At 66.6% G+C, this 99,920-nt stretch carries 110 protein-coding genes and 3 tRNA genes; 49 read left to right on the plus strand and 64 right to left on the minus strand.

Annotated elements, in window-relative coordinates:
• Both purQ and purS read right to left on the minus strand, forming a co-directional pair.
• Positions 1–602 (minus strand): phosphoribosylformylglycinamidine synthase I (gene purQ, locus D3261_RS09210; RefSeq protein ID WP_120071862.1); only part of this gene is annotated, 602 nt, incomplete at its 3' end.
• 31 nt (positions 603–633) lie between these two features.
• Positions 634–885 (minus strand): phosphoribosylformylglycinamidine synthase subunit PurS, encoded by a 252-nt coding sequence (gene purS, locus D3261_RS09215; protein ID WP_120071667.1) that lies wholly within the window; start codon positions 883–885, stop codon positions 634–636.
• A 107-nt stretch (positions 886–992) separates the two neighbouring features.
• On the opposite strand from purS, the gene D3261_RS09220 reads away from it, so the two are divergent.
• Both D3261_RS09220 and D3261_RS09225 read left to right on the plus strand, forming a co-directional pair.
• A complete protein-coding gene (locus D3261_RS09220) occupies positions 993–1,940 on the plus strand; it encodes a formyltetrahydrofolate deformylase (RefSeq protein ID WP_120071669.1) in 948 nt (315 codons plus the stop codon).
• A gap of 171 nt (positions 1,941–2,111) precedes the next feature.
• A complete protein-coding gene (locus tag D3261_RS09225; protein WP_120071671.1) occupies positions 2,112–2,468 on the plus strand; it encodes a VOC family protein in 357 nt (118 codons plus the stop codon).
• A gap of 4 nt (positions 2,469–2,472) precedes the next feature.
• Here D3261_RS09225 and D3261_RS09230 read toward each other — a convergent pair whose 3' ends face one another.
• Positions 2,473–3,507, minus strand: coding sequence for a phosphoribosylaminoimidazolesuccinocarboxamide synthase (locus D3261_RS09230; protein ID WP_120071673.1), 1,035 nt, complete (start codon positions 3,505–3,507; stop codon positions 2,473–2,475).
• A 98-nt stretch (positions 3,508–3,605) separates the two neighbouring features.
• Here D3261_RS09230 and D3261_RS20005 point away from each other — a divergent pair, with 98 nt between their 5' ends.
• From D3261_RS20005 to cofH, 3 genes are all read left to right on the plus strand, one after another.
• A complete protein-coding gene (locus D3261_RS20005) occupies positions 3,606–3,767 on the plus strand; it encodes a hypothetical protein (RefSeq protein ID WP_158589374.1) in 162 nt (53 codons plus the stop codon).
• Positions 3,764–4,006, plus strand: a complete 243-nt coding sequence (locus tag D3261_RS09235) for a hypothetical protein (RefSeq protein WP_120071675.1) — start codon at positions 3,764–3,766, stop codon at positions 4,004–4,006. Before D3261_RS20005 ends, D3261_RS09235 begins: the two co-directional genes overlap by 4 nt.
• 66 nt (positions 4,007–4,072) lie before the next feature.
• Entirely contained in the window at positions 4,073–5,443 is a 1,371-nt protein-coding gene (cofH, locus tag D3261_RS09240; RefSeq protein ID WP_120071677.1) for a 7,8-didemethyl-8-hydroxy-5-deazariboflavin synthase subunit CofH, read from the plus strand.
• A gap of 98 nt (positions 5,444–5,541) precedes the next feature.
• Here cofH and cofG read toward each other — a convergent pair whose 3' ends face one another.
• From cofG to D3261_RS09260, 4 genes are all read right to left on the minus strand, one after another.
• The gene (gene cofG, locus D3261_RS09245) at positions 5,542–6,618 is read right to left on the minus strand and encodes a 7,8-didemethyl-8-hydroxy-5-deazariboflavin synthase subunit CofG (RefSeq protein ID WP_120071679.1); all 1,077 of its coding nucleotides are present in this window, start codon (positions 6,616–6,618) and stop codon (positions 5,542–5,544) included.
• A gap of 179 nt (positions 6,619–6,797) precedes the next feature.
• A complete protein-coding gene (gene cofC / locus D3261_RS09250; protein WP_120071680.1) occupies positions 6,798–7,406 on the minus strand; it encodes a 2-phospho-L-lactate guanylyltransferase in 609 nt (202 codons plus the stop codon).
• Between the two features lie 30 nt (positions 7,407–7,436).
• Positions 7,437–8,201: a hypothetical protein gene (locus D3261_RS09255; protein ID WP_120071682.1), complete on the minus strand. Its 765-nt coding sequence runs from the start codon at positions 8,199–8,201 to the stop codon at positions 7,437–7,439.
• 194 nt (positions 8,202–8,395) lie between these two features.
• The gene (locus D3261_RS09260; RefSeq protein WP_120071684.1) at positions 8,396–9,280 is read right to left on the minus strand and encodes a complex I NDUFA9 subunit family protein; all 885 of its coding nucleotides are present in this window, start codon (positions 9,278–9,280) and stop codon (positions 8,396–8,398) included.
• 174 nt (positions 9,281–9,454) lie between these two features.
• Here D3261_RS09260 and D3261_RS09265 point away from each other — a divergent pair, with 174 nt between their 5' ends.
• Positions 9,455–10,840, plus strand: a complete 1,386-nt coding sequence (locus D3261_RS09265) for an APC family permease (protein WP_120071686.1) — start codon at positions 9,455–9,457, stop codon at positions 10,838–10,840.
• A 25-nt stretch (positions 10,841–10,865) separates the two neighbouring features.
• On the plus strand, positions 10,866–11,456 hold the full coding sequence (gene tmk / locus D3261_RS09270; RefSeq protein WP_120071688.1) for a dTMP kinase: 591 nt from the start codon (positions 10,866–10,868) through the stop codon (positions 11,454–11,456).
• A 23-nt stretch (positions 11,457–11,479) separates the two neighbouring features.
• Here tmk and D3261_RS09275 read toward each other — a convergent pair whose 3' ends face one another.
• From D3261_RS09275 to D3261_RS09300, 6 genes are all read right to left on the minus strand, one after another.
• Complete coding sequence (locus D3261_RS09275; protein WP_120071690.1) at positions 11,480–11,737, minus strand: hypothetical protein; 258 nt, start codon at positions 11,735–11,737, stop codon at positions 11,480–11,482.
• Between the two features lie 54 nt (positions 11,738–11,791).
• Positions 11,792–11,995, minus strand: a complete 204-nt coding sequence (locus tag D3261_RS09280) for a hypothetical protein (RefSeq protein ID WP_120071864.1) — start codon at positions 11,993–11,995, stop codon at positions 11,792–11,794.
• Positions 11,996–12,409: 414 nt separating this feature from the next.
• Complete coding sequence (locus D3261_RS09285) at positions 12,410–12,661, minus strand: hypothetical protein (protein ID WP_120071692.1); 252 nt, start codon at positions 12,659–12,661, stop codon at positions 12,410–12,412.
• 657 nt (positions 12,662–13,318) lie between these two features.
• Positions 13,319–13,564: a hypothetical protein gene (locus D3261_RS09290; RefSeq protein WP_120071694.1), complete on the minus strand. Its 246-nt coding sequence runs from the start codon at positions 13,562–13,564 to the stop codon at positions 13,319–13,321.
• Positions 13,565–13,729: 165 nt separating this feature from the next.
• Positions 13,730–13,803: transfer RNA gene (locus D3261_RS09295), tRNA-Ile, on the minus strand.
• Between the two features lie 57 nt (positions 13,804–13,860).
• Positions 13,861–14,355, minus strand: coding sequence for an FxsA family protein (locus D3261_RS09300; RefSeq protein ID WP_120071696.1), 495 nt, complete (start codon positions 14,353–14,355; stop codon positions 13,861–13,863).
• A 123-nt stretch (positions 14,356–14,478) separates the two neighbouring features.
• Between D3261_RS09300 and D3261_RS09305 the strand changes: the two genes are divergently transcribed.
• Positions 14,479–15,285: a TrmB family transcriptional regulator gene (locus D3261_RS09305; RefSeq protein WP_120071698.1), complete on the plus strand. Its 807-nt coding sequence runs from the start codon at positions 14,479–14,481 to the stop codon at positions 15,283–15,285.
• A 193-nt stretch (positions 15,286–15,478) separates the two neighbouring features.
• Here D3261_RS09305 and mptA read toward each other — a convergent pair whose 3' ends face one another.
• From mptA to htpX, 6 genes are all read right to left on the minus strand, one after another.
• Positions 15,479–16,405 carry a GTP cyclohydrolase MptA gene (gene mptA, locus D3261_RS09310; RefSeq protein ID WP_120071700.1) on the minus strand — a complete coding sequence of 309 codons (927 nt, stop codon included), beginning with the start codon at positions 16,403–16,405 and terminating at the stop codon, positions 15,479–15,481.
• A gap of 62 nt (positions 16,406–16,467) precedes the next feature.
• Positions 16,468–17,289 carry an NAD(+)/NADH kinase gene (locus D3261_RS09315; RefSeq protein ID WP_120071702.1) on the minus strand — a complete coding sequence of 274 codons (822 nt, stop codon included), beginning with the start codon at positions 17,287–17,289 and terminating at the stop codon, positions 16,468–16,470.
• Positions 17,290–17,700: 411 nt separating this feature from the next.
• Entirely contained in the window at positions 17,701–18,735 is a 1,035-nt protein-coding gene (radA, locus tag D3261_RS09320) for a DNA repair and recombination protein RadA (RefSeq protein ID WP_120071704.1), read from the minus strand.
• A 91-nt stretch (positions 18,736–18,826) separates the two neighbouring features.
• Entirely contained in the window at positions 18,827–19,426 is a 600-nt protein-coding gene (locus D3261_RS09325) for a hypothetical protein (protein ID WP_120071706.1), read from the minus strand.
• A gap of 509 nt (positions 19,427–19,935) precedes the next feature.
• A complete protein-coding gene (locus D3261_RS09330) occupies positions 19,936–20,613 on the minus strand; it encodes a TIGR00266 family protein (protein ID WP_120071708.1) in 678 nt (225 codons plus the stop codon).
• Between the two features lie 110 nt (positions 20,614–20,723).
• On the minus strand, positions 20,724–21,602 hold the full coding sequence (gene htpX, locus D3261_RS09335; RefSeq protein WP_120071710.1) for a zinc metalloprotease HtpX: 879 nt from the start codon (positions 21,600–21,602) through the stop codon (positions 20,724–20,726).
• Between the two features lie 142 nt (positions 21,603–21,744).
• On the opposite strand from htpX, the gene D3261_RS09340 reads away from it, so the two are divergent.
• Together D3261_RS09340 and D3261_RS20920 are read left to right on the plus strand one after the other, a co-directional pair.
• A complete protein-coding gene (locus D3261_RS09340; protein ID WP_120071712.1) occupies positions 21,745–22,842 on the plus strand; it encodes a 60S ribosomal export protein NMD3 in 1,098 nt (365 codons plus the stop codon).
• Positions 22,843–23,017: 175 nt separating this feature from the next.
• Positions 23,018–24,691: a Na+/H+ antiporter NhaC family protein gene (locus D3261_RS20920; RefSeq protein WP_120071714.1), complete on the plus strand. Its 1,674-nt coding sequence runs from the start codon at positions 23,018–23,020 to the stop codon at positions 24,689–24,691.
• A 31-nt stretch (positions 24,692–24,722) separates the two neighbouring features.
• On the opposite strand, the gene D3261_RS09350 is transcribed toward D3261_RS20920, so the two are convergent.
• Positions 24,723–26,447, minus strand: coding sequence for an ATP-dependent DNA helicase (locus D3261_RS09350; protein WP_120071716.1), 1,725 nt, complete (start codon positions 26,445–26,447; stop codon positions 24,723–24,725).
• 36 nt (positions 26,448–26,483) lie between these two features.
• Positions 26,484–26,705 carry a hypothetical protein gene (locus tag D3261_RS09355; protein ID WP_120071718.1) on the minus strand — a complete coding sequence of 74 codons (222 nt, stop codon included), beginning with the start codon at positions 26,703–26,705 and terminating at the stop codon, positions 26,484–26,486.
• A gap of 90 nt (positions 26,706–26,795) precedes the next feature.
• On the opposite strand from D3261_RS09355, the gene D3261_RS09360 reads away from it, so the two are divergent.
• Positions 26,796–27,560 carry a hypothetical protein gene (locus tag D3261_RS09360; protein ID WP_120071719.1) on the plus strand — a complete coding sequence of 255 codons (765 nt, stop codon included), beginning with the start codon at positions 26,796–26,798 and terminating at the stop codon, positions 27,558–27,560.
• Here the strand turns inward: D3261_RS09360 and D3261_RS20355 are convergent.
• Positions 27,547–27,726, minus strand: coding sequence for a DUF5786 family protein (locus D3261_RS20355; RefSeq protein ID WP_199693982.1), 180 nt, complete (start codon positions 27,724–27,726; stop codon positions 27,547–27,549). The genes D3261_RS09360 and D3261_RS20355 overlap by 14 nt on opposite strands.
• A gap of 134 nt (positions 27,727–27,860) precedes the next feature.
• On the opposite strand from D3261_RS20355, the gene D3261_RS09365 reads away from it, so the two are divergent.
• Positions 27,861–28,862 (plus strand): DUF5784 family protein, encoded by a 1,002-nt coding sequence (locus D3261_RS09365; protein WP_120071721.1) that lies wholly within the window; start codon positions 27,861–27,863, stop codon positions 28,860–28,862.
• 45 nt (positions 28,863–28,907) lie between these two features.
• Complete coding sequence (locus tag D3261_RS09370) at positions 28,908–29,456, plus strand: N-acetyltransferase (RefSeq protein WP_120071723.1); 549 nt, start codon at positions 28,908–28,910, stop codon at positions 29,454–29,456.
• 5 nt (positions 29,457–29,461) lie between these two features.
• Here D3261_RS09370 and D3261_RS09375 read toward each other — a convergent pair whose 3' ends face one another.
• The gene (locus tag D3261_RS09375) at positions 29,462–29,749 is read right to left on the minus strand and encodes a DUF2795 domain-containing protein (RefSeq protein ID WP_120071866.1); all 288 of its coding nucleotides are present in this window, start codon (positions 29,747–29,749) and stop codon (positions 29,462–29,464) included.
• Between the two features lie 144 nt (positions 29,750–29,893).
• On the opposite strand from D3261_RS09375, the gene D3261_RS09380 reads away from it, so the two are divergent.
• The 5 genes from D3261_RS09380 to D3261_RS09395 all read left to right on the plus strand — a co-directional run bounded on the left by D3261_RS09380 (position 29,894) and on the right by D3261_RS09395 (position 32,595).
• Positions 29,894–30,673, plus strand: coding sequence for a PHP domain-containing protein (locus tag D3261_RS09380; RefSeq protein ID WP_120071725.1), 780 nt, complete (start codon positions 29,894–29,896; stop codon positions 30,671–30,673).
• Positions 30,674–30,799: 126 nt separating this feature from the next.
• Entirely contained in the window at positions 30,800–30,961 is a 162-nt protein-coding gene (locus D3261_RS20010; protein WP_007691141.1) for a DUF6757 family protein, read from the plus strand.
• A gap of 304 nt (positions 30,962–31,265) precedes the next feature.
• On the plus strand, positions 31,266–31,754 hold the full coding sequence (locus D3261_RS09385) for a cupin domain-containing protein (RefSeq protein WP_120071727.1): 489 nt from the start codon (positions 31,266–31,268) through the stop codon (positions 31,752–31,754).
• A gap of 44 nt (positions 31,755–31,798) precedes the next feature.
• Positions 31,799–32,179 carry a DCC1-like thiol-disulfide oxidoreductase family protein gene (locus tag D3261_RS09390; protein WP_120071729.1) on the plus strand — a complete coding sequence of 127 codons (381 nt, stop codon included), beginning with the start codon at positions 31,799–31,801 and terminating at the stop codon, positions 32,177–32,179.
• Positions 32,176–32,595, plus strand: a complete 420-nt coding sequence (locus D3261_RS09395) for a GAF domain-containing protein (RefSeq protein WP_120071731.1) — start codon at positions 32,176–32,178, stop codon at positions 32,593–32,595. The genes D3261_RS09390 and D3261_RS09395 overlap by 4 nt, the downstream gene beginning before the upstream one ends.
• A gap of 18 nt (positions 32,596–32,613) precedes the next feature.
• On the opposite strand, the gene D3261_RS09400 is transcribed toward D3261_RS09395, so the two are convergent.
• Positions 32,614–33,615: a Cdc6/Cdc18 family protein gene (locus D3261_RS09400; RefSeq protein WP_120071733.1), complete on the minus strand. Its 1,002-nt coding sequence runs from the start codon at positions 33,613–33,615 to the stop codon at positions 32,614–32,616.
• A gap of 188 nt (positions 33,616–33,803) precedes the next feature.
• On the opposite strand from D3261_RS09400, the gene D3261_RS09405 reads away from it, so the two are divergent.
• On the plus strand, positions 33,804–34,955 hold the full coding sequence (locus D3261_RS09405; RefSeq protein ID WP_233553954.1) for a radical SAM protein: 1,152 nt from the start codon (positions 33,804–33,806) through the stop codon (positions 34,953–34,955).
• On the opposite strand, the gene tcmP is transcribed toward D3261_RS09405, so the two are convergent.
• The 8 genes from tcmP to D3261_RS09445 all read right to left on the minus strand — a co-directional run bounded on the left by tcmP (position 34,942) and on the right by D3261_RS09445 (position 42,596).
• Positions 34,942–36,129: a three-Cys-motif partner protein TcmP gene (tcmP, locus tag D3261_RS09410; protein WP_120071735.1), complete on the minus strand. Its 1,188-nt coding sequence runs from the start codon at positions 36,127–36,129 to the stop codon at positions 34,942–34,944. The genes D3261_RS09405 and tcmP overlap by 14 nt on opposite strands.
• A 147-nt stretch (positions 36,130–36,276) precedes the next feature.
• Complete coding sequence (locus D3261_RS09415) at positions 36,277–37,440, minus strand: acyl-CoA dehydrogenase family protein (RefSeq protein ID WP_120071737.1); 1,164 nt, start codon at positions 37,438–37,440, stop codon at positions 36,277–36,279.
• 187 nt (positions 37,441–37,627) lie between these two features.
• A complete protein-coding gene (locus D3261_RS09420) occupies positions 37,628–38,338 on the minus strand; it encodes a type 1 glutamine amidotransferase (RefSeq protein WP_120071739.1) in 711 nt (236 codons plus the stop codon).
• A gap of 64 nt (positions 38,339–38,402) precedes the next feature.
• Positions 38,403–39,482, minus strand: a complete 1,080-nt coding sequence (locus D3261_RS09425) for a glutamate--cysteine ligase (RefSeq protein WP_120071741.1) — start codon at positions 39,480–39,482, stop codon at positions 38,403–38,405.
• A gap of 147 nt (positions 39,483–39,629) precedes the next feature.
• Positions 39,630–41,036 (minus strand): class III poly(R)-hydroxyalkanoic acid synthase subunit PhaC, encoded by a 1,407-nt coding sequence (gene phaC, locus D3261_RS09430; RefSeq protein WP_120071743.1) that lies wholly within the window; start codon positions 41,034–41,036, stop codon positions 39,630–39,632.
• Positions 41,037–41,040: 4 nt separating this feature from the next.
• Positions 41,041–41,583, minus strand: coding sequence for a poly(R)-hydroxyalkanoic acid synthase subunit PhaE (locus tag D3261_RS09435; protein WP_120071870.1), 543 nt, complete (start codon positions 41,581–41,583; stop codon positions 41,041–41,043).
• Positions 41,584–41,625: 42 nt separating this feature from the next.
• Positions 41,626–42,291, minus strand: a complete 666-nt coding sequence (locus D3261_RS09440) for a hypothetical protein (RefSeq protein WP_120071745.1) — start codon at positions 42,289–42,291, stop codon at positions 41,626–41,628.
• A complete protein-coding gene (locus D3261_RS09445; RefSeq protein WP_120071747.1) occupies positions 42,288–42,596 on the minus strand; it encodes an AbrB/MazE/SpoVT family DNA-binding domain-containing protein in 309 nt (102 codons plus the stop codon). Before D3261_RS09445 ends, D3261_RS09440 begins: the two co-directional genes overlap by 4 nt.
• Before the next feature lie 222 nt (positions 42,597–42,818).
• Between D3261_RS09445 and D3261_RS09450 the strand changes: the two genes are divergently transcribed.
• A complete protein-coding gene (locus D3261_RS09450; RefSeq protein ID WP_120071749.1) occupies positions 42,819–43,403 on the plus strand; it encodes a MaoC family dehydratase in 585 nt (194 codons plus the stop codon).
• On the opposite strand, the gene D3261_RS09455 is transcribed toward D3261_RS09450, so the two are convergent.
• Genes D3261_RS09455 through D3261_RS09465 form a run of 3 tightly spaced genes read right to left on the minus strand, consistent with a single transcriptional unit; the run spans position 43,400 to position 47,050 of the window.
• A complete protein-coding gene (locus D3261_RS09455; protein WP_120071751.1) occupies positions 43,400–44,266 on the minus strand; it encodes an alpha/beta fold hydrolase in 867 nt (288 codons plus the stop codon). The two genes, D3261_RS09450 and D3261_RS09455, sit on opposite strands and share 4 nt — an antisense overlap.
• Before the next feature lie 41 nt (positions 44,267–44,307).
• Positions 44,308–44,817 carry a KEOPS complex subunit Cgi121 gene (cgi121, locus tag D3261_RS09460; RefSeq protein ID WP_120071753.1) on the minus strand — a complete coding sequence of 170 codons (510 nt, stop codon included), beginning with the start codon at positions 44,815–44,817 and terminating at the stop codon, positions 44,308–44,310.
• A gap of 7 nt (positions 44,818–44,824) precedes the next feature.
• Positions 44,825–47,050, minus strand: a complete 2,226-nt coding sequence (locus D3261_RS09465; RefSeq protein WP_120071755.1) for an ATP-dependent DNA helicase — start codon at positions 47,048–47,050, stop codon at positions 44,825–44,827.
• A gap of 459 nt (positions 47,051–47,509) precedes the next feature.
• Between D3261_RS09465 and D3261_RS09470 the strand changes: the two genes are divergently transcribed.
• Positions 47,510–47,752 (plus strand): ferredoxin, encoded by a 243-nt coding sequence (locus D3261_RS09470; protein ID WP_120071757.1) that lies wholly within the window; start codon positions 47,510–47,512, stop codon positions 47,750–47,752.
• 228 nt (positions 47,753–47,980) lie between these two features.
• Positions 47,981–48,310: a nuclear transport factor 2 family protein gene (locus D3261_RS09475; protein WP_120071759.1), complete on the plus strand. Its 330-nt coding sequence runs from the start codon at positions 47,981–47,983 to the stop codon at positions 48,308–48,310.
• A 312-nt stretch (positions 48,311–48,622) separates the two neighbouring features.
• Here the strand turns inward: D3261_RS09475 and serS are convergent, their stop codons facing one another.
• On the minus strand, positions 48,623–49,981 hold the full coding sequence (gene serS / locus D3261_RS09480) for a serine--tRNA ligase (RefSeq protein WP_120071761.1): 1,359 nt from the start codon (positions 49,979–49,981) through the stop codon (positions 48,623–48,625).
• Positions 49,982–50,061: 80 nt separating this feature from the next.
• On the opposite strand from serS, the gene D3261_RS09485 reads away from it, so the two are divergent.
• The 3 genes from D3261_RS09485 to D3261_RS09495 all read left to right on the plus strand — a co-directional run bounded on the left by D3261_RS09485 (position 50,062) and on the right by D3261_RS09495 (position 54,962).
• Positions 50,062–50,964 carry an MBL fold metallo-hydrolase gene (locus D3261_RS09485; RefSeq protein ID WP_120071763.1) on the plus strand — a complete coding sequence of 301 codons (903 nt, stop codon included), beginning with the start codon at positions 50,062–50,064 and terminating at the stop codon, positions 50,962–50,964.
• A 32-nt stretch (positions 50,965–50,996) separates the two neighbouring features.
• Entirely contained in the window at positions 50,997–52,928 is a 1,932-nt protein-coding gene (locus D3261_RS09490; RefSeq protein WP_120071765.1) for a long-chain fatty acid--CoA ligase, read from the plus strand.
• Between the two features lie 156 nt (positions 52,929–53,084).
• The gene (locus D3261_RS09495) at positions 53,085–54,962 is read left to right on the plus strand and encodes a cation:proton antiporter (RefSeq protein WP_120071767.1); all 1,878 of its coding nucleotides are present in this window, start codon (positions 53,085–53,087) and stop codon (positions 54,960–54,962) included.
• 24 nt (positions 54,963–54,986) lie between these two features.
• Here the strand turns inward: D3261_RS09495 and D3261_RS09500 are convergent, their stop codons facing one another.
• Positions 54,987–55,940 (minus strand): phosphoadenosine phosphosulfate reductase family protein, encoded by a 954-nt coding sequence (locus tag D3261_RS09500; RefSeq protein ID WP_120071769.1) that lies wholly within the window; start codon positions 55,938–55,940, stop codon positions 54,987–54,989.
• A gap of 88 nt (positions 55,941–56,028) precedes the next feature.
• Between D3261_RS09500 and D3261_RS09505 the strand changes: the two genes are divergently transcribed.
• Positions 56,029–56,241 carry a DUF4177 domain-containing protein gene (locus D3261_RS09505; protein WP_233553955.1) on the plus strand — a complete coding sequence of 71 codons (213 nt, stop codon included), beginning with the start codon at positions 56,029–56,031 and terminating at the stop codon, positions 56,239–56,241.
• Positions 56,242–56,317: 76 nt separating this feature from the next.
• Here the strand turns inward: D3261_RS09505 and D3261_RS09510 are convergent, their stop codons facing one another.
• Complete coding sequence (locus D3261_RS09510) at positions 56,318–57,289, minus strand: phosphoadenosine phosphosulfate reductase family protein (RefSeq protein ID WP_120071773.1); 972 nt, start codon at positions 57,287–57,289, stop codon at positions 56,318–56,320.
• Between the two features lie 124 nt (positions 57,290–57,413).
• Between D3261_RS09510 and D3261_RS09515 the strand changes: the two genes are divergently transcribed.
• A complete protein-coding gene (locus tag D3261_RS09515; RefSeq protein ID WP_158589376.1) occupies positions 57,414–57,677 on the plus strand; it encodes an EamA family transporter in 264 nt (87 codons plus the stop codon).
• Positions 57,678–57,721: 44 nt separating this feature from the next.
• Here D3261_RS09515 and D3261_RS09520 read toward each other — a convergent pair whose 3' ends face one another.
• Positions 57,722–57,910, minus strand: coding sequence for a hypothetical protein (locus D3261_RS09520; protein ID WP_120071777.1), 189 nt, complete (start codon positions 57,908–57,910; stop codon positions 57,722–57,724).
• A 57-nt stretch (positions 57,911–57,967) separates the two neighbouring features.
• Positions 57,968–58,798 (minus strand): aldo/keto reductase, encoded by an 831-nt coding sequence (locus tag D3261_RS09525; RefSeq protein WP_233553956.1) that lies wholly within the window; start codon positions 58,796–58,798, stop codon positions 57,968–57,970.
• Between the two features lie 553 nt (positions 58,799–59,351).
• Here D3261_RS09525 and D3261_RS09530 point away from each other — a divergent pair.
• Positions 59,352–60,194: a translation initiation factor eIF-2B gene (locus D3261_RS09530; protein WP_120071781.1), complete on the plus strand. Its 843-nt coding sequence runs from the start codon at positions 59,352–59,354 to the stop codon at positions 60,192–60,194.
• On the opposite strand, the gene D3261_RS09535 is transcribed toward D3261_RS09530, so the two are convergent.
• Both D3261_RS09535 and D3261_RS09540 read right to left on the minus strand, forming a co-directional pair.
• Positions 60,191–60,388: a hypothetical protein gene (locus D3261_RS09535; RefSeq protein ID WP_120071783.1), complete on the minus strand. Its 198-nt coding sequence runs from the start codon at positions 60,386–60,388 to the stop codon at positions 60,191–60,193. The genes D3261_RS09530 and D3261_RS09535 overlap by 4 nt on opposite strands.
• Before the next feature lie 102 nt (positions 60,389–60,490).
• A complete protein-coding gene (locus tag D3261_RS09540) occupies positions 60,491–62,512 on the minus strand; it encodes an AMP-binding protein (RefSeq protein ID WP_120071785.1) in 2,022 nt (673 codons plus the stop codon).
• Between the two features lie 110 nt (positions 62,513–62,622).
• Here D3261_RS09540 and D3261_RS09545 point away from each other — a divergent pair, with 110 nt between their 5' ends.
• The 6 genes from D3261_RS09545 to D3261_RS09570 all read left to right on the plus strand — a co-directional run bounded on the left by D3261_RS09545 (position 62,623) and on the right by D3261_RS09570 (position 69,327).
• Entirely contained in the window at positions 62,623–64,059 is a 1,437-nt protein-coding gene (locus D3261_RS09545) for a short-chain fatty acid transporter (RefSeq protein WP_120071787.1), read from the plus strand.
• A 93-nt stretch (positions 64,060–64,152) separates the two neighbouring features.
• A complete protein-coding gene (locus D3261_RS09550; protein ID WP_120071789.1) occupies positions 64,153–64,725 on the plus strand; it encodes a GNAT family N-acetyltransferase in 573 nt (190 codons plus the stop codon).
• Positions 64,726–64,773: 48 nt separating this feature from the next.
• Positions 64,774–66,453 carry a methylmalonyl-CoA mutase gene (locus tag D3261_RS09555; protein WP_120071791.1) on the plus strand — a complete coding sequence of 560 codons (1,680 nt, stop codon included), beginning with the start codon at positions 64,774–64,776 and terminating at the stop codon, positions 66,451–66,453.
• Positions 66,450–66,833 (plus strand): methylmalonyl-CoA epimerase, encoded by a 384-nt coding sequence (gene mce / locus D3261_RS09560; protein ID WP_120071793.1) that lies wholly within the window; start codon positions 66,450–66,452, stop codon positions 66,831–66,833. Before D3261_RS09555 ends, mce begins: the two co-directional genes overlap by 4 nt.
• Before the next feature lie 469 nt (positions 66,834–67,302).
• Positions 67,303–68,010, plus strand: coding sequence for a molybdopterin-binding protein (locus D3261_RS09565; protein WP_120071795.1), 708 nt, complete (start codon positions 67,303–67,305; stop codon positions 68,008–68,010).
• A 186-nt stretch (positions 68,011–68,196) separates the two neighbouring features.
• Positions 68,197–69,327, plus strand: coding sequence for an ATP-NAD kinase family protein (locus D3261_RS09570; protein ID WP_120071797.1), 1,131 nt, complete (start codon positions 68,197–68,199; stop codon positions 69,325–69,327).
• Positions 69,328–69,356: 29 nt separating this feature from the next.
• Here the strand turns inward: D3261_RS09570 and D3261_RS09575 are convergent, their stop codons facing one another.
• The 3 genes from D3261_RS09575 to D3261_RS09585 are packed head-to-tail and all read right to left on the minus strand — an operon-like array spanning position 69,357 to position 73,356.
• Positions 69,357–70,442: an ABC transporter ATP-binding protein gene (locus D3261_RS09575; RefSeq protein ID WP_120071799.1), complete on the minus strand. Its 1,086-nt coding sequence runs from the start codon at positions 70,440–70,442 to the stop codon at positions 69,357–69,359.
• Entirely contained in the window at positions 70,430–72,214 is a 1,785-nt protein-coding gene (locus tag D3261_RS09580) for an iron ABC transporter permease (protein WP_120071801.1), read from the minus strand. Before D3261_RS09580 ends, D3261_RS09575 begins: the two co-directional genes overlap by 13 nt.
• Positions 72,214–73,356, minus strand: coding sequence for a thiamine ABC transporter substrate binding subunit (locus tag D3261_RS09585; RefSeq protein ID WP_120071803.1), 1,143 nt, complete (start codon positions 73,354–73,356; stop codon positions 72,214–72,216). Before D3261_RS09585 ends, D3261_RS09580 begins: the two co-directional genes overlap by 1 nt.
• 107 nt (positions 73,357–73,463) lie before the next feature.
• Here D3261_RS09585 and D3261_RS09590 point away from each other — a divergent pair, with 107 nt between their 5' ends.
• Positions 73,464–73,787, plus strand: a complete 324-nt coding sequence (locus tag D3261_RS09590) for a ferredoxin family protein (protein WP_120071805.1) — start codon at positions 73,464–73,466, stop codon at positions 73,785–73,787.
• 369 nt (positions 73,788–74,156) lie between these two features.
• Here D3261_RS09590 and D3261_RS09595 read toward each other — a convergent pair whose 3' ends face one another.
• Positions 74,157–74,552 (minus strand): hypothetical protein, encoded by a 396-nt coding sequence (locus D3261_RS09595; RefSeq protein ID WP_120071807.1) that lies wholly within the window; start codon positions 74,550–74,552, stop codon positions 74,157–74,159.
• Between the two features lie 100 nt (positions 74,553–74,652).
• Between D3261_RS09595 and D3261_RS09600 the strand changes: the two genes are divergently transcribed.
• Together D3261_RS09600 and D3261_RS09605 are read left to right on the plus strand one after the other, a co-directional pair.
• Complete coding sequence (locus D3261_RS09600) at positions 74,653–74,862, plus strand: DUF4177 domain-containing protein (RefSeq protein WP_120071809.1); 210 nt, start codon at positions 74,653–74,655, stop codon at positions 74,860–74,862.
• Positions 74,859–75,929, plus strand: a complete 1,071-nt coding sequence (locus tag D3261_RS09605; RefSeq protein WP_120071811.1) for a hypothetical protein — start codon at positions 74,859–74,861, stop codon at positions 75,927–75,929. The genes D3261_RS09600 and D3261_RS09605 overlap by 4 nt, the downstream gene beginning before the upstream one ends.
• Before the next feature lie 49 nt (positions 75,930–75,978).
• Here D3261_RS09605 and D3261_RS09610 read toward each other — a convergent pair whose 3' ends face one another.
• Positions 75,979–77,190, minus strand: coding sequence for an AI-2E family transporter (locus tag D3261_RS09610; RefSeq protein WP_120071813.1), 1,212 nt, complete (start codon positions 77,188–77,190; stop codon positions 75,979–75,981).
• A gap of 130 nt (positions 77,191–77,320) precedes the next feature.
• On the opposite strand from D3261_RS09610, the gene D3261_RS09615 reads away from it, so the two are divergent.
• Positions 77,321–77,752 (plus strand): HIT family protein, encoded by a 432-nt coding sequence (locus D3261_RS09615; protein WP_120071815.1) that lies wholly within the window; start codon positions 77,321–77,323, stop codon positions 77,750–77,752.
• Positions 77,753–77,821: 69 nt separating this feature from the next.
• Entirely contained in the window at positions 77,822–78,676 is an 855-nt protein-coding gene (locus tag D3261_RS09620) for a transcription initiation factor IIB family protein (RefSeq protein WP_120071817.1), read from the plus strand.
• 1 nt (position 78,677) lies between these two features.
• On the opposite strand, the gene D3261_RS09625 is transcribed toward D3261_RS09620, so the two are convergent.
• From D3261_RS09625 to D3261_RS09635, 3 genes are all read right to left on the minus strand, one after another.
• Positions 78,678–80,774 (minus strand): minichromosome maintenance protein MCM, encoded by a 2,097-nt coding sequence (locus D3261_RS09625; RefSeq protein WP_120071818.1) that lies wholly within the window; start codon positions 80,772–80,774, stop codon positions 78,678–78,680.
• 101 nt (positions 80,775–80,875) lie between these two features.
• Positions 80,876–81,226 (minus strand): pyrimidine dimer DNA glycosylase/endonuclease V, encoded by a 351-nt coding sequence (locus D3261_RS09630; protein WP_233553957.1) that lies wholly within the window; start codon positions 81,224–81,226, stop codon positions 80,876–80,878.
• A 62-nt stretch (positions 81,227–81,288) separates the two neighbouring features.
• Positions 81,289–81,361: transfer RNA gene (locus D3261_RS09635), tRNA-Pro, on the minus strand.
• Positions 81,362–81,511: 150 nt separating this feature from the next.
• Here D3261_RS09635 and D3261_RS09640 point away from each other — a divergent pair.
• The gene (locus D3261_RS09640) at positions 81,512–81,796 is read left to right on the plus strand and encodes a pro-sigmaK processing inhibitor BofA family protein (RefSeq protein ID WP_120071820.1); all 285 of its coding nucleotides are present in this window, start codon (positions 81,512–81,514) and stop codon (positions 81,794–81,796) included.
• Here the strand turns inward: D3261_RS09640 and D3261_RS09645 are convergent.
• The gene (locus D3261_RS09645; RefSeq protein ID WP_120071822.1) at positions 81,793–83,853 is read right to left on the minus strand and encodes a DEAD/DEAH box helicase; all 2,061 of its coding nucleotides are present in this window, start codon (positions 83,851–83,853) and stop codon (positions 81,793–81,795) included. The two genes, D3261_RS09640 and D3261_RS09645, sit on opposite strands and share 4 nt — an antisense overlap.
• 53 nt (positions 83,854–83,906) lie before the next feature.
• Positions 83,907–84,287, minus strand: coding sequence for a cupin domain-containing protein (locus D3261_RS09650; RefSeq protein ID WP_120071824.1), 381 nt, complete (start codon positions 84,285–84,287; stop codon positions 83,907–83,909).
• A gap of 78 nt (positions 84,288–84,365) precedes the next feature.
• Here D3261_RS09650 and D3261_RS09655 point away from each other — a divergent pair, with 78 nt between their 5' ends.
• Positions 84,366–85,550, plus strand: coding sequence for a site-2 protease family protein (locus tag D3261_RS09655; protein ID WP_120071826.1), 1,185 nt, complete (start codon positions 84,366–84,368; stop codon positions 85,548–85,550).
• On the opposite strand, the gene D3261_RS09660 is transcribed toward D3261_RS09655, so the two are convergent.
• Positions 85,551–86,273, minus strand: a complete 723-nt coding sequence (locus D3261_RS09660; protein WP_120071828.1) for a molybdopterin-binding protein — start codon at positions 86,271–86,273, stop codon at positions 85,551–85,553.
• A 139-nt stretch (positions 86,274–86,412) separates the two neighbouring features.
• Here D3261_RS09660 and D3261_RS09665 point away from each other — a divergent pair, with 139 nt between their 5' ends.
• On the plus strand, positions 86,413–86,697 hold the full coding sequence (locus D3261_RS09665) for a hypothetical protein (RefSeq protein WP_120071830.1): 285 nt from the start codon (positions 86,413–86,415) through the stop codon (positions 86,695–86,697).
• A gap of 190 nt (positions 86,698–86,887) precedes the next feature.
• On the opposite strand, the gene D3261_RS09670 is transcribed toward D3261_RS09665, so the two are convergent.
• Positions 86,888–86,959 (minus strand) — tRNA-His (locus D3261_RS09670).
• Positions 86,960–87,055: 96 nt separating this feature from the next.
• On the opposite strand from D3261_RS09670, the gene D3261_RS09675 reads away from it, so the two are divergent.
• Positions 87,056–87,508 (plus strand): DUF5814 domain-containing protein, encoded by a 453-nt coding sequence (locus D3261_RS09675; RefSeq protein WP_120071832.1) that lies wholly within the window; start codon positions 87,056–87,058, stop codon positions 87,506–87,508.
• Here D3261_RS09675 and D3261_RS09680 read toward each other — a convergent pair.
• The 3 genes from D3261_RS09680 to D3261_RS09690 form a co-directional block, all read right to left on the minus strand.
• Positions 87,505–87,918 carry a ribbon-helix-helix protein, CopG family gene (locus tag D3261_RS09680; protein WP_120071834.1) on the minus strand — a complete coding sequence of 138 codons (414 nt, stop codon included), beginning with the start codon at positions 87,916–87,918 and terminating at the stop codon, positions 87,505–87,507. The two genes, D3261_RS09675 and D3261_RS09680, sit on opposite strands and share 4 nt — an antisense overlap.
• 80 nt (positions 87,919–87,998) lie before the next feature.
• Positions 87,999–88,592, minus strand: coding sequence for an RPA family protein (locus tag D3261_RS09685; RefSeq protein WP_120071836.1), 594 nt, complete (start codon positions 88,590–88,592; stop codon positions 87,999–88,001).
• Positions 88,589–89,494, minus strand: a complete 906-nt coding sequence (locus D3261_RS09690; RefSeq protein WP_394337577.1) for a replication protein A — start codon at positions 89,492–89,494, stop codon at positions 88,589–88,591. The genes D3261_RS09685 and D3261_RS09690 overlap by 4 nt, the downstream gene beginning before the upstream one ends.
• A 474-nt stretch (positions 89,495–89,968) precedes the next feature.
• On the opposite strand from D3261_RS09690, the gene D3261_RS09695 reads away from it, so the two are divergent.
• From D3261_RS09695 to D3261_RS20015, 4 genes are all read left to right on the plus strand, one after another.
• Entirely contained in the window at positions 89,969–90,244 is a 276-nt protein-coding gene (locus tag D3261_RS09695; protein ID WP_120071840.1) for a hypothetical protein, read from the plus strand.
• A 93-nt stretch (positions 90,245–90,337) separates the two neighbouring features.
• Complete coding sequence (locus D3261_RS09700) at positions 90,338–91,582, plus strand: sulfite oxidase (RefSeq protein WP_120071842.1); 1,245 nt, start codon at positions 90,338–90,340, stop codon at positions 91,580–91,582.
• Positions 91,582–92,088, plus strand: coding sequence for a DUF2243 domain-containing protein (locus D3261_RS09705; RefSeq protein WP_120071844.1), 507 nt, complete (start codon positions 91,582–91,584; stop codon positions 92,086–92,088). The genes D3261_RS09700 and D3261_RS09705 overlap by 1 nt, the downstream gene beginning before the upstream one ends.
• A gap of 2 nt (positions 92,089–92,090) precedes the next feature.
• Entirely contained in the window at positions 92,091–92,258 is a 168-nt protein-coding gene (locus tag D3261_RS20015; RefSeq protein WP_158589377.1) for a hypothetical protein, read from the plus strand.
• 68 nt (positions 92,259–92,326) lie between these two features.
• Here D3261_RS20015 and D3261_RS09710 read toward each other — a convergent pair whose 3' ends face one another.
• The 6 genes from D3261_RS09710 to D3261_RS09735 form a co-directional block, all read right to left on the minus strand.
• Positions 92,327–92,983, minus strand: coding sequence for an ATP-binding protein (locus D3261_RS09710; RefSeq protein ID WP_120071846.1), 657 nt, complete (start codon positions 92,981–92,983; stop codon positions 92,327–92,329).
• On the minus strand, positions 92,983–93,768 hold the full coding sequence (locus D3261_RS09715) for an SDR family oxidoreductase (RefSeq protein WP_120071848.1): 786 nt from the start codon (positions 93,766–93,768) through the stop codon (positions 92,983–92,985). The genes D3261_RS09710 and D3261_RS09715 overlap by 1 nt, the downstream gene beginning before the upstream one ends.
• Before the next feature lie 63 nt (positions 93,769–93,831).
• Entirely contained in the window at positions 93,832–94,299 is a 468-nt protein-coding gene (locus D3261_RS09720) for a TRAM domain-containing protein (protein ID WP_120071850.1), read from the minus strand.
• Positions 94,300–94,714: 415 nt separating this feature from the next.
• Positions 94,715–94,960 carry a type II toxin-antitoxin system HicA family toxin gene (locus D3261_RS09725; protein ID WP_120071852.1) on the minus strand — a complete coding sequence of 82 codons (246 nt, stop codon included), beginning with the start codon at positions 94,958–94,960 and terminating at the stop codon, positions 94,715–94,717.
• A gap of 75 nt (positions 94,961–95,035) precedes the next feature.
• Positions 95,036–95,248 (minus strand): type II toxin-antitoxin system HicB family antitoxin, encoded by a 213-nt coding sequence (locus D3261_RS09730; RefSeq protein ID WP_120071854.1) that lies wholly within the window; start codon positions 95,246–95,248, stop codon positions 95,036–95,038.
• A gap of 71 nt (positions 95,249–95,319) precedes the next feature.
• Positions 95,320–96,576 carry an Nramp family divalent metal transporter gene (locus D3261_RS09735; RefSeq protein WP_233553958.1) on the minus strand — a complete coding sequence of 419 codons (1,257 nt, stop codon included), beginning with the start codon at positions 96,574–96,576 and terminating at the stop codon, positions 95,320–95,322.
• A 166-nt stretch (positions 96,577–96,742) separates the two neighbouring features.
• Here D3261_RS09735 and D3261_RS09740 point away from each other — a divergent pair, with 166 nt between their 5' ends.
• Positions 96,743–97,255 (plus strand): PH domain-containing protein, encoded by a 513-nt coding sequence (locus D3261_RS09740; protein WP_120071856.1) that lies wholly within the window; start codon positions 96,743–96,745, stop codon positions 97,253–97,255.
• A 16-nt stretch (positions 97,256–97,271) separates the two neighbouring features.
• Here D3261_RS09740 and D3261_RS09745 read toward each other — a convergent pair whose 3' ends face one another.
• A complete protein-coding gene (locus tag D3261_RS09745) occupies positions 97,272–98,147 on the minus strand; it encodes a homoserine kinase (protein ID WP_120071858.1) in 876 nt (291 codons plus the stop codon).
• A gap of 121 nt (positions 98,148–98,268) precedes the next feature.
• Between D3261_RS09745 and D3261_RS09750 the strand changes: the two genes are divergently transcribed.
• The gene (locus tag D3261_RS09750) at positions 98,269–99,918 is read left to right on the plus strand and encodes a tRNA uridine(34) 5-carboxymethylaminomethyl modification radical SAM/GNAT enzyme Elp3 (RefSeq protein WP_120071860.1); all 1,650 of its coding nucleotides are present in this window, start codon (positions 98,269–98,271) and stop codon (positions 99,916–99,918) included.
• The last annotated feature ends 2 nt before the right edge of the window (positions 99,919–99,920 follow it).

The following is a 99,920-nucleotide window of genomic DNA, read 5'->3' on the forward strand; positions in this document are numbered from 1 at the left end:
GGCATCAACACCGCGACCGTCGGGGAACCACCCAACACGCCCGCCACCGCGCCCTTCGACCCGTTGGGGTTCGATCCCGAACTGGTCTCGCCGTCGGCGTCGCAGTACCGGAAGAGGACACGGTCCTCGTCGTCGAGCCGGTCGAGGCGGTCGTCGGCGATCTCGAAGCGCCCCTCGCCGTGGGCGATCGGGAGCGAGATCACCTCACCCTCCTCGAACCCGCGCGTCCACGGCGTGTCGGCGTTCTCGACACGGAGGTGGACGTGCTCGCACTGGAAGCGCGCGCTCGCGTTGGTGGTGAACGCGCCGGGCGTGAGCCCCGCCTCACAGCCCACTTGCGCCCCGTTGCAGACCCCGAGCACCGGGATCCCGCGTTCGGCGGCCGCCCTGACGTCCGCCATGACCGGGTCGCGACTCGCCATCGCCCCGGCCCGGAGGTAGTCGCCGTACGAGAAACCGCCGGGGAGGACAACCCCCGAGGGGTCCTCGGGGAGGCCGTCCTCGTGCCAGACGAGGTCGGCGTCGACACCCACGTCGCGGAGCGCGCGGACGGCGTCGCGGTCGCAGTTCGAGCCGCCGAACCGGAGCACGGCGACCGTCACACCCGCCACCCCCGAGGACCGGCGAACGGGCTCACCGGGCCTCGACCTCCACGGTGTAGTCGTGGATGGTGGGGTTGGCGAGCAGGCGTTCGGCCATCGCGTCGGCGCGTTCGGCGGCCGCGGCCTCGTCGGGGGCCGCGAGGTCGACCTCGAAGCGGTCGGCGGCCCGGAGGTCCTCGAGTTCGAACCCGAGGCGTTCGAGCGCCCGCGCGGTGGTCTCGGCCTCGGGGTCGAGCACGCCCCGTTTCAGCCGCACCGTGACGACGGCGGTGTAGGCGGTCATTGGCGGCCGAAGGATGGGGCGAGCGAAAACCGTTCTGGATCCGACGAAAGCCGAACGGGTTTTTGCGTCGGGTCGTCGAGCGGGCGCATGCACCACGGGAGCCGACCATGAATCAGGAACTCACCGAGATAACGGTGATCGGCGACGACGACACCGGCCTGATCGCGCGGGTGACGTCGATGCTGTTCGAACGCGACGTCAACATCGAGGACCTGGACCAAGCGGTTCGACAGGGTCTCTTCCGGATGACGATGCGGGTCGACACGACCGGGATGAGCTGCACCGAAGCCGAGCTGCGGGACGCCCTCGACGCCCTCTGTGACGACCTCGGGATGGACGTCCAGGTCAGGTTCCCCGCCGACCGCGAGGCCAAACGGATCGCGGTGCTCGCCACCAAGGAGTCACACTGCCTCGCGGCCATGCTGGAGGCGTTCGTCGACGACGACCCCGAGGCGGAGGTCGCGGTCGTGGTGGCGAACCACGACGACCTCGCGCCGCTCGCGGCGGCCCACGACGTCCCGTTCTACGACATCGGCGACGCCGGCGGGGTGCCCGACGAGGAGTGGTTGCTGGACATCCTCGCCGAGTACGAGGTCGACCTCGTGGCGCTCGCCCGCTACATGCGGATCCTGAGCCCGAACGTCGTCTTCCGGTACGAGAGTCGGATCATCAACGTCCATCCCTCGCTCCTGCCGTCGTTCGCCGGGGCCGAAGCCTACCGACAGGCGATCGAGAAGGGCGTCCGGATCGCGGGCGTCACCGCCCACTACGTCACCACCGACCTCGACCAGGGGCCGATCATCGCCCAGCGCGTCTTCGACGTGCCCGACGACGCGACGCCCGAGGAGCTGGAAGAACGGGGCCAGCCGCTCGAAGCCGAGGCACTCGTCGAGGCGGTCAGGCTCCACCTCGCGGGGGACCTGGTGGTCGGCCGCGGTCGAACCCACCTCCGCGAGGACAGCGATGCAGAGCTCGGTCTCCCCGAAGAGATCGCCGAGCTGAACCCCGACGAGCCGGTCGACCGTCCCGTGGCTGAGGTCGTCGAGGAAGAGTGAGCCGAGTCACGACCGCGTGACTGAGCTCGTCGAAAGCGGCGGGTCGTCGACCCGGGCGACCCAGCTACCGACCGTCCCCTTCGTGTCCGAGAATCGGTATCGATCTACCGGCAACGGGCGGCGAGAAGCAGTAGTTGATACACCAACGACGCGGACGGGTCACGGACTACTATGGAACTGAATCACGTCAATCTCCAGGTCGACGACGTCCAGAGTGCGCAGGAGTTCATGGCGGAGTACTTCGAGATGGAACCGGTCGGGGAGACGGACCCGGACGCAGCGATCGTCGCGCTCACCGACGACGACGGGTTCGTCTTCACGCTGATGGACACCGGCACCGAGGAGGTGGTCACCCACCCGAGCCACATCGGGTTCTTCCTCGAAGACCGCGATGCCATCGACGGGTTCCACGACCGCTTGGCCGAGGACGGCTTCACCGTGACGAACACCGAGGTTCGCCACGGCGTCTACGATTTCTACGTCGAGGCACCCGGTGGCTTCAGCATCGAGGTCGGGGCGTGGGGCTGACGGACTACGCGTTCGAGGAGTTCAACTCGCGCGCCGCCGCGACCGCGTCGTCGAGATCGGGTGCGTCGAAGAAGTCACGCCCGACGTAGGCGTTCGCGCCGGCGGTGTAGAGGTCACTCGCGGTCGCGATGACGGCCTCGTCCAGTGGTTCGGGGTCGCGTTCACAGAGCGCGCGCCAGTCGGTTTTCCCAGTTTCGTCCGCCTCGCGTTTGGCGGCCTCGACCGCCGCGACCCACTCGGGCTGGGTGTGTTTGTGGTACTGCCGGACGACCTCCTTCGAGACCTGCTGGCCGTCGTACGAGAATCGGTTCTCGTCGAAGGTCCCGGCCACGTCGGCGACCCGGACCTCGCCGTCGGCGTAGAGACACTCGATCTTGCCGTCCTCGTGGGTCAGTCCCACCGACTCCGCCCGCTCGGTGACGACCCGGTTGACCTCGCGCGCGGTCGCCGCGCAATCGTCGAGCGCCGCCCGGCCCGCGACCCGCTGGGCCTCCTCACGCGTGAGATACCGGTCTTTCTCCTCGAACTTCGTCGAGAATTCGACGACGGGTTCGGGAAGCGAGACGGGTTCGTCGGGCCACTCGTGAGTGTCGAGGCCCACGTCCTCGGGGTCGCGTCGGCTACGGAGGCTCGACCCGACCGGGACGGCGTTCCGAAAGACGATCTCCAAGGGGATCAGGTAGTTCTCGCCCGCCGCGGCGTGGAAGGCGTCGTAGTCGTAGGTCCCGTTTTCGACCGGAAGGTCGGGCACCGTCGCGAGGTCGATCGCCATCTCGTGCGGTGCGTCGTGACAGTCGTCGAGCGCACGGACTTCGTCGTCCTCGACGACGCCCCGGTAGTGGGTGGGGATCCCCTCGGCTTCGAGGCGCGCGAAGTTGTGCGCGCCCATCGTACAGAGGCTCGCGCCCTTCTCGGGGATCGCATCTGGCATCTGCCCCCAGTCGAACACCGAGTAGGCGTCGGTGAAGACGAACCGTCCACGGCCGAGGGCCGCGTCGGTGGCCGGCTCGGCCACCCGGAACTCCTTGACGCTGGTCATGGTCGGGGGTCGCCGGGGGCGAACTAATCGGTTGCCATCCGAGCAAACATATATCACCGCTGGCTCACGAAGATGGTAGCTGTTCACACTCCACTACTATGCCCGAGACCACCTGTGCGAAGTGTGGGGAGCGCGGCGAGTCCCACTGGCGGATCCGGCTCGAACGCGACTCACAAGCCACGACCGAAGCGACCGGCTACCGGCTGTGCCGCGGCTGCTGGGACGAGCTCCGCACCCGACACGGGGAGGCGGAGTCATGACCCAGAACCCGGACGTCCCGGCCGAGACCGACGGCGGACAGACCGTCGGCACCGACTGCGCGCTCTGCGGGCGCGACCTCTCGCCGAGCGAGTACCCTCACTGCCGGACGGTGCTGGTCGACGAGACCCCGACGGGCGGCGAGAAGGAGTCGGTGCGAATGGTCTGTGATTCCTGTTTCCGCGAGCTCGACGAGGAGCTCACGAGACACGCGGACTCGAGTTCGGGACAGTCGGCCTGACCACCGCACGACCGACGCACGCCACCCCACCGCTGGGTTTTAACGCGTCGCCGACGCGGCTTAGACATGGCCGACGTATCACACGGGGAGTTCGACTTCGAACACGTCCCCGAGACCGACCAGTCCTTCGAGAACGCCCTCCGAAACGCCCGCGACGGCGACCGGCTCACGGTGGCCGACGGTATCGAACTCATCACCACCGGCACCGAGCGCGACGGGATCGACCAAGAGCGAAAGGAGGCGGTGCTCGAAGCCGCCGACCGCCGCCGCGAGGAAGTGGTCGGCGACCGGGTGACGTTCGTCGCCAACCTCAACAACAACGTCACCACCGCCTGCAACACGGGCTGTCTGTTCTGCAACTTCAAGGACAGCTCCCACGCGTTCCGCACCGACTCGACCGTTGAGCACGCGGGCTTCACGAAGACGCCTGCCGAGTCGCGCGAGGTCGTTCGCGCCGCCGCGAAACGCGGGATCTACGAGGTCACCTCCGTCTCGGGGCTCCACCCCGCCTTCGCGCTCGACGACGAACACCACGAGATCCTCGCCGGGCACGCGAACGCCGCGCGAACGGTGAACTACCGCCCGCCCGCCGAGTACGACACGGATCCGGGGACCTACCTCGAACAGATGCGCGCGATGAGCACGGACGGGATCCACCTCCACTCGATGACCCCCGAGGAGGCCTATCACGCCAAGCGCGGCACCGACTGGAGCTACGAAGAGGTCTACCGCCGGCTGAAGAACGCAGGGCTCTCCTCGGCCCCCGGTACCGCCGCCGAGATCCTCGTCGACGAGGTCCGCGACGTGATCTGCCCCGGGAAGATCGACACCCAGGGCTGGCTCGACGCGATGGAGGCGGCCGCCACCGTCGGCCTCGACATGACCGCGACCATCATGTACGGCCACGTCGAGAACGAAGCCCACCGGATCCTTCACCTCGAAAAGGTCCGCGACCTCCAGGACAGAACGGGAGCCATCACGGAGTTCGTGCCGCTGTCGTTCGTCCACCCGAACACGCCGCTCCACGACCGCGGCATCGTCGAGTCGGGAGCCACGGACGACGAGGACGAACTCCTGATCGCCGTCTCCCGGCTGTTCCTCGACAACATCGAGAACATCCAGTCGAGCTGGGTGAAGTACGGCGACCAACAGGGGTTGAAGATGCTTTCGTGTGGAGCCAACGACTTCATGGGGACCATTCTCTCCGAAGAGATCACCAAACGCGCGGGCGGCGAGTTCGGCGAGTACCGGAGCTTCGCCGAGTACGTCGAGATGATCTCCGCCATCGGCCGGACGCCCGCCGAGCGCTCGACGGACTACCGACAGATCCGCGATATCGACCCGAGTGAGAAGACGTTCGGCCCGCGACTCGGGCCGCAGAGCGACGGCACGCCGCTGTTCGATGCGGGAACGACGCCCGCGACCGCCGACGACTGAGGCTCTTCGAAATCGCGACGCTGGACCGCTCGCTGGACGACGCCGACGACTGTTCTTCTGAAGGTCGGGGATCGCCGACGAGTACGTACCGCCGCGCCTCAGCCGTCGAGTACTGCGCGGTAGCGTTCGCCAGCGGCGTCGTCGGCCTCGATCGCGCGCTGGACGGCCGGCGAGAGCCAGCCGTCCTCGACGTAGCGCGCGTGGGTCGGCAGGCGCTCCCCGAGGGGCACGCCGCCGAACTCGGCGATGTCCTCCAGTTCGCGGAGCGCGGGCCAGGCGTAGTCGGGGTTGATGTGGTCGGCGGTGACCGGGGAGACCCCACCGAGGTCGTCGACGCCGCAGTCGAGCACCTCTCGAACGGGCGCGAGGTTCGGCGGGACCTGGACCGAGATCTCCGCGGGAAGCGCGGCACGCGCCATCGCCACCGCGCGCCGGAGGTCCTCGACGTCGGGCGTCGGCCCGCGCCAGCGCTCGTTCTCGGCCACCGGCTGGACGATGACCTCCTGGATGTGACCGTACTCCTCGTGGAGCCCGCGGATCGCGAGCAGCGAGTCGGCGCGGTCCGACCAGTCCTCGCCGATCCCCGCGAGGATGCCCGTCGTGAACGGGATGCCGACATCGCCCGCCGCTCGGATGGTGTTCAACCGCTGTTCGGGCGTCTTTCGTCGGGGACCGGCGTGGGCGTCGACGTCGGCGGTGGTCTCTAACATTACGCCCATCGAGGCGTTGACCGGGGCGAGCGCTTGCATCTGCTCGCGGGTGAGGTCGCCGGGGTTGCTGTGCGGGAGGATCCCCACGTCGAGCGCGAGCTCGCACAGCTCGTGGAGGTAGTCGTGGATCGAGTCGTGGCCCCAGTCGTCGAGCTGGTCGTGGATCTCAGTGTAGCGGTCGTCGGGGGTGTCGCCGAAGGTGAACAGCGCCTCGGTACAGCCCGCGTCCACACCCGTTTCGAGCACGTCGCGGACCGCCTCACGGGACATGAGGGTGGCTTCCCCAGGAGGGTCGAAGTAGGTGCAGTAGGTGCAGGTGTAGCGACACGCGGTGGTGAGCGGGACGAAGACGTTGCGCGCGAAGGTGAGCGCCGGTGCGGGGTCGACGTCGGCGGGACCAGTCGTCAGAAGCCGGTCGCGCTCGTGCGCCGAGAACCCGAACTCGCTGGCGAGGGTCCCGGACATGGAGTCGGCTTCCGGCCGAACGAGCAAAAGCGCTGCCTTCGGCGCGACCCCGGTGTCGAGTGGAGGGCGGCGACACCGGGTGCGACGTCAGGTGGGCGTCGTCGGCGCGAACCATGGCGTTCGCGCACTCACGGGTTGGCCGTCGAACGGAAAAACGGTTGTCCCAAATCTCACCGGATTCAGTCGCGGCGAACCGTGACGCGGCCGGTCTCGTTCGTCGCGAGGTCGACGTCGGCGTCGACGAGCCAGTCGCGCGCCGCCCCGGTCGCGTGGATCAACACCTCGGCGAGGTCCGCGGGTTCGTCGATGTCGGTCGCGAGCCGGAACGAGTCAACGGTCTCGACGTGCGCGCCGACCCGCTGGGCCGCACGTCGGTGGTCGAGATACGACGTCCCGTGGAAGTCGGTCCGGAACGCGGGGTGGCGGGCGACGAGCGCGTTGGTCCCGCCGCCCCGGCCCGGGGCGAGCACGACGTCGCCCGAGGCGTCGAACAGGGTCGAGAGCGCGGCGGGCGTCGCGAGCGGAAGGTCGGCCATCACCACCGCCGCGGGGCCGTCGTCGAGAACCGCATCCACCGCCGTGCTCAGCGGACGGTCGTCGACGGTGGTCGGCACGTCGACGTCGAGCGGCGCGGTGGCGAGAACGGTGGGGTCGTGACCCGTCGCCCGGAGCGCGTCGAGGACGTCGTGGAGCATCGCGCGGGCGAAGTCGCGGCGCTCGTCGAGGGTGAGGACGTCCCCGAGTCGGGTCTTCGGCTGGTCGGCGGCGAACGGTACCACGACGCGCATACCGCCCGAAACACACCGGCCCTCAAATCCTCAGCGGTCGCGCCACGAGTCCGCCTCCGAGCGCTTGCGATAGGTCCGCACGCCGGCTCCGCCGAGCACCACCACGATGCCCCCGAGGAACAGCCCCGAGATCATGCCGATGGGGTAGTTCTCCCGACCGGCGTCCTGGCGGGCGTCGGCCGCGATCGACGTCGCGAGGTCGAACTCGCCGGCGCGGTAGGCGGTCACCGCGAAGCCGAACTGCTCTTCGAGCTCGGCGTCGCTGCCGTTGTCGCGGATGGCGGCCCGGCTGGCGTTGAGCGTCGTCCGCGCCGACTGGCTCGACCGGGTGTAGTGGGCCGCGCGCCAGTCGTCGATCGTCCCCGACGAGTTCCCGCCCTCGCGAGCGAACGAAACCAGCCGATAGCGCTCGCGTGCGGGGTAGGTGAAGTTCGCGACCGACGGGGCGGTGCCCGTGACCGAGACGGTGACCTCGCTCACGTTCCGGGCGGCGCGAACGGGAACGGTGATCGACGGGCCGCGGCCCTGTCGGGTGGCGAGCACGCGGTGGTCGAGCCCGGCGGCCGTGACGGTCCAGGTCGCGTTGTCGAGCCCCGTGGTGGCGTTGAGCCGCCACTCGGTCGGCGCGTCGGTGTAGAGGTCCGTGAGGACGTAGGACGCCGTGACGTTCTCGCCGACCTGGGTCGCGTTCGGGGACTGGGTCGCGCTTGCAGAGACCGCCGCTCCCGGCGTGGCGAGCGCGGCGACCGCGACGAGGGCAGCCACGAGAAGCAGCGCGCGTGTCGGTCGGGTCATGGGATGGTGGTGGCGACGGCAACGCCGGAACGACCACCACAACGGCCGGTTGCGTTCCCACCGCTCGATACTCAATTAACCCCGGTCGAAACAATAACTCTTGCGCCAGACGGCCTCTCGGGCCCGAAAACGCCGTCTGACGTGCGTCAGACGGAGAGCTGACGCCTGGGAGGAAGCCCGGTCATAGCCGGTCGTCACCGGACGCCGAGGTACGACGCGAGCGTGGTGAGGTCCGACTCGCTGCGGCCGAACGCGTCGATGTCGTTGTGGGTGACGACGTTGTCCATCTCCAGCGACCGGGCCTGGTCGGGGCCGAACGGGACGAACGGGACGGGCCCGATAGCGGCCATGCCGACCTTCGTGAGCCCCATCGGCACGGGGACGACCGAGATGGGCTTGCCCTCGGCGCGGTAGGCGAGTTTGGCGACGTCGGCCAGCGTCAGCGCGGCGGGCCCGCCGATGTCGTAGGTCTCGCCGACGTGGGAATCGTCGTCGACGGCGTCGGCGAGCATCGGCACGAGGTCGCCGACCCAGATGGGCTGGAAGCGGGTGCGTCCGCCGCGGGGCAGCGGCGCGAGGTAGGGCGGTGTGACCTTCTTCGTGAAGGAGACGAACTCGCCGCCGTCGCCGAACACCACCGACGGGCGGAATATCGTCCAGTCGAGGGCCGACTCGCGGACGACGTCCTCCGCACGTCCCTTCGCCCGGATGTAGGCCGTCGCCCCGTTCGGGTCGGCACCCAGCGCGCTCTGCTGGACGAAGCGGGGGACGTCGTGGGCCTCGGCCGCCCGGACCGCGTTCTCGGTTCCCCGGAGGTGGACCCCCTCGTGGCTCTTGTCCCCCGGCGGCTGGAACAGCGGCGAGAGCGCGACGAGGTTCACGACCACGTCACGACCCTCGAACGCCCCCTCGATCGAGTCGTAGGCCGTCACGTCGCCGACCGCGGTGTCGACGTCCGCGTCGAAGATCGACGGGTCGGGGTCGCGCGAGAGCGCCGTCACCTCGTGGCCGCGTTCGACCAGCTCGTCGCAGAGATATCGACCGATGAAACCGCCGCCGCCGGTCACGAGTACGTCCATGGGCCGACTACTCGGGGACCGCCCCTAAACCTACCGTCGAGCGTGGTCGGACGGCCCGATCGCTGCCCGATATCGCTCGACGACCGCTCGTTTCCCCGTTCGTCCATCATCACGTTTTCGTTACGCATCTTGAATTCGTCACACTGATAGGTCGTCGTCACACGCGATCGGACGATGGGAGGACGAGCGGACGACGGGGCGGGTAACGGGTTCGCGCGGACGGTCGGGCTCCGCGACCTGCTGGTGATGAGCGTCGGTGGGATGATCGGACCCGCGGTGTTCTACTACCCCGCGGTGACCGCGGGCCGGACCGGCCCGGCGGCGATGCTCGCGTGGCTCCTCGCCGGGGTCGGGATGCTCGCGGTCGCGCTGTGTTACACCGAGCTCTCGACGGCGTTCCCCGAACAGGGCGGCCCCGCGGTGTTCCCCGCCGAGACGGTCGGCAGGCGGCCGGTCGTCAGGCGCTTCTTCGCGTTCCTCGAAGGGATCTGCTATGCGATCGGCTGGGTGTTCGGTATCTCGGTCTCGGCCTGGTTCGTCGCGACCTATCTCGGGCAGGTCCCGGGGCTCGGCGGGGTCGCGAGCCACCCCGTCGCGCTCGCGGCAGTCGCGGTGGTGGCGAGTTTCGTCGTCACCGCGCTCGGGATCGACCTCACGAAACGAACGACGCTGGTGCTGACGGCGTTCATCCTCGCGATGTTGGTGCTGGTGGTCGGGGCCGGGCTCGGAACCGTGTTCGCGGGCGGCGGCGGTGGGTTCACCCCCTTCCTGACCGGCGACGCGCTCGGCTTCCTCGGTTCGATGGGGGTGGCGCTGTCGGCCTACGGCGCGTGGACGGTGATCCCCGCGAGCGCCGAGGAGGTGAAACGACCCGCGTGGACGCTCCCGCGCGCGATCCTCGGTTCGTTGGTCGTCGTCACGTTGCTCTACACGGCCGTGATGGTCGTCTTCGTCGCGGTGGTCCCCACGACCGCGATCACCCCGAACGCGCCCGTGTTCTTCGCGCCGCTGAGCGTGCTCGCGGACGCGGTGGGGCTCGGTGTCGTCGGGGAGTACCTCGTACCGCTCGCAGCGCTCGTCGCGGTCTTCACCACGATGCTCGTCGGTATCACGGGGACCGCGCGGGTGCTGCTCGCGATGGGGCGGCGCGGGTTGCTTCCAGCCGTCTTCGCTCGGGTCGACGACCGGACGGGGACGCCCGTGGTCGGCGTGGCGGTCGTCGCGGCGGCGGCGCTCGGGCTCGTGTTCGTCCGTGGCTTCTACGGTCAGATCGTGCTCGCGGCCCTGGTCGGCACGGTCGTGCCCTACGTCGTCAACGTGGTCGCGCTCGTCGGGCTCCGACGGTACCGCCCCGACGTGACACCGACGTTCGAGGCCCCCGGCGGGCTCGCCCTCCCGGCGGTCGCGCTCTGCTTTCTCGGCTCGATGGCGGTCGGGCTCGGTGTCGAGCGCCCGCTGACCGCCGGACTCGTCGTCGGCGGGGTCGTGGTCGGGTTCGTCCTCCAGGAGGTCGTCGTCGAGGGGAGGACGCGGGAAACCGTGGCGAGTTCCGATGATTGAAGACGCCCGTGGAGAGAGTCGGTGTATGCTGGTCACGCTCGAAGGCATCGACGGCAGCGGCAAGACCACGGTCTGGGAGGCGCTCCACGAGCGCTACCCCGACGCGGTGTTCACCCGCGAGCCGACCGCCGACTCGTGGTACGGGGACGCCGTGGCGCGCTCGCTCGCCGACGACGACGCCGACCCGCTCGCCGAACTGTTCCTCTACACCGCCGACCACGCCGCCCACCTCTCTCGAACCGTACGGCCCGCGCTCGATGCCGGCGAGCTCGTGGTCTCGGACCGCTACTCGGACTCGCGCTACGCCTACCAGGGCGCGGCGCTCGACGGGGTCGTCAAGCGGCCGATGGAGTACGTCCGAGGGGTCCACCAGCCCTGGACTCGCCCGCCGGACCTGACGATCTACCTCGACGTCGACCCCGAGACCGGGGCGGCCCGGAGCGGCGCGACCAACAAGTTCGAGCAGGCGGGCTACCTCGCCGCGGTCCACGCGAACTACGAACAGCTCATCGACTACGAACCCGAACGGTTCGTCCGGGTCGACGCATCTGCCTCTCCTGAGGAAGTATTGGACAACGTCGAGGCGGCGCTCGAACGGGTCCTCGACGGCGAGTAGGTCGGCCGGAAGTCCGGAGGGCGCTATCGCTTCGCGAGCGCGAACATGACCGGGGCGACCACGAGCAGCCCGAGCCCGATGTAGAGGAAGTAGCCCGGGCCGTCGATGCTCGGCACCAGCGCGAACAGGAGGCCGAAGGTCACGGTCTGGATCGCGAGCAGTTTGCCCGAACGCTGGGTGAGGCCGACGAGGAACGCGATGGCGAAGACGAAGACCAGGACCTGCCCGAGGTTGTACTGGAGCAGGAAGTTATCGAGCGCCTGGAGCGGTGGCGTGAACATCCTCGTCAATCGATCGTGACTGGTCGGCTTCAAACTTACGACCCGCGCGACGGGTCACTCCTCGACCGGTCCGGTGAAATCCAGCGGTCGGATCCACCGATACCACACCGCGAGTACCATCCCGAAGTAGCCGACGATCCAGACCACCATCCCCACGGTGTCGTAGCCCGCCATCGAGAGGGCGTAGTCCGCGGCACCCGGGAGCACGACGCCGGCGGCGAGGACGATGCCGAACAGCACCCGTTCGTCGATGGTCACGACGGGGTCACCCGAGCCCGTGGTCGTCGAGCGGCGTTCATGGTTCGGATACGGGGCCGAACGGCCCTCAATCGTTCGGTTCGTCCCACGTCGTTCGGGCGTCGCGCGCGATCCACCGGTCACGAGTTTGGCCGAACGGTGGTCGTCGGGCGACAGGAATTCGGCCCCTCGACGGACCGAGGGCCACGAAACCGTGCGATGACCCCGCACAAAGCTTATGCTCACGAGGCGCAAAGTATATACTGGAGCGCGGGGCGCTCCGAGACAGCGAGGGGGAGACCCGTTGCGTGGCATCACCTGTAACGAAACCCCCCTGCTGTCTTCCTTCGGACTCGAAACACGGAGCCGACGGCGATCCGTTCGACCGTCGGTTGAATTTTCGGAGAACAGCGGGTCGAGCGGAGCCGCCGTGGCCTACATCCGTTTCAGACGGACTTCGGTGTCGTTGATCGTCTCGACGTCGTCGTCACGGAGTTCGTGGGTGTCGTCGCCGTCGTCCCATCCCAGTGCGGACTTGATCTCGTCGAGGACCCCCGACTCCGACGCCGTCTCGTCGGTTTTGACGTGAGCTCGCCCGTCCCGAACGTCGGTCACGCTCCCGAGCTCGGTCCCTTCGTGGTCGAACACACCGCTTCCGCGGTCGTCGTCGGTGAAGTCTCGTGCCATCGTTCGGTCGAATCCCCGGAGGGGCAACTGTGTTGGCCACGCAACAGCAAGCTACAGGACGGCGACAGGCCGGACGTACAAGGGGCGGACGCACGACACCGACAACAGACGGTGAAACCCCCTTTCGCGAGGCGATTTCCGCGTGGCGACCGCCTCGTCGGGAACCGAACCGGCCGCGGCCCTTCGGGGTTTTTATTATGTACGACCATGAACGTCATCGCGGGAAGTGAGCTGCCACTGATCCAGTCCGAATCCGTTGCCGACCTCACTTCCCCTCTCCGTGAGAGCCCGACCAGCGTGCGAACCGCAACGAGGTTTTACGACCCCGTTATAACCAGCTTGATACTGCCCGCAGAGTTGGTTCATGGTGAGGACGCGATGGAACGACCATGTCGAAAGTAAGCGGCGGTTCGTCACGAGGCGTCGTCGAATACTGCAAGCTGTGTGGGAAGTCGTCGCTGACGGTCGAGGACGACCTCTGTAAGGACTGTCACGACTGAGCGAGGGCGATCGACGGCTCGCCGGTTCTAGACATCCATTCTCCGAACACTGGGGAAAACCCCGTGGGAGGTATACACAGCAAACGACGCGAGACGTACGCGTGAGTGGTCGTGGGTGGCTACCCGCCGAAAAATCGATGTGGGTTGGGGAGCGCCGTTAGAGGCGACGGAGGTGGATACCGTCGTCGTCGTAGGAGTCCACGTCGTCGCCGCGAAGCTCGTGGGTGTCGTCGTTATCGTTCCACCCGAGCGCGTCCTTGATGCTGTCGAGAACGCCGGAGTCGCTGTCGCTCGTGTCGACGCGTGCGTTCCCGTCCCGAACGTCGTTGACGGTCCCGACCCGGTTGCCAGCGTGGTCGAACACACCGCTTCCGCGGTCGTCGTCGGTGAAGTCTCGTGCCATTGCGACCGATCGGTGGTCGGCCGGAGGGAACGGTGTTGAGCAGGCACCAGCAAGGTATCAAGAAACCGGAATACGACTCCGTCCTCGTAACGGCCAGCGAGAGCCCACGAGAAGCACGGTAGCTGCGGGAATGCTCCAGCGGCCACTATCCGTGTTGAGAACGAGTGGGCCAACGCGGATTTGAACCGCGGACCTCCCGGTTATCAGCCGAGCGCTCAACCTAACTGAGCTATTGGCCCGGGAACGACGATTGCTGCCTGCCGTTTGTAAGCGTTTCTTTTCGGTGGCGGGCCCCGTCAGCTGGAGCCCTCGTTGATATCGTACTCCTCGGGTTCCACGTCGTAGGTATCGCCGGTCTCGGTCCCGCCGGGGAAGCCGCCGCCGTAGACCACGCCGCTCGCGATCCCGCCCGTCTTCCGGTCGAGGTACGGTACGATGAGCCAGCGTTTGAGCGCCCCCCGGACCGGCCACCGCGTCACCGGGACCACCAACAGGACCCCCAGCAGGTCGGTCACGAGCCCCGGGGTGAGCAACGAGACGCCGGCGGCGATCAGAAGCCCGCCGTCGAGGAGTTCGTCGGCCGGCAGACCGCCGCGCGCGACGTCGCGTTGGATCTTCCGGATGGTGTGGCGGCCCTCGGCCCGGACCAACAGCCCGCCCACGAGCGCGGTGAGCACCACGAGCGCCACGGTACCGACCCAGCCGAGCGGCGTCAGCGTCGCCACCGCGACGAGCACCACGATATCGAACAGCGGGATCAGGAGAAGTAAGCCGAGTATCCGGAGCAGCATACCTCGGGTACTCACCCCGGACGCAAAACCTTTGTTCATGCGTCGGCCTCGGCCGCGCCGCGGTCGGGGTCGAGGGGATAAACTGACGATGGGTTTTTGTCCGTGGAACGGAAGACCGCATCAATGGCGAGCCTCAGGGATCTCGGGCTCTCGGAGTACGAGGCGCGGGTCTATCGGACGCTGCTCGACACCGGCCCCACGACCGCGAAGGAGCTCTCGCGCGAGAGCGAGGTACCGATGGGACGGATCTACGACGTGCTGGCGAACATCGAGACCCACCGGCTCGCGCGCTCGCAGAACGCGAGCCGACCCAAGAAGTACGTCGCGGTCGAACCCGAGACCGCACTCGACCGGCTGCTCGACGACCGCCACCAGGAGCTCGAAGCCAAGGCCGACCAGTACGAGGCGGTGGTCGACGAACTCAGCCAGACCCTCGACGCGACCGAGTCAACGGACGAGCGGTTCTGGACCGCGGCCGTGGGTCCCGAGGACACCGTCGACCTTCTGGTCGAGCGGATCGCGTCGGCCGACGAGAGCGTGGTGATGGTGGCCTCGATGCTCTCGGCCCAGTTCGACGTCGACACGGTGGGGGACAGGGTCGCCGAGGCGCTCGACGCCGCCCTCAACCGCGGGGTCGAGGTCTCGCTCCTGATGCGACCCGAACTCGTCGACGCGCTGCCCGAGACCGTCGGCGAGCGCTACGCCCACGTGCTCTCGCCGAGCGAGCGGTTCAGGACCCGGACCAGCGACGCCGTCGAGCACACCTTCACCGTGGTCGACGGGGCCGAGACCTGCATCGAGGTCGGCCACCCGCTCGACCGCACGAAGGTGTTCGCGATGATCGACCTCGCTGACGCGGAGTTCGCGACTCAGGTCATGGCGGAGTTCGAACCCCGATGGGAGCGGGCCGAACCGCTCGACCTCGAATAACGAGGGAAACACGGATGGTATCCGGCGGGCCATCGGTGACGTGCTCCGTGCGACCACCCTCGACCTGCTCGTCGCGGCGGTCGCGGTCGCGACCTTCGCCGCGCTCGCGGTCCCACGGGTTCGAGGGGTGCCGCTCTTTTTTCTAGCGCTCGGTCGCGGCGCTCCCTCGCTCGCAAAAATCTGCACCAAAAACTCAGTCGTTCAGTTCCGTTCGGAGTTGTCCGACCTCGGCGACGCGCTCGGCGTGAGCGTTGTGCTGGTGGATCGACTCGTCGTTCGACTGTTTCATCGTCACCACCGCGTCGTCGGCGAGGTCGGGGAACTCGCTGACGACGCCGTCGGCGAGGTCGCGCACGCAGTCCTCGACGAACTTCGCGTTGGCGTGGGAGGTCTCGGTCATGTGGTCCTCGTCGGGCCGTTTGGCGAGGTTGTAGATGTGGGCGCTCATCGAGTCGCGCGCGACCTCGATGACGTCGTGGAGGTCGACTTCGGGTGCGCCGTCGCATTCGATCCTGAGGGTGGCGTGGCCACGTTGGGAGTGGCCCGCCTGTGGAACGCGGTCGATGAACTCCGCGACGGTTTCGTCGTCGACGCCCAGGTCGGAGAGGGTCTCGCGGGCGCGGGCGTTCGACATCCCCTGTGAACACGGACAGACCGTCATCCCCGTGACGCGGGCCCCGATCTCCTCGGTGGTGCCCTCCTCGGTGGCGCACGCGCTGGCGATGATGGTCGCGGTGGACTGAGTCCGTTTGTCGCTCGCGGGCGTTCGCTCGCGGGTGACGTACTCGGCCTCCATCTTCACGGTGGCCTCGGAGGTGTACTCGTGCTTTTCGAGGAGGCGTTCGGCGGCGTCGCCGCAGACGTCCTCGACGCGGTAGGCGGGTTCGGCGACGGCGGCTTCGAGGGTCTCGTCGATGACCTCCATGTTGCGGCTCATGTCCGCGCCCTTGCGCCACGACGGGAGGTCGACGAACACTTCGAACTCCGCCATCAGGACGATCGGACGGTCGTCCTTTCGGCCGAGTTTGACGAGCTTCTCGACGCCAGTGACGCCGACGTGGTTGAGGCCCACGCTGACGTCGGGTTGTGTTGCCTGTACGTCCGGCAGCTGCTGGCTCATCCTTTAAGACAACGGTTCGGCGCGGGTTACGTGTTGTGGAAGCCGCCAGCGTTTCCGCCGTCTCAGTCGAGCTTGTCGAGCGCGCCGAAGAAGTCCAGGGGCGGGCCGGCGATCCGCATCGGTTCGTCGGCCACCTGGATGGTGAGCTCGGCGGGCGGCTCGACCGGTTTTCGTGTGCGGCCGTCGCCGACCACGACGGCGTCGGGCGCGTCGGTGACACGAACGGTGACCTCGCTGCCGGCGTCGACCACCGCCGGCGGCCGTGGGTCGGTGGCGCACATGTCGGTGACGACCAGCCCGGGGACGTCCGGATGGACGAGCGGCCCGCCCTCGCTCAGGCTGTAGGCGGTGCTCCCGGCGGGAGTGGCGACCAGCACGCCGTCGGCGTGGCTCTCGAAGAAGGGGTCGCCGTCGACGTCGACCGCGAACTCGCCGCCGCGGCCCGGGCCGCGTCCGGTGGCCACGACGATCTCGTTGAGCGCGGGCGGGAGCGAGACGTTCTCACCTGCGGCCCGGAGCCGTGGGACCGCCCGGACGTCCGGGTCGCCCGCCGTGCGGACCTGCTCGACCGCGCGGTCGATCTCGGCGAGCGCGTTCTCGGGTGCGGTGACGTTGAGGAAGCCGACTTCACCGAGGTTGACGCCCATCACGGGGGTGGTGCCCGCGCCGCGGGCGGCGAAGAGGAAGGTGCCGTCGCCGCCGATCGAGACCACGAGGTCCGCGTCGTCCATCGCGGTGACGGCGTGGCCCGCGACCCCGAGCGCGTCGGCGGTGGCCTCGTCGACCAGCACCTCGATGCCCGACTCGTGGAGTCGGTCGCGGGCGTCGTCGGCGAGTGCGGCCGCCCGGTCGTTTCCCCGCCGGGCGACGATCCCGACCTTCATCGTCGCGAGTTACGGCCGCCCCGCAAAAAGCCGCGTGGTCCGCCGCGCGGCGGTCGCGGTACGGGCGGCGCGGTGCGGCCGCCGGGCGGCGGTGGTGCGGTGGCGGTGCGGCTGCGGTTCCTGGCGTCTCGGCGAGCGTTAAGCGAGCCGAGGCTCAGGAGAGTTGTGCTCTCCTGGTGGATGAAGGGCGGAGCGCTTGGTGTGAGCGAAGCGAACACCGTGAGCGGAGCGAGCGCGCGGAGGGCTTCGGTGGTGCGGAGGCGGTGCTGTGCGGAGTGGGAAGTGGTTGTACCGTGAGCGAACGTTAGTGAGCGAGCGGGCCAAGGAACCCCCGGAGGGGGTGACGCCGGCTTTTGATCCACATTTTGCCAGGGAGCGAGCAACGCGAGCGACCGCAGCAAAAGGTGGTGTCTATTCGGGCTTCAGGCCCTCCTCCTCGACGCGCATCACGGCCTCGCCGTCGGCGAGGTTCGGGGCGTCGACGAGGCGGACGATCCGCTTGGTGCCCTTCGATTTCCGGAGGTACATCCGGAAGGTGGACTTGTGACCGAGGATGTTCCCGCCGATGGGCTGGGTCGGGTCGCCGAAGTAGGAGTCGGGGTTCGAGGAGACCTGGTTCGTCACCACCGTCGCGGCGTTGTAGAGGTTGCCAACCTTGTCGATGTCGTGGAGGTGTTTGTTGAGCTTCTGCTGGCGCTGGGCGAGCTCGCCACGACCGACGTACTCGGCGCGGAAGTGTGCGGTCAGCGAGTCGATGCAGACGAGGCGGACGGGCCAGTCGGTGTCCTCGTGCTCGCTCGCGATCTCCTGGGCCTTCTGGGCCAGCAGGATCTGGTGGTTCGAGTTGAACGCCTTCGCGACGTGGATGTTGTCGAGGATCGAGTCGATGAGCTGCTCCATCGCTTCCTCACTACCGGGCCCACCTTCGATCTCGCGGGCTTCCATCGCGCCGGCGATGGCCTCCTCGGGGAGCCCACGAACCATCTGGGCGATCCGCTCGGGACGGAAGGTGTCCTCGGAATCGATGAAGATCGCGCTGCCTTCGAGGCCACCGTACTCGCTTGGGAGCTGGACGTTGACCGCGAGCTGGTGGGTGACCTGGGACTTCCCCGCGCCGAACTCGCCGTAGACCTCGGTGATCGACTGGGTCTCGACACCGCCGCCGAGGAGTTCGTCGACCTCGTCGATCTGCCAGGAGAGCTTGCCGATCTGTTCGCGGCGTTCGAGGACGTTCGCGCCGGTCTCGAAGCCGCCGATGTCGGCGGCGTCGCGGGCGGCGTTGATGATGTCCGCCGCCGTGCTCTCGCCGATGTCGGCGGTGTTCGAGAGCTCACCGGGGCTCGCGACCGCGATACCCTGATAGGAGTCGAACCCCGACTCGACGAGTTTGTCGGCGGTCGCGGGACCCACACCGGGGAGGCTCTCGAGATCCGCTGTTGCTGCCATACACTCGGGTTGGGCGGCTTGGGTCATAAAGCCTCGTTAACAGGCCAGTGAAAGTGAAAACAGCCCGGGGGAAGGCGCGCCCGTCGGGTGGTTACTCCCAGGGGTGAGTGCCGGAGTCGGGCCAGAGCGGGTACCAGTACTCCTTCTCCGGTTCGACCGTGAGTTCGCCGTCGAGCACGGATTCGAGTTTGAACTCGACCGTCGAGTCGCGCTCGTTGCCCGCTCGGGGCGCGAACGGGTAGTAGGCCCCGCGGCGGAAGGAGTAGACCCAGTAGACGGGTCCGTCCTTCTCGAAGCCGAACAGCGCCGCGAGGAGGCGCGAGCCGTAACCGCGCTCGATCAGGGTGTCGGCAGCGAAGTGGACGCTCGTCACGAGGTCCTCGAAATCCGAGTCGGAGAGCACGACCCACTGGTAGCCGTGCGAGTCGTCGACGAAGCGGGCCTTCGTGCCGGTCTCGACTTCACCCGCATCCAAGATCGCCTTGACCTCGTCGACCGCGTCGGCGAAGTCGGTGGAGTCGACCCCCGAAAAGCAGAGTGCCGCTGCGTTCGCGGGGTCGAAGCCGAGGTCGGCCTCCATCGTGAGGTAGGCCGTGCTCATCCCGAAGAGGTCGTCGGGGTCGGCGTCGCGCGTCGCGCTCGTCTCCGCACTCATCCCGAGCGCCGACCGAAGTCCGTCGAGCAGTCCCATAGCCCGGTTTGTCGCGCCGGGAATAAAAACCCGAAGCGATACGGTGCGACCCACATCGTGAGTGCCGTCTCGCGAGCCGAACCATCCACCGTGGCGCGCGCTCGCGATCGTGGGTGAGCGGAGGCGAACCCGCGACCGTGGACGCCGTGCGAGGGATGAGTGAGCGAGCCGCAGGCGAGCGAAGGAATCGGCTGGGGAGGCTCGTGGCGGTCGCGGGGCGGTAGCGGGGCGCGGTGCTGTGCGGTGCGGTCTCTCAGTTGGACCGGGAACAGTGCGGAAAACGCACAACGAGGGAATAAATGAGGAATGACCGCTCGGTTGGGTCGGGATCAGTGCGAAACAGCGTGGCGGCCGAAAACACCGAGATGAGATGTGGCCTCTCAGTTGGATCAGGATCAGTGCCGTACAGCGTGGCGGCCAAGAACAACGAGGACACGAACGAGAGAACAGTCCCTCAGTCCAATCGAGTCAGTAGAAGATCAAAGTCCTGCTCGTCACTCGGTCCCGGCTCAACTCGAATCCGATTGCGGGAGTTTCGGGATGAGCCACGAGAGCAGCGCGTCGGTGCTCCGGGTCTGGAGCCACACGGTGCCGGGCCCCTCGAACTCACAGACCAGTCCCTCGCCCGAGAAGAGCGTCGAGCGCAACCCACCCACGCGCTTGACGTCGTAGCTCGTCGAGCCCTCGAACGCCACGATGTGTCCGGTGTCGACGGTGTGGGTCTCGCCCGCGTCGAGGTCGACCGGGTGGATCGCGCCGTAGCTCGACAGGAAGCACTCGCCGGTGCCCGAGAGTTCGAGCAGGAAGAGCCCCTCGCCACCGAAGAAGCTCCGGCCGCCGCCGAACTTCGTGTCGACCTCGATCCCCGGCCCCGCGGCGAGGTACGACCCCGACTGGACGAACAGCGCTTCGTCGTCGAGGTCGTGGGCGACGATGTCGCCGGGCAGTGCCGGCGCAAGGGTCACCGCGCCGGCCTCCCTGGCGGTGAACGTGTTCTGGAAGAAGCTCTCGCCACCGAGGACGTTGCGTTTCAGCGAACTCAGGACGCCACCGCTCGCGGCCGTCTCGATGTCGAGCCCGTCGGTGGCGCTCACCATCGAGCCCGCTTCGGTACGAACGGACTCGCCGCTCGCGAGGTCTATCGTCAACAGCGCGTACGCGGGCCGGTAGTCGATGTCGTGGTCCATCGCGAGCGCCCAGAGGTCGGGCGCGAGAATAGCTGTTCTGGCTGTCAGGACCGTCGAAAAGCGGAATCGGTGATGGCCTCCCAGCGGGTGTTTCGGGTCGAAGCGGGAGTTCAGGCGGTTTCGAGTTCCTTCTCCATCTCGCGGAGGCGCTCGATCCGGTTCTCGGTCGAGGGGTGCGTCGAGAGCAGCTTGCCGATCGCGCCGCTCTTGATCGGGATGATGAAGAACGCGTTCATGTCGGCCTGCGTCCGGAGGTCGTCGTCCGGTACGCGGGCCATCCCGTTGTCGATCTTCATCAGCGCCGAGGCCAGCGCCGACGGCCGCCCGGTGATCATCGCACCACCCCTGTCGGCGGCGTACTCGCGGTAGCGCGAGAGCACGCGGATGAGGAGGAACGACACCACGCCGACCACGAGCGAGACCAGCACCGCGACGATGATCGGCGCGCCGCCCTGGTCGCGGTTGCCGCCCCCGCCGAACAGGAAGCCCCAGCGGACGATCATGAACGCGAGCGTCGAGAGGAACGTCGCGATGGTCATCACCATCACGTCGCGGTTCTTGACGTGGGCGAGCTCGTGGGCCAATACACCCTCCATCTCCTCCTGGTCCAGGGTGTTCATGATCCCAGTCGTCGCACACACCGTCGCGCTCGACGGCGACCTACCTGTGGCGAACGCGTTCGGGACTCGCGAGTTCGCGACCGCGATGGTGGGTTTCGGGAGGTCGGCCTGCTGGGCGAGCCGGCCCACCGTAGCGTGGAGCTGGGGGTACTCCTCCTCGCTGACCTCGTGGGCTCCCATGCTCCGGAGCGCGAGTTTGTCGCTGAAGAACACCTGGCCACCCATGAACACCGCCATGATGAGGATCAGCATGAACGTGCCAACGCCCATGTAGGCGAGAACACCGATGAAGACGACGTACAGCGCGATCAACAGGATCATCGTCAGCCCCATCCGGGCTTGGAGACCCCGGTCCGCCTTCCATTTCATATGCCGAATCATTGGGGCTCAAATCGTAAATCTCCATCGCTCCGGCGTCTCCTCCTCCGGAACCAAAAGAACGACAAGCCCGCCGACCGCCGCTCGTGCGGCGAGTCAGACGGCTTAACCGCCGCCGCCTCCCAGGGAAGCCATGAGCGAATCACGTGTCTTCTGCCCCCGCTGTGGCGACCCCGTCGAGTCGCCGGGGGAGGCCAACGGGCGCACACCCCTCTGCCTCGATTGTTATTTCGACGAGTTCTCGCTGGTCGACGCGCCCGACCGGATCGAGGTCGCGGTGTGTGCGACCTGCGGTGCGGTCAAACGCGGCAAGCGCTGGATCGACGTCGGCGCACGCGACTACACCGACGTCGCCGTCGACGAGGTCACCGAGGCCCTCGAAGTCCACATCGACGCCGAGGAGTTCTCGTGGGGGGTCGTCCCCGAACAGGTCGACCAGAACACGGTCCGGATGCACTGCACCCTCTCGGCGGTCGTCCGCGACCAGCCGGTCGAGCGCGAGGTCACGGTCCCAGTCCTGATCTCACGGGGGACTTGCACCCGCTGCGGCCGGATCGCGGGCGATTACTACGCCAGTACAGTGCAAGTTCGAGGGGCGGGGCGCACTCCGACCGACGCCGAGCTCACCGGTGCGCGGGAGATCATCAACGAGTACGTCGGCGAACGCGAGGCCGCCGGCGACCGCAACGCGTTCGTCACCGAGATCAAGGAGACGGGCGACGGGCTCGACGCGCGGGTCTCGACCACCCAGATCGGTCGCGCGGTCGCCGACCGGGTCGTCCGACGGTTCGGGGGGACCGTCGACGAATCCGCGACCCTCGTCACCGAGGACGAGGACGGCGACGAGGTGTACCGGGTCACCTACGCCGTCCGTCTGCCGGAGTTCACGCCGGGCGACGTCATCGACGTCGACGACGACGGACCGGTGTTAGTCGAGAGCGCCCACGGCAACCTCAAGGGGACGCGAGTCACGACCGGCGAACACTACGAGGCCGACTTCGAGGACGGTATCGCGCCCGACGCGCGCCGGTTGGGGCGGGCAATGGACGCGGCCGAGACCACGCTCGTCACAGTAGAAGACGACAACGCGGTCCAGGTGCTCGACCCCGAGACCTACGCCGCGGAGACGGTCCCGCGACCCGACTACCTCGACCCCACGGCCGACACCGTCCGAGTGCTGAAGAGCCGCGCGGGGCTCCACGTCCTCCCCGCGACCGCCGAAACCGACTAATCCCCCGGCCCGTAACCCCCCTCCAATGGATCGACAACAGTGGATCGCGTTGACCCTCGTCGTGCTGATGGTCGGTTCCTCGGTCGCCTACGCCGCCGGGGCCGTCCTCTGAACCGCCACCCGAAGACGCGGAACGCCGCTACAGTTTTTTATCCCCGCCCCGGGTCGTGAGGGTGTGCCGCTCGAAACCATCGCCGCCGGTCCCTGGTCGCTGCTGCCCGCGCTGCTCGCCATCGCGCTCGCGTGGTACACCCGCGACGCGCTGATCGGACTGTTCGTCGGGATCGCCGGCGGGGCCGTCGTCTACGGCGTCTTCCGGCCCGCGGCGGTCGGGATCCCCGACGGCCTGGCCGGCGGGCTCTCGGGGATCGTGCTCGGCGGACTGCTGGGACTGACGACGATCCCCGACCTGATCGCCACGTCGCCGCTGTTTGCCGACCCGTGGTACGTCAAGAACGTCCTGCTCGCGCTGTTCGCCATCGGCGGGCTGATGGGGCTGATGATCCGCTCGGGCGCGATCCGCGGCGTGCTGGAGGCGCTCGCCAGCCGGGTCGACTCGCCCGCCGACGCGGAGAAGGCCTCGTTCCTCGCAGGGGTCATCATCCACATCGACGACTACTTCAACTGTTTGGTGGTGGGGTCGATGATGCGCCCGCTGACCGACGAGTACGACGTCTCGCGGGCGAAACTGGCCTACTACGTCGACAGTGCGGGCAGCCCGGCGGCCCGCCTCGCCTTCTACTCGACCTGGGGTGTCGCGCTCGTGGGCTTCATCGGCGCGGGGATCACCGCCGCCGCCGAGCAGAACGTCCTCCCCTCGGGGATGTCGAACTACGTCACCCAGACCGGCGACGGCCTCGAAGCCGCCACGTCGGCGGTCTGGCCGCTCTACTTCAACAGCCTCGGCTTCGCCTTCTACTCGTGGACGGCCCTAGCCATCGCCGCGCTCGTCGCCTGGCAGGTCGTCCCGAACGTCCTCGGGATGGGCCGCGAGGAGACGCGCGCTCGCAACGGGGAGGGCGTCGTCGGCCCCGACGACGACCCGCTGGTCTCGGACGAGATGGCGAACTACGAGATGTACGACGGCGCGACCCCCGACTGGCGAAACTTCGCGATCCCGGTCGTGACCATCGTCGCCGTCGGACTACTGGCGATGTTCTGGCGCGCCTCGCCGGTCGTGAACTCGCCCCAGATGTCGACCGCGCTCTCGCTGCTCGGCTATCAGTTGGTCCTCCCCGCCGGCGGGCCGTGGTCGTTCGACATCGGCGGGATCCGGCTCGGCCTCGCCGCGCTCGCGGGGTTGGTCGTGGGGTTCGTGCTCTTTCGGGTCCGCGGCGACATCCCCTCGAACGCCGACGCGACCGACGCGATGCTCAACGGCTTCAAGGGGATCTTCCTCGCGGCCGCGATCCTCACGCTCGCGATCACGATCCAGAACACCGTCTCGACCCTCGGCGTGTCGAGCTTCGTCACCGACTGGTTTCGGGGGGTTCCGGTCGGCCTGATCCCGGTGCTCGTCTTCGTCGCGACGGGCTTCATCTCCTTTTCCGATGGGAGTTCGTGGGCGACCTACGGGATCATGTTCCCGATCGCGATCCCGGTGGCGTTCACGACCGGCGCGAACCTCCCGCTCGTGCTCGGGGCGGTGCTCTCGGGCGGGATCTTCGGTGACCACTGTTCACCGATCTCCGATACGACAGTGCTCTCCTCCTCGACGAGCGGTGCCGACCACATGGTCCACGTCAAAACCCAAGTCCCCTACGCGCTGGCGTGTGCGGCGATCGCCGGGGCGCTGTTCCTCGTGCTCGGGTTCCTCGTGCCCGGCGGCTTCTCGTTCATCCCGTACTGACCCGGTGAGAAGCGTTCGCCACCGATCGGGCTCAGTCCGAACCCCAGACGTCCGCGAGCGGGTGGTTCTCGGGGTCGTTCCTCGACGTTCGTCGTCGGTCCCGACGGCCCCCGGAGTCGCCGTCGCCGCCGGCCGCCGCCGGGTCGAACGCCGGAAGCTCCGGGGTCGTCATCCGGTCGACTTGGGCCGCGAACCAGTCGGGCATCGCCGACCGCGAGCGCTCGAAGAGGTCGAGCAGGCTCGAATCCGCGAGATAGGTCGCCCCGTAATCGTTCGGGGCGCGCACGACCCGACCGCAGGCCTGGATCACGGTCTTGAGCGCCGTGCGGTAGTACCAGCCCCACTGGCCGTCCTCCAGTCGGCGTGCGACCCGCGAGTCGCGGGTGTTGGGGTAGGGAGCCTTGCAGAGCACCTGCCACCGCGCGAGGTCGCCCTCCAGGTCGAGCGCCTCCTCCATCTTCACCGAGATGAGGAGTTCGGGATCGTCGCTCGCGAGCCAGGCGTTCAACTGGGCGTCGCGGTCCTCGCGGCCGTGGCTCCGGACCCGACCATCGACCCCGAACTCGCGGAGTGTGGCTTCCAGCCCCTCCGCGATCGCGTAGGAGTGGGCGTGGACGATCCCCTTTTCGTCCGGATGGTGAGCCATGAGCCGGACGACGAGCCGAGCGATCTTCGGGAGGGTCTCGTCGCGATGGTCGTAGGTCATCTTACCCTGGGTGGTGTCGAACAGGGGGCGGTTCTCGACCGGGAAGGTGTGCGAGACGTCGACCAGCGCCGTCTCGTCTGGGTCGAGCCCGACGCCGCGACAGAACCCCTCCTTGTCGAGGATGGTGGCCGAGAGCAGCGCGAAGCGGTTCCCCCGGTCCCAGACCGTGTGCCGGAGGTAGCGCTCGGGGTTGAGGGGTTTGATCGTCACCGGCTCGCCGTCGCCGCCGTCGACGACCCACGTGCTCGCGCTGGTCGGGTCCCGATAGTCCGAGACGAACCAGTTGAGGTTCGAGATCAGCTCTTGAAGCCGGTCGCGCTCGGTGACTTCGGCGATCGAGAGCTCGTCGGCCCCCACGAGGGTGTCCTTCCGACGGCTGCAGACCGTGGTGACGTGGTCGGCGAAGCGCGCGGCCGCCTCGACCCCGTCGAGCGCGGGGATCTCCAACTCGTCCCAGACCGGCACCGTCCGCGGTCGGAGGTCGATCGTGGCGTACATCTCGGCCCACTCGGCGAGGCCGTGGGCCTCGTCCACGACCACGACGTCGCGCTGGCCGAACGCGTCCGAGCCAGCGGTCTGCATGAAGTAGGCCAGCGTCATCGCGGCGATCGACCGGTTCGAGGCGATCGTCCGGTCGGAGAAGTACGGACAGCGGTGGCGGATCGAGCAGTCGAAGCCCGTCTGGCGCGCACACGGCGCGCGGTCGACTGGGGTACTCGTCTCGCCGGGAAGGAGACACGAGTAGTTGCGTTTGCCGCGGATGACTTGGAGGTCCGAGAGGAGGGGGTCGGCGGCGACGTCGTCGAGCTGGGAGACCTGCGGGGTGGTGTAGTAGGCGTCGGTCGCGTCGGCGGGGTCGGCCTCGTCGGGCCGGCGCGCACAGCCAGCGATGGCGCGCGCGAGGAGCGACTTCCCGGATCCGGTCGGAGCGCGGACGAGCACCACCCGGTTGCCCGCCGCGAACGCCTCCCGGATGCGGCCGAGCGCGTCGCGCTGGGCACCGCGATACTCGGGGGCGGGAAACTCGTTCTCGATCCGCGCTGGGTTCACGACTGCAAGACCGCCGCCCGGCAAGTAAGTCCTGCGCTACTCGCGTTCGGCGGCGGCCTCGTCGAGCGCCGCGACGTCCGCCGCCCGCGGGTCGTCGGGCAACCGGTCGATGCAGTCGTAACAGAGGAGGTGGTCGGAGCCGTCGGCGAGTTCGAGCGCGAGGCCGCCGGCCGCGTCGCCGCCGAAGGTCCAGAGGTTGGCGATGCCGCCCGCGACCTTGACCGGGCGACCACAGCCCGCACACGGGTCGGAAGCCATACCCTCTCTCGGGGAAGCCGGCGGAAAGCCCTTCTCCCTCCCGGGTGCCGACGAGCGCGGACTTATGCCCCGGTGGCACGTGGACGCGCCATGAACGCGGCCGACGGCGCGAGCGGGGTCGATCGCGGGGAGGAATCGCCCGACTTCGGCGAGACGTGGACCTACGAGAGCATCGTGGGGGCGCTGCCGGGGATCGAGGTCTCGACCACGCTCGCGCTCGCGATCCAGCTCGGCGTCTTCGAGGTCGGCGTGGTGGTGCTGGCGTGGTTCTACGACCTCTGGAGCGTCGCGCTGGTGGGGAGCGCCGCGGTGTTCGTCGCGGGGATCGGCAGCATCGAGATGGTGCGAGTGTCGCGCCACCTCCGGTCGGTCGAGCTCCCCGATTCCTATCGACGGCTCGTGTTCGGCTCGAACATGGACGTCGTGCTCGCGGTGCTCGCGTTCTGTGCGATGTTGGTCTACCTCTTCGTCCCGAACGCCGCGACCGGCGAACCGCCGCTGCTCGACCGCCTCATCGGCCCCGACCCACCGGTGCTCGTCGTCTACTTCCTCCTGATGGTGCTCTGGGACGTCTGCTATCGGATCGGCACCGGGTGGTGGGCGACCGTCACCGCGCTCTGGCGGTCGTATCGCTACCGCTTCGACCCCGAGACCACGCGGGCGTTCTTCTGGGCCGACGTGGAGACCGTCGCCTTCGGGCTGATACAGCTCCTCCTGGTCCCGTTCGTCCTCGACTATCCCGTGTTGCTCGCGGTGTTGATCGCCCACGTCACGGCGGTCATGGTGGTGACGGGGCTGTCGCTGGTGTTGCTCTACACCAAGCGCGAAGGAACCGAGCCAGTTACGACGACCTGAGCTTGCGGAACTGCGCGAGGAGGTCGTCGGCGTCCGCGTCACCGGTGTCGTACTCGACGGTGCCCTCGTAGCTGCTCCGCCGGTCGTCGTCCGGACTGGTGTCGACCGTACTGGTTTTCTGTTCGCGGCGTTCGTGTTCGGCCGCGTCATAGGCTCCCATTGACATGGTATACAGGATCACGATTGGGCGCTGGTTGATAAGAAAGTATCGGTGGTCCGGATTTCCGGGGAAATTACACCGCAGCCACCGTCGAACCGGCGTATCGACACCGATAAGCCGGCGGGGTGCCGAGGGGGAGCGTGGCCGGACCCCTCCGTTTTCGCTGGTCGCACGAGACCTGGGATCGCTCCCGGGTTCGCCGCGACCTCCACGCATCCCTCGACGAGGCGCTCGGCGCGCGTCTCGACGGGCCCTGGTATCAACCCCCGCCCGGATACGACGCCTGCCGCTTCGAGATGGACAACGGCGACCGTGCGCTGTTCGCCTGGGGCGATGACGCCTTCTGGCTCGGCAATACCCAGACCCCCGAAGCCCTCTGGCGCACCGAGAAGTACACCTTCGACGAGGTGCCCTACCGGGTCGCCCGGTGGGCCCAGCGCGAACTCCTCGCTGAACTCCAAGTCCAGGACCCCTGGCTCACGGCCTACGACCACGTCGCGTGGTTCTTCCTGCCCGTGCTGTTCTCGAAGGACGGCCGGACGAGTTCGCGGGCGTTCTTCGCCGACCACGCCGCCGGCTTCCCGGACGCCACGACCGAGGACGCGCTCGATTTCTACGAACGGTTTCTCTCGACGGGCGTCTTCGACGACTACCGCTACACGATGGCGGCGAAGCTCGGCACGAGCCGACAGGTCGACCTCACGCGGATGAGCGCGACGATGGGCGAGTTCAACGCCGCGAAGCTCCTCACCGACGCCGGCCAGCCGATCGTCCCCGAGGTCGAGATGGATTCGGGCCACGCGCTCGACTTCCGGGTCGACCCCGCCGACGGCGCGTCGACCTTCGTCGAGGTCACCCGGCCGAGCCGCCCCACCGACCGCGCGGCGGGCACCCCGGCGGCCGCCGTCAGGGGAACCGCGGGCTCGAAGACCGACGGCCAGCTCGCCGCCCACCCCGACGCCGTGCTGTTCGTGGACTGCTCGTCGTTTCACGACGACGAGTGGGCCGCGCTCGCGGCCGAACGCCCCGCCGTCGGCCACCGTCCGGCCGTCGTGTTCCGGGTCCGGCCCGACGGCTCGACCGCGGGCTACACGACGGGAACGGTCCCGTTCGACCTCTCGGGGACCGGCCTCGACGACTGAGGGAAGCGACACCGGAAAGTCGGCCGGCGCACAGGAACTATCGAAATGGAGATTCAGCGACTCCCCACCGAGGAAGCCGCCGTCCGCCGCTACGCCGAGGAGCTGTGGATACCGTACAACCGCGAACTCGAAACCGTCGTCGAGAGCCACGTGCTCGCCGACGACGTGGACCTCGTTGACGAACTGGTTCCGTGGGTGCTCGACAAACTCGAAACCAGCGAGTATCGGATCGCGGTCGCCGTCGACACCGAAACGCCGGGCGCGGACGACGGGTTCGCCGAGGCTGACGACGGTCTGATCGGGTTCATCGCCACCAACCTCGGCGAGCCACCGTCGGTCTTCGAGTGGCCCGACAGACTGCTGGTGAACGAACTCTACGTCCGCGAACCCTCTCGTGGGACCGGGCTCGCACACGACTTGCTGGAACGGGCCCGAAGGCGAGCGCGCGGGGAGGACTGTACGGAGCTCGTCCTCGACGTGGACGTCGACAACGAACGTGCGCTCGCGTTCTACGAGAAGGTGGGTTTCGAGCCGCGCCGCCACCGGATGCGTGTCGACGCCGCCGACCTCGATGGGTGGGATGAAAAGCGGTGACCGGACTACAGCGAGACCGGTTCGGGGCCGTCCTCGTCGAGCCGGGTGGGGTCGCGGTCGGAGTAGAACTTCCGGCCGATCGCGGCGTCGCCGAGCGCGCTGTAGAGCATCAGCCGAGCTTCTTCGGCGGTCTCGAACGTCGACTCGTCGACCCTGCCGAAGACGTCGCCGAGCGTCTCGGTGCCGTTCGGGAAGGCGATCTCGAGGTCGCCGTGGGTCTCGATGAGGTCGGCCGTGGTCGTTGGGTAGCTGTGTGCGCCGAGCCGCTCGTCCGCGCCGTTCATGAATCGCATACCCGAGACCAGCGCCGAGACTATCATAAACGTTTTCTATAATCTCTCGAGGGACTATGAAGGACCATCTAGGACTTGGGTAGCGGGGGTGTCGTTCCCCGGCCGTCCAGAACGAACTTATCCGAGGCCGGTGTCCGAGAGGACATGCCCGCCGCCGACCTCCACGTCCACACCACCAACTCGGACGGGACGATGCAGCTGCGCGAGGTCCCCGAAGCCGCCCACAGGGCCAACGTCGGGACCGTCGCGATCACCGACCACGAGCGCCTCAACCGGGAGCTCGACACCCCGACCGACGAACTCGACGGGGTCGAGATGATCCACGGGATCGAACTCCGGGTCGAGAGCGACGCGGGACAGGTCGACCTCCTGGGCTACGGCGTCCGGCCGACCGACGACCTCCGAGCGGAGCTCGACCGCCTCCAGACCGACCGGATCGAGCGTGGGCGGGACATCATCGACTGCGTCGAGGACCGCTTCGACTACGACCTCGACATCGAACCCGCCGAGGGTATCGGCCGGCCACACATCGCGCGGGCGATCGCCGACTCCGGCGCGACCTACGACTACGAGGGCGCGTTCGAGGAGGTCATCGGGACGGACTGTCCGTGTTTCGTCGCCCGCAACCTCCCCACCTTCGAACGCGGCGCGTCGCTCCTGGCCGAGGCCTGTGGCGTGGTCTCGCTGGCCCACCCGCTCCGCTACGGCGACCCCGAGGCCGCGCTCGCGCTCACCGCCTCGCCCCACGTCTCGGCCGTCGAGCGCTACTACGACTACGGCCGAACGGTCGACACCGCACCCGTCGAGCACGCGCTCGAACGCAACGACCTCCTCCCGACCGGCGGGAGCGACGCCCACGATGCCGTGCTCGGTCGGGCAGGGCTCGACGGTGCGGAGTTCGAGACGTTCTACGAGCGGCTGTAACTCGGCGAACCTCTCGTCGGCCGTGCCCGAGGGTGGTCGGCGGTGAGAGCGGGTCGACGGCCCCTCACACCGGATCGCCGACATGACGCCGCAGGGTTCAATGCCCGTCGACCCCAACCCCGGATGATGCAGTGTCACTACTGCGACGCAGACGCCGCGGTCGCCGTCGAAAAGGATGGCCTGAAGGTCGGTCTCTGCCGAACGCATCTCCGCGAACGCCTCCGTGAACTCGCCGACGACGACGCCCTCGCCGGGCTCCAGGACGAACTCGACATCGACCGGTCCTAATTCTCCACCGATCCACGCCTCGATGTCGCGGACCGTGTTGGCGACGGTGACGTCGTCGACGTCGCTGACCCCGTCGAGTCGCCCCCGAACCGGCTCGTGGCGGGCGGTCTGAGTGCGATACCCGTCCTCGGAGTCGTAGTCGCCGCGCCCGTTGGCTTCTACGCGCGCTCGTGACGGCCCACCTCTACGCCAGCGGGTTCGAAGCGCCGACGCCAGCCGTCGACGACGGAACCGAACCCGACGCGCGCCGTCGCCCGAGCACCGGGCTACGGCTATTTCCGTTCGGAACCCGTCGATACGCCCGATGTTCGCGAACGAGAACGACGTCGAGTGGACCGACATCGGCCCCACGGACACCGGCTTTCGCCGGAAACAGCTCGGTCGAGCCGCCGGCGGCGAGGGGCTCGGCTGTAGCCTCTACGAACTCCCGGCGGGCGAGCGCGCGTGGCCGTACCACTACCACACGAGAAACGAGGAGGCGCTCTACGTTCTCGACGGGACCGGCAGCCTTCGACTGCCGGACGAGGAACGGGAACTCACCCCTGGGACCTACGTCGCGCTCCCGACCGGCGAGAGGGGCGCGCATCGGGTCGTTAACGACGCCAACGACGTCCTCCGCTATCTCGCGATGTCGACGATGGAGGAGCCGGACGTGGTGGGCTATCCCGACGCCGACGCGGTCGGGGTCTACGCCGGGTCGCCCCCCGGCGGTGACGAAGAGAAACGGGTGCTGTCGGGCTTCTTCGAGACCGAGGACCGGGTCGACTTCTGGGAGACGATCGGCGACCACTGAACGCCGACCGGAGCGATTTTTTCGCCGGCCCGCGTAGGAGCGGTATGGCGACCGAACGACCCCGACTCGTCTACGACGACGACTGCGGGTTCTGTACGTGGTGTGCCGACTGGGCCGTCCGCAACGGCGACTTCGACCCCGTGGGCTTCTCGGACCTCTCGCCCGACGAGCGCGACCGACTGCCCGAGAACTGGGAGGAGTGCGTCCACCTGCTCGCCGACGGCCAGGTATACTCCTGTGGGAAGGCGACCGAGGAGGTGCTCGCGCGCACGGGCCGGGTCCCCGGCGACCTCGTCCACTTCCTCGACGGGTTCGCCGACTACGAGCGCGTCCGGGAGCGGGCCTACCGCCTCGGGGCCGACAACCGCGACCTCCTCGGGAAGGTGGTGAGCGCGAGTCCGCCGGCGGGCCGCGAGAAACGATGACCGAAACGGACGACCCCGACCGAGTCCTCCGCGAGGCCATCGAGGCGTTCGACTGCGTCGCGGGCACCCTCCACCGCGCCGACGGCGACCGCCTCCACCTCGTCGCCAGCGAGGGGATGCCCGACTCCGTGCTCGACCCAATCCAGACGATACCGTTCGGCAAGGGGATGGCGGGAGCGGCGGCCGAGCGCCGCGAACCGATCCAACTCTCGAACCTCCAGACCGACGACTCCGGGGTGGCCGAGCCGAGCGCACGCGACACCGGAATGGAGGGCTCGCTCGTCGCACCGGTGATCGATTCGGACGGGGACATCAAGGGCGCTATCGGCGTCGCCAAACCCGAGGCCCACGAGTTTTCGGAGGAGGAGCAAAACGAACTCGTGGCGATGGGCGAATCGTTCGCCGACCGGCTCTGACCTCGACTATTCAGAAAGTTAGGAGGGATAGTAGACTCGTGATCGTTTCTCTCCTTTTGCTTCCACTAGGTTGTAGTGTCTCATTTTCGATAGATAATTTCGAACCATTCGGTCTGATTTTGGCTCGTCAACTCTCTCACAGTACAAATCGTACAATGTTCCAGGGGAAACACCACCCTCTTCTTCAATAATGGATAGTAGCGTTTGCTGATCCGAAGTGAGCCTATCCCGATTTTTTTGCCGAAGCTCTACTTCAGTGTCCGGAATCGAATCGCGGATGATTTCAGTAGAGATCGTCCCAGATCCACTTTCTTGTGCCATCCAAGCGGAACTTCGCAGAATTCCGATTGCCTTTCGAGCATCGCCAGCGGCCGCATCAGCGATTAATTCCAATTGATCTTGTTTGATGACTCCTTCTTCAAGTCCCCAACGAACCCGGTCAGACAGGATTGAGGTTAGTTCAGGGAGATGGTATCGTTTGAACATAATACGGCGGCTACTGTGCAGCCGACTCTGAAGCCGCTCATCCAATTGAATGAATAAATCCTCTTCTCTATTTGCGATGAGTATCATGGAGATATTCTGGCTAGTATATAACTCATACAATATGCTCATGTTCTCGAGTTGATCAACCTCATCGAGGATTACGAGGTAATGCTCGCCCTCATACTCTCGTAATCTTTCAAGCAGTAGATCCTTTGGTGTTGATTGTCGGTGGATCTCAATGGAGTCACCAAGTCCCCGGAGAAGTTCTCTCAATACGCTAAAGGAGCTATGATTTTGCCAACAGTTGATGTACTCGTAGCGGACAGTGGAGACCTCTTCTCGCAGTTTGCTGAGGGTAAAACGCGCTATACAGGATTTACCGACTCCAGAGGGACCAAACAGGAATGCAGTTTCAGCGGATTCGCCGTACTCAATCGGTTGCAAAGCCCTTGAGAGTTCGTTGATCTCTTGGTCACGATGCTCAACTTCCGGTGGGAGAAATTCGTCCTGAAGCACCCGAGCATCGGTGATCATCACGGATATTTCCGCCCACAGCTACATAAGTAGCGCAGGATATTTTCACTCTCGTTGCAAGTATGATAAACGCGAATACGCAAAGTAGTGACGTGGAGATCAGGTATAGCCTTCTCTTCTGGAAACCGGAAATACCCCCCTAATGTATAACTCTTTGTGTATATGAACATAGAAAGGAAGGTCAAACAATGAGCAAAACTCACCCAAGAGATATCGAGCAGAAGCGTTCTGATGAAGAGACTGAGCGGAAACAGCACGTTGAAAATAATGATAGCAGGGAGAACGACAAAGATCGTGTTCGAACAGGGAAAGACCCCACTAAAGCGGTTCTAAGTGAGTCTGGGCTGAATAGCAAATACCTATGTGATTATGTGGTCAATGTCGCCACTGGATGCAGACACGGGTGCAAATTCTGCTATGTCCCTTCGACACCGAACATACGTACCCGTCCGGAAATGCTCAAGGAAGAGGCTGATGTCAAAGATTCCCAGCGGGAGTGGGGTAACTACGTACTGTACCGAGATGGATTAGGCGAACGCCTCAACGACCATCTTGAGCGAAAGCGAACATGGAAACGAACCGAAAAGGGATGCGGTATTGTCGGCATTTCCTTTTCGACTGATCCCTACATGGATGGTCGTGCAGGGGAGATAACTCGTAACGTCGTCAAAGCACTCGCTGACCACGAACAATATGCTCGGGTGCTAACTCGTAACCCCATTCTCGCATTGCAGGATTCCGACGTATTCCAAGACGCAGGTGAATACGTAACGATTGGCTCCTCTATCCCATGTATGCACACCGAGGAAGTACGAGCGATCGAGCCGAATGCACCCGCTCCCGAGCATCGTCTTCGCGGGCTCAAGGAATTCAATGATCTTGGGGTTCAAACGTTCGTAAGTATGAGTCCAACCTATCCGACACAGGATAAAGAGGATCTTCGTGAGCAACTCCAGCGCGTCGCGGAGTGTGACCCAGCCGTGGTTTTCCACGAGCCAATCAACCCACGCGGTGCGAACTTCGAGATGACCATCGAAGCAGCAAGAGAAGCTGGACAAACGGATCTCGCGCGAGAACTCGATGATCTTCGTGATCGAGACTATTGGGTGAACTATGCGACAACTCAATTCCGTTGGGTGCAAGAAATTGGGGAAGAGCTTGATTTGCCGGTTCATCTTTGGCCCGATAAGGAACTAATAAACTATGCATCACAGAAAGATACACAATGGCTTAAAAAATGGAGAGGCCGTCAATCTCCTGAAGAATTCGCTAAAAGGAATACGCCCACCAATCCACAACCGAGAGTTCAGACAGCCGGATGTGATGTTAAGCCGAATTAGCTGACTCCTCTTCTTCGACATTAGGAAATTGGATAAGATAATCTTCAGGTAGGGGATCGTTTTCGGCCTCTCGATTCGGAATGTTGACCACGCTGCCGTTGTCCATTTCCTTCAGATATTGTCTATAGTGTTGTCTGAGTGAATCTTCGTATCGACGATCGATGTAACACTGAGTTACCAACTCATCAAATGAGATCTCTTGTCCTGCAAACCTAGTGAGTAAATACGATTTCACTCGATCTTCCTCTGTAAGCATATTACCTCCAACCAACGTGGCCTGCTCTTGAGGGGTGAAATCAGGATCTTCAGGAGCGTAAGCTAATGTATAATTAGTCCCACAGCGCATCATAGAATCTCTCATTGCCGTGAGCCCTTTGTCGCTGTTTGTAGTGAAAACAAGATGGTATTTTAATCGAGAGTTGTCGCCCTCAGTGGTCATATATGCAAGTGTATAATCCGTGTTGTGATTTTCCAACCGGTTACAGTAATATTCGGCCTCAGCTGTTGAGAGATCTTTTGGAGTGAGTGACTGAAGCTCTCTTCTCCACACAGAGGTGCCATAGAGAGATTCAATAGTGTCGTTGTGCTTATCGCTGTCTTGCCACCGAACTAATTCGTTTGTCATCAGGTTTATAAGACAGTCAAACTGAGAGATGCTCGTTATTTCAGAAACCTTGTTAAAAGGGATCTGTTTTAGTCCAAACGGATCGAGAAAGAAAAACGCAAATCCATTTGGGCCACCCGATCTTCTAAGAACATCCGAGATACCCTCAGCAAACTCATCACCCACAATATGTGACGAAACGTTATTTGCAACTCCAGTAAGGTCATCAATGTTGTCACGGAGCTGCTCTCTATTGACTTGCTTTGGCTCAAAGAAATAGCAATTCAGCTGATTGAAAAGGTGAGAGTGCTTTGTTGCTTGATCTAGTAGTATTTGTGGCGAGCCAGGATATTCAGCCGCCGATTCAATTTCATCCAGATCGATTGGCTCGACACCGTCTGATCGGACGTAATCCCCCCTACCAGCAAAGCAATCAAATAGTCTCAAGTTTCGGTTGTCATCGCTAACGATACGGGTCCAGACATCTGAGTAATATTTCAGAACATCATGTTTTGCTCTAGTGTGTTTGTGATAGGTCCACTTCTTGTCATCGTCATCTGAGAGAGTCATTGTCTTCGATAGTGGAACTATTGTATTTGATCGAGTATAAATTTGACTGGGCGAAAGAAGGATCGATACCGTGTGGTCATTTCGTTAAGTGCGGTTAGTCGCAATATGGGCATCGTTCTACAGGTATCCCCAGTCATTCAACGATAATCATTCGAACGCCGAGATCCCGGTCAGATCCTCACCGAGGATCAGCGAGTGGATGTCGTGGGTACCCTCGTAGGTATACACCGTTTCCATGTTGGCCATGTGGCGCATCGGCGAGTACTCCAGGGTGATGCCGTTGCCGCCGAGCATCTCGCGGGCGATCCTGGATTGGTCGCGGGCCATCCGGACGTTGTTGAACTTCGCCATCGAGACGTGTTGGGGGCGCATCTCGCCGCGTTCCTTGAGGTCGGCCAGCCGGTGGGCGAGCAGCTGTGCGGTGGTGATCCCCGTCGCCATCTCCGCGAGCTTGTTCTGCTGGAGCTGGAAGCCCCCGATGGGTTGGCCGAACTGCTCGCGATCGGTGGCATAGGTTTGAACGGTGTCGAAGCAGTCCATCGCCGCGCCGACCGCCCCCCAGACGATGCCGTAGCGCGCCTGCGTGAGACACGACAGCGGGCCCTTCATGCCCGAGACACCGGGCAGGACGTCGTCTTCTGACACCCGAACCCCGTCGAGGTCGAACTCGCTCGACACCGACGCCCGGAGCGAGAGCTTCTCGTCGATCGAGCGGACGTCGAGCCCCTCGCTGTCGGTCTCGACGAGGAAACCACGAACCGGATCCCCCTCCGCGCTGGTGTCGCGCGCCCAGACCAGAACGACGTCGGCGATCGAGGCGTTGGTCGACCAGCGCTTCTGTCCCGTGAGCACGTACTCGTCCCCATCCTTCTCGGCGGCGGTCTCCATCCCGGCGGGGTTCGAGCCGTGGTCGGGTTCGGTGAGCGCGAACGCGCCGACCGCCTCGCCCCGTCCCATGTCGGGGAGCCAGCGCTCCTTCTGGGCCTCGGAGCCGTAGGCGTGGATGGGATACATCACGAGCGCCCCCTGGACGCTCGCCATCGAGCGAACCCCGGAATCGCCGGCTTCGAGTTCCTGCATCAGGAGGCCGTAGGATTTCTGCGAGCAGTCGGCGAGACCGTAGCCGTCGAGGTTCGGTGCGAAGAAGCCACGCTCGCCCATCTCGGGGATCAGCTCGGTGGGGAAGGTGCCAGCCTCGAAGTGGTCGGCGATGTCGGGTTTCACCCGGTCGTCGACGAACTCGCGGGCCGCATCGCGCATCGCACGTTCTTCTTCACCGAGGTCGGCGTCGAGGCCGACGTAATCGAGCATGGGGGAAAAACGGGATCGACCCTGATAAACGTCCGTTTCTGGGCGTTCGGTTCTCGTTCGCGCCTTCCGACCAGTGACGGGCCGCTTTCGACGCCGAGCGATGGCTCGAAGCGAACAGCCGAAAGACGAACTGTCCGGGGATCAGGCCGCGGCGACCGGTCGACGAACGGAGCCGTCGTCCGAGCCGTCAGTCCGACTCCGCCGACGGGGCAGGCTGGGCGGCCGACGCGCTGGGGCCGTTTCCGCGGACGAACGCGGTGAACCGGCCGAACAGGGTCTTCGCTTCGCAGGCCTTCGTGTAGTTCTCCTCGGTGATGTCGTCGAGCACGCGCTCGATACGGTCGCCGGGGAGGTCCTTCCCGCCGGCGACGACGCGGGCGGTCTCCATGTCGTACTCGGGGTGGAACTGGACGCCGAAGGCGTTGTTCACCCGGAAACCGTGGACGCCGTAGTCGTTCTCGGCGGTCTGGACGGCACCGGGCGGGAGCTCGGTGACGGTGTCGGAGTGGGTCGTGAAGACCGTCATCGGTTCGTCGCCGAGCAGGAGGTTCTCCGCCCGGCTCTCGACCTCCCGGTAGCCGATCTCGTACTCACCCATGTCCTCGACGCGACCGCCGAGCGCGTCGGCGAGGACCTGGTGGCCGAAACAGACGCCGAGCACCGCCATCCCGCGCTCGACCGCCGTTCGGACCCACCCTTTCAGGGCGTCGATCCAGGGTTCGTCCCAGTAGACCGACGACCGCGACCCGGTCACGACCGCGGCATCGAAGTCGTAGGTGTCGGGGACCGTCTCGTGGACGTCGAACTCGACGAGCTCCGCGTCGAGTTCGCGTCGGAAGTTCTTCGGGGTGTTCTCATCGCCGGACGCATTCAACAGCGCGATCCGCAGGTCGTTCACTGTTTCTCAATATGCGTTCCAGGTGCCTTTAGCTTACGATACCAGCAGGTATTGTGAACGAGTGTCACGCGTCCACCCGGATGTCGTGACACACCGCCTCCAGACCACCCTCGCGGTGGAGCCGACGCTGTCGGAGCGCGCCGCTCTCGTCGTCGAGGAGTCGTGCGATCCCGTCGATCCCGAGCCGGTCACACTCGCGCTCGACGACCGCGGCGAGCGGGACCGTCCCCGCCTCCTCGCGGTCGATGAACGTCGCCTCGTGACCGTTGCGCGTCGCGCGCCACTTGTTCTCGACCAGGGTGTGGTACCGATGGTTCCGGCCGGTCTCGCCGTCCTCGTAGCGTTCCGCGAGGTCGACCACCAGCGCCCGGACGTACTCGACGAACGCGAGGGTGCGCTCGACGTCCGACTGGGCGTCGGGCATCCGCACCTCGACGGTGCCACAGCCCGTGTGAAGCCGAACGTCGTACCAGAGGTCGCGCCGGTCGGCGATCGAGTTGGTCTCGATCAGCAACCGTTCGAACCGCTGGAACGCCTCGAAATCCTCGAAGACCGGCGGTATCCCCGTGTTCGGGATCGCCCCGAAGACGTTCGTTCGCGCCGATGCCAACCCCGTATCGACCCCACGCCAGTAGGGCGAGTTCGCCGACAGCGCGAGCATCACGGGCAGGAACCAGCGGATCTCGTTCGCGACCCACGTCGCCTTGTCGGGGTCGTCCACCCCGACGTGGACGTGGAGGCCCGCCGTCGTGTTCCGGTTCTGTGGGAGCTGGATCCGATTGCGCATGTCGTAGTAGCGCGGGGCTTCGGTACATTCGAGCCGGTCCCAGTGGGCCGCGGGGTGGAGCCCCGCCGCCGCGATGCCGAAGCCGTGGTCGGCGGCGTACTCGACCAGCGCCTCCCGGATCCCCAGCACGTGGTCGTGGGCCGCCGCGAGGTCCTCGCAGACGGGCGTCTTGGTCTCGACGATACACTTGAACATCTCGCGGTCGAGGCGGCCGTCGAGCACCGGGGGCGGGTCGCCGTCCGCGATGAGTTCGTCGACCGCGCTCGTCGGATAGCCCTCGCCGTCGATAGCGAAGAATTCCTCTTCGACCCCGAGAGTTCCGATATCCACGAACTCATTCGTCTGACTTTCGCTCATTCGTCCCGAGAAGTGTGCTGAGAGTGTAAAAGTGTATCTTTGGTCCTTTCACACGCTACTCGGTCACACGAAACACCCGTGGCTCACGTCGACGTTCGAACGAGCAGCCGGAGGGGGCGTCAGCGGGGAAAATTCGTCGAATCGGGGTCAGTCGTCGGCCTGGTCGATCCAGTCCTCGACGGTGGCTTCGGCCGCACCGGTGGCCTCGGCCACGGTCTCGGGGTCGGCGGCCGCGAGGTCGGCGCGGGAGTCGATGCCGGCCTCGCGGAGGCGGTCGGCGTAGGTCCCGCCGATGCCGTCGACGCTCACGAGGTCGTCGGCGTCGGTGTCGTCGGCCTCGATACCGTCCTCGTCCTCGTCGGCCGTCGCGGGCGGTTGCTCCGCCTCGGCCGCGTCCGAGTCCTCGCTTTCGTCCGCGCCGCCGGTCTCGATCTCGACGTCCTCGGCCGGCTGGGAGCGCTCCGCGTACCACTCACAGACCTCGGGCCAGACGTTCTCGTGGGAGCTCCCCGAGACCGAGAGCCCGATGTGGCCGGTGGGGTACTCGATCACCGAGGTGTCGTCGCTGGCGACGACCTCGTTGAACGGTTTGCTGGTCTCGGAGGGGATCAGGTGGTCGTACTCGCCGGTGATCTGGAGGATCGGCATGTCGATGTTCCCGATGTCGACGTGCTTGTCGCCGAGGTAGAGCTCGTTGTTGTAGAGCTTGTTGTCCTGGTAGATGTCCGTGACGAACTGGGCGAACGTGTCGCCGGCGACGTCGATACCCTCCGAGAGCCACCGTTCCATCCGCCCGAAGTTCTCGACGAAGTCGTCGTCCTCCAGGTTATCGTAGAGCCGGACGTACTTCGAGACGTAGTTCGCCACCGGGTCCATCAGCGCGAACCCCACGTCGAGCATCTCGGCTGGCGCGTTGCCGTAGGTCTCGGTGAGCCCGTCGGGCGAGAAGTACTCGTCGTCGCCCCAGAGTTCGAGCACGCCGCCCGTGTCGTCGAAGCAGAGCCCGGCCGCCATCAGCCCGAGGTTCCGGACCTTCTCGGGGTGGAGCGCGGCGTACATCACCGACATCGTGCCGCCCATGCAGTACCCCAGAACGTTGATCGAGTCCTGGCCCGAGCGCTCGCGCACCTCGTCGACACAGTTCTCGATGTATCGATCCACGTAGTCCTCGAGCGTGAGGTGCTGGTCGAGCCGCGACGGCTCGTTCCAGTCGATCATGTAGACGTCGAAGCCCGCCTCCAGCAGCCGACGGATCACCGACCGGTCGGGCTGGAGGTCGAGGATGAACGGCTTGTTGATCAGCGCGTAGATGACGAGGATGGGGACGTCGTGCTGTTCGTCGGTCAGCGGCTCGTAGTGGAGGAGTTCGAGCTTGTTCTCCGAATAGACCACGTCGCTCGGGGTCTGGCCAACGTCGACCGACGCCATCTCGGCGAGCTGTTCGGGCCCCATCTCGACCTTCTCGACCGTGTCGGCGGCGGCCTCGAAGCTCCGTCGCTGGGCGTCGAGCGCAGCGGTGAACGGGTTGAACGCGCGCCCGGACCGTTCGGCCATCGGGTCAGTCCTCCAGCAGCCGGTCGAGCTTCTTCGAGATCTCGTGCTGGCTGCGTTCGAGTTCGAGGAGGCGCTCGGCCACCTCGTCGACGTCGTCGCGGGTGGCGAAGCCGAGGCTCTCGAGGGTGTCCTGGCTCATGTCGTCGACCTCCTGCTGGAGCTCCATCAGGTCGCCGACCATCTCGCCCGTACCCGCGGCGAAGGCGGTGGTGCCCATCACTTCGGAGTAGGCCTCGTTCGCGCTCTGGAGCCAGATGTCGCGGAACTCGCTCGGGTCGACGTCCTCGCCGCGCGCGGCGTCGGTGATCCGCGACTGCATCTGCTCGGCGGCCTCCATCCAGACCTCGTAGGCCCGACCGTAGCCCTCCATGCCGTCCTCCATCGCCGCCTCGTCCGGGATGGAGCCCTCGAACGCACCCATCCAGGACTCCATGAACGCGGCCTGGGCCTCCATGTTCTGCTCGAACGACTCCGCGACCGCCTCGTTCATCTCGTTCATCATCGTCGCCCAGTTCTGCTGGATCTCCTCGGGGTCGGTTCCGCTCATACGGCTCATTGGTGTGTAGGTGTGAAAAACTGTGGTGGTCGTTCAGGCGGAAACCTGGTCCTCGAACGCCTCGGCCTGACTTTCGAGCTGGTCCTGGAACTCCTCGACCTGCGATTCGAGCTGGTTCTGGAACTCCTCGGCCTGTTCGAGCTGGCGTTCGGACTGACTCTCGAGGCGGTCCTGGAACTCCTCGATGCGGTCCATCTGCCCTTCGAGCTGGGCCTCGAACTGCTCGGCGTACGCCTCGTTGCGGCTCTCGGTCTCCTCGATGACCTCGACGGTCTGCTCCTGGAGCGCCTCGTGTGAGTCGGCGAGCTGGTCGAAGCCCTCGTCGAGGGCGTCGAGGTACTCGGCGGAGAACTCGTCGTAGTCGTCGAGCCCCTGCTCGAAGCTATGCAGGAGCTGGTCGAACGTCTCGGCGTGGACCTCCGTGAGCTGGGCGAAGCCCTCGTCGGTCGTCTCGCGAAGCGTCTCGACGGTCTCGTCGGGCATCGCCGGCTCGACCGCGTCGAGGTACTGTGCGGTCGCGGTGTGGGTGGCCTCGACGCCCTGCTGCTGGAGGTGCTTGCCCGTCTTCATCCCCGAGAGCGCCATCCGGCCGGCGCTCTTCTGGAGGCTGACGCCCTGTTTCATCGCCTGCTGGCTGCCTTCCAGGGCTGTGCGCTGCATCTCGAACATCGTGCTGACTGGTGTGGTGTACTGGCTCATGATTCGTCTCTGTTGCGTTTGACCGGTATCACGACGGTCTGAACGATGTCCCCCTCCTCGATGTCCAGCGCCTCGCGTTCGGCGTCCGGGATCGAGATCCGGCCGCCGCTCTGGACACGCGTCTTGAACGTCGCCGTCCCCATCGTCGACGCCGCCATCTCGGGCAGGCTGCTCGGCCCCGCACCGTTGGCGTTGAACAGCTGTTGGGCGAACTCCGTCTGTCGCTCGACGGCCTGCTCGCTCGCCTCCTGGAACTGCCGTGCCCAAACCGCCGGCGGCCACATCGTCTCGTCTTCGTCGGTCATCGCTCGCCTCCACGTAGCCCCCACAGACGGATAAGGATTGCTCTCAAAACCATTCGTTACCATAGGATGGTCTCGTCTGGAGCCATCGGGGGATGGTGAGTGATTTCCTGGATCAGGAAACGCCGATATCTCCTGCACACAGACGTTCTCCAGGCGGAAAGCGGTCGGGCATGGAGGTCGAAACCATTTATGTTGCTGGAGCCAGTAGGTGAGGGGTAGTCCATGAGCTCCGAATCACAGCCCTCCGCGCTGGCCGAAGCGTGGGTCCGCAACTCCACGTACTTCCTCGACAGCGTTCTCGCGGCCAACCGCGCCACCCTCTCTGCGTTCGGCGTCCCGACCGGCACCGGGGACGGCGTCGTCGGTGGCGAGGAGCGTCCCGAGTGGGACGTCGAACTCACCGAGAACCGCCGCGACGCGCTCACCGTCGGTGACCGGGTCCGGTTCTCGAAACGCCTCACCGACGACGACGTCCACGCCTTCGCCGCGGCCAGCGGCGACACCAACCCGCTCCATCTCGACGACGAGTACGCCGAGAGCACGCGGTTCGGTGGGCGGATCGCTCACGGCACGCTCGTCTCGGGGCTCATCAGCGCCGCGCTCGCGCGCCTGCCCGGCCTCGTCATCTACCTCTCCCAGGACCTCGAGTTCCAGCGGCCGGTCGGGGTCGACGACCGCGTCACCGCCGACTGTGAGATCGTCGAGGCGATCGGCGAGGACCGCTACCGGCTCCGCACCACGGTGACCACCGAGGAGGGCGAGGTCGCCATCGACGGCGAGGCGGTCGTCCTCCTCGACGAAGCCTAGAGAAAGCGACCAACGACGCGCTCGAACTTCTCGGGATACTCCCGCGGCGGCCAGTGGCCACACTCCTCGAAGGCGACGAACCGCGCGTCGGGGATCCGTCGGGTGGCGCGTTCGGACCAGTGGACGGGGAAGATCGGGTCGTCACGGCCGTGGACCAACAGTGTCGGCGGCTCGACCTCCCCCAGTCGATCGAGGTAACACGTCTTGAGCCCGTCGGCCCGGAACTCGTCGCGCTGCCACTCGCCGAGCGCACGGGCCGCCGCCGGGCCGACGGCCCGCTGGACGTCGGCGACGAAACCAGGTGAAGGGTCCACGGCGATGCCGCCGAGGCTCGCCGCCACGGCCATCGGGTTCGAGAGGCCGGCCCCGAGCAGCCCGTCGAAGCCCGGCACGTTGAGCAGCATCGAGCCGCCGGGTCGCCAGGGTGCGTCGCGACCGAGCCCGTAGCTGTCGACCAGCACGAGCCGCTCGACCCGTTGGGGGGCGTCGAGCGCGTAGCCGAGCGCGACCCCGCCACCCATCGAGATCCCGGCGAGCGCCGCTCGGTCGATGTCGAGCGCCCCGAGGAAGCCGTCGAGGGTTTCGAGGTAGCGCTGGTGGGTGTACGACGACAGCGAATCGCTCTCGCCGTGACCGGGGAAGTCGAAGGCGAAAACCCGTCGGTCGTCGGCGAGCGCGGGGAGGGCGTGTCGCCACGAGACGGTCGCCGCGTCGAGGCCGATACCGTGGAGCAGGACCACCGGCGGGTCCCCGTGCGCCTCGCCCGCGGCGAAGTACCGAAGGCCGACCCGTTCACCGCCGACCTCGACCGTCACCGTCGCCGACGTGACGTCGGGGTTCGCGTCCAGCGCGTCGGTTGTCATACCACACGCAGGCCGGGGACGGGTATGAGGGTTCGGGAGCCCTACTTCTCGACGTCGAGGAGCGCGACGCGTTCGAGCACCAGCGCTTCGAGGTCCGCGTCGGTGGCGTCGAGTTCGACGTCGCCGATGTCGAAGTAGGTCCGAACCCGTTCGGAGTCGAACTCACCGAGCGTTCCGCACTGGTCGAGTTCGGTCGCGACCGCGCTCGCCGCCGCACGTTCGGCCCGGACCGGATCGTCGGCCCCGTCGGCGGCGACGAGCACGACGACCGGTTCGCGACCCTCGCGCACCCCGCATTCGAGCGCCCGGTCGATCTGGCGGCGGCCCGCGGCGTAGAGCATGACCTCGACACCGCGGTCACGCGCGACGGCCTCGCCACGCTCGCGCGCCCGGTCGGCGAGGTCAAGCGCTCGTGAGAGATGCGCGCGCGAGACGACGTAGTTCGCGTCGAAGGCCTGGACCGTACAGTCGTGGTCGTCACCGATCTCGTCGAGCCGCGCTACGAACTCGCCGACGTTCCCGACCGTGGCTTCGCCTTCGACGAGTTTCATCGGTTCATCAGAACTCCCCGAGGTTCGACTGGTCGTTCTCCCCCTCTCCCACGACCGCAACCGACCCATCGGCCTCGATGTCCGCCATCGAGGGATCGGTCCGACCCACGTTGTCGAGGACGTTCTCGGCGGTCTTCCGGCGGCCACGGAGCGCGCCCAGCACGACGGCCTTGTCGGCGTTCCGGAGGTCGGTCCGGGTCTCGACACCGGCCTCGTAGAGCCGGCGGGCGCGTTTCCGGCCCACCCCGCGCACGCCCGCGAGGTCGATGAGTTCGACTCGGATCCCGTTGGCGACGCGAGTTCGCGCCTCCCGCACGGCAGGGGCCCACTCCAGCCCGAGTTCGCCCGCGAGGCGTTCGGCGGCCGAGAGCAGCCACTCCGCGGTGTCGACCTTTCCTCGGAGGTCGCCCGGTCCCACGGAGTACCGGTCCGTGATCTCACTCTCGTCGAGTTCGCTCGCCCAGTCTTCGAGCAGGCGGGCGGTCTTGAGCGCCGAGAGCCAGTCCTCCCAGCGGGCCTCGAACTCGCTGGGTTTCGCCCCCAACAACTCGGTCTCGCGCTCGTTGGCGAGCATGGTGTACTCCTCGCGGTCGCCCGAGCGCAGGTAGAGTTCGTACATGTCCGGCGTGCGGCTCACGAGGTGGAAGAGGCCGAGCGCGCTCGGGCGGTCCTCCGCTGCTTCGAGCCCGTCGACGATTTCGGCGGCGCTCATCGGGTCGAGGTAGAGCCGCGAGACGGTGTGGCCCAGGGAGGTCGCGGTGAGGTCGTCGCCGTCGCGGTCGAGGAAGTCGTTGACCTCGAGGTAGTCGAGCATGTCGTCCGTGACGCGTTCGAGCCGCCCGCCTTCCGTCGTCTGGGTTGCGTAGAGCGTCTGGTCGAGGAATTCGAGCAGGCCCTCGCGCGAGCTCGCGAAGCCCGAGGCCACGGTCGCGAGCAGGTGCGTCCGCAGAGCGGGTTCGGCGGCGAGCTTCGAGCGCACGGCCTCGGGTTCGGTCCAGATATACCTATCAAAGAGTTCGTCGAGTTCGTCGTGGCTCTTCGCGAGCAGGAGCGCTTCACCGTAGGGGTCGAGTCCCGGTCGCCCGGCACGGCCACACATCTGGTGGACTTCGAGCACCGAGAGCGGGGCCATTCCGCCGGCTTCACCCGAGTAGCGTCGCCAGTCGCGCACCACGACCCGACGGCTCGGGGTGTTGACCCCCGCCGCGAGGGTGGGGGTAGCCGAGACAACTTTCAAAAGTCGATCCCGAAAGGCCCCCTCGACGAGTTCGCGGTGGTCGCTCGCGAGGCCGGCGTGGTGGAACGCGCCGCCGCGCTCGACCGCGCTCGCGAGGTCCTCGCTGGTCTCGGTGTCGCTCACATCACGAATCTCGGCCGCGACGCTCGCCAACTGGGTTCGCTCCTCGTTCGTGAGTTCGTTCTCGACGGTGCCGGCGAGCCGACGCGCCGCCGCCTCCGCGTTGCGCCGGGAGTTCACGAACACCAGCGTCGAGCCACCATCCGCCAGCGTGTCCCGAACGATGGCTTCGGTGGCCTTCTCGCCATCTCTCACCGAGAGCTCGCGCTGGTTGCCGTCCTCCAGATGCACCGCTTGGCCGTAGTGGACGCCCTTCTTCAGGTCGATGGGTCGCCACGTCGAGTCCACGAGTTCGGCGTCGAGCCACTCGGCGAGGATCTCGGGGTTGCCGATGGTTGCCGAGAGCGCAACGACCTGTAGCCCGGGATTGCGCTGGCGGAGCTTCGCGAGGGTGACTTCGAGCGTGGGCCCCCGGTTCCCGTCGTCCACGAGGTGGACCTCGTCGGCCACCACACAGGACAGGTCGTCCAGCCACGGTGCACCGTTGCGGACGAGGGAGTCGACCTTCTCGCTGGTGGCGACGATGATGTCACAGGTCGCGAGCCACTCCCCATCCGAATCGTAGTTCCCGGTGGAGACGCCGACCGTGAGGCCGTACTGCTCGAAGGTCTCGAACTCGGTGCGTTTCTCGCCCGCGAGCGCGCGAAGCGGCACGATGTAGAGGGCGGTCCCGCCGCGCGCGACGCTCGCCGTCATCGCGAGCTCGGCGATCAGGGTCTTCCCGGAGGCCGTCGGCACGCTCGCCACGAGGCTCTCGCCCTCCGTGACGCCCGCTTCGACCGCCTCGGCCTGGGGCGGGTAGAGCTCCTCGACGCCCTCGTCACGCAGGTGGTCGGGCAGCCACTCGGGCACTCCCGACAGTTCGGTGACGTTCATTACGGGTTTTGTGGCGGTTCCAGGGTTTAAACTGTCGTCCTCGCACGGTGGAAGTGAAAGAGTTCGGAGCGCGAGGATGGGACCGAACTTGAGAGGGAATTCGAAAGGCGAGTGGAAGACGAGCGACAGCGAAACCGCAACGCGACCGCGCGAATCCCGATGCAAACGAGAGACCGCCCCGCTCCCGCACGGCACCGCCCCCGCCCCGCACCGGCCACGAGCCTCCCCAGCCGACTCGTTCGCTCCCGATGGTCGCTTACTCGTCCATCGTTAGAGCTTCGCTCTGACGGGCCTGCACTCACCACGCTCGCGCAGACCTCACACGGGCGTCGCGGGCCGCCCGCGGGCGGCCCGCAGACCGCGCGCCAACCGCCACGCCGTCTGTCGAGATTCGCGACTCGGCCCCCAGTTTCCGGTCCGGCCCGTCACGCCTATTGCGCCGCCGGCGAAAGCACGGGTATGCGAATCGAGTACGACCGCGACACCTGTATCGGAATGTTCCAGTGCGTCGCGGAGTGGAAGGGGTTCGAGCGCGACGAGGACGCCGGGAAAGCCATCCTGGTCGACGGCGAGGAACGCGAGGACGACACCGTGGTACGGGAGATACCGCCCGAGGCGGAGCTCGACGCGAAGTTCGCGGCGCGGGTCTGCCCCGTCGACGCGATCGCGGTCTACGACGACGGCGAGCAAGTCATCCCGTAACCGGGCACAATCGTTATGTCGATCGCCGGGGATCGAGCGTGTGAGCGATGACCGAGCCACACACGCACCTCGCCGAGTGGGCCGCGCTCGTCGGGGCCGACCTCCCCGAGTGCGTTCGCGACGGCGAGCGCGGAAGCCGCACGCCCGCCGAACGGTGAGCCTCGACCGCCGAGCGGGAATCCTCGGCCGCCGGCAGGTTCTTGTCGGGAACACCCGATAGCGCTGGGCATGGCCGACCAACCCGTCGAAGCCTACTACAGCGCCATCGACGAGGGCCGGTACGACGACCTCCGCGGGCTCCTCGCGCCCGAGTTCGTCCACGACCGCCCCGACCGCACCATCGACGGCCCCGACACCTTCGTCGGGTTCATGCGCGACGACCGCCCGCTGACCGACACCCGCCACACGCTCGAAGCGGTCTGTGCCAACGAGGACGACAGCGAGTTCGCGGTTCGCGGGACGCTGCTCGACGCCGACGGCGACCCGCTCTTCGGGTTCGTCGACGTCCACACCGTCGAAGACGGGACGATCGCCCGCATCGAGACCTACACCAACTGAGTCGCCGTGCCGTGTCGGCTCCGACACCGATCAGCCGCGGTTGGCGCGCGCTCGCGACCGGTCCGAACGACAGTGAGGGCCGGTCGCGGACGTTGCGCGAGGGATGAACGAGACGAGCGAAGTGAATCGGTTGGGGAGGCATGTGGCCCGTGCGGTGACGGTGACGGTGCCGCGTGGTGGCGGGGCGGTCTCTCACTTGCATCGGGACTTGCCGTAGACGAACCAGCTGGGTAGATAGATCAGGGAACAGACTCAGAGGTGGAATCGGAGAGAAGGACAGATCCGAAATCAGGGACTGACCGAAATCGTCGTCTACTCCTTTCGCCCAGCGCCGACCGCGCTCTCGCCGACGGGTTCGTGGCCCTCGATACGCTCCTGGCCACCGAGATACGGTCGGAGCGCCTCGGGTACCTCGACGGTCCCATCGGGATTCTGGTAGTACTCCAGGATCGCGACCATCACGCGGGGCAGCGCGAGTCCCGAGGCGTTGAGGGTGTGGAGGTACTCCGCCGACTCGTGGCGTTCGGGCCGGTAGCGCAGGCCCGCCCGCCGGGCCTGGAACGCCTCGAAGTTCGAGACCGACGAGACTTCGAGCCACCGACCGCCCTCCGCGGGTCCGTCGTCCATGTCGTCGCCGGGGGCCCAGAGTTCGAGGTCGACCTGCTTGGCGGCCTTGAACCCGATGTCGCCGGCACAGATCTCGAGCACCCGGTAGGGGAGGTCGAGCCGTCGGAGGACCTCCTCCGCCTCGTCGAGCAGGCCCTCGAAACGCTCGTAGCTCGACTCCGGCTCGACGAAGTTCACCATCTCGACCTTGTTGAACTGGTGGACCCGGACGATCCCGCGGGTTTCGGTGCCGTGTTCGCCCGCCTCTTGGCGGAAGTTCGGGGTGTACGCCTGGTGTTTCAGTGGTAGATCGTCCCGCAGGAGGATGTCGTCGGCGTACATGTTCGTCACCGGTACTTCGGCAGTCGGACAGAGCCAGAGGTCCTCATCGTCGAGCTTGTAGGCGTCGTCGGCGAACTTCGGGAGCTGGCCCGTCCCGGTCATCGACCGGCTGTTGATCGGAATTGGAGGAAAAATATCGACGTAGTCCTGCTCGCGGTGGACGTCGAGCATGAACTGTATCAGGGCGTGTTCGAGCCGCGCGCCGTCGCCCTTCAGGAAGTAGAAGCCGCCGCCCGAGACCTTCGCGCCGCGCTCGAAGTCGAGGACGTCGAGCTCCTCGCCGAGGTCGTAGTGCGGGGTGATATCCTCGGGAAGCTCTCGGCGTTCCCCGAATCCCTCACGGCGGAGTTCGACGTTGTCCGACTCGTCCTCACCGGCGGGAACGGTGTCGTCGAGGACGTTCGGAATTCGAAGGAGCGCCTCGTCGAGGTCGGCTTCGAGGTCGTCGGCCCGGTCCTCTATCTCGTCGATCTCGGTTTTGAGTTCCGAGGAGCGCTCGATGGCTTCCTCGGCCTCCTCGTCCTCGCCGGCGGCTTTGAGCTCGCCGATACGGCTCGATATCTCGTTGCGCTCGTGGCGGAGTTCGTCGCCGCGGTTCTTGGCCGCGCGCCACTCCTCGTCGAGGGCGAGCACCGCGTCGAGGTCGACGTCGTCGGCCCCGCGGGCGGCGAGCGCCTCGCGGACGGCCTCGGTGTGCTCGCGGAGGAACTGTCTGCTCAGCATTTCCCGACCCTTTCGGGCCGCCCGCCAAAGTCCTACTGTTTGACCGGAGGCTTTTCGTTCCGCTCGTGCGTGGGTCGCCCATGGCAATCGGTGACGTCTTCGCGGTCGATGGCTGTCCCGACCTCCACTACGTCGACACCGGGATGTACGACACCGAGGAGTACGGTGCCGTCTACATCGTCGATGCCGAGCAACCAGCGCTCGTCGATACCGGCATCGGCACTCGCTACGAGAACATCCTCGACGCGCTCGACACGGTCGGGATCGCACGCGAGGAACTGGCGTACGTCCTGCCGACCCACGTCCACCTCGACCACGCCGGCGGCGCGGGATTCCTCGCCGAGGCCTGCCCGAACGCCACAGTGTTGACCCACGAGATCGGGGTGCCCCACCTCGTCGATCCCAGTCGGCTGGTCGCGGGCACGAAGGCCGCCGTCGAGAGCCAGTGGCAGTTCTACGCCGAGCCGAAGCCCGTCCCCGAGGACCGTATCGAAGGGCTCGAAGGCGGCGACGAGGTCGACCTCGGCGACCACACCCTCGACGTCCACCACGCGCCGGGTCACGCGCCACACCAGGTGATGTTCCACGACCACGCGGACGACGTCCTCTTCACTGCCGACGCCGCGGGGATCTGGATCCCCTCGATCGAGCGGCTCCGCCAGACCTCGCCGCCGGCGAACTTCGACCTCGAAGCCAGTCTCGCCGACGTCGAGACCATCCAGGAGATCGACCCCGAGACGCTCTGTTTCGGTCACTTCGGTCCCCGCGAGTACGAGGAACCCCTGATGGACGGCTACGCGCGGATCCTGGAGGAGTGGGTCGCGGCCGTCCGCGAGAGACGCGCCGAGCTCGGCGACGACGAGGCGGTCATCGACTACTTCGTCGCGGAGACGGGGATGGACGAGGTGTGGTCCGCACGGAAGGCCCAGGCCGAGGAACGGCTCAACGTCCGCGGCGTCCTCGCCTTTCTCGACGAACAGTGAGGGCTTTAGTGCGCCGGGCGTGAGGATTCGGTATGGATTGGCAGGAGGCGGAAGCCGATTTCGAGAGCGAGGTGCTCGGTGAGGGTACGCTCTCGGTGATGTTCGAGGAGAGCGCCGCCCGGAACACAGAGCGGGTCGCCCAGCGGTACAAAGGCGGGATCTACGACCGCTCGCTCGCCAGCGAGGTGGTCCCGGCCGCCCCCGACGGCGAGTTCGCCGACCTGACCTACGAGGCGATGCGGGGGATCGTCCGGAACCTCGCGGCGGGCTTTCGGGAACTCGGGGTCGAAGCGGGCGACCGGGTCGGTCTCTTCTCGAACACCCGGATGGAGTGGGCGCAGTCGGACTTCGGCATCCTTGCGGCCGGCGGGGTCGTGACCACGGTGTATACGAGTTCGTCGCCCCGGCAGGTCGAGTACCTGCTCTCGGACCCCGGTGCGACGGGCGTCGTAGTCGAGAACGAGGAGCTCCTCGAACACGTCCTCGAAGTCGAGGCGGCGCTCGACCTCGACTTCGTCGTCTCCATCGACGAGTTCGAGGGCTACGACGACCGCGGCGACGTCCTCACGCTCGCCGAGGTCCACGACCGCGGCGCGGCGGCCTTCGACGCCGACGAATACGAGTCGTGGCTCGCGGCGCGCGACCCGGAGGAACTCGCGAGCCTCGTCTACACGTCGGGCACCACCGGGCGGCCGAAGGGGGTCAAACTCAGCCACCGCAACTTCCGGGCGAACGTCGGCCAGGTCTACCGACGGTTCGGCCCCCGACCCGACAAGGGTGACACGCCGACGATCGGTCCCGGGTCGACCAGCCTCTCCTTCCTCCCGCTCGCGCACGTCTTCGAGCGCCTCGCGGGTCACTTCATGCAGTTCGCCGCCGGCTCCACGGTCGCCTACGCCGAGAGCCCCGACACCCTGCGCGAGGACTTCTCGCTCGTCACCCCCACCTCGGCCACCAGCGTGCCGCGGGTCTACGAGAAGCTCTACGACACCATCCGCGAGCAGGCCTCGGGGTCGGCGGTGAGTTCCCGGATCTTCGAGTGGGCCACCGAGGTCGGACAGGCCTACCACGAGAGCGAGTCGCCCGGCATCGGGCTGCGGGCGAGACACGCGCTCGCGGACCGACTGGTCTTCTCCCAGGTCCGCGAGGGCGTCGGCGGCAACATCGACTTCTTCATCAGCGGCGGCGGGAGCCTCTCGCCCGAACTCGGGCGGCTGTTCGCCGCGATGGGCCTCCCGATCCTGGAGGGCTACGGCCTCACCGAGACCGCCCCCGTGGTCGCGGTCAACCCACCCGAAGCCCCCCGGATCGGCACCATCGGCTATCCCGTCTACGACGAGGAGGTGCGCGTGGACTCGACAGTCGTCCCGAACGACTTCGACGCCGAGGGCGAGGTCGGCGAGCTCCTCGTGAAGGGCCCGAACGTCACCGAGGGCTACTGGGAGCGCCCCGAGGAGGCCGACGACGCGTTCGACGGAGGGTGGTTCCGGACGGGCGACGTCGTCGAGCAGCGCCCCGACGGCTACCTCGCCTTCCGCGAGCGCTCGAAACAGCTCCTCGTGCTCTCCACGGGGAAGAACGTCGCGCCACGGCCGATCGAGGACGCCTTCGCGAGCAACCCGCTGGTCGAGCAGTGTATGGTGGTCGGCGACGGCGAGAAGTTCGTGAGCGCGATCGTGGTGCCGAACGTCGGGCGCGTCCGCGAGTGGGCCACGAAGGCGGGGATCGACCTCCCCGAGGACCCCGAGGAGTTCTGTCACGACGACCGGGTACAGGACCGCATTACCGAGGAGATCGAGATGGTGAACGAACGGTTCGAGCCCTACGAGCAGATAAAGCGGTTCGTGCTCGCCCCGGAGGAGTTCACCGAGGAGAACGACCTCGTGACGCCGACGATGAAGAAGAAACGCCGCAACATCCTCGCCCGGTACGAGGACGACATCGACCGACTCTACGGCCGGTGAGGGGTGTGGTCGCGCGTCCGACCGACGGGGTGGCCTCGCCGGTCGACGGCGAGCCCGTATCACGGTCACGGTGAAAGGGCGGGGGGTCAGTTACGGCTTGCCGATGAAGGTCTTATATACCGCGATGGTTTACGGATGTTCAATGGAGGCTCGTGAGTGGCTACTGGTAGCGCGGGGCTGATCGCACTCATCGCGGGGATCATCGCACTGGGGGTCATCTCCCAGGTCCTCGGCGACCGATTTCAGCTCCCGAGTATCATTTTCCTGTTGAGCGTGGGCCTGGTCCTCGGCCCGTTGTCCGGGTTGGTGCTCTCGCATCGTATCATCACCGCGAGCACCTTCGGCGGTGCGCTCCCGATCGTCGTGGGGCTCGCGGTGGCGATCATCGTCTTCGAGGGGGCCTTCCACCTCCGGGTCGAGGACCTCAGACGGACCTCGACAACGATGGTGCGGCTCACCACGCTCGGCGCGGTGATATCACTGGTCGGGACGGCGGTCGTCGTCCACTACGCGATCCCCGCGCCGTGGGACGTCTCCTTCCTGATCGGCGCGCTCCTCGTGGCGACCGGTCCCACCGTGATCTCGCCGATCCTCGAGGTGGTGCCGGTACGCGACAGCGTCGCGACCACGCTCGAAACCGAGGGTATCGTCAACGACGTCACCGCCGCGATCCTCGCGGTGGTGGTGTTCGAGGTGGTCTTCCAGGCCTCCGAGGGGATCAGCGCGATCCTCGTGGTGTTCGCGCTCAAACTCGGCGTCGGACTCGTCGTCGGGGCCGTCGTCGCCGGGCTGCTCTGGGCGTTCCTCAAGTACGTCCACCTCTCGCCGGGCAACGCCCCCCGGAACGCCCGGTTGCTCGTGCTCGCCGGTGCGCTCGTGGCCTACGGCGTGGCGAACGTCGTGACCTCGGAAGCCGGGATCGCCGCCGCCGCGACCGCCGGGATCATCGTCGGCAACCTCGACGTCCCCTACGAGTCGGAGATCACCGATTTCAAGGGCGACATCACGCTGATCGTGCTCTCGTTCGTGTTCATCGCGCTCGCCGCGCTCCTCGACTTCGAGGCGCTCCCGCTCGGCCTCGGTGGCCTCGCGGTGGTGCTCGTCGTGATAGTCGTGCTCCGCCCGTTGCTCGTCTTCATCTCGACGGTCGGCGGTCGGTTCACCCGCGAGGAGAAGCTGTTCATGAGCGGGGTCGGGCCGCGGGGGATCATCCCGGCCTCGGTCGCGACGCTGTTCGCGGTCGAACTCCAGTCGATGGGGCTCGATACGGCGGCACAGACCCTCGTCGGCACCGTCTTCCTCGTGATCTTCGCCACCGTCGTGATCGAGGGCGGGTTAGCCAGATACTTCGCGGAGTACCTCGACGTGATCCCCATGCGCGCGCTCATCGTCGGCAGCGGCAAGGTCGGTCGCGACCTCGCGGCACGCCTCGAAGCCCGTGGCGAGAACGTCGTGATCATCGAAAGCGACGAATCGATCGCCGAGACCGCCCGCAACGACGGCTACGCCGTCCGGATCGGCGACGCCACCGACAGCGACGTGCTCCGGACCGCCGGGGCCGAGAACGCCTCGACGGTGGTCGCCACGACCGGCGACGACGACGTCAACCTCCTCGTGGCCCAGCTCGCCGCCACCACGTTCGACACCGAACAGGTGATCTCGCGGGTGAACCAACCCGAGAACGAGGACGCGTTCACGGAGCTCGACGTCGAGACCATCTCCTCGACCAACGCCACCTCGTGGGCGATCGACAACCGGATCGAACGTCCCGCGCTCTGGAACTGGATGACCGAGCTCGGCCGGTCGGGCGACGTCCAGGAGTTCGAGGTCACCGCCGAGGACGTCGCGGGCAAGACCATCTCCGAACTCGGCTCGGCGATCCCCGACGGCTGTCTGATCGCCCTCGTCGGTCGGGACGGCGAGAACAAGGTCCCCGACGGCGACTTCGAGCTCCAACACGGCGACCGCATCACGCTCGTCGGCCAGAACCAAGCCGTCAAGGACGCGCTCTCGCGGTTCCACCCCGCCGACTGAGCGCTCCTCCCGTCTTCGGCGGGACTACATGTAGCCGAGATCGCGCAGACGCTCCATCAGCCCCTCCTTGTCCTGGGCGCGGCCCTCGCGTTCGGTGCTTCCCTCCAAGTCTTGGAGCCACGCGGGGCGTTCGCTGGACTTCCCCGACCCGGACTCGGTCCCGAGCGAACGGAAACCCTCGAAGTACTTCGGGCTGACAGGGATGTCCTCGGCGGTGAGACCGTCGGGGAGGTCGTCGGTGCTCTCGGGGACGTGACCGGCCGGGTAGCCCTCGACGGTGTCCGGGACGATGGCGTTCCAGAAGGCGTCCCAGACGTCGCGCTCTTCGAACTGGAGAATGGGATGCACTCGGTCGTGGGGCGGGTACTTCGCCGACTCGTGGCGCGGGCTGAAGAAGGTCTCGCCGGCGCGGGCCTCCTGTTCGTCCCAGCGCACGCCCGAGAAGATCCCGTCGAAGCCGGTCGTCTCGAGGACCTCGTTCAGCGCCACCGTCTTCAGGAGGTGGTTGCCCTCGAACGAGTCCGCATTCAGGGTGAGGGTGTCGCCTTCGTAGTCGATACGGTCGAGCTCACGCCGGTTCGTCTCGCCGAGCTCCGAGAGCGCGATTTCGTCGCCCGGTTCGGCACCGAGGCCGGCGATACCCTCGTTGCGCGCGAATCGGAGGTCGAGGTCCCACTGCTCGGCCCAGCGCTCGGCGAACGCCATCACCTCGGGGAAGTGTTCGAAGTGGTCGATGAACACCACCGGTGGGACGTCGATCCCCCGGTCGCGCGCGACCTCGCGAACGACGTAGAGCACGAGCGTCGAGTCCTTCCCGCCGGTCCACATCACCGCGGGGTTCTCGTACTGGTCGAGCGCGGTCGCGGTCACGCTCGCGGCCTTTTCGAGTTTGTCCGAGAGGGTCGGGTACGCGCCCGCGTCGTGGTCGTCGCCGTCGGTGTAGTCCACGTCGAGGTACTCGGGGAACTGGTCGGTCATCGACGGCTCAAACGGGCACCGGGGTAATGTAGGTTTTCGCCGACGGCGAGCGGAAGGGCTTTTTCTTCAGGTGGCCTCTGGGTGTATCGTGAGTACCACGACGAGCGAACGGCGTGTGGGCGGCGAAGCGGGCTACGAGTACAAGGTCGTCAAAGCACCGACCAACTTCTGGTGGTTTCGCATCAAGCGCGACGAGACCGAACGGCTGTTGAACGACCTCGCGGCGGACGGGTGGGAACTCGACGAGGCCGTCGTCAACTGGTGGGGCGGTGCCGAACTGTTTCTGCGCCGGTCGCGCTGAGGACGGTCCGTCGTTCCCTCGTTCAACTCCGTTGTTCAGCGGTTCGCCGTGACCGAAGCGGGATAGTTCCCGAACTTCACATGTAACCGAGGTCGCGCAGGCGCTCCATCAGGTCCTCCTTGTCCTGGGCGCGGCCGGCGCGTTCGGTCGTGTTGTCGAGGTCCTGGAGCCACGCGGGCGTGGACTCGGTCTTGTCGGTCGAGACCTCGCTGCCGAGCGAGCGGAAGCCCTCGAAGTACTTCGGGCTGACAGGAATATCCTCGTGGGTCAGACCGTTCGGCAGGTCGTCGTAGTCCTGGGGCACGTAGCCCTCGTCGGGGTACTCCTCGACGGTCTCGGGCACGACGAAGTGCCAGAAGGTCTCCCAGACGTCGGCCTCGTCGAACTGCAGGATCGGCTGGATGCGGTCGTGGGGCGGGTAGATCTCGGGGTCGTGGCGCGGGCTGAAGAAGGTCTCGTCGGCGCGGGCCTCCTGTTCGTCCCAGCGAATGCCCGAGAGGATGCCGTCGATGTCGTACTCCTCGAGGGCGTCGTTGAGCGCCACGGTCTTGAGGAGGTGGTTGCCCACGTAGGTGTCGAGCAGGAACGGGAAGGTGTCCTCCTCGTACTCGAGGATGTTCCGGATGTGGTGCTGGTTGTGTTCGGAGAGCTCCGAGACCGGGATGTCGTCACCCGGTTCGATGTCGTTCTCCTCGACGTAGCGACCCGCGTCGTCGTTGCGGGCGTAGACGACTTCGAGGTCCCACTCGTCGGCCCAGTGCTCGACGAAGTCGAACAGCTCGTCGAAGTGCTGGTAGTGGTCGATAAAGATGACGGGCGGCACCTCCAGATCGAAGCGGTCGGCGACCTCCTTCACGAAGTAGAGGGTGAGCGTCGAGTCCTTCCCGCCGGTCCACATCACCGAGGGGTTCTCGTACTGTTCGAGACCGCGTCGGGTGACCTCGATCGCCTTCTCGATCTTGTCCTCGATCGTCGGATAGTCCTCGGGGTTCTCGCCTTCGCCGTCGGTGTAATCCACGTCGAGGTAGTCGGGGAACTCGGTTGCCATAGCGTAATGAGATATAATTACGTCCATGAAAGGCGTTGCGGCTTCGCTTTCGAGTGTGGCATGATACCGTACACGATGGGTCGGTGGACTATCGATCCCGACGGGCGTCGTTCAGTGGGCACTCGTGCTCGTGCTCGGGGTCGGGGTCGGGGTCGGGCTTCTCGGAACTGCCGTCCCGATCGTGCTCTTCGTCCGGGGCCTCGACCGGATCGAGGCGAGTCACGCGAGCGTCATCGGGACGGCCGAACCGCTGGTGACGGTGGTGCTCGGCGTGGTACTGCTCGGTGAGACGGCCACACCCGTGCTCGTCGTTGGCGGTGGGCTCGTCCTCTGTGGCGTCCTTCTCATCCAGCGAACCAGTCGGCCGACCGGAATGGTCGCCCACTGAGCAGGTCGAGCAAGATCGGGCCGCTCGGTCGTTGGGTTGGCCTCTCAGCGCCGTGTGGCGCGGTACTCGCCGTGCTGGACGCCGACGAACAGGGTGACGAGGCCGAACACCAGCAGGCCGCCGAGCACCATCCCGACCGTCGAGGTCGTCATCGGGCTCATGAACGTGCCGATGGCGATGATCGCGAACAACACCACGAAGATCCCGGCCGTCTTCGGGAGGTCGAACTCCATGTCGGGTCTACGGGCGCAGCGAGAATACGTTTTCGTTACTCGGCAACCGGCGGAGCCCTACCAGGGGGAGTCGTCGGGGTCGACCTGGCGCTCGACGGTGTCGATCCCGTCGATGGTCTCGACGTCCTCGTCGTCGAGGTCGAGCGTGAGCGACTCCCAGTTGTCGCGGATGTGCTCCTCGCTCGTGGCCTTCGGGATCACGGTGACACCCTTCTCGCGGAGCCACGCGAGGCTGACCTGAGCCTCGCTCGCGTCGTGTTTCTCGGCGACTTCGGTGAGTTCGTCGACGTCGAAGACCTTCCCACGCGCGAGCGGGGAGTAGGCGACGAGTTCGATGTCGTGTTCGGCGCAGTACTCGCGGAGCTCTTCCTGGGGGAGGAGGGGGTTCATCTCGACCTGGTTCGCGAAGATCGGTTCGTCGAGGACCTCCTGGGCCTCGTCGAGGTGTTCGGGCTCGAAGTTCGAGACGCCGATGTGGTCGATGAGCCCCTCGTCGACGAGCTCCTCGAAGGCGGTCAGGGTCTCCTCGGGGTCGTAGGTGTTCTGTGGCCAGTGGATGTAGAGCAGGTCGACCGCGTCGACGCCGAGCTTGTCGAGGCTCTCGTGGGTCGAGTCGATCACGTCGTCGTGGGCGAGGTTCTTCGTCCAGACCTTCGTGGCGAGGAACATCTCCTCGCGGTCGGTCTCGGCCTGTGCGATGCCGTCGCCGACGCTGTCCTCGTTCTCGTAGGCCTGGGCGGTGTCGATGTGTCGATAGCCCATGTCGAGGGCGGTCCGAACGCTCTCGGCACACGCCTCGGGGTCCTCGTTCTCCCAGGTGCCGAGGCCGAAGGTCGGCATGCCGCTGGCTCGCTCGACGCTCTCCGGTGTGAGGCTCTCTTGAGACATACACGCAGGACAACGGTCGACAGTTGAAAAGCGGTTGTGGAACCGGCGAATGGAACTGGTTGGTGTGCGTGTCATCACCTCTCTCGCACGATCTCGCGGTCACGAGGGGGCCCCACGAACCGACGGTGACGGAGGTGGCGGGCGCGGTGCGGCCGCCGTGCGGTGGCGGTGCGGGTGCGGTGCGGTTGCGGTACCTGATGTCTCGGCGAGCTGTGCTCTCCTGGTGGATGAAGGGCGAGGCCCGAACGGAGCGAGGTTCGACCGAAGGGAGAACCTCGGATGCGAACGGGGAATGCAATGGCCCGTGAGCGGAGTGAGCGGCCGAGGGCTTCGGCGGTGGCGGTGCTGTGCGGTTGCGGCGGCGGTCGCGGAGGTGAGTAGCGATTGCACCGCGAGCGACCAGCGAGAGCGAGCGGGCGCGAGGGTGACTGCAAGGAACCCGACGCGCTTTTGATCCACATTTTGCCAGGGAGTGAGCGAGCAACGCGAGCGAACGACCGCAGCAAAAGGTGGAGCCGGAGAAGTAAAACCGTGTGGCTGTGAGTGGCCTGCTATGATAGACGAGACGGTCGAGGAGATCCGCGAGATGCAGAGCCACAGCTCCTCGGTGGTCGCCGTGAAGGCGGCCCGCGCGCTCGCCTCGCTCACCGGGCGCGAGTTCCGGAGCGTCGAGGACTTCGTGCGGGACGTCGAGCGCAACGCCAGCGCGCTCCGGCAGGCCAATCCCTCGCACGCCTCGCTCCAGAACACCCAGCGCGAGATCGTCGCCGCGCTCGACGACGACTTCGACGACATCGACGCGGCGAAGGCACGGGTCCAGGTCGCGGTCCGGCGGGTGATCGAACGCGTCGAGATGGCGAAACGCCGGGCCGCGGAGTACGGCGCGATGGCGATCGAGGACGGCATGACGATCCTCACGCACGACTACTCCTCCACGGTACTGGAAGCGATCGAACTCGCGTGTCGCGACGGGGCCGAACTCACGGTCTACGTCACCGAGGCGCGGCCCCGCTACCTCGGTCGAAAGAGCGCGCGAACCCTCGCGGCGGTCGACCGGGTCGAACCCCACCTGATCGTCGACGGCGCGTCGGGCCACTACCTCCCCGACTGTGACCGGGTGCTCGTCGGGATGGACTGCATCGTCGACGACACGCTCTACAATCGGGTGGGGACCTTCCCGCTCGCCGCCACCGCCGCCGAGTGCGACGTGCCGGTGACGGTGGTCGGTTCGGGGGCGAAAGTCATCGACGAGGGCTTCGTCTTCGAGAACGAGTTCCGGGCGAGCAGCGAGGTGATGCGCGAACCCGCGGAGGGCTTCTGGATCGACAACCCGGCCTACGACGCGACGCCCGTTCGGCTGATCGATTCGGTGATCACCGACGAGGGAATGGGTTAGGCTTCGAGGAGCCGTTCGGGGCGGGTCGTGACCGCGGTCGAACAGACCGGACAGGTGTAGACAAGGGAGTCGGCGTCGTGGTCGACGTTCCAATCGCCGTCGATCGGGCTCTCGTGACCGCACTCGGGACAGTAGAGCACGGCCTTGTCCCCCATGCTGCCGTCCGCGTGGCGGTGGGTGGTGGTGGGCGTCATTGGATCCAGATAGGGAGGCGAGCGGTATAGGTCTGGCGGGAGAGCCCTCGAAACGCCCGTTGACGCCAAATAATGGTGACATTCCCCGCGGAATGATCCCCGCTACCGAGCGCGTTCGACCGCATCGAGCGCCGCGGGGTTCTCGATCGAGCTCATGTCCCCGAGCTCCTCGCCCCGGTAGACCGAGGCGATGGCCCGCCGGATGATCTTCCCCGACTGGGTCTTCGGGAACTCCTCGACGAAGAGGACTTCACGGGGTCTGAAGGGTTTGCCGAGGTCGGTACCGACGCGGTCGCGGAGCGCCTCGCGGAGGTCGTCGGATTCCTCGACGTCGTCTTCGAGGACGGTGTAGGCAACCACAGCAGTCCCCGTCGTGTCGTCGGGAACGCCGACCGCCGCCGCTTGGTTCACCGCGTCGTGGTCCATCAGCGCGCCCTCGACCTCGGCCGGCCCGACCTTCCGGCCCGCGACGTTGAGCGCGTCGTCGGCCCGCCCGTGGAGGAACCAGAGGCCGTCCGCGTCCTTCTGGGCCCAGTCGCCGTGGTTCCACATCGGTGGCTCGGTGAACGTCGACCAGTACTCGTTGAGATACCGTTCGTCGCCGCTCCAGAGGGATTTCGTCATCGAGGGACAGGAGTCACGCGCAACGAGGTAGCCCCGCTCGTGGTTGTCGGCGACGGATTCGCCCGCCTCGTTCACGATGTCGATGTCCATCCCGATCCCTGGCCCACCGAGGGTGCAGGGCTTCAACGGCTGGATCGGCAGCGGCATCAGGAAACAGCCGCAGATCTCGGTCCCACCCGAGATGTTCATTATCGGCGTCTCACCGTTGCCGACGTGCTCGTAGAACCAGTTCCATGATTCCTCGTCCCACGGTTCGCCGGTCGAGCCGAGGAACCGGAGGCTGGAGAGGTCGTGGCCCTCGACCCACTCGTCGCCCTGCTTGCGGAGCGCGCGGATCGCGGTCGGCGAGATCCCGAACTGGGTGACGTCGTGGTCGTCGATCATCCGCCAGAAGCGGTCGGGTTCGGGGTGGTCGGGCGCGCCCTCGTACATCACGACCGTGCCCCCGAAGGCGTGGTTGCCGAGCAGGGTCCACGGCCCCATCATCCAGCCGATATCCGAGACCCAGAAGAAGTTGTCGTCGGGCTTGTGATCAAATCCGAAGTAGATCTCCTTCGCACACTGCATCAGCACGCCCGCGTGGGTGTGGACGATGCCCTTCGGCTGCCCGGTCGTGCCCGAGGAGTAGAGCAGGATCGACTCCTGACCCGAATCGAGGGACTTCGTCTCGTAGTCGGGGGACTCGTCTTCGATGGCTTCGGTCCAGGACCCGTCGCGATCACCCCACGGGATCTCGCTTGATGCGTCAGCACTATCATCGTCTTCGGGCACCAGTCCCAGCCGGTCGTAGACGATGGTGTGTTCGACGTGCCCGGCCTGCTCGATCGCGTCGTCGGCGGCCTCCTTCAGTCGGACCTCGCTCCCGCGGCGGTAGAAGCCGTCGCCGGTGAACAACACTGTGGGTTCGGCGTCGGCGATCCGGGTCGCGGTGGCGTCGACGCCGAACCCCGAGAAGACCGGGACCGCTATCGCGCCGACCTTGAAACAGCCGTAGAGGATCGCGATGACTTCGGGCACCATCGGCATGTAGAGCGCCACCGTATCGCCGGTTCCCACCCCGCGGGCTTCGAGCGCGTTCGCCACCCGGTTGGCCTGGTCGTGGAGGTCGCCGAAGGTCACCTCGCGCACGTCCCCCGGTTCGCCCTCCCAGAGACACGCCACGTCGTCCCGGTGCTCTCCCGTGGCGTGCCGGTCGAGGGTGTTGTGGGCGATGTTGAGTTTCCCGCCGGGATACCAGTCCGAGAACTGCGGGCCGTCCGAATCGTCGCGGACCGCGTCGTACGCCTCGAAGAAGTCGATTCCCAGATACTCGGGGAGCTCGTCCCAGAACCAGTCGATCCCCGATTCGTCGACGCCCTCGACGTCGCCACAGGTCCGGGCGATCAGTTCGTCGTAGTCCGCGATGTCGTACTCCTGCATGAACGTGTGGACGTTCGTGGATTCGACGAACTCCTGGCTCGGCTCGTGGACGAACCCCTCGGTGTCGGAAGCTGACCCCATCGTTCCCGACTATCGAGCCGGCGCTCACAAGAACCTTTGCGCCCGCCCGACAAACCGACGACAACCCGTCGGTAGTTTTATTCGCTGGCATCTACTCACACGATCGTTCCATGGCAACCAGAGAACGCGGCACGGTGGTACAGCGACTCGGGTCGGCGATTGCGGACGTGGTCGAGCGGTGGATGCCGAGCCCGTTCCTGTTCGCCATCCTTCTGAGCTACGTGGTCTTCGTCGCCGGTATCCTCGTCGAGGGCGCGGGACCGGCGGCGATGGTGGGCTACTGGTACGACGGCTTCTGGACCCTGTTGACCTTCGGGATGCAGATGGTGCTCATCCTCGCGACGGGTTACGTCGTGGCCTACCACCCGCTCGTTCGGCGGGGGATCGAGCGCCTCACGCGGATCCCGAACGACGGCAGGCAGGCGGTAGTGCTGGTCGGAGTGATCGCGATGGTCGTCGCCTGGGTCCAGTGGGGGCTCGGCCTCATCGTGGGCGCAGTGCTCGCCCGCGAGATGGGTCGTCAGGCCCACGAACGCGGGCTCTCCGTTCACTATCCGCTGCTCTGTGTCGCGGGCTACATGGGGATGGGCCTGACTTGGCACTGGGGGCTCGCGGGCTCCGCGCCGCTGTTGATGAACACCCCGGGCAACGTCTTCGTCGAGCAGGGTATCGTCGACGGCCTCATCTCGACGTCCCAGACGGTCTTCAGCGGCTACTCGCTCGCGCTCACGGTGCTCGGCATCGTCTACGCCGCGCTCGCGCTCTACCTGCTCGCGCCGACCCGCGAGAACAGCACCGGGATCACCGAGTACGTCCCGCTGAGTCAGCTCCGCGGCACCGAAAGCGCCGACGTGGATACCACCGCCGCCGACGGCGGCACGACCACGAGTGCGGCCGGCGACGGATCCGCGGAGCCGACGCCGAGCGACCGGATCAACAACAGCCAGGTCGTCGGCGGCGTCATCGCGCTCACCGGCGTCGGCGTCGCGGTCTGGACGTTCGCCACCGAGGGCTTGGCCGCGCTCAACCTCAACGTGATGAATTTCATGTTCCTGTTCATCGGTCTCGCGCTGTTCACCAGTCCGGAGGCCTACGAGAACGAGTTCGGCGAGGCGGTGCTCGCGACCAGCGGCATCATCCTCCAGTTTCCCTTTTATGCTGGGATCATCGGAATGATGAACAGTTCGGGCCTCTCGACCACGCTCGCGGAGACCCTTGTTTCGGTCTCGACGCCGGCGACCTTCCCCGCGGTGGCGTGGATCACGGCCGGGATCATCAACTTCTTCGTGCCCTCCGGCGGCGGCGAGTGGACCGTCATCGGCGAGACGATCCTCCAAGCGGCGGACCAACTGGGAGTGCCGCCCGGTCAGGCGGTCGTGGCCTACGCGGTCGGCGACGCCCACACCAACCTCTTCCAGCCGTTCTGGGCGCTGCCATTGCTGGGGATCACCGGGATGCGCGCCCGCGACGTCTTCGGCTACGCCGCGACGGTGATGTTGCTCCTGATACCGTTCCTCGCCGCGGCGCTCATCCTGATCCCGTACTGAGCGCCGTCCCGCGATTTCTATCGACTGAATCGGACGACGAACCACCGAACGGTGCCGAAAACGCTTTTACTCGCCGGCGGTCCAACGGGTGATATGTACGTCCGGAACGCGAGAAACCGCGAGGAGGTCTGGCTTCTGGACCAGATCGAGGCGATGGGGCTCGACGACGCGGCGTTCCGGTCGCGCGACTACGTCGTCGCGATCGACGAAGAGTCCGACGAGAAGGCGGGCTTCGGCCGCATCCGGGTCCATCGCGACGACGACCCCGCCTGCGAGCTCACCGGTATCGGTGTCCTCGACGGGTGGCGCGGCCAGGGCGTCGGAGCCCACGTGGTCGAGCGGCTGCTCGACCGCGCGAGCGACGAGGGCTTCGAGACGGTCTACGCCTTCACCGACCAGCCAGACTACCTCGACCAGTTCGGCTTCGAACGCGTCGATCCGACCGATCTTCCGACCGTGCTCGGGAGCCGCTTCGAGGGCAAACGCGAGGGCATGCCGGACGCGGTGGCGCTCCGGCTGGCCGTCGAGTCGTTCTCGTTGCCCGAGCGCCTCCGCGAGCGGTTCAAACACGCCGCCCCCGCACGCGAGGAGGGCGAGGTCGAGGAATCCCCCGAAGATTTCGGGATCGAGACCGAGAACACGACCTACAAGTACGACACCGGGTGAGGGGACCGGCGAACAACCGTTAAGGTCGCGTCGGCCCGACCTCGTGCTATGTTCGACCCCGACGACCTCGCCGCGATCCGGTCGGCGAAAGACGAGTGGGAAGACGAGACCCTCGACCCGGTTCTCGATCGCTTCGGCGAGCGCAAGGAGGAGTTCACCACCGACACCGATGGCCACGCCGTCGACCGGCTCTACACCCCCGACGACGTCGGCGAGCGCTCCTACGACGACCTCGGCTTTCCCGGCGAGGAACCGTTCACGCGCGGGGTCTACCCCACGATGTACCGCGGGCGGCTCTGGACCATGCGCCAGTACGCCGGGATGGGAACCGCGCGCGAGACCAACGAGCGCTATCAGTACCTCATCGACGAGGGCCAGACGGGACTGTCGATGGCCTTCGATTTACCCACGCAGATGGGCTACGACTCGGACAACGAGATGGCGGCGGGTGAAGTCGGGAAATCGGGGGTGGCGATCGACTCGATACACGACATGGAGACCGTCTTCGAGGGGATCTCGCTTTCCGAGGTGTCGACGAGCATGACCATCAACGCACCCGCCTCGGTGCTCCTGGCGATGTACATCGCCGTCGGCGACGAGAAGGGCGTCCCACGCGAGGAGCTCCGGGGGACCATCCAGAACGACGTCCTGAAGGAGTACGTCGCGCGCAACACCTACATCTACCCACCCGAGCCCTCGATGCGAATTATAACTGATATCTTCGAGTTCTGCGCCGAGGAGGTCCCGAACTTCAACACCATCTCGATCTCGGGCTATCACATCCGCGAGGCGGGCTCGTCGGCCGCCCAGGAGATCGCCTTCACGCTCGGCGACGGTATTCAATATGTTGAGGCCGCGCTCGACGCCGGCCTCGCGGTCGAGGAGTTCGCACCTCAGTTGTCCTTTTTCTTCGCGTCGTACAATAACGTCTTCGAGGAGGTCGCGAAGTTCCGGGCCGCCCGCCGGATGTGGGCGAAGATCATGGACGAGCGGTTCGGGACCGACGACCCCGACTCGAAGAAGCTCAAGTTCCACACCCAGACCGCGGGCTCCGCCCTGACCGCCCAGCAGATCGACAACAACGTGGTCAGGGTGGCCTACCAAGCCCTCGCCGCAGTTCTGGGGGGGACCCAGAGCCTCCACACCAACGGGAAGGACGAAGCGCTCGCGCTCCCGACCGAGAAATCCGTTCGCACGGCCCTCCGAACCCAGCAGATCCTCGCCCACGAGTCGGGGGCGGCCGACACCGTCGACCCGCTCGCGGGGAGCTACTACGTCGAGAGCTTGACCGACGAACTGGAGGAAGAGGCCTTCGAGATCCTCGAGACGGTCGACGAGAAGGGTGGGATGCTCCGGGCGATCGAGGACCAGTGGGTCCAGCGCCAGGTCCAGGACGTGGCCTTCGAGCGCCAGCGCGAGATCGACGAGGGCGAGCGAACCATCGTCGGCGTCAACGAGTACCAGGTCGACGAGGAGCCCGAGATGGACATCGAAGAGGTCACCGAGGCGGACCAGGAGCGCCAGCGCGAGCGCCTCCAAACCGTCCGCGACGAGCGCGATGACGACGCCGCCGAGGAGGCCCTCGCGGCGGTCCACGACGCCGCCGCGGGCGATGCGAACCTCATGCCCTACCTCGTCGACGCCGTGAAGGCCGAGGCCACCACCGGCGAGATCTGCGACGCGATGCGTGAGGTCTTCGGCGAACACCAAGGTGGGGCGGCGCTATGAACTTCGACCACGCCGGCATCGCGACCGACGACGCCAGCGGCCTCGCCGAGCGCTTCTCGATCCTCTTCGACACCCCGGTCGTCCACGAGGAGACCTTCGACGGCATGACCGTCGTCTTCCTCGACTGCGGGAACGGCTATTTCGAACTCCTCGAACCCGAAGCCGACGGCACCATCGCGCGCTACCTCGATTCCAATGGACCGGGCATCCACCACCTCGCGCTCGCCACCGACGACGTCCGGGCGGCGCTCGATCGGGTCGTCGACCACGGCGTCGAGCCGATCGACACCGACCCGCGACCCGGCGCGTGGGGCCACGAGGTGGCGTTTCTCCACCCGAAGTCGACGGGTGGGGTGCTCGTGGAATTAATCCAGCATTAACCGACCTCCATCCCCACCTTTCACACCCCACCTTTTGCTGCGCTCGTTCGCTTCGCTCACTCGTCCCAAAATCGCGGAGCGATTTTGTGTGCCAATCAGAACTGCTTCGCAGTTCTGATGACGCTGGCAAAATGTGGATCAAAAGCCTGTCGTTCGAAACGGCGAAGCCGTTTCGTGATGACGAGGGAGCTCCGCTCCCTCGAACCACGTCACCTCCTTCGGAGGTTCCTTGGCCCGCTCGCTCACTGCGTTCGCTCGCGGTGCAATTACTAACAACTCCGCACCCGCCACCACACAGCACCGCCTCCGCCGAAGCCCTCGGCGCTCACTTCGTTCGCGCCTCGCCCTTCATCCGCCAGGAACCGCTACCGCTCGGCGGCCGCACCGCACCCGCACCGCGGCCGCGGGCCGCACCGCCCGCCGGCGGGCGACGGCCGGGCTTTTAGTCACCGGTTCCCAAGGGAGTGGTATGCGCGTCGCGCTCCTCTCCGTCGGCGACGAACTCCTCGCGGGCGACACCGTCAACACCAACGCGGCGTGGCTCGGCGAGCACCTCACCGAGCGCGGCGTCGAGGTCGTCCGCTCGGTCGTCGTCCCCGACGACATCGAAACCATCGCCGAGACCATCCGCGACCTCCACGAGCGCGCCGACGCCGTCCTCATCACCGGCGGCCTCGGTCCCACCCACGACGACCTCACGATGGACGCGGTGGCGAGGGCCTTCGACCGCGAACTCGAAACCAACGACGAGGCCGTCGCGTGGCTCGAAGAGCACGGTGGCTACCACAGCGACGACCTCGCCGAGGGCACCGCGGAACTGCCGACCGGCGCGCGCGTCCTCCACAACGAGGCGGGCGTCGCGCCGGGCTGCGTCGTCGAGTCGACCTACGTCTTCCCAGGGGTCCCCGACGAGATGCACGCGATGTTCGAGGGCGTCGCCGAGGAATTCTCCGGGACCGTGCAGGCCGTGGAGTTCGTCCACGTCGACGAACCCGAGAGCGCGCTCCTCGACCGCTTCGAGGAGCTCCGCGACCGCTTCGACGTCGCCGTCGGAAGCTACCCCGGCGAACACGTCCGGGTCAAGATCCAGAGTCCGAACGAGGAGACGGCCAAATCGGCGGCCAACTGGCTGGCCGACCGCGTCGACCTCGTCGATGGTGAGCCCGGTCAGCGGTAGAGGTAGACCACCCACGCGACCGCGAGCGCGATGCCCGCAATGGTGACGACGAAGCCCGCGCCGTTGATGATCCCGGTCTGGACGCCTTCTTGGAGGACGAGTCCGTTCATGGGGGTCGATTACGCCCCCGACAGTATAGGTGGTTCGAGTCGGACGGCTTTTGCCGATTCCTGACCGACCCGAAGCATGCGACGTGTGGGCTTCGTCATCAACCCGGTCGCCGGCATGGGCGGACGAGTCGGACTGAAGGGAACTGATGGAAAAGTCGCGGAGGCCCGCGAACGCGGGGCCGAACCGCGCGCCCCCGACCGCGCCCGCGAGGCGCTCGACTCCCTGGCGAACCACGCCGACGAGGTCGAACTCCTCACCGCTGGCGGCGAGATGGGCGAACGAGTCGCGGACGCGGCGGGTTTCGACCCCGAAGTCGTGACTCGACCACCCGACGAAACCACTGCCAACGACACCCGCGGGGCCACCGAGACGTTCGCCGAGCGCGACGTCGACCTCGTCCTGTTCGTCGGCGGCGACGGCACCGCGGTCGACGTCGCCGAGACCCTCGCCGACCTCGACTCCTCGATCCCGATCCTCGGCGTCCCCGCGGGCGTCAAGATCTACTCCTCGGTGTTCGCGGTCTCGCCGCCCGCGGCGGGCCGGATCGCGGCGACCTTCGAACGCACCGAATCCCGCGAGGTCAACGACATCGACGAGGACGACTACCGCGCGGGCGAGGTCCACACCGAACTCAGGGCGCTCGTCGAGGTCCCCGTCGCCGAGGAGGTCCAATCCAGCAAACAGCTCGCGGGCGGCACGGTCGAGACCCTCGCGGCGGGGTTCGCGGCGAGCGTCGAGCGCGAGGCGCAGCGCGCCTCGGAAGGTTCGAACGGGCGAAGCCCGCGAGAACCAGGCACGACCTACGTGCTCGGTCCCGGCAGCACCCTCGGAGCGATCAAGAACGAGCTCGGCTTCGAGGGGACTTCACTCGGTGTCGACGTCTGGCGGGCGGACGAATCGGGCGACGGCGAACTCCTCGTGCTCGACGGCAGCGCCGACGAGATCGAGGCCGCGCTCGGCGAACACAACGTCGTCGTGGTCTCGCCGATCGGCGGCCAGGGCTTCGTCTTCGGTCGGGGCAACCAGCAGATCGCACCCGCCGTGCTCCGGCGCTCCGAGGTCGAGGTGGTGGCCTCCCGGCGCAAACTCGACGGTATCGGCGTTCTCAGAGTCGACACCGGCGACCCCGACCTCGACGACGACCTCCGGGGCTGGCGGAAGGTTCGAACTGGCCGGTTCGAACGCCGGATGATGAAGGTCGTGTAGCGCCGACCGACGCACGAACACGCTGGCGATCACTCGTCGGTCAGCACTCGGACGTCCTCGGCGTCGAACGTCAGGTGGACGTCCCCCTCGGGCGGCCGCTCGCCACCGGTTTTGACGAGTATCGAGCGGTCGTTCCAGCGACAGTGGACCCGGTAGGCGTCGCCGAGGAACTCGCGGCTTTCGACCGTCGCGGACAGCGTCGTGGTGGCTGTCCCCGACGGTTCCACGCCCCCATCGACCACTCGGATGGCCTCGGGTCGGACACAGAGCGTCACCGGCTCGTTCGCCCCCACGACGGTGTCGTCGGAGAGCGCGACATCGGTTCCGTCGACCGACGCTCGCGGCGGGTTCGTCCTGGTCACCACCGCCTCGAAGCGGTTGTTGTCGCCGACGAACGCGGCGACGAACCGCGAGGCGGGCTCGCGGTAGACCCGTTCGGGGGTGTCGACCTGTTCGATCCGGCCGTCGTTGATCACGGCGACTCGGTCGCTGACCGCGAGCGCCTCGGCCTGGTCGTGGGTGACGTAGACCGTCGTGATCCCGAGGTCGCGCTGGATCTCTTTGAGCGTGACCCGGAGCCGCTCGCGGAGGCGGGCGTCGAGCGCCGAGAGGGGTTCGTCGAGGAGGAGTACGTCGGGTCCCGGTGCGAGCGCGCGGGCGAGCGCGACGCGCTGTTGCTGCCCACCCGAGAGGTCCTCGGGGTCGCGGTCGGCCATGTCGGCCATGTCCACGAGCGAGAGGAGGTCCGCGACACGCTCGTCCGCCGTGCCCTCGTCCGGTGGGTCGTGAAATCGCAGGCCGTAGGCGACGTTCTCGCGTACCGAGAGATGGGGAAAGAGCGCGTAGTTCTGGAAGACGACGCCGAGGTTCCGGTCCTCCGGCGGCACGCCCTCCATCTCCCGTCCCTCGATCCGAACCACACCCGTCGCGGGGGTCTCGAAGCCCGCGATCGCTCGCAGAGTCGTGGTCTTGCCACAGCCCGACGGGCCGACGAGAGTGAAGAACTCGCCCTCCTCGACCGTGAGCGAGACGTCGCGGAGCGCGGCGACGTCCCCGAACCGGACGGTCACGCCGTCGAGTTCGACGCCCGTCTCCTCCCGGCTCACGGCTGCCACCGCCCGCCAAGTCGGTCGATCACGAGGAAACTCGCCGCGGTCACGACCAATAACACTGTGCCCATCGCGGTCGCGGGGCCGAGGCTCGGCCCCACGGACCGGTTCCCGATGTAGCGTTCGAGCGCCACGGGCATCGTGTAGGTGTTCACACCCTGGGAGAGGAGGACCGTCGAATCGAACTCCCCGATCGAGATCGCGAACGCGAAGGCGGCCCCCGCGAGGACGGCCGTCGCCACCAGCGGGAGTTCGACGTCGAGGAGGACCCGAAACCGGCTCGCGCCGAGCGAGCGGGCCGAGTCGAGGAGCCGGGAGTCGATCCCGGAGAGGGCGGGTGTGACGTTCCGGCTCACGAACGGGTAGGCCGCGACGGCGTGAGCGAGCACGATGGCGAGCGGCCCGCTCGCGACGATCCGATACCCTGCGATAGTCGTCCCGAACACCAGCGTCTGGAGCATCCCGAGACCGACCACGACACCGCTGACCGCGAGCGGCGCGCTCATCAGGGTTTCGGCAACTCTGGACCCGCGACCGCCGCGCGCCGCGAGCACCGAGACCACCACCCCCATCGGCACTGCGAGGAGGAGGGTGCCGAGGCCGAAGAGGAGGGAATTCCGGACCGCGGGCAGCGGTCGTATCGTCCCGACGGCGGTCGCGGCCTGCTGGCGCGCGAGGAAGGCGTAGTTCGCCGTCGTGAGTCCGTTCGGTCCCGTGAGGCTCTCGACCACCATGCTCACGAGCGGGCCGACGAACAGGAGCAGCACGACGAGTCCGTAGGCGAACAGCCCGACTCGAACCGGGTCGCGGAGGGTGCGCCAGCCGACCGAAAGCCGATGACGGGAAAGCGTCGTGGTGCCGCGCGAACGGACCTGCCGTGCCTCGTATCTGAGGTAGAAGTAGGTCAACGAGAGCGAGAGCACCGTCTCGATGGTGCCGAGGGTCGCGGCCTCGCCCAGCGCGAGGTCTTGCACCCGGGCGTAGAGCCAGACTTCGACGGTGGCGAGCTGGAGCCCGCCGAGCGCGAGCACGATCGGAAAGGAGAGGAAGGTGAAGACGAACGTCAGCAGCGCCGCGGTGAGGAGCGCGGGAACGAGTTCGGGGAGCACCACGTCACGAAACGCCCTGAACCGGGACGCGCCGAGCGACCGCGCGCTCTCGACCCGACGGGCGTCGACCGACTCCCAGGCGGTCGTCACGAGCCGCGTCACGAGCGGCGCGTTGTAGAAGGCGTGGGCGAGCACGACCGCCTTGAGCGTGAACAGCACGCCGCCGACCGGGCCGAGGCCGACCAACCCGAGCAGATCGTTGAGCAGACCGTTCTGCCCGAACATCGCGAGGAAGCCGACCGCGACCATGATCGACGGGAGCACGAAGGGGACGATGGTGAGCGAGCGGAGGGTCCGCCGGCCAGTGAACTCGAACCGGGCGAGGAGGTACGCGCCCGGCAGCCCCACCGCGACGCTCGCCACCGTCGAGAGGGCGGCCTGCCAGGCCGTGAAACCGAACAGCCCGAACCCCACTGTTGGAAAACCCGCTCGAACCCAGCCGCCGAGACCCACGGGCACCCCAAACGGGTCCCGCACTGCGCCGGCCAGCACGCCGGTATAGAAGGGGTCGCCGAGGACGTCCGCGAGCGGGCCGAGGGTGAGCCGCCCGCCCCGCACGACGGCCGCGACGAGGACGCTCCCCACCGGGTAGTAGAACACGACGAGGAGTATCGCGAACGTCGCGACGACCCCGACCGGGAGCGCGAGGCGCTCCGCCCGCCGCGCCATCAGGTGCTCGCCACGAGCCGCGACCAGTCCTCGACCCAGCCGCCGACCGACCCCGCGAGGTCGTCGTAGGACATCGTGACGGGGTTCGGGGGTTCCTTCGCGTACTTCTCGAACTCTTCTCCCGGGGAGACACCCTTCACGGCGGGGAACTGGACGTTTCTGACCGCGATCGCCGACTGGGCCCGGTCGGTGAGCACGAACGACATGAACTCACGGGCGAGCTTCGGGTTGCTCGCGTCGGTAAAGGTCGCCATCGCCTCGGGGTTGGCGTAGCCCTCCCCGTCGAGGAAGCCCACCTGATGTCGGCGGAGCTGGGCCTTCGAGTCGTGGTAGTAGACTTGATCGGTCGAGTAGGAGACCACCATCGGGGCCTCGCCGTCGGTGAAGGCCTGGTAGGCGGGTTCCCAGTCCGAGAGCACCCGGACCCCGTTGTCGAGGAGCGCTCGCCAGTAGTCGAGATAGCCGTCCTCGCCCTTCGCGAGGATCGTCCAGAGCAGGAAGGCTCGCCCGGGATCCGACTGCTGGGCGTTCTGGGTGATGAGCTTGTTCGCGTACTGGGAGGTCGTCAGCGCGTCGAAGTCCGTCGGCCCGTCGACTTTCGTCCCGTCGTAGACCAGCGTGATGTAACCCGTATCGTAGGGGATCGCCCGTCCCTTCGGGTCGATATCCAGCGTCTCTTTGAGCGCGTCCGTCCCGTCGACGTTCCCGCTCGATCGGAACAGGGGGCTGTCGAGCTGCCGCCGGACGCGGACGAGGTCGCTGGTGTTCAGCCCTACGAAGAGGTCCGCGTCGATGGGAGCTCCCTGCTTGGCGCGCTGGACGAACTGGTTGACCCCGTTCTCGGGGACCTGGAACTCCACGGTCGCGTTCGAGTGGCGCTCCTCGAAGGCGGATTTCAGCCACGCGCCCGCGGTGTCCTCACCGGTGAACGACGCGTAGGTGGCGACCGTGAGGGTGCCGCCCGCCGTCGCCGACCCCACGGTCGCGGTGGTGTTCGCGGTTCCCGAACCGCCGGCGGTGCTCGCGTCGGTCGCGCTCCCGTTCGAACCCGACGCGCCCTCGTCGCTGACCGTACAGCCCGCGAGCAGCGTCGCCCCGGCCGTGCTGCCCCCGGCTCGCCGGAGGAAGGTTCGTCGCTTCATTACCGAGTGATTTCACCCGGTGGAGGTAAACCTGTTGTCCTCGGTCGGCGGGTGGTGGACCGCGACGGTCGAAGGCTTAAGTGAGCGCCCGGCCTCTGTCGCATACGATGGGCATCGACCCCGAATTCGAACGGAGCCGCGAGGCGGTCGACGAGAACGACGGCGTCACCGTCTGGGGACCGGTCGACGAACCCGAGCAGCTGGGCATCCACGGCACACACGTCGCGGTGGATTTCGACATCTGTCTCGCCGACGGCGCGTGTCTGGAGGACTGCCCCGTCGACGTCTTCGAGTGGGTCGAGACCCCCGGTCACCCCGAGAGCGAGCGGAAGGCCGAACCCGCAAACGAGATCCAGTGTATCGACTGTATGCTCTGTGTCGACGTCTGTCCCGTCGACGCGATCGACGTCGACGCGGGTCGATCGGGATAACGAGCGGGCCGAAACCGGAACTTTCTCCGCTGCGGTCGTGGGCGGTTGGCGCGCGTTCTCGGTCAGCGCGAACGATAGTGAGTGCTGTGCGAGGTCTGTGCGAGCAGCGCGAGTACAGGCTCGTCGGGGCTTTGCTCCGACGGTAGATGGGCGACTTGAGTGAACGAAGTGAACGAGCGGAGCGAATCGGCTGGGGAGGCGTGTGGGCGGTTGCGGTGCGGTTGCGGTGGCGGAGAAGTTAGTGGTCGTACCGCGAGCGACCGCGGGGAGCGAGCGGGCCGACGACTGACCGGAGGGAAGGAGGAGGCTTTTGATCCACATTTTGCCAGGGAGGCCGCTTCGCGGCCGACCGCAGCAAAAGGTGGGTGGTTACGGGTAGGTCGTCCCGCTGACGGAGACGTTCGCGGTGCCGACGATGGTGCCGTCGACGGTGTTCACCGCGACCACCGTCGCGGTCGTCCCGGTCGGGAGCGGCGTCGTGACGCTGGTCTGACCCGCATCGACCGAGGTCGTGTAGAACGACTTCCCGTTCCGGGTCACGACCGAGAGTTTGGTCACGCCGAGGTCGGTCGTCGCCCGCGGGGTCAGCGAGATCGAGGCCTGCACCGAGGACGTTCCCCACGAGTCGGCGGTCGAAAAGCCCTCGAAGACCGTCGAGTTGGTGGATTCGACGGTGATCGCCGGCTGGGCCGTCACACAGCCGGAACCGACGAGCGCGACGACGGCCACGAGGACGAGGAGTCGAGGGCGGGAGGTGGAGGTCACTGTTCCCTCGTCGACCCCGAACGGCCTTCTAGCTTACGTGATAGGCCACGCGACCCGGGAATGCGAAACTATCAACCGGCGGGCCGTGTTGGGTTCGGTGATGACCAGTGACGACCCGGTCGCGTGGGAGTATCACACCCTCAGGCCGCCACGCGAGGCGACCAAGAAGGAGGCGAGCGACCCGATCGCCGAACTCAACGAGCTCGGTGCGGAGGGCTGGGAACTCGTCACCACCGTCGAGTACTCCGGCGGCGGTACCAAGTACCTCGTCCTCAAACGTCCGCGCGACGCGACCACTGATACCCAATGAGCGACGCGGCGGACACCATCGACACCCAGGAGGAGGACACCGAACTCGACCAGGAGAGCATCGAGAACATCGGGACCGCGAACACGATGCGCGAGCGCTCGGGCGAGACCCGCCTCAAGGTCTGGTTCTTCCTCAAGGGCAATCGAGTGGTCGTCACCGGGTTGCTCGCGATGTTGATCTTCGGGGTCTTCGTGCTCGGTGGCACCGTCTTCTATCAGTACCTCCTCACCGACGCCCAGACCGCCGATACCATCGAGACGCTGTTCTCGACGATGATCTCGGCCATCATCACCGGTGTCACCCTCGTGTTGACGATCTCTCAGATCGTGATCAGTCAGGAGAACGGCCCGCTCGGCGACCAGCGCGAACGTATGAGCAACACCATGGACTTCCGGGACTACACCGAGGAGCTGACGGGTTCGCCAACCCCCGCCGACCCGTCGGCGTTCCTCAGAGCCCTCATCCTCGAGAGCAAGGACCGTGCCGAGCAGCTCCGTGAGTCGGTCGCCGAGAACGACAACGAGGACCTCCGCGGCGAGGTCGACGAGTTCACCAACAGCCTGATCGAGAACGCCGACACCGTCTCCAGCCGGCTCGACGGTGAGTCGTTCGGGACGTTCGACGTGCTCTCGGGCGCGCTGGATTACAACTACGGCTGGAAGGTCTTCCAGACCGAACGTCTCGCCGACAGCTACACCGACGACCTCTCGGCGGGGAGCTTCGAGACCCTCGACGAACTCAAGACGGTGCTCACGATGTTCGGACCGGCCCGTGAGCACGTCAAGACCCTCTACTTCGAGTGGGAACTCATCAGCCTCTCACAGATGATCCTCTACGTCTCGGTGCCGGCGCTGATCGTCGCCGGCTTCATGACGACCTTCCTCGGTGGAAGCTCGCTCTCCGGGGTGTTCCTCGGGGTCTCGGTCCTCGTCTGGGTGACCTCCATCGCGTTCGTCATCACCTGTCTCCCCTTCCTCCTGCTCATCTCCTACATCGCGCGGGTCGCCACCATCGCGAAGCGCACCCTCGCGATCGGCCCGTTCATCCTGCGCGACTCCCAGCGCTGACTCCTCGAACCCGTTTTCGCGGCGCGCGACTCGTCCCGCGAGTCGCTTCTCAGCTGGCGTCCTGATCGTCGGTTTCGTCGGTCGTACCGTCGACGTTCGGCGTCGCGTCGTCGGCGACGTCCTCGCGGTCGGCCTGTGGGTCCGTCCCGATGCTCTCGCCGAGCGACACCGCTGGGGTCAGGGGTTCGCCCCGGACGAGTTCGGGGAGCACGATCCGGATGGCTTCGAGCACCGCGACGAACGCGATAGGGAGGAAGAAGAAACCGTACCAGCCGAACAGGATCGGACCCAGGAGGTAGGCGAACATGATCACCACGGCGTCGAGCTGACGACCGGTGAGCACGGGCTGGATGAACGTCTGCGGGACGATGTCGAGCACGAGGAAGTAGACGACGAGCGCGCCGACGACGAAGACGTACGCCCCGCTCTCCCCGCTCTCGAACGCCTGCACGGCCAGATACCCCACGACCGGGAGGTAGATCACCTTCCCGACGACGATCGGGATCAGGCTGGTGATCCCGGTCAACACCGCGAGCACGAACACCAGCGGGACCGTGAGGCCCGCGGGCGCGAGCAGGTTGGTGGCCACGTACACCACGCCGGCGAGCACCGCCATCACGCCCACGAACAGCAGGTTGCCGAAGAAGACCGATTCGAGGTCCTCGTCGACCGCCGCGGCGTAGGCGTAGGCGGTGGTGTCGCGCCCGCCCACGAGGGTTCGAAAGCCCTCCGCGAGCTGGTCGTCGTTGGTCAGGAGGAAGTGGGCGAGCGTCAGCGCCAGCCCGACGAGCACCAACCCACCGGCGACCCCGCCGAGCACCTGGCTCCCGAGGCTGAAGGCGGTCTGTGCGAGCTGACGGGGCTGGCTGATAGCCTGCTGTGGGTTCTGGAGCAGGGTTTGAACTGTCTGCTCCTGTGCCGGGGGCAGCATGCCGAGGTCGAACGCGCCGCTCGTCCCGTCGCCGAGGCTCACGACGGCCGAGAGCTGCTGGACGATACTGAAGCCGGTATAGAGCACGAGGGAGATGATCGGCACCACGATCAACAGCACGGTGAGCCCCGCCGCGATACCGTCGGAGTCGATGTAGTTCCCGAGCCACCGGCAGATCGGCCGGGTGGCGTAGTAGCCGAAGACCGCGAGAACGATCATCCCGGCGAACGAGGACACGACGAACGCGACGAAGACCGCGAGCACGAACACGAACAGCCACCACCCGAGCCGTGCGCGGCTCGTGGGTGGACCGGTTCTGGTCTCGGACATGGCCGAACATGGAACAGCCGATTCAAACCGTTGTGGCTTGCCGGCCCCCGCTCGACAGCCCGCCGACACCCATCCCGAACCCTCTTTGTCGGGCGCGTCCGATGGTCCCCCGGCCTCGCGCCACCAACCCATGAGTTCGAACGACCCCGACTGCCCGTTCTGTGGCATCGTCGCCGGCGAGATCCCCGGTCGTATCGTCGCCGAGACCGACCGGACGACCGCGTTCCTCGACGCGAACCCGCTCGCACCCGGCCACACCCTCGTGGTGCCGAACGACCACCACGAGCGCCTCGACGACCTCTCCGAGGACCTCGCGAGCGAGGTCTTCTCGACCCTCCACCGGTTGACGCCCACCGTCGAAGCCGCGGTCGACGCCGACGCCACCACCGTCGCGTTCAACAACGGTCCCGCCGCCGGCCAGGAGGTCCCGCACGTCCACGGCCACGTCATCCCACGGTTCTCGGACGACGGCGGCGCACCGATCCACGTCGTCGCCGGCGACCGACCCGACCTCTCCGACGACGAACTCGACGCCATCGCCGACCGTATCGGTGCTCGCTAACATATTTTTAATCTAAGATAGGAAAAACAAGAAAATATTAAGTAGTGGGCCAGTGTGGGAGGGTTCGTGATGGAGACGAGGTACGCGTGTCCCGAATGCAACGGCTCCCTGAGCGGGTCCGGTGACGAGACGTTCTGTACGAGCTGTGGGCTGGTCGTCGCCGAGGACAACATCGACCGGGGTCCCGAGTGGCGGTCGTTCGCCGACGGTCCGAACCGAAAGCGGACGGGTGCACCCCTCACGCGCTCGCGCCACGACCGCGGGCTCTCGACCGAGATCGGCCGGTCGACCCGGCTCACCGGGCGGAAACGCAGGCTGTTCGCACGTCTGCGCCGCCAGCACAACCGGGCGCGGATCGCCTCGAAAGCCGAGCGAAACCGGGTCTACGCCTTCACCGAGATCCGTCGATTGGTCGGTGCGCTCGGGCTCCCGGAGACGGTTCGCGACCGGGCGTGCGTGCTCTTCGAGTCCGCCCAGAACGCGGACCTCCTCCGGGGGCGGTCGCTCGAAGGCTTCGCCGCCGCGGCGGTCTACGCGGTCTGTCGAACCGAGGGGCTCTCGCGAACCATCGCGGAGGTCCGCGAGGCCGCCAAGGCCACTCGCGGCGAACTCGTCGCGGCCTACGACGCGCTCAACCGGGAGCTGGGCCTCCCGACGGGGCCGATAGACCCCGCCGAGTACCTGCCCCGATTCGCGAGCCTGCTCGACGTCTCGAACGCTATCGAAGCCAGAGCGCACGAACTCGCCGAGGACGCCGAGTCGCTCGGCGCGACCAGCGGCCGAAACCCGAGCGGGGTCGCCGCGGCCTGTCTCTACACCGCCGCGCGCGAGCTGGACGGCTCGCTGACCCAGCAGGCCGCCGCCGACGTCGCGGGCGTCACCCCCGTCACGCTCCGGGCGACCTATCACGACCTCCGGGGGTAGTTCAGGTCGTTCGGAGGTGGTCGGTCTGTGGTTCGTAGACCTCGCCCTGCCGGCGGAGCTTCTCGATCTCGTGTTCGGCCTGCGAGCGCTCCATGCCGGTCTCCTCGGCCCGGTCGAGGACCTCGTCGACCGGCGCACCCGAGTCGTACTCGCTCTCGATCTCGCTGATGAGGGCTTTGACGTTCTTGACACGGTCGCGCTGGGTCTTCGACTGGCCCGTCTCCACGATGTCGGCGTCGAACTCGCCGGTCTCGGGATCGACGCCGATGTCCTTGAGACACGACCGGACGATCTCGATGACGCGTTCTGCGTCCTCCAGCTCGACGGAGTCGGAGAGGCGAACGCGGGCCGAGGCCTCCGCGAGCCGCACGAGGGCTTCGAGCTTTCGGGCGGTCACCGGAACGGGCGCGTCGTCGTCGGCCCCCTCAGAGCGAAGGCTGACGTAGAAGTCGCTGATCGCCTCCTTGGCCTCCTCGGTCATCGTCGGGAAACAGTTGCGCTGGGCGTAGGCGATGTACTTCCGGAGGAGCTCGGGTTCGATGGCCGGGGCGACGGTGTCCGTCACGGCGTCGACCTCCGCCTGCGAGACGTTCGCCGCGGTCTGCTCGGTCCGCTGGGTGTTGAGTTCCCCCGCGTAGTTCGTCCGGAGGATGTGTTCGGCGAGGTTCTTGTCCTCCTCGGGGTCGGGGGTGTCCGTGACGGTGAAGATCAGGTCGAACCGGGAGATCAGCGCGGGTTCGAGGTCGATCTGCTCGCCGATGGACTCGTACTGGTCGAATCGCCCGTACTTGGGGTTCGCCGCACCGAGCAGCGAACACCTCGACTTGAGGGTGGCGTTGATCCCCGCCTTCGAGACCGAGATGGTCTGCTGTTCGAGCGCCTCGTGCATCGCGGAGCGGTCCTCGGGACGCATCTTGTCGAGCTCGTCGACCGCCGCGATACCCTGGTCGGCGAGCACCAGCGCGCCGGCTTCGAGCGTCCACTGCTGGCCGTCGCCGAAATCATCTCGTACCGCGGCCGCCGTCAGCCCCGCGCTCGACGACCCCTTCCCCGAGGTGTAGACCGACCGCGGCGCGATGTTCCGGATGTACTGGAGCATCACGGACTTCCCCGTCCCGGGATCCCCGATCAGGAGCATGTGGAGGTCCCCCCGGATCCGCGAGCCGTCGGGGAGGTGTTTCGCGACGCCCGAGAAGAGCTGGAGGATCATCGCGAGCTTGGCCTGGTCGTAGCCGTAGATCGAGGGCGCGATCGAGCCGACCATCTGCTCGTAGATGTCGTCCTCCGTGGAGAGTTCGACGATGGCGCGTTTGTCGGCCTCCGAGATGTCCATGTCCTCGAACTGCTCGTCCTCGATGTCGACCGCGATGCCGTCCATGAAGACGTCGAACATCGGCGAGGCCTCCCGGTTGGTCTCCTGCTGGTCGAGGTGGAGGATGCCTGTCACGCGGACGTGGTCGCCCGCCGTGACTTCACCAGTAATATCGTCCTCGATGTGAACGTCGATGTTCTGGGGCGTCTCGCCACCGCGGAGCCCTTCGGGGCTCTCCTGGACTCTGAGTTTCTGCGCGTCGACGAACTCCGACTGGTCGAAGTTGATGGTGAAGGGACCCTGTCGTTCACAGCCCTGGCACTCGTGAGGTTCCTGAAAGTCGCTGCCCGTCTGTGGGATCCTGGTGAGGGTGCCGCAGCGCTGGCACTCGAAGGCCGCCTCGGTGATCTTCGGGCGGACGTCGGTCGCTTTTCTGACGATGCCCTGAACGCTCAGCAGTTGGCCACGGTGACGCGCCCGGATCTCCCGGATCTCGGTCGTCTCGCCGAGGCCACGGATCCGGACGTGGGCGCGGCCGAGACCGACGTCCACCGGCAGATCGTAGAGCCGGAGCGCTTCCTCCGCATACTCTTGGAGCTGGCCGGGCTGTGAGCGGTAGTCGTCGGCGAGGTCCGAATCGAAGCGGTAGAGGTCGCTCCAGTCGATGAAGAGCGAGCGCTTCTCGTTCGGGTACTTCTGGGCGAGCTCGCCGATCTCGTTCCGATAGTAGTTGCGGTAGAACTCCTCGAAATCGTCTATCAGTTCGGCGTTCTCCGCGCTGGCCATCTTGGCCCCAACTAATGCGTTCCCCGCTAATAACCTTCGTACTGTGTGGAGCGAAAGTGAACCTGTGAGAGGGATGCGTCGAACCGACAACGGGAGGGTCGTCAGGCCTCGGCGGACCGCTCGTGGGCCCGCGCGGCGCAGTCCGCACAGCGTTCGAGGAGGTCCTCCCGATTGCGTTCGACGTCGATCGCGCCGGCCCCGAACGTCGGCCCGTCGTAGTCGAGCGGGCTGTCGTGGTTCATCCCGCGGCGCTCCATCTCCGCCGCGAGGTCGTCGTGGCGCTCCTCCAACCGCGTCGTGTCGACGTTGCCCTTCTCGGCGTGGCCCTCGGCGATCGCCTCGCCGTGTGGGTGTCGGAGGATCGTGCCTTCGAGCTGGTGATGTTCGGCGTGCTCGCCGGCGAGATGTTGTTCGCAGAGGATTTCGACCGGAACACACCACATCCGGGTCATCGGTCGGCACCCAACGATTCGACCGTGCCGGTCGGTTGTGGTCGATAACGAGAGAACACGAGTGGGACCGCGCGGATTTGAACCGCGGTCACGGGCACCCAAGGCCCGAAGTATACCAGGCTAACCCACGGTCCCGTATCGCTCCTATCGGACGCGTGCGAATAATCCTTCCGTTCCCTCGACAGCACGCGGTCGCCGTCCGACGAACGGCCCCGTGTTCCGAAATCGCCACGGGCGGCTCGGACGTGACGGAAGGTCTATATCCATCTCGTGTAAGCATCGGGCATGGTTACGGGACTCGAACTCGCGGTCCTCGCCGTCGCGGTCCTGTTCTTGCTCGTCGGGATACGCGTGCTCCAGGCGCTCCGACCGTTCATCGTCAACGCGGTCGTCGGGCTGCTCGTCTTCCTCGTCGCGGGCTGGTTTGGTTTCCCCGTCGAGGTGAACTGGCTCACGGTGCTCGTCGTCGCAATCGGCGGGCTGCCGGCCGCGGTGCTGGTGGTGCTCCTCTCGATGTTCGGTCTCGCGTTCGTCCCCGCGCTCGTCGACCTCGTCGGGTCCGTCCTCTAGTCCTCCTCGCCGCGGAGCTCGATGTCGGCCACCACGTCGTAAGGGTCGCTTCCCTTTCGGATGCCGTCGAGCATCGTGAAGGCCGCGCCGGGTTCGAGGAAGTGCCGCGTCACCGCGCGCCCGAGCGGTGTGGGTTCGAGCCCGTCGATGAAACCGTAGTCGAGGAGTTTGCCGACCGCGTGTTTGAGCGGGACCTCCCCGACCATCCGCCCGGTCAGCGCCTTCGCGCCGCCGCCCGCCACCGCGACGTTCGCGAGCACCTCCTCCACCGCATCGGTCTCGTCGTAGCGCATCGCCACCGGCTCCATCTCGCCCTTCAGGAGTTTGAAGGCGGTCTCGTCCTCGCTGCTCGGCATGCTCGCGTGGTAGCTTCCGTCGGGTTCGACGAGGACGTAGACCACCCCGCGGTCGTGGTAGTCGGGTCGTCCCGCCCGCCCGAGCATCTGGTGGAACTCCTGGACCGTGAGCCACTCGATACCCATCGCGAGCGAGTCGAAGAGCACCTGCGAGGCCGGGAAGTCGACCCCGGCGGCGAGCGCGGCGGTCGTGACGACCGCCGCTAGCTCCTGGTCGGCGAACTTCCGCTCGACGGTCTTCCGCCGGGAGTAATCGAGCCCCGCGTGGTACGGCGCGGCGTCGTACTCCAGTTTTCGACTGAGCTCGTGACACCGCCGCCGTGAGTTGGTGAAGATGATGGTCTGACCACGATACCCCTTCGAGGACTTCCGGTCGAACTCGCGTTTCACCAGCTTGTCCGCCACCCGCGCCTTCTCTTGGCCGTCGGCGAAGGTGACGTGGCGTTCGATGGGGACCGGCCGCTCCTCGAACTCCACGAGCCGGGCGTCGAGCCGGTTCGCCAGCCAGTTCGGGTTGCCGACCGTGGCCGAGAGATAGAGCCACTGGGTTCCCTCGCCTCGCTCGTCCCGCGCGCGCTCCTGCCGCCGGTTCTCGCAGTACCACTTGAGCCGGGCGATCAGCCCGTCGAGGCGATGGCCCCGGTCGTCGTCTTCGAGCGTGTGAACCTCGTCGATCACGACGGTTCCGATGTCCCCCAAATCCTGACCCACTCTGAGCGCGTGGTCGATCCCCTCGTAGGTCCCGACCACGATGTCGGCGTTCGGGTCGAAGCGCTCGCCGTCCCCACGAACCCGGCTCGCGCCGACCCGGATGGTGACGTTCGCGAGGTGGCCGTAGTCGTCCTGGAAGTCCTCGTACTTCTGGTTCGCGAGCGCGACGAGCGGCACCAAGAAGAGCATCTTGCCCTCGCCCTGAAGTAAGCGGTCGACGCCCGCCAGTTCGCCGATCAGGGTCTTTCCCGTGGCGGTGGCGCTCACGACGAGCTGGTCGTCGCCGTCGAGCGCGCCGTTCTCGACCGCGAGGCTCTGCACGGGCAGTAGTTCGTCGAACCGGTCCGACACGAGCGACTGGAAGTTCGGATGGAGGTCGAGCGAATCCACGGAGACGGGATTCACGGCCTCCGTGGTGGCGCTCATCTCGTCGAACTTGGTGAGGTCGGGGTCGAGCTGGCCCGAGAGGAGGTTCTTCACCCGGTCGAGGTCCCGGACGGACTGGAGGAGTTCGTGGAGGCGGTCGGCGGCCGTACCGGAGACGTCGTGGTGGGCGATCTCGCGTTCGAGTTCCTGCCGGGCGCAGTCGGGGCAGATCCGCTCGCCGTCGGCCTCGATCGCGGTCTCGGTCGTGATCGGCGAGTACCGCCCCGCCGCGGCGCAGTACCGGCAGGTCCGAACCCGCTTGGCGTCCAACTGGTAGCCCGAGAGCATCTCCTGGAACGCCTCGCGCTGGTTTCGCCCGGTCTGCTCCGATATTCGAATGCGGTCGGCGCGGCGGGCGAGCTCGACGAACTGGTCGGGCGAGCGCGGTTCCTCCCCCGAGGAGTGTTTCACCCCGAACTTCGCGGGCCGCGGGCCGGCGTCGGTCTCGCCGAGGTCGAGGCGGGCCGAGAGCGTGCGCTGGTCCCCGTCCATGACGGCGACGAGATAGCCGTCGCCAGCCCCGTGGACGAACAGCGTTCCGACCCGTCCGACCTGCTGTGACACTGGTCTCGATAGCGTTGCGGGCTACTTCAGTCGCTCGAAACCGCGTCTGTGGATCACTCCACGAGTTCGATCGCGTCGTCGCCGTTCGGTACCGCACAGATGAACGCGCCCGGTTCGTCGCCTGCGTTCCGATACCAGTGGACCGTCCCGGCGGGGATCAGGAGCGAGTCGCCGGCGCTCACGGTGTGTTCTTCGCCGTCGATTCCAGCGACGTACTCGCCGTCGAGCACGTACTGTTCGTGTTCGACCTCGTTGGTGTGTTTCGGGACCTCGGCACCCGGCGCGAGCGTGAACCGCCGGATGGCGAAGTTCGGCGCGCCGCGCGACTCGTCGACGAGGACGCCCTTTTCGAGGCCGTCCGCCGCGTCGACCGGTTCGTACTCGATGTCCGCCGCCCGGCGGACCAGGGGTGCCGGCTGTTCGGGTTCGCTCATCGCTCGTCATCGGTCCACTGACGGCTAAAACCCCGCGGCCACGACACGATTTAAGGGGCCACCGACCGTAGCTTGCGCATGCCAAGTTTCAGGATCGGGAGCATCGCCGGGATTCCGATCAGACTCGGGCTCTCGTTCCTCCTGGTCCTCCCGCTGTTCGCGTGGTTCATCGGGAACGGTATCGGCCAACTCCTGCCGCTGCTGAACGGGATCTTCGACGCGAACCTGCCGGTGACGGAGCTCTCGGCCGGCAACACGCCCTACGTCCTCGGCATCGTCGCCGCCGTCGGGCTCTACGTCGGCGTCGTGCTCCACGAACTCGGCCACTCGTTCGTCGCGATGCGCTACGGCTACGAGATCGACGCCATCACGCTCTGGTTTCTGGGGGGTATCGCCCAGATGGCCGAGATGCCCGAGGACTGGCGGCAAGAGCTCGCGGTCGCGGTCGCCGGCCCCGCCGTGAGCGTCGTCCTCGGTCTCGGCTCCTTCGTGGTCTTCCTCGTGGTCCCGGAGTCGCTCGGCGGCGTGCGCTTCGTGCTCGCCTACCTCGCCCTGCTCAACGTCGCCCTCGCGGCGTTCAACCTCCTCCCGGGCTTTCCGATGGACGGCGGGCGGGTCCTCCGGGCGCTCCTCGCCCGGACCCGGACCCACGCCGAGGCCACCCAGCTCGCCGCCGAGGTCGGGAAGGGGTTCGCGTTCCTGCTCGCGCTCGTCGGTCTCTTCAGCGGAAGCATCGTCTTCATCGCCATCGCCTTCTTCATCTACATGAGCGCGAGCGGCGAGGCCCAACAGGCCGTCACGAAGGCGGCGCTCCAGGGCGTCGCCGTCCAGCGCGTGATGACGCCCGCCGCCGAGATCGACGCCCTCTCGCCGAAGGCCAGCGTCGCCGACCTCATCGACCGGATGCTCACCGAGCGCCACACCGGCTATCCCGTGCTCGAAAGCGGCGAGCTCGTCGGGATGGTGACCCTCACCGACGCACAGAAGGTCCGCGAGGTCGAGCGCGACGCCTTCCGGGTCGAGGAGGTGATGACCCGCGAGCTGGAGACGATCCCCGAGGACGCCGACGCGATGACCGCGCTCTCGACGATGCAGTCGGCGGGCGTGGGTCGGCTTCCCGTCGTGGGTCTCCACGGCGAGTTCGTCGGGCTGGTCTCGCGAACCGACCTGATGACCGCGCTCACCATCCTCCGGTCGAGCGGGAGGGAGTCGGGAGCCGAGACCACCCGAGACTCGCCGCGTTCGCCCGAGGAATCGCTGTAGCTACTCGGGTGCCGGAACGGTTTCGAGCCGGTCGGTGAGCCACTCGCGCGCCGCGTCGAGTTCGCCCTCGTCCTCGCCGACGAGTTTGATCCGGTTGTGGCGCACCGCCCGGTCGGGATAACAGCCCACCGCGACGTCGAAGCGTTCGCCGGCTTCGGTGAGGTCGTCGATCATGTCGGCCTCCGGCGTCGGGGTGTAGAACACCTGCGAGCGGACGTCGCCCCCGAACCCGTCCTCGATCGTCTCGAACATCGCCTTCATCTCCGCGGGTACTCCGGGGAGGACGTAGACGTTCTCGATCACACAGCCCGGCGCGAGCCCGGGGTCGTTGATCAGTGGCTGGCTGCCTTCGGGGATCGAGGCCTCGGCCTCGACGTCGAGCGCGATGTCGGGGTACTCCTCGCGAACGGCTTCGAGGCGCTGTTCGACGTCGGCGCGGGCGCGGTCGTTGACCGCGAGCGGCCGGTCGAAGGCCGTCGCCACCGCGTCCATCGTGACGTCGTCGGGCGTCCCGCCCAGCCCGCCGGTGAGGATGACCGCGTCGAACGTCGCCGAGTAGTCGGCGACCCGGTCGGCGATCAGCTCGCGGTCGTCGGGCACCACGAGGATCCGCGCGACGGTCGCGCCGCGCTCGGTGAGCCGGGAGGCGATCCACGTCGCGTTGGAGTTCTCGGTGTCCCCCGAGAGGATCTCGTCGCCGATGGTGAGCAGCGCGATTTCCATTGACCGATCTGGGCGGTGGCGACGGATAGCCCTTCGTTGTCGGTCCGGTAGGCTGCTTCACCGAGCCCTCGTCGGACTCTCGACCGACGAACGGTAGCGGATCACATGGATTTTTAGTACCGGCCGGATAGCTCGACGTATGCCCATCGATCAAGACCAGTGGGAGGCCGGCGAGGAAGTAAGCACCTCGATAGATTCCGTTCGTAACTTTCTCGAAGAGAGTCATCCGGAAGCCTACACCGCCGAGGAGATCACGGGCGCGGTGCTGGAGTTCGCCAGCACCCCACCGGTCACGAGCGAGAAGCTCAGGGACATCGCCGAGCAGAACCTCGAGATACTGATCGAGACCGGGAGCGTCGAGGCCAGACGGATCGAGACCGGCGACCGGCGGCCGTCGGTCTACTACCGGGCCGTGGACGAGTGAGGGCGGTTCGGTCGATAGAATTCACATCAAGGGAGAAGCCGCCCGACGTTATGTAAAATATCTGATATAATCCGGGTGCGAGAATCGACCACGGTCGGACGTGCTCGCTCACGTCGTTCGCTGCGCGCGTCCTCCCTGATTCGATCTCGCAGTCCGGCTTTTGCACTCCTCCGTAATGTCGTCGTGAAAAGTCCGGGTGCGAGAATCGAACCCGCGTCTCAGCCTCCACAAGGCTGAAGGATGACCACTACCCCAACCCGGACACGCATCCGTTCCTATCTGCGCGTGGATAAAGTACGTTACGACTCTTCCCGAGTTTCGCGGCGTTTTTGCGTTTGCCTGCCGTAGCCCCGCTACCGTGGCCGTCACCGACAAGATCTACGTCAAGAACCACCGCCGGATCGGCTCCCAGCTCGAGACCCACATCCCCAGGAGCGCGTTCAGCGGTGCGACCCTCGACATCCTCTACTCCGGCGAGGGGCTCGCGAAACTCGACGACGCCACCCAGGAGCGCGTCCTCGACTTCGCCGAGGACTTCCTCGACTGCGATTGCGAGTCGAACCCCTACTGTGGCCACCCCGAGCGCAAGTTCATGGCCTACCTCCTCGACCTGCGCGCCCAGGGCTTCGGTCCCGAAGCCATCGTCGACGTGATGGGCGACGACTACCTCGTGACCGCCTACCCCGGCGACATCCTCTCCTTCCTCGACAACTCGGTCCGCACGCTCGAAGCGATGGAGGACCTCGCGAACGTCGAGAACGACCGGGAGGCTGCACAAAAAATCGACGACCGGAAGCGCGCGTTGCTCTAACCCAGCCGGAACGGCTCCTCTTCCTCGCTCTCGTCGTCGAGCTCTTCGAGCTGGATCACGTCCTCCTCGCCCTCCTGGTCCTCTAGCCGCTGGCTCAACTGGGTGACGTACCGGCGGTGCTCGTCGAGCTGCTCGCGGAGGTGGTCGGCTTCGAGTTCGAGGCGCTCGTGTTCGCGGACGTAGCTCTTGGGCACCTCGACCTTCGGCGGGAAGCTCGACGAATCCTCGCTGCTCTCGTCGACCTCGTGCTCGGGGACGACCTCGACCTGACCGTCGTGGGCAACCAGCATCTCGACGTAGTTGCGGAACACCGCCGAGAGCGAGATGTCGCGCTCCTCGGCGATCTCGCGAAGCGTCTCGAAGGCGTCCTCGTTCACCCGGAACGAGATCGTCTTGTTCTTGTTGCCCATCTGGGTTCGACCTATCCGCCCCGAGACCTTAATCCTTCGTCAGACGATGACACGCGCTCGATCGAAAAGAATCGCGCCGCTCAGTCGGCGTCGACCGCGACCTCGTCGTCCTCTTCGAGGCTTTCGAGTGCCGAGACGGCTTCCTGACGGTAGTCGTCCAGCGGCAGGTCGTAGCGCTCCTCGGCCATCCGGGCGTACTCGTTGGTGTCGGCCTCGAACGCCTGGATCCGCTCGGTGGTTCGGGCGGCGGTCTCGACCACCCAGCGGTCGCGGGTCTCCGCGTCGACCACGGTGATCGACTCCGGTCGAACCGCGACGTTGGTCTGGCCGTCGTCGGTCTCGAAGGTCCGGGGCTTGCCCGCAACCGCGACGTACGCGGGTGGCTCGATCTCCCGGAGCGTGCTCGCGGCCTCGGGCTGGTACTGGCCCGCGTAGACGTAGAACGTCCCCGTCGGGTCGACCACGCGGCCCTGCCAGTACTCCGAATCCGAGCCCACGTCCTCGGTCTCGGTGAGGGTGCCGACGAAGAACACGCGGTTCGCACGCTCACCCGTCGGGAGGAGGACGTAGACCGGCGCGCGCTCCTCGTCGCTCTCCTTGAACGTCTCCGTGGCGTCGTTGAACTCGCTCGCGAAGACCCGTTTGGCCACCTTCCGCATCGGAGCGCCGCTCATAGCGACCTCGCTTTGATGAGAGTCTCTTCAGCATCTACTGGCCCGCCCAGTTGCTCGAAGTCGTTCGCGAGGACGTACCGTCCGAAGGTCGGTCCCTCGATCCGATAGTAGACCCCGAGGATCTCCCCGCGGATCTCGTCGGCCACCACGGTGGTGTCGAGCGCGTCCATCGCCATCTCCTTCGCCTCCGAGAGGGTGATCCCGGTGAGTTCCTCGGTGGCCTCCTGGTCGAAGATGGTCTCGTGGACCTCGTTGCCGTCGTCGACGACGGCCTTGATCCGGAGGTCGAACTCGCCGTCGACCTCGCCGTGTTCGGAACACCGACCGTTCTGGAGCACGCGCGTGCAGTCTTCCTCGGGACACCGCTTGATCAGACCGCTCCCGCGCTGGATGTCGACCAGCGCGCCTTCCACGGCGATGGCGTCGTCGCCGACCTCGATCTCCTCGTCGAGTTCCTCGATATTCGTGGTGCGGTTGAGCTTGACCGAGAATCGCCCTTCCCACTCGTCGGTGACGAGATTCGAGAGTCGGTAGACGCCGCCCTCTTCGAGTTCGGGCAGGTCTGACTTCGCCCACTTCGTGAACTTGATCGTCCCCGTCGGGTCACCGAGCAGGCCCACCTGCCCCACCGACTCACTGCGAGGGTCCCAGAGCTGGGTGACCTTCGCGGTGAGGTCGATCCACTCCTCGGGTGCGTCGACTTCGCCGATCGTTCGTTCCTCGCTCGCGCCGCCCGACTCGGGGACGTCGAGCTCCTCGTCGAGCTCCTCGATATTCGTGGTGCGGTTGAGCTTGACCGAGAACCGACCCTCGTACTCGTCGGTGACGACGTTTTCGAGCCGGTAGACGCTCCCTTCTTCGAGTTCGGGGAGGTCGGAGGTCGCCCACGCGGTGAACTTGATGGTGCCCGTCTCGTCGCCGAGCAGGCCCACCTGGGCGATCGACTCGCTCCGGGGCTCCCAGAGCTGGAGGACCTTCACCGTCAGGTCGACCCACTGCTCGGGCGCGTCGATGGTCTCGACCGTCCGCTCCTCGCTCTCGCCACCGAGTTCGTCCCGGTCCATCCCGGCCTCGTCGAGGTAGCTGCTCGTGACGCTCCGGCGCGCCTCTTCGAGGGGGACTCGGTAGTCGTTGACCAGCGTGTCGAGGCGCTCCTCGACGTCCTCGACGCTGATGTCTAGCGTATCCGAAAACTGCTCGTGTATCTCCGCTGCGTGCTGTTGTACGTCCGTCATTGGTTGTCCTGTCTCCGCGTGTTTTCGGTGGGAGACACCTGAGGGTACGCGCGCGATGGTATAAAAAGTTCCGCGAGCGCGGTGAAAGTGGTCGAGAACACGAGCGACGGGCCTTTGTAGCGCGCTCCCCTCCCATCACTCATGAGCGACGAGGGTCGCCTCGCGCGGCTTCTCAGCACGACGGCGCGCGCGGCGGGTCGGCGCTACGCCGAATCGCGACGGGCCTACAGCAGCGGCCGCACCCGCGCCGAGGGTGACGGTCCCTACGACGAACACCTCCGGGTCGTCTGTCGCCGCCACGCCCAGAAACGTACCGTGACGCTCGACGGTTACGTCCCGGACTGTTTCGATCCCGATCACCCCGACTGCGAGGGCTGTCTGGAGGACATCCGCGAGGGGACCGTCGAGACCTGGTGAGTGCGAGGACGACCCTCGGCGAGCGTCGACCCGAGCCACGACCTTCTCCTCGCAAGCAGAACACGGGAATGAGTCGCCGGCGTGTCGTCTGACATGGCACCCGATGGCCCGGACCCACGGCGGCGCGACTCGCTCACCGAGCGGTATCCCGGCCTCGACGTGCTCGTCGACGAGCCGCCGAACGCACAGACGGCCGCTCGGTCGAATCTCGCGACCCCCATCACGCCGCGCGACGAACACTTCGTCCGGGTCCACCATCGGACACCGGAGATCGACGCCGACGAGTGGACCGTCTCGCTCACGGGAATGATCGAGGACGAAGCCGAGCTCTCGATGGACGAACTCCGAGGTGACTACCCCACCGAATCGGTGGTCCACACGATGGAGTGTTCGGGCAACGGCCGGGCGTACTTCGAGCCGGACGCCGAGGGTGACCAGTGGAGTTTCGGGGCGGTCGGCAACGCGGTCTGGACCGGCACGCCGGTGAGCGCCGTGCTCGACGAGTACGGCACGGCCGACGAGGACGGCGACGACGGGCGCTGGCTCTCCGTGATGGGTGGTGAAGCGCCGCCCGACAAGGACGTCTTCTGCCGGTCGATCCCGCTGTCGAAGGTCCGGGAGGACTGCCTGCTGGCCTACGAGATGAACGGCGCGCCGATGGCCCCCGAACACGGCTACCCCGTTCGGCTGGTTGCACCTGGGTGGTTCGGCAACAACAGCGTGAAATGGGTCGAGGAGATCCGCGTGATGGATGGCATGGTCGAGGGCGAGGCGTGGACCGACCGCGACGGGCAGGACTACACCCAGTACCAGCAGTCCTCCTACCGGATCGTCCCCGACCAGGACGAGCAGCCGGACCGTCATCGATCAGTGGAGACCACGAGCACCTACGACCAGATGACCGGGAGTGAGGAGGTTCGGAACGCCTACCTCTTCGACCAGCTCGTCAAGTCGCTCCTCACGATGCCCGCGGACGGAGCCACGCTCTCGGGCTCACGGGTCGAACTCTCGGGGGTCGCGTGGTCGGGCGAGGATGCGGTCGAGCGCGTCGAGGTCTCGACCGACGGCGGCGAGTCGTGGGCCGAGGCGGAACTCGTGGGTCCCGACCTCGGCCGCTACGCGCTCGATCGCTTCCGGTACGTCTGGGAGCCCGAACCGGGCGAGCACACCCTCTGCTCGCGGGCGACCGACGAACGCGGCCGAACCCAGCCGGCCACGGTCTCCGACCCCGAGGCGGGCCGTCGCGGTATCGAGAACGACGAGTTCCCGTGGAACGTGAAGGGCTACGGAAACAACGCCTACCGCCCGCTCGGCGTCACCGTCGAGGTGGAGGCGTAATGGCGACCCCATCGGACGAGCCCGCCGAGCGGGCCGTTCCCCGTCGAGCACTGTTTGCCGCCGGGGTCTTCGGGTTCGGGTTCAGCGGGCTGATCGACGTGCTCCTCCTCCACCACGTCCTCCAGTGGCATCACCTCGTCTCGGGGATCTACCCGATGAACACCCTCGACGGCCTCAGGATAAACGTCCTCGCGGACGGGTTGTTCTCCATCGGCATGGTCGTCATCGCGGGGGTCGGCGCGGGCCTCGTCTGGCGCGCCGAACGGCGGACCGCGACCCCGCTCGCGTTCCGGCCGGTCGCGGGCGCGGCGGTGGTCGGTCTCGGGCTGTTCGACCTCTACGACGCGGTCGTCGACCATGTGATCCTCGGCCTCCACCAGCCGCTCTCGATGGGCGGGACGTACAACCCCCACTGGATCGTCGTCAGCGTCCTCATCATCGGCGCGGGCGCGTACGTCTACCGGACGGGGATCGGCGAAACCGAGGACACCACCGAGGCTCCCTGACCGTGATCCCGCCGACCACGGACCTGCTGGCCCTCTCCGTCGTGGTCGCCCACGCCGGGGCCCGGCCGACGCCGGTCCCACACTGGGCGGTGCTGATCGTCGGCGTGCTCGGAATCTGGGTCGCCATCGCCGGCGGCGTCGCCGCCCTCGATAGAGTGCTGGCCGAGTAGATCGACCCTTGGGGGCTACGTCACGGACTGCTTCGACCCACGTGACGAAGTCCGTTCGACGACCCGACTCACTCCGGGGCGACGAGGTCGCAGTAATGAAACTCGCCGTCGCCCGCCGCACGCGTGACGGTTTCACCCGTTTGCACGTCGACCGGTTCCTCGAAGGTCGGCCCGTGGGTCACGAACGTGTGGAACTCGCCGTTCTCGCCGCACGGGTCGACGTCCGGAGGGAGGTCCGCGAGAAATTCGGCATCGAACGTCCGACCCGCGAACGAGGCGTCGAACACCTCGCCGTCGACACACACCACGGTGGCTTCGTACGCATCGGCGACCGTCTCCGCGACCGCCGACGTGTCGCGCCCCCAGATCGGCCAGCAACCATCGAGGTCGCTCTCGGCGAGCCGTTCCTCGCGGTAGACCCGCACGCTTTCGAGGAACAGGTCGGCGAACACGACGTGCGTGAAGCCACGTTCGGCGTATCCGTCCATCGCTTCGGCCATCACCGCCTCGTAGGTCTCGTTCGTGGGCTCGCGCGGGAGCGTGACGAACTCGATCGGCAGCCCGAGCGCGTCGGCTTGGCGTTCGTAGAGACCTCGCCGAACCCCGTGCATCGTGCTCCGGTTCGTCGAACTCGAAACCGTCGTCAGTAGTTCCTCGACACCGTCGAGTTCGGCGAGCGCGTACGCGGCGTCCTTGCCGCCGCTCCACGAACAGACCGCTCGCATCAGCCCCGTAACGTCCCACCGTCGACCGGTATCGCCGCTCCCGTGAGGTAGCTCGCGCGCGCACTCGACAGGAACGCGACCGCCTCGCCGAGCTCGCGCGGGTCGCCCACGCGGTCGAGCGGCACGTCGTCGGACCAGTCGGCGAGCCCCTCCTCGTAACTCTCGTACTCGCCGCGCTCGACGCCCTGCTCGACGAGTTCCTCGATACGCGGCGTCTCGTAGCTCCCCGGCAACACCGAGTTCGCGCGGATCGAGGGCCCGAACTCCCGTGCGACGGTCTCGACCAACCCCGGAACCCCGCGCCGAACGGCGTTCGAGAGCACCAATCCCTCGATCGGCTCGGCCACGCTCGTCGAGGTGATCGCGACCCACGTCCCGGCGTCGCTGTCGTCGAGGTGCGGGTGGGCGGCCGTGAGCACCCGGACGACGCTCATCACGAGCAGGTCGTAGGCCGCGTACCACTCCTCCTCGGGGAGATCGAGGAACTCCCCGCTCGGCGGCCCACCCGCCGACGTCACGAGGTGGTCGAGCCCGCCGAACGCCTCGACGGTCTCCTCGACCAGGGCCTCACAGTCCGCCGGGTCGGTGATGTCCGCCTGCACGCCGAGCACGTCGCCCGGTCCCGCCGCGTCGACCGTCTCGCGTGCCGAGTCCAGCCGGTCGGCGTCACGGCCACAGATAGTCACGTTCGCGCCTTCGGCGGCGAGCGCCTCGGCGCTTGCTAGTCCTAGGCCGCTCGTGCTCGCCGTCACCAGCGCCGCGTTGCCGTCGAGTTCGAGGTCCATACTCGCTCGACGGTCGCCGGACCCATAGCTCCCCGTGGTTCGTCGCCGGACTGTCCAGCCGGCCTACCCGCCCCAGAAGTTCTCGCGGCTGCCGAGCCGCTGACGACGTCCGGGGCGCTTTGGCCCGTCGTCGTCCTCGTCCTCGCTCTCGTCGGCCTCGGTTTCGTCCTCGTCGCCCGTCTCCTCCTCGTCCTCCTCCATCGGGAGGCGTTCGAGTTCGTCCGCCCGCGCGTGGTTCGAGCGGACCTTCGTTATCTTCACGCGCGAGCGCGCCTCGGGCAGCACGCCGTCGACGAAGACGATGAAGCCGTCCTCGGTTCGGCCCACGCCCGCGCCGCTCTCGTGCATGTCCTCGACCGTGACGACCAGTTCTTCGCCGATCGTCACCGGCTGGGATTTCAGCTCCCTGATTGGTTGGCTGTAGTGATTACACCACTCCGCACCGCCGCGATTCCCGTAGTGTTGACACCCCATGCCGTTGATCCGCTCGGAGAAACTCGGGCATTCGTCGGCGAGTGGACAGTCCGCCATACGGGGGGTAGCTACCGAGGTAGCTAAATGCTTACGACCCTGCCTCCACCTTTTGCTGCGGTCGGCCGCGAAGCGGCCTCCCTGGCAAAATGTGGATCAAAAGCCGTCGTCACCCCCTCCGGGGGTTCCTCGGCCCGCTCGCTCGTTTCACTCGCTCGCGGCGCAAACACTGACGACTCCCGCAGCCGCTCCGCACAGCACCGCCGAAGTCCTCGGCACCTCCAGTTTCTGCCCATCTTGAGGCCAATGACCCAAGTAGAGTTGGAACAGCAGGAAGTCTGCAAGGGATCAGAGAAAACGCAGATCGTCGGAACCCTATCGATTTGACAGAAGTGGAACCAGCCAGTATCCCGTCCGATGTTGCCAGCTGCATTTCACTCAATTCGGAGGATGTAGGGGAGGCAATCGACCGATATCAGAGATTCCGATCGATCCACGCGCAAAACGCGTCGAAGTCCTTCGCGCCAGCCTGGTCAGCGATGCTCCAGAGCGTTCCAGTAGCGAGTTCATCGTGCAGGGGAACGATGACGATCCGCTTCTCGTCCGTCTCCGGATGTTCGTAGACCAGCTTTCTGTGGCTACCGGCCCCCGACGCGGGTGTGAATCCCTTATCGGTTAGAACTTTCACGATCTCCAATCCGGAGTACGTTCGCCTTGTCATAGCCGTGTTTTCGAGGGAACCGTATACACAAATTTTCAGACAGATGACGTGTGTAAGACGTAGCTGTGTGAGTTCTCAGAACCAGGGAGCGTCTGGAGTTGCTGTCTCCACCTCGTCGTCGGTTTCCTCGTACAGCTGCAGGGCTTCGGCCAGATTCGCCAGCGCCTTCGAACGTGTCTCCCCCTGGCTCGCGACCCCAGTTCGTTCATCGCGAGCGACGAACCAGTCGTCTTCCCGGGAGAGAATGATAGAATCCGCATCGTCCGGTTCGCGGATCTGAGTACTCATAGGAGAGGGTAGGATCCCGCTGTCAAATAGGGTTTCGGCTCTGAGAAGGGTACATCGGTCAATTTTTCGTCCTAGACGAACACTTCGGTGTAGATCAGCCAGACGTTGAGCACCACGATCAGCGCGATCATCGCCCCGAGCACCGTCGTCGTGCTCGTCCGGTTTTTGAACGACTGCATCAGCCCCTCCTCGCGCGTGAACCAGAGCAACGGGATCAACACGAACGGGAGCTCGAAGCTCAGCGCGACCTGGGAGGCCACCAGCACGCTCGTTGGATCGAAGCCCGCGATGACGACCGCGAGGCTCGGAACCAAGGTCACCGACCGCCGGAGCCAGACGTTGATCTGGAGGTCGAGGAAGCCGTCCATCACCGTCTGCCCCGCCATCGTCGCCACCAACGAGGAGGAGAGGCCGGCGGCGATCAGCGCGACCCCGAACACCAGACTGGAGTTCGACCCGAAGACGTTCTGGAGGGTGACGTACGCCTCGTTGAGCGTGCTGATGCCCGTGCCCTGGAGCGCCGCGGCGGCGACCACGAGCATCGCGGCGTTGACGAACATCGCGCCGAACAGCGCGAGTATCGTGTCCACCGACTCGAACCGGAAGTGCCGCCGGTGGACCGCCTCGGTGTCGCCATCGGTCTCCATCAACCGGTTCCGGCGGTCCTGGACGATGTACGGGTGGAGGTAGACCGAGTGGGGCATCACGGTCGCGCCGAGGATCCCGATCGCGACGTAGAGCGCGTCCGGACCGGGGATCGACGGCAGGAGCCCGCGCGCGATCTCGCCACCCGTGGGTCGGGCGAGCACGACCTCGAAGAGGAACCCGAGCGCGATCACGCCGACGAGCGCCATGATCACGAACTCGACCCAGCGGTAGCCCTGCTTGCGGGCGGTCCGCACCCCGAGCAGCGCGAACGACGCGATGCCTGCGAGCACCGCCCCTGCCGGAAGGGGAATACCGAACACGAGGCTGAAGCCGATCGCCGCGCCGATGATCTCCGCCATGTCGGTCGCGATCATCGCGAGCTCCGCCGCGGCCCACAGGAAGTACACGAGGGGCCGCGGCAGGCGCTCGCGACAGAGCTGGGCGATCCCTTTTCCAGTGGCGATCCCGAGCTTCGCGGCGACGATCTGGATCCCCATCGCCATGAAGCTCGCGAGCACGATCACCCAGAGCAACGCGGTGCCGTACTGCGCCCCACCCGAAATGTTGGTGGCCCAGTTCCCCGGGTCCATGTACGCGACGCTGATCAGAAATCCCGGCCCGAGATAGGTCAGCAGCTCCCGAACGGGGAGCTGCCGCAAGGACGTCCCGCCGCGGCTCACCGACGAACCCGCCTCCGGAGACGGTCGGGGAATGAATTAGCCATGCCTAATAAGCTATTTAGCCCGGGTTAACTTATCGGTTCCGAACGCCGGATACCACCGTATCGGTTCGGAGGTCGGGCGCGAGGTGGATAAATCTATCAGGCTCGGCGCGTTACTCCGGGCGATGGCAGAACGCGACGCTCCCGAGTGGGTCACCCTCACCGAGGGGGAATCGGTGCTCTGGGACGGGCACCCGAGCCTTCGATTGATCGCGCCCGCGGTCCTCGCGGGACTGGTGCTCGTGCTCGGCGGGGTCGCGCTCGCGGTCGTCGTGACCGACCCGACCCTCCGATGGCTGTCCCTCGTCGGCGTGCCGCTCGGCATCGCGGTCATCGCGTGGTCGTACATCTCGGTCGTGAGCACCCGATACGTGCTGACCTCGGAGGAGGTCTACCAGAAGACCGGACTGTTGAACCGGAACGTCGCCCAGATCCGGCTCGACCGGGTCCAGAACACGACCTGCAGCCAGTCGATGACCGAACGACTGCTCTCCTACGGCGACATCACGATCTACACCGCCGGCTCCGACACGATGGACATCACGCTCACCGACGTGCCGAACCCCCAGCAGGTGAACCGCCGTCTGACGGAAGCGCTCGATGCCGCCTCCACCTCGGGGACGCGCGTCGGTCCGTGAGGATTCAGTAGGGGGTTCAGTACACCGTCGCGCCCTCGCCGACGCGGGTCCGGAAGGCACGAGCGGTGATGCCGGCCTCGGCGAACGCGTCGAGCATCGCGCTCCCTATCGCTCGTCGGTCTCCCGCTCGGCACGCCGCTATCACCGTCGGTCCCGCGCCGCTCACGGTGACACCCGTCGCGCCCGCCTCCCGCGCCGCCAGACAGACCGCATCGTAGCCGTCGATCAGCTCGGCCCGCGCTGGCGTCACCGTCGGATCCGCCATCCCTCGCCCGACGAGTTCGGGGTCGCCTCGACACATCCCCACGGTGAGGCTCGCGGCGTTGCCCACCGTCTCGACCACGTCGTCCATGTCCACCCGACCGGGCACTACCCGCCGGGCGTCGCGGGTCGAGACGACGGTCTCGGGGAGGCAGGCCACGAGCGGGATCGAGGTGTCGACCTGTGTGATCCCGTCGGGAGTGGCGACCGTGAATCCTCCCAAGATCGAGGGCGCGACGTTGTCGGCGTGGGCCTCACCCGACACCACGGCCTCGCCTTCGGCGGCGATCGGAACCAGCTCTTCCCGCGTGTAGTCGCGGTCGTAGAGGTCGCGGAGGCCGACCGCGGCCGCGGCGGCGCTCGCGGCCGACGAACCGAGCCCCGAGGCCGGCCGGATCCCCTTGTCGATCTCGATGTGGGCCGGCGCGTCGAGCGCCTCCGCGACCGCGCCGACGGTGTTCTTCTCCGGGTCCTCCGGGATGTACTCGCTGCCGGTGCCCGTGACCTCGATGGTCGTCTCGGCGGCCTTCGAGACACGGACGACGTCCGCCGGGCGCGAGAGCGCGACGCCGAAGACGTCGAACCCGCTGCCGAGGTTGGCGCTGGTCGCGGGGGCCCGGACGGTGAGCATGGCCTGCGTTGCGCGCCTCCCGGCAAAAGGGTAGCGACCACTGCCGGGAACCCGGCACAGGGCACGATCCGACGAGCAACAGGCTTATTCGAACGCCACGGCGATTCTCCCACCACTACCGATGAGCACCGAGACCCAACCGACCGAGACCGAGGCGTTCGAACGGGTCTGTGAGACGCTGGTCGAGCGAATTTTGGACGGGGAGATCGAGCGCGACGACGTCGAGTCGGCCAAGCTCGACGCGTGTTCCGAGTTCTCGGCCCCGAAGGTCCCGAAGAACTCCGAGATCCTCGACCGTGCGCCCGAGGGCCGTCGCGAGGAGCTCGAAAAAGTCCTCCAGCGAAAGCCCGTTAGAACCGCCTCGGGCGTCTCGCCGGTGGCGATCATGACGTCCCCCCAAATGTGCCCCCACGGGAAGTGTCTCTACTGTCCCGGCGGACCGGCCTCCGAGTTTTCGAGCTCGCAGTCCTACACGGGCCACGAACCCGCCGCCGCCCGCGGGGTGCAGAACGACTACGACCCCTACGGTCAGGTCACCCTCCGGTTGAACCAGCTCCGCGAGATCGGGCACCCAGTAGATAAAGTCGAACTCATCCTGATGGGCGGGACGATGACCGCCCGGAGCCACGACTATCAGGAGTGGTTCGTCAAGCGGGCGCTCGAAGCCATGAACGACTTCGATCCGACGGCCGAACCCGATCCGTCGGAGACGGAGAGCTTCGCGCAGAGCCCTGAAGAATACGAGTTCGAGTACCTCGAGGACGTGATCGCCGAGAACGAGCACGGGCGGATCCGGAACATCGGGACGACCTTCGAGACCAAACCCGACTGGTGTGACCCCGAACAGATCGACCGGATGCTCTCGCTGGGCGGCACGAAGGTCGAGGTCGGGGTGCAGACCACCTACGACGAGATCAACCGCGCGATGCACCGCGGCCACGGCACGCAGGCCTCAGTGGACGCGAACCGACGGCTTCGGGACGCGGGCTTCAAGGTCGGTTTCCACATGATGCCCGGCCAGCCCGGCATGAGCCGGGAGATGTGCATCGAGGACTTCAGACGGCTGTTCGAGGAGTCGGAGTGGCGGCCCGACTACCTCAAGATCTACCCGATGCTCGTGGTGCGCGGCACGCGGACCTACGACATGTGGCGCGAGGGCGAGTACGAACCCCTCGACAACGAGTCGGCCGCCGACCTCGTCGCCGAGGTCAAGTCGATGATCCCGAAGTACGTCCGCCTGCAACGGGTCCAGCGCGACATCCCCGCCGACTTCATCGACGCGGGCGTCTGGAAGTCGAACCTCCGCCAGCTCGCCCGCCAGCGGATGGACGAACACGGCTGGAGCTGCGACTGTATCCGGTGTCGGGAGGTCGGGATGAACGACGACCCGCCGAAAAACGTCGAGCGCGACGTGCTGACCTACGAGTCGGGCGGCGGCACCGAGCAGTTCATTAGCTACGAGGACCCGGACCAGGACCTCCTGGTCGGGTTCTGTCGGCTCCGCTTCCCGAACGACCCGGTACGAAACGAACTCCGAAACGCGGCCATCGTGCGCGAACTCCACGTCTACGGGCCGATGGTTGAAGTCGGTCGCGAGAGCGCGGACTGGCAGCACAAAGGCTACGGCGGGAAGCTCCTCCGGCACGCCGAGGCGATGGCCGCCGACGCCGGCTACGACAAACTCGCCGTCATCAGCGGCATCGGCGCGCGCGAGTACTACCGCAACCGGGGCTACCGGCAGGACGGCCCGTACGTCTCGAAGCGGCTCTGAGG

The organism is Halococcus sp. IIIV-5B, assembly GCF_003602035.1.
Taxonomy (GTDB): domain Archaea; phylum Halobacteriota; class Halobacteria; order Halobacteriales; family Halococcaceae; genus Halococcus; species Halococcus salsus.

Bases quoted from the DNA above. Each gene is read 5' to 3' on its own strand.
- D3261_RS09260 (WP_120071684.1), bottom strand. From the start codon at position 9,280: ATGGACGTACTCGTGACCGGCGGCGGCGGTTTCATCGGTCGATATCTC.
- D3261_RS09475 (WP_120071759.1), top strand. From the start codon at position 47,981: ATGGCCGACCAACCCGTCGAAGCCTACTACAGCGCCATCGACGAGGGC.
- D3261_RS09625 (WP_120071818.1), bottom strand. From the start codon at position 80,774: ATGGCCAGCGCGGAGAACGCCGAACTGATAGACGATTTCGAGGAGTTC.
- D3261_RS09220 (WP_120071669.1), top strand. From the start codon at position 993: ATGAATCAGGAACTCACCGAGATAACGGTGATCGGCGACGACGACACC.
- D3261_RS09485 (WP_120071763.1), top strand. From the start codon at position 50,062: ATGGCAATCGGTGACGTCTTCGCGGTCGATGGCTGTCCCGACCTCCAC.
- D3261_RS09235 (WP_120071675.1), top strand. From the start codon at position 3,764: ATGACCCAGAACCCGGACGTCCCGGCCGAGACCGACGGCGGACAGACC.
- D3261_RS09545 (WP_120071787.1), top strand. From the start codon at position 62,623: ATGGCAACCAGAGAACGCGGCACGGTGGTACAGCGACTCGGGTCGGCG.
- D3261_RS09415 (WP_120071737.1), bottom strand. From the start codon at position 37,440: ATGCTCGATTACGTCGGCCTCGACGCCGACCTCGGTGAAGAAGAACGT.
- D3261_RS09285 (WP_120071692.1), bottom strand. From the start codon at position 12,661: ATGGCACGAGACTTCACCGACGACGACCGCGGAAGCGGTGTGTTCGAC.
- D3261_RS09550 (WP_120071789.1), top strand. From the start codon at position 64,153: ATGTACGTCCGGAACGCGAGAAACCGCGAGGAGGTCTGGCTTCTGGAC.
- radA (WP_120071704.1), bottom strand. From the start codon at position 18,735: ATGGCAGCAACAGCGGATCTCGAGAGCCTCCCCGGTGTGGGTCCCGCG.
- D3261_RS09340 (WP_120071712.1), top strand. From the start codon at position 21,745: ATGAGCGAATCACGTGTCTTCTGCCCCCGCTGTGGCGACCCCGTCGAG.
- tcmP (WP_120071735.1), bottom strand. From the start codon at position 36,129: ATGACTCTCTCAGATGACGATGACAAGAAGTGGACCTATCACAAACAC.
- D3261_RS09600 (WP_120071809.1), top strand. From the start codon at position 74,653: ATGACCAGTGACGACCCGGTCGCGTGGGAGTATCACACCCTCAGGCCG.
- tmk (WP_120071688.1), top strand. From the start codon at position 10,866: ATGCTGGTCACGCTCGAAGGCATCGACGGCAGCGGCAAGACCACGGTC.
- D3261_RS09230 (WP_120071673.1), bottom strand. From the start codon at position 3,507: ATGACCAGCGTCAAGGAGTTCCGGGTGGCCGAGCCGGCCACCGACGCG.
- D3261_RS09435 (WP_120071870.1), bottom strand. From the start codon at position 41,583: ATGAGCGGAACCGACCCCGAGGAGATCCAGCAGAACTGGGCGACGATG.
- D3261_RS09390 (WP_120071729.1), top strand. From the start codon at position 31,799: ATGGCGACCGAACGACCCCGACTCGTCTACGACGACGACTGCGGGTTC.
- mptA (WP_120071700.1), bottom strand. From the start codon at position 16,405: ATGAGCCAGCAGCTGCCGGACGTACAGGCAACACAACCCGACGTCAGC.
- D3261_RS09395 (WP_120071731.1), top strand. From the start codon at position 32,176: ATGACCGAAACGGACGACCCCGACCGAGTCCTCCGCGAGGCCATCGAG.
- cofH (WP_120071677.1), top strand. From the start codon at position 4,073: ATGGCCGACGTATCACACGGGGAGTTCGACTTCGAACACGTCCCCGAG.
- D3261_RS09440 (WP_120071745.1), bottom strand. From the start codon at position 42,291: ATGAGCCAGTACACCACACCAGTCAGCACGATGTTCGAGATGCAGCGC.
- D3261_RS09570 (WP_120071797.1), top strand. From the start codon at position 68,197: ATGCGACGTGTGGGCTTCGTCATCAACCCGGTCGCCGGCATGGGCGGA.
- D3261_RS09405 (WP_233553954.1), top strand. From the start codon at position 33,804: ATGAGCAAAACTCACCCAAGAGATATCGAGCAGAAGCGTTCTGATGAA.
- cofC (WP_120071680.1), bottom strand. From the start codon at position 7,406: ATGCGCGTCGTGGTACCGTTCGCCGCCGACCAGCCGAAGACCCGACTC.
- D3261_RS09380 (WP_120071725.1), top strand. From the start codon at position 29,894: ATGCCCGCCGCCGACCTCCACGTCCACACCACCAACTCGGACGGGACG.
- D3261_RS09565 (WP_120071795.1), top strand. From the start codon at position 67,303: ATGCGCGTCGCGCTCCTCTCCGTCGGCGACGAACTCCTCGCGGGCGAC.
- cofG (WP_120071679.1), bottom strand. From the start codon at position 6,618: ATGTCCGGGACCCTCGCCAGCGAGTTCGGGTTCTCGGCGCACGAGCGC.
- D3261_RS09330 (WP_120071708.1), bottom strand. From the start codon at position 20,613: ATGGACCACGACATCGACTACCGGCCCGCGTACGCGCTGTTGACGATA.
- phaC (WP_120071743.1), bottom strand. From the start codon at position 41,036: ATGGCCGAACGGTCCGGGCGCGCGTTCAACCCGTTCACCGCTGCGCTC.
- D3261_RS09385 (WP_120071727.1), top strand. From the start codon at position 31,266: ATGTTCGCGAACGAGAACGACGTCGAGTGGACCGACATCGGCCCCACG.
- D3261_RS09530 (WP_120071781.1), top strand. From the start codon at position 59,352: ATGATAGACGAGACGGTCGAGGAGATCCGCGAGATGCAGAGCCACAGC.
- D3261_RS09315 (WP_120071702.1), bottom strand. From the start codon at position 17,289: ATGAAGGTCGGGATCGTCGCCCGGCGGGGAAACGACCGGGCGGCCGCA.
- D3261_RS09445 (WP_120071747.1), bottom strand. From the start codon at position 42,596: ATGACCGACGAAGACGAGACGATGTGGCCGCCGGCGGTTTGGGCACGG.
- D3261_RS09370 (WP_120071723.1), top strand. From the start codon at position 28,908: ATGGAGATTCAGCGACTCCCCACCGAGGAAGCCGCCGTCCGCCGCTAC.
- D3261_RS09500 (WP_120071769.1), bottom strand. From the start codon at position 55,940: ATGACCGACCAGTTCCCCGAGTACCTCGACGTGGACTACACCGACGGC.
- D3261_RS09630 (WP_233553957.1), bottom strand. From the start codon at position 81,226: ATGACCCGGATGTGGTGTGTTCCGGTCGAAATCCTCTGCGAACAACAT.
- D3261_RS09605 (WP_120071811.1), top strand. From the start codon at position 74,859: ATGAGCGACGCGGCGGACACCATCGACACCCAGGAGGAGGACACCGAA.
- D3261_RS09700 (WP_120071842.1), top strand. From the start codon at position 90,338: ATGGCACCCGATGGCCCGGACCCACGGCGGCGCGACTCGCTCACCGAG.
- D3261_RS09720 (WP_120071850.1), bottom strand. From the start codon at position 94,299: ATGGCGGACTGTCCACTCGCCGACGAATGCCCGAGTTTCTCCGAGCGG.
- D3261_RS09680 (WP_120071834.1), bottom strand. From the start codon at position 87,918: ATGGGCAACAAGAACAAGACGATCTCGTTCCGGGTGAACGAGGACGCC.
- D3261_RS09275 (WP_120071690.1), bottom strand. From the start codon at position 11,737: ATGTTCACGCCACCGCTCCAGGCGCTCGATAACTTCCTGCTCCAGTAC.
- D3261_RS20010 (WP_007691141.1), top strand. From the start codon at position 30,800: ATGCAGTGTCACTACTGCGACGCAGACGCCGCGGTCGCCGTCGAAAAG.
- D3261_RS09490 (WP_120071765.1), top strand. From the start codon at position 50,997: ATGGATTGGCAGGAGGCGGAAGCCGATTTCGAGAGCGAGGTGCTCGGT.
- D3261_RS09535 (WP_120071783.1), bottom strand. From the start codon at position 60,388: ATGACGCCCACCACCACCCACCGCCACGCGGACGGCAGCATGGGGGAC.
- D3261_RS09510 (WP_120071773.1), bottom strand. From the start codon at position 57,289: ATGGCAACCGAGTTCCCCGACTACCTCGACGTGGATTACACCGACGGC.
- D3261_RS09425 (WP_120071741.1), bottom strand. From the start codon at position 39,482: ATGAGCGAAAGTCAGACGAATGAGTTCGTGGATATCGGAACTCTCGGG.
- D3261_RS09520 (WP_120071777.1), bottom strand. From the start codon at position 57,910: ATGGAGTTCGACCTCCCGAAGACGGCCGGGATCTTCGTGGTGTTGTTC.
- serS (WP_120071761.1), bottom strand. From the start codon at position 49,981: ATGCTGAGCAGACAGTTCCTCCGCGAGCACACCGAGGCCGTCCGCGAG.
- D3261_RS09255 (WP_120071682.1), bottom strand. From the start codon at position 8,201: ATGACCCGACCGACACGCGCGCTGCTTCTCGTGGCTGCCCTCGTCGCG.
- D3261_RS09590 (WP_120071805.1), top strand. From the start codon at position 73,464: ATGGGCATCGACCCCGAATTCGAACGGAGCCGCGAGGCGGTCGACGAG.
- D3261_RS09745 (WP_120071858.1), bottom strand. From the start codon at position 98,147: ATGCTCACCGTCCGGGCCCCCGCGACCAGCGCCAACCTCGGCAGCGGG.
- D3261_RS09615 (WP_120071815.1), top strand. From the start codon at position 77,321: ATGAGTTCGAACGACCCCGACTGCCCGTTCTGTGGCATCGTCGCCGGC.
- D3261_RS09540 (WP_120071785.1), bottom strand. From the start codon at position 62,512: ATGGGGTCAGCTTCCGACACCGAGGGGTTCGTCCACGAGCCGAGCCAG.
- D3261_RS09660 (WP_120071828.1), bottom strand. From the start codon at position 86,273: ATGGAAATCGCGCTGCTCACCATCGGCGACGAGATCCTCTCGGGGGAC.
- D3261_RS09715 (WP_120071848.1), bottom strand. From the start codon at position 93,768: ATGGACCTCGAACTCGACGGCAACGCGGCGCTGGTGACGGCGAGCACG.
- D3261_RS09525 (WP_233553956.1), bottom strand. From the start codon at position 58,798: ATGTCTCAAGAGAGCCTCACACCGGAGAGCGTCGAGCGAGCCAGCGGC.
- D3261_RS09290 (WP_120071694.1), bottom strand. From the start codon at position 13,564: ATGGCACGAGACTTCACCGACGACGACCGCGGAAGCGGTGTGTTCGAC.
- D3261_RS20355 (WP_199693982.1), bottom strand. From the start codon at position 27,726: ATGTCAATGGGAGCCTATGACGCGGCCGAACACGAACGCCGCGAACAG.
- D3261_RS09640 (WP_120071820.1), top strand. From the start codon at position 81,512: ATGGTTACGGGACTCGAACTCGCGGTCCTCGCCGTCGCGGTCCTGTTC.
- D3261_RS09465 (WP_120071755.1), bottom strand. From the start codon at position 47,050: ATGAACGTCACCGAACTGTCGGGAGTGCCCGAGTGGCTGCCCGACCAC.
- D3261_RS09710 (WP_120071846.1), bottom strand. From the start codon at position 92,983: ATGCGAGCGGTCTGTTCGTGGAGCGGCGGCAAGGACGCCGCGTACGCG.
- D3261_RS09265 (WP_120071686.1), top strand. From the start codon at position 9,455: ATGGGAGGACGAGCGGACGACGGGGCGGGTAACGGGTTCGCGCGGACG.
- D3261_RS09655 (WP_120071826.1), top strand. From the start codon at position 84,366: ATGCCAAGTTTCAGGATCGGGAGCATCGCCGGGATTCCGATCAGACTC.
- D3261_RS20005 (WP_158589374.1), top strand. From the start codon at position 3,606: ATGCCCGAGACCACCTGTGCGAAGTGTGGGGAGCGCGGCGAGTCCCAC.
- D3261_RS09470 (WP_120071757.1), top strand. From the start codon at position 47,510: ATGCGAATCGAGTACGACCGCGACACCTGTATCGGAATGTTCCAGTGC.
- D3261_RS09450 (WP_120071749.1), top strand. From the start codon at position 42,819: ATGAGCTCCGAATCACAGCCCTCCGCGCTGGCCGAAGCGTGGGTCCGC.
- D3261_RS09750 (WP_120071860.1), top strand. From the start codon at position 98,269: ATGAGCACCGAGACCCAACCGACCGAGACCGAGGCGTTCGAACGGGTC.
- mce (WP_120071793.1), top strand. From the start codon at position 66,450: ATGAACTTCGACCACGCCGGCATCGCGACCGACGACGCCAGCGGCCTC.
- D3261_RS09360 (WP_120071719.1), top strand. From the start codon at position 26,796: ATGAACGCGGCCGACGGCGCGAGCGGGGTCGATCGCGGGGAGGAATCG.
- D3261_RS09455 (WP_120071751.1), bottom strand. From the start codon at position 44,266: ATGACAACCGACGCGCTGGACGCGAACCCCGACGTCACGTCGGCGACG.
- D3261_RS09300 (WP_120071696.1), bottom strand. From the start codon at position 14,355: ATGCTGCTCCGGATACTCGGCTTACTTCTCCTGATCCCGCTGTTCGAT.
- D3261_RS09695 (WP_120071840.1), top strand. From the start codon at position 89,969: ATGAGCGACGAGGGTCGCCTCGCGCGGCTTCTCAGCACGACGGCGCGC.
- D3261_RS09305 (WP_120071698.1), top strand. From the start codon at position 14,479: ATGGCGAGCCTCAGGGATCTCGGGCTCTCGGAGTACGAGGCGCGGGTC.
- D3261_RS09730 (WP_120071854.1), bottom strand. From the start codon at position 95,248: ATGAGTACTCAGATCCGCGAACCGGACGATGCGGATTCTATCATTCTC.
- D3261_RS09610 (WP_120071813.1), bottom strand. From the start codon at position 77,190: ATGTCCGAGACCAGAACCGGTCCACCCACGAGCCGCGCACGGCTCGGG.
- D3261_RS09555 (WP_120071791.1), top strand. From the start codon at position 64,774: ATGTTCGACCCCGACGACCTCGCCGCGATCCGGTCGGCGAAAGACGAG.
- D3261_RS09620 (WP_120071817.1), top strand. From the start codon at position 77,822: ATGGAGACGAGGTACGCGTGTCCCGAATGCAACGGCTCCCTGAGCGGG.
- D3261_RS09375 (WP_120071866.1), bottom strand. From the start codon at position 29,749: ATGCGATTCATGAACGGCGCGGACGAGCGGCTCGGCGCACACAGCTAC.
- D3261_RS09585 (WP_120071803.1), bottom strand. From the start codon at position 73,356: ATGAAGCGACGAACCTTCCTCCGGCGAGCCGGGGGCAGCACGGCCGGG.
- D3261_RS09325 (WP_120071706.1), bottom strand. From the start codon at position 19,426: ATGGGACTGCTCGACGGACTTCGGTCGGCGCTCGGGATGAGTGCGGAG.
- cgi121 (WP_120071753.1), bottom strand. From the start codon at position 44,817: ATGAAACTCGTCGAAGGCGAAGCCACGGTCGGGAACGTCGGCGAGTTC.
- D3261_RS09650 (WP_120071824.1), bottom strand. From the start codon at position 84,287: ATGAGCGAACCCGAACAGCCGGCACCCCTGGTCCGCCGGGCGGCGGAC.
- D3261_RS09725 (WP_120071852.1), bottom strand. From the start codon at position 94,960: ATGACAAGGCGAACGTACTCCGGATTGGAGATCGTGAAAGTTCTAACC.
- D3261_RS09685 (WP_120071836.1), bottom strand. From the start codon at position 88,592: ATGAGCGGCGCTCCGATGCGGAAGGTGGCCAAACGGGTCTTCGCGAGC.
- D3261_RS09705 (WP_120071844.1), top strand. From the start codon at position 91,582: ATGGCGACCCCATCGGACGAGCCCGCCGAGCGGGCCGTTCCCCGTCGA.
- purS (WP_120071667.1), bottom strand. From the start codon at position 885: ATGACCGCCTACACCGCCGTCGTCACGGTGCGGCTGAAACGGGGCGTG.
- D3261_RS09355 (WP_120071718.1), bottom strand. From the start codon at position 26,705: ATGGCTTCCGACCCGTGTGCGGGCTGTGGTCGCCCGGTCAAGGTCGCG.
- D3261_RS09225 (WP_120071671.1), top strand. From the start codon at position 2,112: ATGGAACTGAATCACGTCAATCTCCAGGTCGACGACGTCCAGAGTGCG.
- D3261_RS09580 (WP_120071801.1), bottom strand. From the start codon at position 72,214: ATGGCGCGGCGGGCGGAGCGCCTCGCGCTCCCGGTCGGGGTCGTCGCG.
- htpX (WP_120071710.1), bottom strand. From the start codon at position 21,602: ATGAAATGGAAGGCGGACCGGGGTCTCCAAGCCCGGATGGGGCTGACG.
- D3261_RS09400 (WP_120071733.1), bottom strand. From the start codon at position 33,615: ATGATCACCGATGCTCGGGTGCTTCAGGACGAATTTCTCCCACCGGAA.
- D3261_RS09740 (WP_120071856.1), top strand. From the start codon at position 96,743: ATGGCAGAACGCGACGCTCCCGAGTGGGTCACCCTCACCGAGGGGGAA.
- D3261_RS09665 (WP_120071830.1), top strand. From the start codon at position 86,413: ATGCCCATCGATCAAGACCAGTGGGAGGCCGGCGAGGAAGTAAGCACC.